Source organism: uncultured Formosa sp., assembly GCF_947500765.1.
In the GTDB taxonomy this organism is placed as follows: Bacteria; Bacteroidota; Bacteroidia; order Flavobacteriales; family Flavobacteriaceae; genus Formosa.
Window position 1 is genome coordinate 115,344 of record NZ_CANMTH010000003.1, and the last position, 115,343, is coordinate 230,686.

Genomic DNA, 115,343 nt, shown 5'->3' on the forward strand with positions numbered 1-115,343 from the left:
TTAATCGCGAAAAAGCGGCTAGAAAACAAGCTGAATCTATTTTAGAACAGAAAGCAGCCGAGTTATATGAAACCAATCAGAAACTTGAAAAATCGTACGCAGAATTAGAAACCTCTCTTACTAAAAAAGACTCTCAATTACAGGGTGTATTTGAAAATATTGTTGATGCTTATTTAATTATGGATTTAACAGGCAATATTTTAAAAATGAATGATGCTGCACTGCATTTATTAGGATTTAAAGATGAAGAAGTAGATTTTAACCTCATGAAAATGGTTAGTCCAGATGATGTTGAACGTGTGTCTAATTCTTTTCAACGCTTAATACAAGAAGGTACTTTAACAGATTTTGAAATTAAAATAAATACGTATTTAAATCTTGAAAAACTAGTACATATAAATGCTAGTATAGTTTATCACGATAAAAAGCCTTTTGCAGCTCAAGGTATTATAAGAGATATTACAAAAGAAAAGGAAGCCGAAGAAAAACTTAAAGAGTCTGAAAATAGATTGGCCACTTTAATTCTTAACTTAGATAGTGGTGTGGTTTTAGAAGACGAAAACCGAAAGATTGTACTTACTAATAAAAAATTTACCGAGTTATTTAATATCGATGCAGATCCAATAGATTTAATAGGGATGGACTGTAAAGAAGCCTCAATACAAAATAGTGTTTTATTTAAAAATCCAGAACTGTTTTTACAACGCATGGAGGATATAGATACTATAAGAGAAACGGTTATTGGTGATGAGTTAGAAATGTTAGATGGTAAAATTTTAGAACGAAATTATTTACCCATTATTCAAGGCAACCAATCTAAAGGGTATTTGTGGACATTTAAAGATGTAACACTTAATAGAACCTATAGAAAAAGTTTAGAGGTCGAAAAACAGAAATATTACAGTATTATTTCTAACATGAATTTAGGCCTTGTAGAGATCGATTTAGACGATAAAATATTGATGGTTAATCAAACTTTTTTAGATATGTCTGGATACTCTCAAAACGAACTTCTGGGTGTAAAAGGAAAAGATATTTTTCCTGTTTTAGAAGATAAACCTATTATTGAGGAAAAAGTAAAACATCGTAAGACAGGAAGAACAGATTCGTACGAGTTACGTGTTACAAATAAAAAAGGCGAATTAAGATATTGGTTAATAAGTGGTGCTCCAAATTATGATATAGATGGTAATGTTATAGGTTCTATAGGTGTAAATTTAGATATTACAAACCTTAAGAATTTAGAACTTCAAAAAGAAAATCTGTTAAACGAACTCGCTAAAAGTAATAACGAATTACAAGAGTATGCTCATATTGTTTCTCACGATTTAAAATCGCCATTACGAAGTATAGATGCTTTAGTAAGTTGGATTAAAGAAGATAATGGCGATAAATTAGATGCGTTAAGTCTTCAGAATTTTAATTTAATAGAGGTGACTCTAGAAAAGATGGAGCAACTAATTTCCGATATTCTAGATTACTCTAGTATAGGTGCCGAAGATAGTGAGAAAACGGAAGTTAATATAGACGGACTTTTAAAAGATTTAGTTGAAATGTTATATATTCCAGAACACATTTCGGTACATATTTCTGAAGATATGCCAATGGTGTTAGGGCATAAAACGAAGTTGCAGCAAGTCTTCCAAAATTTAATTAGTAATGCCGTTAAGTTTATCGATAAAGATAAAGGTTATATAAATATATCAGCAAAAGAACTTAGTGATTCTTATCAATTTACAATTCAAGATAATGGTATGGGAATTGAAAAACAATTCCATGATAAAATATTTAAAGTATTCCATTCTCTTAAAAACAGTAAAGATTCCTCAGGGATAGGCTTGTCTATTGTACAGAAAATTGTGCAATTACATAATGGTAAAATATGGCTAGAAAGCGAACCTAATATTGGTACAACTTTCTTTTTTACACTAAAAAAATAACATGAAAATAGTACAGTTAACAAAAAAAGAAGCGGGTAAGGATTGGATATATATTGGTAATAAAATAACACTAACTAAACCATTGGTTTTAGTTTTTGGGAACAGGTATCTATTAGAAAATGAAGGCTTATACACAGAAATTAAAACGTTGTTTCCAGATGGAGAAATTGTTTTTGGTTCTTCTTGTGCAGATATTACTGCTAAATCTGTAAATGAAAATGCTGTTACGATTACTGCTATAGAGTTTGAAAAAAGTGCATTTGTTATTAAAACAAGTAATGTTTTAAATAAAGATTTCGATAGTTTTAAAACGGGAAGCGATTTAATAAATCAATTTCCTAAAAGCAGACTTAAATATGTATTTGTAATTTCTGAAGGGAGTTTTATTAACGGTAGTGAGTTAACTAAGGGTATGAATAATGCCACAGAAGATAATATTCTTATTACTGGAGCCTTATGTGGCGATTCAGATCGGTTTGAAAAAACATTGGCATCATATAACGAAAATCCGAAACCAGGAGAACTTGTTGCCATAGGTTTTTATGGAGATGCTTTAGAAATTTCATTTTCTATCTACGGTGGTTGGACTCCCTTTGGACCAGAACGTATGGTAACCAAATCTGACGGAAATATTCTATACGAATTAGATAATATGCCTGCTTTAGATATTTATAAAAAATATTTAGGAGATAAGGCAAAAGATTTACCTGGCGCAGCATTATTATATCCTTTAAATGTTAAGAGTGCAAAAGAAAAACAATCTATTGTTCGTTCTATTTTAAATATAGACGAAGCAAATAATGCGGTAATATTAGCAGGAGATATTCCTGTAGACTCAAAAGTGCAACTCATGATGACTAATGTAGATAATATTGCAAATGCATCAGAACAAGCCGCAAAACAAGCTTTAAGTTTACGCGAAAAGAAGCCAGAATTAGCAATATTGGTGAGTTGTATTGGAAGAAAATTGGTTTTGGACCAGCGTGTGGAAGAAGAAATAGAAGAAGTTACACAAGTTATAGGAGAAGAAATTGCTGTAACAGGATTGTATTCTTACGGAGAGATAGCACCATTTCACGGCGAAGTGTCCTGCCAGTTGCATAACCAAACCATGACGGTAACTTTATTAAGCGAGTAATGAATTCATTATTAAAAAGACAGTTACGTAAGTATTTAAGTAAAACATCTATAACGTCAGATTTGGAACCCTTTATAGATGCTGTAGATAAGTCTTATAATAATTTTGACGAGCATTTTGCCATGTTACAACGTGCCATGAGCATTAGTTCTGAAGAGTTATTTACTGCCAACCAAAAGCTGCAAAAAGAAGCTAAAGAGCAACAAGAACTTATAGATAAATTAAAAAGTGTAATTAATACTTTAAAAGTTTATGATTCTTCGGAAACTGATAAACCAGTTAACGAGGAATTAAGCGGACTCAATTTGGTTAATTTCATAGATAGTCAGACTAAAGATATTATTGAAATTAACGAACATAGAGCGCAAGTTTTACAAAAATTAGAAGAACAAAATCAGGAATTAAGTGATTATGCCCATATGGTCTCTCATGATTTAAAATCGCCATTACGTAGTATAGATACGTTAACGGCATGGTTTAAGGAAGATTATAAAGATAAAATAGATGCAAACGGGAATAATAACCTGAATTTAATACGTGACAATGTTGAGAAAATGGATAATCTAATTAGTGGTATTTTAGATTATACTACGATTAGTAAAATTGAATCTGAGTTTTATGACGTAGACCTGGATAAGTTAATAGACACTATTTTGGATCTTATTTCTGTTCCAAATCACATTTCTATTCAAAAAATATCAAAATTACCGGTTATAAAAGGCGATAAATACAGGCTTCAACAATTGTTTCAAAACCTAATAGATAATGCCATAAAGTATAACGATAAAGCAGAAGGATTTATAGAGTTAGGCGTAGAAGATGATAATGAGTTTTGGAAGTTTTATATAAAAGACAATGGTAAAGGGATTGATAACATTTACTTTGAAAAAATATTTAAAACCTTTGAAAAGTTAGAAAACAACATCGAATCTGTAGGTATTGGCTTATCTATAGTGAAAAAAATCGTTGATGTTTATGGTGGTAAAATATGTCTAGATTCAGAATTAGGCAAAGGCACTACCTTTTATTTTACACTAAAAAAAGAGACATATGGAACAACCTAATCTATCTTATATACACAGTATGTCTGGAGGTGATACTGCTTTCGAACAGAAATTAATAGCTATTATAAAAAACGAATTTCCAGAAGAAAAAGCAACGTATTACGAAAACTTTAATGCAGGAAATTTTAAAATGACTGCAGATAATGTACATAAACTTAAGCATAAAATTAGTATTTTAGGACTTGAGAAAAGTTATGATATTGCAGTAGCATTTGAAAACAATTTATTAGATGGTAACACAGACCTTAGCGATGCTTTTGAATCTATCTTAAATAACATAACTAATTATTTAACTACGTTGTAACTAGTATTTATGAATTGTATTATTATCGATGATGAGGCTACGGCAAGAGCTATAGTTGTTCAATTATGCTCTAATATTAAAAGTCTTAATGTTTTAGCAGATTTTCCAGATGCAATTCAGTCTATGAAATTTTTAAATCAAAATGAAGTTGATTTAATTTTTTTAGATATTCATATGCCAGATTTTACAGGCTTCGATTTTATTCAAACCTTAAAAAATCCACCTAAAATTATTCTAACAACTTCCGATCCTCAATTTGCTATTGATGCTTTTGAGTACGAATGTATTATAGACTATTTAGTGAAACCTATTTTGTTGCCACGTTTTAAAAAGGCGGTAACAAAAGCAGAAAATACAGCGCTTACTACAGCTGTTAAAAAAAGCACTACAGCCAAAAAAGACGTATCTTCTACTGGAGATGTTTTATATGTAAATATAGATAGACGCCTTATAAAAATAGAAATTCCAAGTATTTATTTAATAGAAGCTAAAGGCGATTATATACTTATTAAAACTGAAGATAAAAACTATACAGTTCACTCTACATTAAAAAAAATTGAAGATAAATTATCCGATAGCGTTTTTCTAAAAGTACACCGTTCTTATGTTATTAATGTCAAGAAAATTATTGATATTGAGGATAATAGCGTTTTAATAAAAAAAGATGTTATCCCTGTAAGTCGTTCAAACAGGCCAGAATTAATGAAACGTTTAAATTTATTGTAATAGCTTAACTTGCAAATGCTTCCATTCGTCTACACTTAGTTTTCATCTACCGAAAATTAAAAATTATCAACATATAGAAACATAGTTTTGTGGTATAAATAATTATATCATGAAAAAAATACTATTATTAATTATCTTATTTTACGCTACAGTACATGCCCAAGATGTACCGTTTAATTGTGATTATAATGCGTATTTATTTCAATATAATGATGTATATGCTGTCGATTTAGCTTCAGGTAATTCATATGTTATTGCCACAGATGTTACACCTGGTAATATAAATGCTACAGCTTACAATCCTGCAGATGGATACATATGGGGATCGTTAAGTACGCCTGAAAAATCAATTGTGCGTATTGGTAAGAATTTTGAAACCACTACATTTTATATCCCAGAATTATCAAACGGAAACAATTATGTTGGAGATATTAGTACCAATGGTTTATATTATTTAAAAGGAGGAGGAAAGACTTACCATACTATAGATTTAAACCCAGACTCTAATAACTACGGGAAGTATAAAGACGCTTTACAATTATCTCAAAGCATTAGTAATCACGATTGGGCCTTTAATGCTGTAGATAATAAATTATATACAGTAGAAAAGAAGACTAATATTTTATACCGGATAGATGCAGAAACAGGTATGGTACAAAGCTTAGGAGCAGTACCTATACTTTCCGGATTAAGTTATACGTATGGTGCAGTATATTTTGATGCTTCAGGTCGTTTTTATGTGTCGGCTAATCAAACAGGAACAATATATGTAATACAGAATGTTCAAGATTTAAACGGATCTAATACTATGGAATCTAATCTGTTTGCATTCGGACCTTCAAGCGCAAGTAACGATGGAGCACGTTGTCCGACAGCTCCTGTGCTTCAAGAAATTTGTGATAACGGTATTGATGATGATGGCGATGGATTGATTGATTGTGAAGACCCTTCGTGTTCTGGTTACTCAGGTTGTCCGGTTATACAAACTATTGCATCAACAAGTGCAAATGCTGGCGGATTAGAGAGTAATAATCGTTTATCAGATCAAATAAGTAAACGAAATTTTAATAGAACAAAAAGCAACTATACATTTAATAAAAACACCGCAAAACAGCTTAAAAAATTAGAATCTTACGGCAATACAGCAACTAGCAGAACGGCATTTCAATTATCAGACTTTATTCCACTTGAAGTGATTAATGAAAATATTGTAGTCGAGTCTTCTCCAGACGATTTAGTCGGAATTACAAATGCTACTCAAGTGTATTCTGTAGATTATATTAGACAGGATGAAGCTGTAGCATCTATACTGGTTTTAGAAACCGAAGACGGTGTGTATGAGCATACCAAATACATTTGCGATAGGTTGTTAGGTGCCGAATTAATTTCTGTATCGACTATAGAAATTAGTGAGCAACAATTTATTAAAGCTTTAGTTAAAAACAGTGACGGCTCGTTAGAATTTGTATTAAGTTTTTCAGCAAAATCAACCCCAGATAATACCAATTTCGAAATCGAGAGTCATTGGAATCTAGATAAATACGAAGATCATGTAGGCTTTTATAATTTTCAAATTTGGTCAAATTCTTTAGACGATTTAATAACGTTAGGTGAAGAAGTTATACAGTTAGTTGCAGTTCAAAAACCTATTTCAAGTTATAATAATTCTACACCACCAACGGTTTTTGTTAAAAAGGGAACTTACCGTAATGGCAAGTTAGATTTAGAAATTGTAAATACTAATAGAAGTGCCTTGGTTAATTTTGATGGTGGATTGAGAACGACAGAAACCAATCTTGTAGATTATGTGTCGACCAACATTAATTTAGACGGAAATTATATTTCTAATATTCAAGTTGATGCCGGAAGCTTGTTTGATATCGGGTTTAGAATAGGTGATGGAGTTGCGACTCCCGATGATTTATTTTTATCAGACGGACCTTGGGGATACGATGATGCTGCACCAACTACAACAGTAACAAGCTATGTTGTTAAAGCGAATGAAAGCACCTTTACAAACGACGACTACCAGATTGAACGAAGTATTAGTTTAAAGGCCACAACTAGCGAATATATTGCAGCGTATAGAGCCTTGACACCAAAATTTAATCCTATAGATTTATCTGTATATAAAAGCTTTCAACTTCAAGCAAAAGGGACAGGAACACTAATTGTACGATTGGTGAAAGAAAGCGTAAGCAATTGGGAAACACAATATAAAACAAGTATAGATTTAACAGACGAACTGCAAGAATATAGTCTGTTATTTTCAGATTTTAAATCTAGTAACGGAGAACCAATAGCAGTTCACGATGTAACGTCTATGGTGTTTACCATGTTAGCAGAAAATGGCGAAGAAACTACGAAAGAAATGACTTTAGAACAATTAAGATTTTCTACTAATACAAATACTCTTTCTGTAGCAGATACGCTTTTAGAAAAAGAAACAGGTCCGTTTGCATCTCCAAACCCGATGAATACCAGTACTAAAATTCACTTTACAGCAATAAGCTCTGAAGACGTTGTGTTAGTAGTATATAACCAAATTGGAGGTTTAGTAAAACAAATAGCGTTTAAAGCAACAAATGGTAATAATGAAATAGCATTAGACCGAGATCGCCTAAGTTCTGGACTGTATTTATGTAAAATTAAAAGTAAGAATACCACTTATAAAACGATTAAGCTACTCGTGAATTAATTAATAGCTAATTCCTCCTGTAGTGTGGCAAAAGACGAAAGTCTTTTGCCTTTTTTTGTTTTATGGTTTTTTCTGAAAAATGAAGGTTGAATAGGTGTACTCTTAGAATTGTTAATCCTTTTGTTTTATCGTATTAAATAGATATCAACTTTAGTTTTATTGATGAGATTGGTTTTTAATTCATCAAGCAACGTATTACAATCATATTGAATTTCTTAAATATTAGAGCACAATTATTCAAATTAGAATTAAAGCACGTTTATCAAGATTTGGTTTAAGAGTTTAGTTCAATTTAGAAAACGGTATAAGAGTATTTATAAATTAAATAGACGGACTTAAATCACTTTTTTCTATTGTAGAACAGTCTTCCTTAATTAAAAATTGGGAGCTTAAAGTCTTTTGGAAACGCATATCAGACGATGATATTGAAATACAATAGGGCGATTTTAAAGTGATATCACATGTTTATTCCTAATATCAAAATAGCGTATATGCAGCATTTGGCATTGATTATTAGAGACTTCTTTGATCGTAATTACTCTAAAACAATCATTTTATTAGACATATTAATTGTTGAATAGGTGGCTAGATTGGATTGAACAGGGGAAATTAGAAGCCTTTAATCTTGAAAATTTAAATCAAAATGGTGTTTAAAAGAATTAATAGACCAAAAAGGTAAAGGCTATAACTTTTTAAAAAGTATAGTTGTTTTAGATAGAGTGGGGTAGTAAACTGTAACAGTTGTAGCGTACGTTTACAAGGACTAAACTGTACTATTTATTATTCAAGATATGTATAATATAGAATATTAAGTGAGCACAAGGTTTAGTTATTACACATTTTAATATAGGTTATATTACTTATTTTAAAAGTCAATATCATTATTTTCTAAAAACAGGAGAATCAAACAAGTACCATTTAAAACGTAAACCAATTTCAGAAAACGTAAAACCAGCAGCTGTGGCAGAGGCGATGTTACTTCGTGTGCCATAGAGATTTAATAAGGTGCGTTCTGTGAACTTATATCCTAACTTTCCTTGTATGCGGTAGGTTAGTTGGCTACTATCGTCTTCAATATACTGTAATCCTGTTGCTGCAGTAAGTTCGTAAAACCATGATTTTGGTTTGGTAATGACTTCATCTTTTATAATGTTTGCGAAAATTTCGACAGCATTAAATTTTTCAGGACTAAAATAAATGGTTGGTACTTGGTTTTTAAATGTAATATATTGATAGTTTAAACCTGCTTTTAAACTTGGTTTAGCCATAATGTTATAATATAACGATGTGAACAATAGGTTTCTGTTGTTATCATCGTTTTGCCATGTATAATAATATTGTGTAAACCATCCTAAATTAAAATTGGTGCTTAAATTGTAGTTTGCGTACAGGTTATTCATCACAATTTCTCGTTCTAATAATTCGGCATTAAAACTTTGTATTTCACTTTTGTAACCAATATCTAAAACTTGAAGTTTAAACGGTTTTATGTTTAAAGACAGATCGGTAACAAATTGAGTATAATTGTTGTTATTCGCTTTTGCAGCTGTAATACCTGCAGTACCTTTAAAGGTTATATTTTGCAAAATCTGATAGCTTAATCCTAAAGCAAAATCGTTAGATTTAGCATCGTTATCGGTGACTTTATTACTAGTTGATCTGTAACTATAATGCGCTAACCATTTTAGTCTTGTAGACGTTGGGAATTCAATATTGGTTTGTACGGCGTAAGCTTTGTTATCGCCATTATCTGAAGAATGTAAGGTTTTGGTTTCCCAAAAGGGTGTAAAGTTTGCGTTTAATGTTTTTATAAAATTAGTAGCATCTTTTTGGTTATTGTAAAATTTTAGTGTGTTTTCTGCTGAACGGTAGGCATCATCATAACGTCCTATTGCTTTTAAAGCATTGGCTTTTCCTAGATTTCCGTCAAACGAGGTACTGTCATTTTCTAAAATCCGATTATAATCTACAACACTCTTTTTAAAATCACTTTTATAAATATTTAAAGTTGCACGGAGTGATAATAACCAATTCTTGTTGGGGTTATCTGTAATTAATTTAGATATTAAAGTATCTGCAGTTTTATATTCTTTATTCCAAATTAAGGCTTGTATATAACGCTCTGTAGTTGGTTGAATGTGTTTCTGATTGGTATTCGTTTCTAAATTTGAATAGGATTGCTCACTAATTTGTAAGGCCTCTTTTTCCTTTCCGTTTAAATGTGCAACTAAAGCTAAGCCATTTAAAGCGATATGTTTAGTTTCTTGATTCGTTTTTAAAAAAGTATAAGTCGCTTTTGCATCTTCTAAGCGGTCTGCTATTAAGTATAAATTTGCCAGATTGATTAAAGTGTCGGTATCATCTTTAAAAAGCGTTAAGTTTTCTTTTAAAAGACGTTCTGCTTCTTTGTAATTCTGAGCTTGCTGCTTCTGGTAGGCATACCCTAAATAAATGTATTTTTTAGATGTTAATGCATTTGCATTTCCAGGTAAGACCTCTAAAGCTTTATTCACATAAATTAATGCTTCATCATAAATTTTAAGATTAGATAGTGTATTTGCATAACCTAAAAGTGCTGGAAAACTTCGGTTATTTTCTGTAATTAAACTTTCGTAAAATGTTTTTGCATCGAGGTAGTTTTTATTCCATAATAAAGCTTCTGCATAGTTTAATTTAATTTCAAAATCTGTAGGATAGGTTTTTAATAAATCGGTAAATATTGTAACAGCTTGTTCTGAATCTCCCTGTAAACCAACAGCACGACCATAACATAATTTAGCTGTTTTATTTGTTGGATAATTTTTTAAAACAGTTTTGAAAAAGGTTTCTGCTTTAGCATATTTTCCAGTTTCTAAATATGTAAAACCTTCTTGCATATCTTGTGCATTAGCTAAACTTGTAAAAACTATTAGGCATAATATAAGATAATATTTATAGGTCATTTGTTCTGTTTTTATGTTAATGCAAGTTAATCAATCCAATCCAATCATTCGTCTATAGCAAGTTGCAACTCACCGAAATATATTGGTAATCTGTTGATTGTTAAAAGATATTTGTATCAGTAATACCAAATTGTATGTGTTTACAAATTAAGGGTTACTAAATTATTTAAAGTATTAAAGACACAAATAATGATGCAAATTATTTCGAATATAAGCTCTAGAAAAATATCTCCAGAGCAACTTTTTATGTTAAGCGTTTTATTGGTTAACGGAGGCAATTATGTATATAATCTTATTTTAGGACGTTTGTTAGGTCCAGAACAATTTGCAGATGCCGCTGTGCTAATTACCTTTTTATTAGTACTCTCTTTTGTTGCTATGACTTTTCAATTGGTAACGGCAAAATTCTCAGTGTTATTTGAAGCCCATATTTTTAAAAATTTTGTGTCTAAAGTTTATAAAAATGCACTTGCTGTGGGAATCTTCTTAGGGTTTTTAATCATCTTGTTTTCCAATCAACTTCAACACATTTTCAACACATCAACGGCCAGTATGTTTATTATTTTTGGAATGGGTGTACCTTTTTATTTTTTAATGAGTGTAAACCGTGGTGTTTTTCAAGGCAAGAAGGCTTTTAAATTATTATCTATTACTTATCAGGGTGAAATGATAAGCAGACTTATAATAACCTTAGCGTTAATTTTTATATTAAAGATAGAATCATCTATCATCATTGCAATAGGAATTTTAATCTCTTTTATATTTGGTTTATTTCCTTTTAAAACAGCACATATTTCGCTTAAAAAAACAACTCTTGATGCTGAAAATTCTAAACAAATTCGAAACTTTTTTATGTTAACAGCATTTTATGAGTTGACTCAAATTATTATAAATAACAGCGATATTTTATTAGTGAAACATTATTTTGAATCTTACGAAGCAGGACTCTATGCTTCCTTGGCTTTAATAGGACGTATTGTTTATTTTATTGCTTGGATGTTTGTAATGTTGTTGTTACCAACGGTAATTCAGCTTAAAAAGGAAGGGAAAGATACTGCACCTATTTTATTTAAATATGTTGGTTATATTGCTGCAATTGCATTAGTAATTATTCTTGTTTGTGCCATTTTACCTAAATTAATGATTATGATCTTGTTTGGAGAAAGTTATTTAACAATGGCCCCTTTATTATGGAAATATGCGACTGCAACAGGCATGTTTGCTGTATCTAACATTTTTGCGTATTACTATTTGTCTTTAGATAAATATGTGCCAGTAGTGATTTCTGGAGTGTTTGGAATGCTTCAAATGGTCTTGGTGATATTCTTTCATAAGAGTTTAGAACAAGTCGTTCATATGCAGATAATTGCAATGATATTACTTCTTGTTATTCAAATTTTATTCTTCAAATTCAATTCAGTGAAAATGCGATTAACTACTTAGTCTAAAGCAAATTACCATTCGTCTACACTAAAATGCTGTCTATCTAAGTTTGTCTTCTTTAGTCATTCAAAAACATCAAATTTGTACTATAATTAAATAATTAATCATGAAATTAGCTATTGTAACCGCATTCCCTCCAAGTAAAGTAACCTTAACCGAATACGCATATCATCTAGTAAAACACTTTAGACAAAAGAAAGAAATTACTGAATTGATTTTGCTTACAGATAGAACAGATGGAGAAAAAGATCTTGAGTTTACTGAAGCAGGATGTAAGATTACAGTTAAAGAGTGTTGGTCGTTTAATAGTTATAGAAATTTATATACTGTAACAAGACAGATTAATAAAACGCAACCAGATGCCGTATTATTTAACTTACAGTTTATGAAGTTTGGTGACAAGAAAATTGCCGCTGCTTTAGGGTTAATGTTGCCTTTAGTTTGCAAGTTAAAAAAAATACCAAATATTGTTTTATTACACAATATTCTTGAAGAAGTAGATTTAGGAAGCGCCGGTTTTACGTCGAATAAATTAATGCAAAAAATTTATGGATTTATAGGCACAACATTAACTCAACTTATTCTTCAAGCAGATGCTGTTACAGTGACTATGCAGAAATATGTCGAGGTTTTAGAATTGAAATATTTGGCAGCAAATGTAAAATTAATTCCTCATGGTACGTTTGAAACTCCAGAAGAACAAGATTATAGCTTAAAAGATGGTCCGTTACAAATTATGACTTTCGGAAAATTTGGTACATACAAAAAAGTAGAAGGCATGATTGAAGCTGTAGAAATTGTAAGAGCCAGAACAGGTCTAGATTTAGAAGTTGTTATAGCAGGAACAGATAACCCTAATGTACCTGGTTATTTAGCTCAAGTACAAGAAGATTATAAGCATGTGCCACAAGTTCGTTTTACCGGGTATGTTGAAGAAGATGAAGTTGCAACTGTGTTTAATAACAGTACGGTAGTTGTATTTCCTTATACGTCTACTACAGGGAGTTCGGGGGTTTTACACCAAGCAGGAAGTTATGGTAAAGCCGTGGTAATGCCGGATTTAGGAGATTTAGCCAATTTGGTAAAAGAAGAAGGATATCAGGGCGAATTTTTTGAACCAACAAGCGTGGAGAGTTTAGCGCAAGCAATAGAGAATATAGTTACTAATAATGCATATAGAATTACATTAGGACAAGCAAATTATCAAGCAGCAACAGCTTTGCCTATGAGTAAAATAACAGCAATGTATTTAGAAACGTTTCATACTATAATCGAAAATAAATCTAGAGCACATCATCACACAAGTAGAAGTATTATTTTATAGAAATATATTTAAAAGCAGGTTTACGTTTGCCATCTTGGTTAATAAAACCAAAATGCTCTTGAGTTTGTTTTCTCCAAGGTTGCCATCCTACAACGTCTTCCGGAATATTATCAAAATCATACAAAGTCCAAGACATAAATTGTAAGTTATTCACTGCAATTATGTCTTGGATTTTTTTGTGATAGTTTGCTTGATCAGTGTCCGAAGATCCGAAAGGTTTCCATAAACCAGAATAAGACGACAATCCGAATTCTTGAAGGACTAATGGTTTGTTCGGAATTTCTGTTTTCATGTTTTTTATTGCTGCATCTAAAAGTTCTAAATCTTCGTAATAGTGAAACGATACAAAGTCTACTTTATCTTTTAAAATCGATGCGCTTTGTGTATTAGACCAGCCAATAGTTACTGGATGAGAATCATCTACAGATTTTACTAAATCTATCATATTATCTAACCAAGCAATTACATTATCTTTACCTCTTGATTCAAAATCTAAATTGGGTTCATTTTTTATATCCCAAGCTAACAGTGCATTGTGGTTTTTTAGTGTACTTACAATGGTTTCTGCATGACGCTGGTTTAACGTATAGCTCATTACCGAATAATCGCCATAAAAATCGAATAATGTTAATACCACTTTTAGTTGGTATGCTTCGGCAATATCTAAAGTTTGCTTTAATTTTTGTAATTTTTTTGCATCAACATTTGCTTTTCCAAAATCGTTATACTGTACAAAAAGGCGTATTGTATTTAAATCTGCCTCTTTTATAATTTTAAAGTCTTTTGAAATAATAGCTGTAGAAAACTGATTTCCAAACATATCCCAAGGATTGGCTTGCGGATAATAATTAATCCCTTTAATATTTAAATGATTTACAGAAATTATTTCATGACGTTTTTTAGATATATCAACATTTTCTTTTACAATATGTCGAATGCGCCAAAAGCCATCTTCAAGTAAAAATACGATGCTGTAATTTGAGGTTTCAGTAGTTTCTAAAACCATTTGTTCTGCTTTAAAAAGCCGTTTGTATTCGACAACATTTCTATCTGTAATCACTGCTAATTGGCCGTCTTCACTAAAAAAATCTAATGTTGGATTGTGTTTTAAAGTGGTTGCTTCAATAGTGATGTCTTCTGCTTTATTTAAAGTAATGAAATCGTATAAATTTTTTCTTGCACTATCTGTATAATAATCTTTAATTCCCGCTATTTTGTTCGTTTTGTAAGCAATTTGTTTTACATACCAAGCATCTAGATAATCGTTTTGTAAAGCATTTAAGTTTTCGTTATCCATTGGTCTGCCTTCATTTTGTAAAGGTTCCCATTCTAATTTTGGGGTGTACTGTTCTACTTTATTAATTTCTGTATGAAGCATGGTACTGCGGTCTGCACCCGTATTTAGATAGCTAAATAAGGCACTAACTCCTGAAATAATAAGGGCAATAACCATAATATATGAAATAATTAAAATGGTACGTAATATGTTTTTATTAAGACTTACCATAGTTTTTTTGTGTTGAATTCTTTTGTTTTTCCAGCCGTTTCTATACTGAAATCATAGTTGCTATTTTTATAAATAGCAGGTTTTAAATTGAAGCTTACATAGCCATTAAAGGACGTTTTTATAAGTGTATTTATAAGAGCACCGTTGTTGTAAATGTTTAGTTTGACTTGCAGTCCGTCTGGAATCATTTGTTTCATAAAACTTTGTAAAGGTCCAACAGTCAATGTTCTATTTTTATTAGAGAATAAAACCTCGAAATCTTCTATAACTTGTTTGTAACTAAGTAAAATTGTATTGCTTTCAGACATACCTTCTATATAGGCTTTAACGCTCCATGTGTCTTTAAAGTCGGGATGAATCATTTTAGATTGAGCAATACCATCTATAGTTGTTCCTGTAGTTTTTAAAATATCTTGCTTTTGATTTGTGATGAAGAATGTAACAAAAGTTCCGTCGCTAACTACGTTATTTTGTTTGTCTTTTATAACAGATGTCGAAAATGTTGTTATCTGATTACCATCGGCATATTCATGAGGTCGTGATGCAGAAATAGAGAAATCTGTAGGAATTGCTGCAGCTACATTTATAGTAAATTCTTTAGAGTTGATGCCTAAACTTTCTGAAGAGACTAACATGCGTCCGCTTTCTTGTTTAGAATTAATGTTTTTATAAGCAATTAAATGTTTTGTGAAAATATCGTGCGTTTCTTCGGAAGCCAAAAATTGATGCTTTGCTTTAACTAAGGTATGTTCTGCTAAAGGATTATCTAAAGAATCTGTAGGAATAACAACCAACATGGTGTAATCTGTACCTCCTGCTTGAATACTTGGCGGACCAATATACGTTTCCATAGTAGCAACTTCTTGTTTAGGATTGATCCTGATTTGTCCCGAAAGGAAATGACTCTTATTTAACAATTTCCAATTTATAAGCCCTGTTTTTTTGGTGATATTTTTTGGAATGAGGTATTCCCTAGTATTCTTTTTTAGGGTTGCAGTGACCAATGTAGATCCATAACTGTTAGCGCAATAGAGTAATGGAGCTTCTTGTGTGTTTATCGAAAATTGCAACGTAATTACCTGTCCTGCCTCATAGTTGGTTTTTGTACTTAGAAGTTTAATTGTTTTAGCTGTTTTATTTTGTTGCGCAACAGCAAATGGAGACGTTAAAATCAAGCTTAAAAGGAACAAATATGTGTATGTTAACTTCATTAATTTGGGCTACCTATATAGGTGTTAATTTCTATTTTTATATAACTAAAATCTGGATGTACAATATGTTGTAGTTCTTCGTTTGTATGATTTTCAATTCTGGTTGGTATTATTTTATTAGCAATAGCATCATTTGGTAAGCCATTAACAAATATGTTTTTCATGCTATTATTAATGATTTTTATTTTTCCATCTTTTAAAATGGAGTATTTAAAATTTTGTTTGCGTTGTTGTCTAATGCCTTCTTTTACAAATAAATGATCGACCCAAACCATAGTTTTGTTTTCATCATAATAGGTGATTAATAGTTGTGGAATGGTAATTTCTTGAATTCCGCTATTAAACAGGTTTCCGTTTATGGTTTCATTTGTAATATCAATAGCACTCAATACAACATTTTTATATAAATCGGATCCAGAAACATTTCCAGCCACTTGCAAATTGAATTTAGTTGGTTGTTCTTCAAATTCAACGGGAGTAAATTCATCAGGATTAAACGTATCGGGAATAGAATCTTGTGTTTTAGACCATGCAATACCTTCAAAGTTAATCCTGAAACTACTAGATTCTTTAGGCATTAATTTGTGTTTTACATGATACTTTGCATTATAGGTAGCTAATTGTTTATTATTATCGTTATATAAGCTGCCCTTTAAAATAACATCTGCAGGAACATTATCTATATTTTGTACTTCACCAATAATTGCATAATGCCCATTGTATTGTACTAATTTCGCAGAAATAATTTCTAGAACAGGTTGTTTTAAAACGTCTTCGTGGTGTGTTTGCTCTGTAGTAATGCGGCGACGTCCTTGATTAAAATATTTGGTTGTGTTAGCCGAAAACAATTGGTCTGGTGGTAAATCGTTATTTAAATCGTCTGGTTGTAAATACCATTTTCCTTTTATTTTAGAAAGTGATTTATAATCTACTTTTTTTATTTTTTCCAAGGGTGTAATCCATTGGCTAGTCACTTTTGCAGCGACTGTACTGTCGTTATAGTTAGTAATTTCAGTTTTAATAGCATCCATTTTGGCATAACTACTTAATAAACCATCTGTCACAGAAATTTCTAACATATATTGTGAAATCGGAATATTACTATTGGGATCAATTAAGCTGTATGCTTTTTCAAATTTTTTAAAATCTAGAGCATCGTAGTAAGCAATTACGGCATTTTCAGGACTGCGTTGTGAATCATTTTTTAGGTAAAATACATAAATACCGTAAAACAAGATGCTGGCTAGAAATAAGGACCAAATATGAGTGATACGCAAAACATTTCGATTAAATTTTTTGTAGGTAACCGAGTATTTTAAAAAGTCGGGAATAGGTTTTATTCGTGTTTTTAACATGTTTACCCAAAGCATTTGTATATTTAAAATAAATGCAACTAAAACCGTAAGAAACGGAATAACTCCCCACATAATTTTTAGCCATTTGGCAACATCTTCTTTAGGTAAAATAGAAGACACAGGTGGTATATTTAGGCGTTCCCAAACCATAATGCCATTTTCTAATTGGCGTAAACGTTGCCAACCACAGAAATAGAGAATAGGATCGTAAAATTTATCGTTTGAGAATATGTACTTGAGGTTGTATTTTTCGGGTGTGGTTAAAAATTGTTGTAACGATCCAATACCGGCAACACCTTTAAATTTAGAGTTTTCTAAACGTTCGATAGGTCTTGTGGTAAGTTCTGGTAGGCGTCTTGCAGAATGGTAATTTCCATCTACAGTCATGGCATTGGTTTGGGCACTTAGCCAAGCCATTTGGTCTCCAAAGCCTAAGGTTAAAAAACGCCATTTATCGTGATCGTCTTGATTTAAGAAATTTACTATAGGCAACATCTTTATTTTCTGAGGTTGCGATGGTCTAAAGTAATTTAAACTCATCGTAAAAATCACCATAAACACAAAAAGTCCAGCTAATATTCCGCCAATAACACGATGATATATTGCTCCAAACCTAGACTGAATGAGTTCTTTTAAATCACCTTCAACAAACCGATAGGCAAATTCGCCTAACATAGGTATGGACAAGATAGAAGCCCAAAGTGTAAATCGATCTAAAGTTAAAATATTAAAAGCTGTTTCACCGAGTATTTTTAAAGGTATAGGAGTTGTTCCTCCTGTTCCTAAAATGGTACAAATGGTTATAGATAATCCAAAAAACAAATACCGTTTGCTATAATATCTATAAAAAATATAAGGGAGTATTATGAGTAAAATTCCCCAAGGAATTAGGAAGAATACTAATCCAGAAGACGTGATTTCTAGAAAATTATCTCGTGAACCATGCGGAATTGGAACCTGAGTAATTGGATTGGCTTTAGAGTTTAACCAATACGGAAAAATACACCCCACAATTAAAACTAAAGACAGCATCCCGAAACTTATAATTCGTTTAAATAGCTTGAAAAAACTACTTAGAAAGAGTTTAAAGGTTACTTCTTTCATAGAGGAGACTTGTTCTCTAGAAACATCCATGATTACCATGCCTATTAAAGGAAATATAAAAAAGACCATCCCAAAAATTGGCGTAACATGGTGCGATGTTACTGTAACAGCAATTAAAGATAAGCTCGTTGCTAAATACCATTTTCTACCTGTTTTTAACCATAAATAAATTTCTGGTAACGCATGCATTAATACAGAAACACCTATAATACTTGGTAATTGTCCGAAAATATGAAGGGTTTCTATAAAGGAAGACGAAAACACGGCCAAAACTGTAGCATAACCAGCAATAGTTTTATTAGCTGTTATTAATAACGAAAACCGATAAGCCCCTGTTATAAATAATACAATTGCGATAAGAGCGACACAAAACATGCCGAATTTTAAGCCACCAATTAGAGATAATAATGCAATAGATTGGTGTACTAAAGGCGGGTAACTTTGTACTGTGAAGCCAGTATACCATTCGTAGTTCCAAGGTTCGAACCAATTATGAGCATAATGATCTGCAAAAAATAAATGGATTAATGCATCGTAAGTGGTTTCCAAAGTAAAAAATATGGCACTACCATGAAAAGCCAATCCTAAGAGAAGCGCAGATATTAAGTATTTATTCGAGGTTTCTTTCATTAAAAGCCTTAAGGATAACAGTATGGTAAAGATATGTAATTTAAATAGTGCTTTTATTTTTAATGACCTACAGCAACCTACCATTCGTCGACACTAAGTGATTGGTTAATCTAAATAAGTATTTTACAGCCAACTACAATCCTACTTTTGTAGTATTAAAATTAAAATATATTCTTCCAATGAAAGTTTTAGCCATAGATGACCAACAGTTAGTATTACTTCCTTTGCAAAAAAGATTAACCGAACTAGGTTACAATGTAAAAATTGAAACAGATGCCGCTGAAGGTTTAGAATTATACACGTCTTTTAGACCTGATTTGGTTATTGTAGATATTAATATGCCAGGAATATCAGGTTTAGATATTATAAGACAAATTAGGACTTCTAACCATCCGGATACTCCAATTATGGTATTGTCAGGGAATGTTCAAGACCATGTTATTACTGAAGGTTTTGATTTAGGAATTAACGATTATATGAAAAAACCATTAAGTTTAAATGAGATAAGTGCTCGTGTTAAACGTTTAATTGGTGCACCAAATGTACAAAATACAATAGCAAAGAGTAATGTTATTATTCAAGAGCGTTGCGTGGGTGTCGTTATTCCATGTTATAATGAAGAAGAACGTTTGTTAAGTAAAGAATTTACAGATTATATTGATAAGAACACAGGATATCATTTATGTTTTGTGAATGACGGAAGTAAGGATGAAACTTTAGAAATTTTAAAAGACTTACAACAAGGACGGGAAGATTTTATAACCGTTTACGATTGTGAAAAAAATGGAGGTAAAGCAGAAGCCGTACGTTTGGGAATGTTACATATGGCTAAAAAAGAAGACTTAGATTATATCGGGTTTTTAGATGCCGATTTATCTACAGATTTAGCAGATTTTGATGATTTAGTAAAGACTATAGAAACATCAGATTTTAAAATTGTAAGTGGTTCTAGAATCTCAAGAATGGGAGCAAATATTACTAAAGAATCTGCACGAAAAGTAATTAGTTCATCTATTAACTTTATTATCAGGAAGATTTTAAAAATGGATTTTAAAGACACTCAATGTGGTGCTAAGATTTTTCGTAAAGATGTTATTGAAATCGCGTTTGGAAAAAAATTTGTAACTCAATGGATTTTCGATGTCGAAATTTTTATAAGAATGTCTCAGTTTTTTGGATTAAAACAAGCAAAATCTATGCTCTGTGAACAACCTCTAAAACGATGGATTCATGCCGATGGTTCTAAATTATCTATGAAAGATTCTATTAAAATAATAGGGCAGTTGGGACAGATTGCTTGGGTATATAGAGGCAAAAAGAATAACCTAAATGTTAAAGGCACAAAACTAGATATGATACATGAATAAGTCGCATTTTTCATATTAATTAAAATCTAAAATTATGAAAATTGGAATACTTATTATTTTCTTCAACAATGAAAAAGAAATAGACAATCATTTATTTAATAGTTTGTTGAGACTTCCTAAACTCGTGCGATTAAGTCTTGTTAATAATGGGAGTACAGATAATACCTTAGAAAAATTACAAGAGCTAGAGGATAGCTACAATGCAGATTTATCTTTGATAGATATAAAAAAAAATAAAGGGACTAATGCTGCTTTAAAAGCAGGAGCAAGGTATTTGTTAGAAAAAGAAGACTTAAAACATATTGGGTATTTAAATTTAGAATCGGCTTTTAACTTTAAAAAAGTTGCTGAAATTATGATCTTAATTAAAGAGAATTACGATTTAATTGCTCCTTATAGTGTAGAAATAAATAATAATACTCCTTTCCAGCGATCACTTTTTAAGAATATGTTTTCAATGTCTGACTGGGTATTAGACTTACAACACAAGAAATTAGAGAACGTGTAATAATTGTAGTTAAGACTTCTAACGTTTTTAAGATTAAAAAATGTTTAAAACCCTTCTTCTTTTAATTCAGAGCGTTCCTTTTTATTAAAATATTCAATAATAGAATTCATTTTTTGTTTGTCTCTTTTTCTAGCATAAACCCAACCATATAATTTTCCCATATTTGTTTTATAATCAAACCATTTTCCTTTTGGATTTAGTGTTTCATCATATCTAAATTCTTTCCATTTTTGGATTTTATCAGTTACCGTATCTGGTTTTTCCCATGTTCTAACATCTCCAAATTTTTTCTTCCAAACCTTATTTAATTTTTTAATGGTTTGTTTTTTCAATATTTCTTTTTTTGGTAAAACATAGATGTTAAACCTCGTTATATATCTTTGTCTATTAGGCTTTTCATCGGTTGAAAGTTCTGTTATAAATTTTTCTAGATAATGTTCAGGCTCTTTGCTATGCATTTTAAAGTTTACGCCTAGACTTTCTATTTTTTTAATTAATTCAGGATTGTTTTTACTTTTAGCTGATGTTAGAAAAGTACCTAAATTTTTATCTTTGTATTTAAACCTATGATTTACTTGGATTTTTACACCTTCATCAATAGCGTTCTTTAAAAGATTTAGCCATTCATTTTCCTTTATTTTATTTTTAGATTCCATTTTTGAAAGATATATATAATTTTGTAATAAGATTTTCTGTTTTGTTGAAATGCTTATTACGCTAAATTAGGCATTATTCTGTAAATTGATTGTAATACGTTTTTATCACCTGTTCTACGGGTTTGTTTTGCGGTGTAAATCTAGAATCGTTTACCCCACCAGATTGGTCATGGTTTATAAACCATTTCCAAACAAAACCACCCGCAAACCATGCCTCTCCCCAGAAGGTTTCGAATAAGGCTTTGGTGCAATTTACTTGTGCCTCGAGATTAACTTGATCCATATCTCTATCACTTTTCCAAGGTGCTTTACCACTATAATCTACACTTCGGTAACCAAACTCTGTAAATATAATTGGTTTATCATGTTGCTTAGAAAAGGTCTCAACACTCTTTTTATGGGGTTTCAATCCTTCTAAAGCATCTTCAAAACTAGGTGTTTTTTTAGGGCTTAACGGAAAGTAAGCGTTAATGCCAATATAATCTAATTTGTCCCAAAACGGAGTCTTTTCAAATTCATCCCAATTGGCGGCATAGGTTAATTTTCCAGAGTATACGTTCTTGATGTTTTTAATTAATATTTGCCAATAATCTGGTCTAGCAGTTATAAATTGCTCTAATTCTGTTCCAATACAAAACATATCCACTTTAGCTTCTTCTGCTAATTTTGCATATTCTAGTATATATTTAGAATATGAATTTTCTAAAATAGTCCAGTTTTCTTCATTTTGCATATTTATATTCCCCGTGAATTCTCCGTGTCTTACCCAAATTTGAGGTTTAAGCATCACTTTTATATTTTGCTTTTGTAACTCATTTATGTAATGCTTAGAGCCCGATCTTGTTTCGCCGTACCATTGTCTGTCGCTATTAAATCTAATGTCTGGGTGATTAAGATTTTGAATCGAACCAAAAGGCATTACAGCAGCATAATTTGCATGAATTGTAACAAGGGGTTCAATGTGGTTTTTTTCTACAGTATGTCTTGAGGCAACAAAACTTACACCATTAATTTTATGAGTCTGAGTCTGGCAAGACAGTACGCTAAAGAGTAATAAAAAGAATAGGCAGTTGATTATTTTCATAGATAAGATTTTAAAAACGTCGAATTTAGTATAAATCACTAAGCGACAATTTAAAAGTTTTCCCAAAATTTTAATTAAAGGTTAAATGCGCATATGTATGTATTAAAAAACATTTTCAAATCAAAAAAATAATATAATTAGAATTTTATAACCTTACAGCAATACTCTAATTTAAATACTTTCTAAATTAGGTTTAGCCTATAAGTTCTTACCTTTAAGTTCGACCTAACATGTGATAACAATTAAATCTATGGAACATATTGCCATTATTGGAAACGGAATTTCTGGAGTAACGCTTGCGAGACACATTAGAAAAAATTCTGACAAAAAGATTACTATAATATCTGGAGAAACTGAGTTTTTTTTCTCGCGTACCGCACTCATGTATGTGTATATGGGACATATGAAGTTTGAACATACACAACCTTACGAGGATTGGTTCTGGGAGAAAAACAGGATTGCACTAAAAAAAGGCTATGTAAAACAGGTTGATACAAACTTGAAAACACTTCATTTTAAAGAAGGAGATACTTTACAATATGATAAACTTGTGATTGCTACAGGAAGTAAACCTAATAAATTTGGTTGGCCAGGACAGGATTTAGAAGGAGTTATGGGGATGTATCATAAACAGGATTTAGAGAATTTAGAAAAACACGCTCCTAATAAAGACGTTTGTAAACGTGCCGTTATTGTTGGAGGAGGTTTAATTGGTATTGAAATGGCAGAAATGTTAAGTAGCCGTAGTATTCCTGTAACTTTCTTGGTGAGAGAGAATAGTTTTTGGAATGGTGTATTGCCAAATGGTGAAAGCGAAATGATTAATCGTCATATTAAAAATCATCATATTGATTTAAGACTCTCTACAAATTTAAAGGAAATTGTTTCAGATGAACATGGAAAAGTAAAATCTGTAATTATTGAAGAAACAGGTGAAGAAATTCCGTGTAATGTTGTAGGACTTACTGCAGGAGTAGCTCCAAATATTGATTTTATTAGAGATTCTGGTATAGACATAGGTCGAGGTGTAAAAGTAAATCGTTTTTTAGAAACTAATATACCCGATATTTATGCGATTGGTGATTGTGCCGAGCAACATGAAGCTATAGGAAATAGACGACCAATAGAAGCGGTTTGGTACACAGGCCGTATGATGGGAGAAGTTTTAGCACAAACTATTTGTGGCAATAAAATGGAATACAAACCAGGACATTGGTTTAACTCTGCAAAATTTTTAGACATCGAATATCAAACCTATGGTTGGGTGTTTAGTGAAAGGAGTAAATCTGAACACGAAGTACATTTTCATTGGAAGCATGCAGATGATACCAAGTGTATAACTGTAGCTTACCATAAAGACACGAACGCATTTCTAGGGATTAATACTTTTGGAATTCGGATGCGTCATGACGTATTTGACCGTTGGCTTACCGAAGCACGGGATATGGATTATGTAATGAATCATTTAACCGAGGCTAATTTTGATCCAGAATTCTATTCAAAATTTGAAAAAGAGATTCTAGAAACTTACACTAACCAATTACAAACTGCATAACATGAGTAATAAAATAAATAATAGTATGTCATTGGCTAATCCCGATGCTTTAAATATTACGAACACACAAAAAATTGCACTTGCCATTGGTGCTATTGGTTTATTTATAATGGCTTTAGCACTTTTTAATACCAACTTTCCAAATAAAGGACTGTTTCTTACGCTTGCATTAGGCGCTATAATTGGTGGAGTAATTCTATATTCTAGAGAGGCTTATCTTAATAAATTAGAAGGTATAAAAAACGATGGTGTTTGGTTTAAATCTATTTCGTCTCGTGGTGTTTTAGGTTGGATTTTGGGTGTGGTGTTAACCTCTTTTTATATTGTATTGTATTTCTTTCCTAAGTATTTAGGTTTAGGTACTAACGGTGAAGCAAACTCAGGTTTAATAGGCCTTTTCGATCCGCTTAGTCATTTACTAAGTGGGAGAGATGCCAGTCAGTGGTTTGTGTATGGTGTATTATATACGGTTGCTATATTGGCTTTTGGATATAAGTTTATATTAAAATACAGACATAATCGTTACCAGCAATTACGTACAGGATCTGTCATGTTTTTTCAATTGGGATTTGCCTTTTTGATTCCTGAATTCATGTACGTTATGAATAACGATTTACCATATTACGATCTTAAAAGTATATGGCCACTTAATTACTATATTTTTGATGAATGGTCTGTAAAAGGATTTCTTTCTACAGGAAATATTGGTATTGCATTACTGTTATTTGGGTTGTTATCTATTTTTGTTATCACACCTATTTTAACTTACAAATATGGAAAACGTTGGTATTGTTCTTGGGTATGTGGTTGTGGTGGTTTAGCTGAAACTGCGGGAGATTCCTTCAGACAGTTATCGTCTAAAAAAATGTCTGCTTGGAAGTTAGAACGTTGGTTAATTCATACCGTATTAGTCTTTTCTGTAGTGATGACTGTTGCTATGGTATATTCATATTTAGGCTACGAAAAAAATGATTTTTGGTTAACAAGAGACGTATTTATTTCTTTAGTTATTGGTTTGTTAACAGTGGTATTTGCTGCAGTGATGTACTTTAAAAGACACGAATTAGGTAAAGACGCTAAAATGGGAGCGATTGGTTATGCTGTTGTTATAGCATTATTACTAATCATGCATTTTACAGGAACCACAGATCAGTTGTTTTTTATTAAATCAGGAACATTACGCTCTGCTTATGGATTATATATAGGTTCAATTTTTTCTGGAGTGATTGGAACTGGATTTTATCCTATTTTAGGAAACCGTTCTTGGTGTCGTTTTGGTTGTCCAATGGCAGCGATCTTAGGATTCCAACAACGTTTGTTTTCTAAATTTAGAATAACTACTAATGGAGGACAATGTATTTCTTGCGGAAACTGTTCTAACAGTTGTGAAATGGGAATAGATGTTAGAGCGTATGCACAGAAAGGTGAAAACATTGTACGTTCTAGTTGTGTAGGTTGTGGCGTGTGTTCTGCAGTGTGCCCTAGAGGTGTTTTAAAATTAGAAAACGATTCTATGAAAGGTCGTATCAATCCTACAGAAGTACTTTTAGGAAATGATGTAGATTTAATGGATTTACTTAATAATAAATAATAAAACGAGTTTCAAACTCTCGTTTAAATTATCAGTGTTTTATGCTTTAAAAGGATATAACACTGATAATTTATTCGTTTTTAGAAGTCGTAGTTATGGGTTCTTTTTCTATTTTAATGAAATAATGTAAAGGATGAAAACACATATCCTTAAAAATATTAAAGAGTATTTTAGGTAGCAATCTAAAATTTACACCTCTCGATTTTAATGCTAAATAGAAGGTAATTGAAAAACTAACGATAAAGTTTACCAATCCAATTAGTAAAGCTCCAATAATACCTAGTAGCATGATTTTAATACTAAAATCGAAATTCATGATAGCAAAACCTAGGTTTGCAGAACTAAAAGCAACGTGTCTGATATCTATTTCGAAAGGAAAAATATGGCTTAGTAAAAACGACGATCCTAGAAAGAATCCAAGACTGATATTGCCAAATAATGTACCTGCTTTCTTTTCAAAAAACGTTGCCAAACGTTTACTGTTAAATAACAATTTGTTGTTTCTAATACGGTGTGCTACTTTAGAAGCAATAACTTTATTATCTACATAACCAGAAATTAAACCCGATAATGCTAAGAAAAAACCTGCAATTGCGGCAAAGAAAAGCAATTGTGTTTTGGGAAGTATTTTGTTAATTAAGTATTCGGGTTTCACTATTTTTGTCACATATTGTATATCTATTAGTTGTAAAACATACATTAACCCACAGGCAAATAGTATAGCCATTATAAAGTTTCCCATCACAGAAATAAACTGACTTCTAAATACTTTTCTTACCACATAAATAATACTTTTTATAGAGTCGTATTTTAGGTTACCTTCCTTGTCAATGTTTTTTGCAAGCGTAGTCGCTGTCATTGCAGGTTGTTTAGTAGCAATTATACCTCCTAATTCTTTTACAATTATAAAACACAATGCGTAGTTTATACTATATAAAAGCGCATGTGTAAACTCAGTTGCTGCGAAGGAGGTTAAAATTAATTTTAGAAAAGCAAAGATTGCGATGATGCTTCCACCAAATAAAGATCTGTTAAAGAAACTCCAATACTCTTTACGGCTTTCGGCAATATATTTTTGTCCTTTATTAGAATTGTGTTCAACTATTTCCATAGCTACCAAATCCGAATGTCTGCTAATATAGCGTCTAATATTGTCTTTATATTTAGTGTATGCTATAAAATCTGTTAAGATATTTTTCCAGTACTTTTCTGAAGATATATTTAGTTTTAAGAACAGTAATTCTTTAATTCTTGTGGTATATTCTAGAATTCTTCTTGTGGTTAATGTGAGGTGAAAACTTGTTCCAATCTTATTTTTATTTTTCCTTAACTCAATAATAAGACGTTCTATGTCTTTTAATGTGTTAATTAACTCTAAAGTATCTTCTCTTTCACAGTTAGATAAATGATTTATTTTTTCGAGTAAAATTTTAAAAGGTTCAGAATTTAATTCCAAATAATCGCTTTTAGCTTTAATATTACTGTCTAGTCCAAAAGCCACAACTTTAGCACATAAGGCTTTAATACTTAAATCTAATTGTTGTGCTGTTTGGCTTCTTGAAATGGTTTTAAAGTCGATTATAGACAAGATGTATGGAACAGGATTTTCTTTTTTTAGTAATACATATTCTACGGTATTAACATCGGGAATATTGGGCAGAATTTTTCTGTAAAACCTGTTTATAATACCAGAACTAAACCCATATTCTTCCATAAGAGAATACTTGGTAAAGAATGAATAAAAATTCAAATGTTCTAATTTCATAGGTTCAATTTCATCAAGAATTATGTATACTTAGTGTTGTTAATCTAATCAACGTTATATGCTATAAACAACAAAAGTAACTTATGTGTAACATTGTCTTGAGCTCTTTTAATTTAATGTTTAACTCAAATTTTAATAGGTAGATTTTTTATGTTAACTAGAAAGACTCAAAAACAAGACGACGTAACTTGTAGGGTATTATTTAAGTAATCCTACTAACATTAGAATTTCTAGAAATATTTTGAACGATTTAGAACGTATTCCAATAAATGTTTTGGTATGATCCTGTACTAAACATAATACTTTTTTATAATGTGTTCTAACCACTTTTTCACTCACTCCAATTGCTTTGGATGTATCTTTTACAGAAAGGTTAAGTTCCCAAATAGATTTAAAAATATCTTGAGTGAGTTTCGGAAAATTTATTAACACACGATCTATCATGTCTAACATGTCTTTAACCTGAATGTCTTCAATAATGTGCAAATAGCTGTCTTCGTTAGCCATGGTTTCTAAAGCAAATTCAGAACCTAAAAATTTTGAAGCAGACGTACGCAAATAATCCAACATTCTGTAAGTAAAATAGTGAATTAAATAGGTTCTTGCAACTCCAAACTCATCTGTTTTAATCGCATGAGGTTTAGTCCAAAAAATAACCCAGAAATTTTGCACAATATCTTCGGCTAAATCTCTATTTCCTGTACGTTTGGTTGCCCAGTTTAATAATAATTTGGCATACTTATCATAAAAGACTTTAAATGCTTTTTCGTCTTTGTCATTATAAATTGCTAGAAGTAAATCCTGATCTGAACGATACATTTTTTTAGGGAGTGCTTTATAATTACAAACATAGTATGTTTTTTAGGCTGAAAATTTGATAAGTAGATTAATAAAATGTTATGATAGATTGCTATAAAAGCTTGTTTTTAGATGTTTTTAACTAATTTTTAAGTGTAAATAACTAAAAAACAGGGTGTTGTTTAACGTAACGTTTTGTTAATGGCTTTAGAGGGAAAAAAATAAGCCTTGGACACGATATATAGATGAATGCCTAAAAGCACAGATCTATTATATAAATGAAGACTACCAACAAAAGAAAATGGTTAGAATTAATTTGGGTAAATAAATTACTTGAGCGCTATTTTGATGGACGTGCTACCGAAAAAGAGCAATATACTATCGCGCATTGGAATCCTGAAATAGGTAAGGATATTGCACAAGATACTTTAGAACCTAATGAAGATACAGAACGTATCTGGAAAAACATTGTAGCAGAACTTCATTTAACGCCAAAAGCACCTGATAAGAAAATGTTTCAGTTTTATCATTATGCGGTTGCTGCTTCTGTTATATTATTTATTTCTATGAGTATTTTGTTTTTTAAACACACAGATCAGGTAGAAACTACACAACCTAAAACACACATTGTAAATTCTAAATCTATTCCTGCTGGCACAGATAAGGCGATTTTAACTTTAGAAGATGGTACTGAAGTTGTCCTTACAGATCACACAAATTATAACACAAATCAGGTACAGAGTAATGGTAAACAACTCGTTTATAATAATTTATTACCTCAGCAACACACCGGAGCTATTCAGGAAATAAAATACAATTATTTAACAGTACCAAGAGGCGGGCAGTATTATGTGAAATTGGCAGATGAAACTGAAGTTTGGTTAAATTCAGAATCTCAGTTAAAATTTCCAACATCATTTATTGCGGGTAAAACACGACAAGTAGAGTTAGTGTATGGTGAAGCTTATTTTGATGTGTCTCCGAGTAGTAAACATGGTGGTGCTAAGTTTAAAGTCAATAATCAAAATCAGAGTATTGAAGTTTTAGGTACAGAATTTAATATTAAAGCCTACAGAGACGAATCTAAAATTTATACGACACTAGTAGAAGGACAAGTTGCTGTAGATTTTAAAAACAACCATAAAGATTTAATTCCAAATCAAAAACTCACTTTAAACGTATTAAATCATAATGTAACTATAGATCATGTTGATGTGCAATCTGAAATATCGTGGCGCGATGGTCTTTTTTATTTTAAAGGCGATTCCTTAAAAGATATTATGAAAATAATTTCGAGATGGTATGATGTGGATGTTCAGTTTGAAAATAAAAATCTTGAAGAGATAACGTTTAAAGGCGTTTTAGCAAAGCATCAAAACCTTACAGAAATACTAGAAATAATTAAAAACCTGAGTATAATTAAAAGCTATAATTTATATGACAAAACCCTTATCCTGAATTAAATAAAAAGCAAAGGGAATGAAGTTAAGACCGTGCAAAGTAGAAACTATATTCCCTTTTTTAATCACTAATCAATTAAAATTATAATCAATTAATTAACAAATTTATGAAAATTAAATTAAACAGTATTCTCTTTAGTTTTATAAAGAGACTTATGCTAAACATTATGAGAACATTACTTTTTTTATATGTTTCAGTCATTTTTGGTTTTACGCCAACAGATGTGTTATCTCAGAATCCAGAAATCTATATTGAATCCGAAACAACATTAACGGTAGATCAGGTTTTTGAGCTCATTATGAAACAGACAGATTACAAGTTCATTTATCAGGAAAGTTTATTTAAAGACCTTCCAGAAATTAATGTTAAACAGGGCGTACAACCCGCAAACGACTTATTAAATAAAAGTTTATCTCAAGGCGATTTTGAAATTCAGCTAGAGGCCAATAATACTGTTGTGGTAAAGAAGAATACAAAACGAAAAAAACAACAACAAATTATTATTTCTGGAGAAGTTTTAGATGAAACCAATATGCCTTTACCAGGTGCTAGTGTTATTGAAAAAGGAACAAGCAATGGTGTAACTACAGACATAGACGGTAAGTTTACACTTAATGTTAGTAGTAATAATGGTAAAATTTTAGTCTCTTATTTAGGATATTCAACTAAAGAAATAACCTTAAATGGAGAAACCAATTTTTCAATAATTCTTAATGTAGATGCTGCAGGTTTAGACGAAATTGTAGTTGTGGGTTACGGAAGAAAAAAGAAATCTGAACTATCTTCTTCAGTATCTATTATCTCTCAAGAGGAATTAGAAAGTTCAATAAGTTCTACAAGTATTCAAGATGTATTACAAGGACGAGTACCTGGGGTGCAAATATCTGGAGGTAGTGGAGATCCTGGGCAAAGTGCTTCTATGGTTATTCAAGGTATGGGATCTTTAGAAGCAGATAGTTCACCTTTAACCGTTGTAGATGGTATTATTGGTGGGCAATACGACCCTAAAGATGTTAAATCAATTTCTATTTTAAGAGATGCTGCAGCGACGGGGCTTTATGGATCTCGGGCAGCAAATGGTGTAATTGTTATTACAACTAAAGACGGAAAAGCAGGAGAATTTAAAGTGTCTGTTAATAGTACATTCGGACCAACTTCTAATTGGGATGATAGAGTAGAAGTGTATGATGCAGAAGGATTATATGGGCAATGGTCTACAGCCATGGAAAACCTGTATAACTTAAGAGTGTCTGAAGGGAATACAGATTTTACCAGTAAAACGTTCGAAGAATATAGGAATAGTGTTGTGCCAGAAAGTGCATTAGATTATACATCTAATTGGACAGATTTATTGTTACGTACAGGATCTTTAAATCAAACCCAAGTGTCTATGTCGGGAGGCTCAGACCGAACCACGTTTTATGTGAGTGCCTCTTTAAATAGAGAAAAAGGAACAGCGTTAGATACGTATAATAATCAATATAATTTTAGAGGAAATTTGAGTCATAAAATTTCTGATAAACTGACAACTAATATTAGAATGACGGCTCAATACGGCGAAAAATCTGAATTTAATTGGCCGAGTCCTTATACCCAAGCGTATCAAAATGTGCCTTTAGATGCTGCTTTTATGCCAGATGGTGTTACACCAACCCCGGCTATGGATATCAGTCAAGTTCCTATTTGGTATCGTGGTACTGGAGTTAACTATATGTTAGAACGTGAAGAGTCTGAAAATAGTAAAAAATATTGGGGTACGACTTTAATGTTCGAATTGGATTATAAAATTACTGATTGGGCAAGATTTAATACGTCTAACAGAGTGGAACTAACAGGTTCTGATCATTCCATGGCATATTCAAATATGACATGGGTTGGTTATAATTATGACGGGTATATGGAATGGGTATATACCTATGGTTTAGGAGCTATTACCTCTAACACATTGCACCTAAATAAAAGTTTCGGAGACCATAATTTAAATGCTATTTTGGGGCAAGAGTATAATTACGATCAAACACGTTATGTAGAAGCTGTAGGAACAGGAATAGTAGGAGATCTTACTGCCTTAAGTTCTGTTGGTAGTGCAAAATCGGTGAGTGGTGATTTAGAAGAGTCGGGATTCTTATCGTATTTCGCACAGTTAGATTACGATTATAAAAATAAATACTATTTAATAGGTTCTTTTAGACGTGATGCATCTTCAGTATTTGGAGAAAACGATCGTTGGGGAACGTTTTATTCCATAGGAGGTAGCTGGATGGTTAATAAAGAAGATTTCTTAAAAGATACAGATTCTTGGCTAGATGTATTAAAAGTAAGAATGAGTTATGGTACCACAGGAAATGCAAATATAGAGTCGTATTTGTCTATGGGTACCTATTCTTTTACAACTTCTTCTAGTTATAATGGCGATTCAGGGGCTTGGCCGTCACGTTTACCTAATCCAGACTTAACTTGGGAAACGGCTCGTAAATTTAATTTAGGATTAGACATTAGTATTTTTAACCGCGCATCTTTAGAAGTTAATTTTTATAACCGTATAAACGATGACTTATTACAATCTGTACCTTTAGAAGCTACTACTGGATTTACAAGTCAGGTACGTAATATTGGTTCTATTCGTAACCGAGGAATTGATTTCTCTTTAGTCACGACCAATATTGAAGGTGAATTTTCATGGAAAACAAATTTCAATTTCAATTTTAATAGAAATGAAGTTTTAGAATTAGATGGCGGAGAAGATATTATTGATGAAGGTATGATTATTAGAGAAGGACATTCTTTAAGAAGTTTTTATCTTCCAGAATATCAAGGCGTAGATACGCAAACTGGAGCACCAATTTATACACGATGGGAAGATGCAGACGGAAACAAAATTAATGGAAACGATACAAGTACTCCTGCATTGGTTACCACTACAAATTATCAGTCTGAAGCAAGTTATATAACAACATCTTCTGCTTATCCTAAAATGACAGGTGGTTTTGCTAACTATTTTAGCTACAAAAACTTTCATTTAAATATCTTAACCAATTTTGCAATTGGGCAAACGGTGTATAACTACGTAGATTGGAATGCAAGTGATTTTAGCACCAACAGATTTAAACTTACCAAATGGCAAGATTTGAAACGCTGGGAGAGTCCAGGAGATCAAGCAGATATACCACAATTAATTTATGGAGATATATATAATTTTAGTGGAACATCATCTTTTTACTTAGAGGATGCTAGTTATTTAAAAATTCAGAAATTAACCATAGGTTATACGTTTCCCGAAGCTTTCTTAGGACGTGTGTTTAAGGAATTTACTATAAATGCATCAGTAGAAAATTTAGCAATTATTACAAATTATTCTTTTGGAGATTCAGATGTTAGTTTCGAGTATCCTTTTACAGATTCTACGCGATACAGTCCGACACGAAAGTTTTTATTAAATCTAAATTTTAGTTTCTAACCAAACCATAAAAAAAAACATCATGAAAATTATTAAAATACTTATAATCAGCATGTTTGCATTGTGTTTAGGTGCATGTGCTGAAGATTCTATAGATTTTGATCCGATTAGTCAAATTACAACAGAGCAAGTTACAGGTTCGTTAGACTTGCTTGAAAATGCAGTTATTGGTAATTATGCCTTTTTAAGTTTGGCTGAAGGTAAATATGGTTACGACAGAACCCGTTACGATGTCACCGAATATATGAGCGATGATGTTATTCTAAACCAATGGAGTGGTAACGATTTTTCATACTCTTTAACCTATCAACCAACTTCAGCATCAGAGCGTTCTCAAGATTTTTGGCAATATTCTTACCGTGCCATTTATTCTATAAATGTAGTGAATGAAGGTTTAGACGCTTTAGTCGATTTATCTTCAGACGAGATGGAACAAAGAGATCAATTAAAAGGAGAAAATATCTTTCTTCGTGCCATGTTTTATTTTGATTTGGTACGTGTCTACGGACGACCGTATTCTCACGATAGTCCAGAAACTAATTTAGGTGTGCCACTAACAAGTACTTCTACAGAGAATGAAGGGTTATCTAGAGCTTCTGTAAAGGAAACTTACGAGTTTATTGAACAAGATTTGTTAGAAGCTGTAAGCTTGTTAGTAGAGCGTAAAAGCAATATTTATGTGTCTAAAGAAGTAGCGTATGCAGCATTGGCAAGATTGTATTTATTTATGGAAGATAATGATAAGGCTATTGAATATGCAGACCTTGTATTAAACTCAGGTAGATATGAGTTACTAGACCAAACAACGTATCCGCAATATAATCGCTATGCGCCAGAATCGGTTTCTGAAACTATATTTGCTGTTAAACGATTAGAGTCTGATAATGTTGGTAGATATATGATTGGAGGGATGATGCATGGAGATGGCGGATATGGTCAGATTATGGTGTCTTCTTCTTATATGGATTTGTTATTTAAAAATCCAAATGATTTGAGAATTAACTTTATAGATCCACAATTTGAATTGGATGCAGATGGTAATAAAATTGAAGATGCAGATAATGCTTACTATGGCTATAAAATTGTAGAAAGTTCCAGTGTGCCTCAATATTGGACTCTGAAATTAACTTATCAAGACGATGTTCCTATGTTAACGTCTCCAATCTATTTTAGATTAGCAGAAATGTACTTAATAAAAGCAGAAGCGTATGCTAAAAATGGTCAAGATGATATGGCTTTAGACATGGTAAATGTAATTAGAGCACGTGCAGGATTAAGCGGCGATCAGTTATTTAGCTCAAGTAATCTCCAAGGTTATGATTCTGTCTTAGATGTGGTTTTAGACGAAGAGCGTTTAGAATTTGCACATGAAGGACACCGTACACATGATGTTTTTAGAAACAAAGGTACTATGGATAGAAGTTATATGTCTTGGCAAGGATGGTCAGGTCCGAGTTCTATTCCATATACTTCTAATCGTATACTACATCAGATACCAGAAGTTGAAATACTGAAAAATGACTACCTCATTCAAAATCCATCATTTTAATAAGAAACTTATGAGTTTGCACGGATTATACTAAATATAATGCGTGCAAATTATTTTTAATGAGAATGGATTAAAGAAGATAATTATGAGAGGTTAATTTAATGTTAGCAATGTTATCAAACCTTTACCATTAAAATTTTAGATAGGGGCAAAGTTATTTTTTGATACTTATTAATAAAGTATAGCTCGGTTTAGCCTTATGTCTATCTTAAAACATATAATTTTCATTTATCTAGAAATTATGATTAAAAAAAGTACCCTTTTCCTGATGTTACTGTTATCAGTATATTCTTTTTCACAAAGCTTAGTAACAGAAACTGCTGCCGTTTCTAAAGAGTCTCCTGCTATTATAGTAGAACGCGGACCATATTTGCAAAGTGGTTCAGCAACAAGTGTTATTGTAAAATGGAGAACAAATGTTCCTACAACATCGGTTGTTAATTATGGTATGGTATTGAATGCCTTAACAATGCATTCTTCTAGCCAGGCGTTAAACACAGATCATGAGGTGACCTTAACAGGTTTAACTCCGAACACAAAGTATTATTATAATATTGGAACCGATACAGAAGTGTTGTCTCAAAGCCTTTCTGGCGATATGTATGTGATTACTGCACCAATTTCAGGAACAGATCAATTTGTCCGCGCATGGATTCTAGGAGATCCTGGTACAGCCAATGCTTTTCAAAGAGAAGTTCGTGATGCTTATTACAATTATGTTGCTACAGATTCTGTAAACACAGGCAAAACAGATATGATGTTGTTTTTAGGCGATAATGCTTATAATACAGGAACAGATGCCGAGTATCAGGATGCTTTTTTTAATGTCTATAGCGAGATGTTAAAAAAATCTGTGGCATGGTCTTGTTTAGGAAATCATGATGGATATTCTGCCGATTCAGACTCACAGTCGGGACCATATTACGATATCTTTACGTTTCCAAAAGCAGGAGAGTCAGGAGGAACTGCTTCTGGTACAGAAGCATATTATGCTTTCGATTATGCTAATATTCATTTTATCATACTAGATTCACATCATTCAAGTCGTGATGTTGGATCACCGATGTATAATTGGACACAAACCGATATTCAAAACACCACGCAAGATTGGATTGTAACTTTATTTCATCATCCAGCATATTCTAAAGGATCCCACGATTCCGATTATGAAGACAGACTTATAGATATGAGAACAAATTTTATGCCTATGTTAGAAGCTAATGGCGTAGATCTTATTTTAAACGGACATAGTCATTCTTACGAGCGTTCTTATTTTTTAAATGGTCATCACGGATTTTCTAACACGTTTAATCCTGCAGAACTTTCTAAAGGCGGACATACTGTTGGAGCAACTGGACACGGAGATGGAAAGGCAAATGGCGATGGTGTATACCAAAAAGATAAAGATACTGCTGAAGGTGCAGTGTATATTACTACAGGATCTGCAGGACAGGTATCTGGAGGAGATTTAAATCATCAAGCTATGTTTGTATCATTAAACGAGTTAGGATCTTGTGTTATGGAAATTGAAGCCGATGGAACAGGTGGGCAAAATCTTAATATTAAGTTTGTTAGAGAAACAGGCGAAATTGATGATTATTTTAGTATTAATAAAACTGGAATTACACTTGCTAAACGTCAGGCTGTAGAAAAAGAACTAAAGTCGTTTCTTGTTCCTGTTAATGGAATGATTAACGTTGCTATTGATAAAAATGAACGTCTAAAAAAGGTAAAGTTTTATAACAACATCGGGACTTTAGTAAAAAAGAGTAAAAAAGAAGATATTAACGTTAGTAATCTTACTAAAGGGGTATATGTTATAGAAATTATAACAAACAAAACCACATATTTTAAATCCGTAAAAATAGATTAGATCAGTTATTTTAATTGTTATTTCAGATTAACCTTAATGCAATCCCTAATTATGGATTTGTATTGAGGTTTTTTTATTCTAGATTATTTTAGTTTTTAAGACTACCATAATTAACATCTCATGTTTTGTTGAATTAGCAAATAATCAATATATAAATGAATAAATGTTTTTTAAAACAACGTTTACGTTCTCAAAACATAAAAAAAGAAGCGAGCTGTTTAAGTTGATTACTTTTTAAGTAGATTTGAGTCCCTAATTTAATTATAAGCTCAGTGCCCAAGACAAAAGAGATTCATACTTTGTCCCTAAAATCGTATAAAGATGTTTTTGATACATTATATACTTCGCTATGTCTTTTTGCCGAAAATTATGTCGATAATTTAGATGTAGCAAAAGATATCGTTCAAGATGTTTTTATAAAGGTTTGGGAAGATAAAATTGAATTTAAAAACGAGATTGCTGTAAAATCTTATTTATATACTTCTGTTAAAAATAAATCATTAGATTTTTTAAAAAGTAAACGCTTTAAAACAACAGAACATATGTCTGTTGTAGATATAGATAATCTAAATAAAGACTCTTTTTATTTAAAAGAAGTTGTTATTGAAGAAGCCTCATCTAGAATAGAAGAGGCAATTAATACACTTCCTAATAAGTGTGCTCAAATCATTAGGTTAAGTATAAAAGATCTTACCAATGCAGACATTGCGCAGCACCTTAATATTTCTATACATACGGTTAAAGCACAAAAAAAAATAGCCTACAAAAGATTAAGACCACTATTAAAAAACTACTTTGTTTTACTGGCTTTTCTCTTCGAGTCTTCCAATTAAAAAAGATCATTTTATCCCATATTCATCAATCTAAAATGTTAATATTTTACATCTTGGTTTAAAAAAAAATATTTTTTTTAACCCTATCGTAACATTTTGTCGTCTTAGGTATAAATAGTAGTTGCAATTAATGGTAAAGTTTAATAAAATCATAATATTATCTAAGCAGATCACTTCTTCGTTGTTAAGAGATGAAAAGCCAAAAGCATTAGAAACTTCAGATGTGTTTTCAGAACAAGAAAAAGAAGATATTCTTAAAAGACTTACAGATAAATCTGCCGTAGAATCTCGATTAGATTTAAAAACAAAGATTGATACTAAAGCCGATTGGAACATTTTAAAATCGAAGTTGGTTGTCCCTAAAAAAACGTATTACTGGCATTATGCGGCGGCTGCAGCTGTGGTATTAGGTTTAGTTACAACCACGTACTTTTTAAAAGAACATGGTTTAAATAAAAATCTTAATTCGCCAATAATTGTCGACAATCAAATTGAACCTGGTGTAGATAAGGCCATCTTAACATTAGAAAGTGGCGAAACAGTAGCACTTGTAAAAGACGTTAAGTACGCGGCTCAAAATGTAGTAACTAATGGTGAGGAAATTGTTTATCAGGACGATAATACAACAGAATCTGCAACCCAAGACGTAGCCTATAATTATTTAACCATTCCAAGAGGAGGACAATTTCAAGTGACATTGTCTGATGGTACTCATGTCTGGTTAAATTCTGAATCCGAATTAAAATACCCAGTACATTTTATAAAAGGACAACCACGTTTGGTAGAGCTTATGTATGGAGAGGCTTATTTTGATGTGTCTCCAAGTACAAAACATAATGGTGCAACATTTCAGGTAATAACTAAGCAACAAACTATAGAAGTATTAGGTACAGAATTTAACCTTAAAGCCTATAAAGAAGAGGTTAATGTGTATACCACTTTGGTAGAAGGTAAAGTTAAGGTAAGTTCTGAACATAGAACTAAAAACTTAGTACCTAACCAACAATCTAATTTAAATATAGAGACCAATGCATTAGCGATAACAGATGTAGATGTTTATAACGAAATAGCATGGAAAGAAGGTATTTTCAATTTCGAAAATAAACCGCTTAAAGATATCATGACGGTGCTGTCTAGATGGTACGATATTGACGTTACTTTTGAGAAGAAAGATCTAGAAAATCAGAAATTTATTGGGTCTTTAAAGAAGAATTATAGTATAGAAAGTATTCTAACCATTTTACAAACTGCCGATATTATTAATGCTTTTGAAATTAATAAAAAATCGGTAATTATAAAATAACACTAAAGTCTTAACAAGATTAGGAATGTTATAATAAAAAAGGAGAGATCGTTTAAACCGCCAAGCTCAAGACCATCTCTCCACAATACAATATCAATCAATTAAAAAAAGGTTTAATTAACTAATAATTTACAAATTAATGAAATTTAAATTAATTAGTGCCTCTTCTGTATTCAGGAAAGGTATCTTAAACTGTATTATGCGAATATTTATATTCTTGTTTTGTGCTACAATGTTTGGTTCTAATCATGTGCGCTCTCAAAATGCTGAAATTAGTATTAATGAAGACAAAATGGTTACTGTAGATGAAGTCTTTAAAATTATTAAAGCACAATCCAGTGATTACATGTTTATTTATCCGGAAAAATTATTCAAATCTTTTCCTAAAGTGCAACTAAAAAAAGGAATTATTAAGATCGATAAACTTTTAGATTTAGCGTTATCTAATGGAAATGTAAACATTACAATAACCGATAATAATATCATCTTAATAAAAGAAAAGCCTGCAAACGATAAACGGACACGTAAAGTTTATAATGATAAGGTGGACATTAAAGGGCATGTATTCGATGTTAATCAGCAACCCTTAGCCGATGTCAATGTTATTATTTCAGATTTAAATATCGGAACATTTACCAATATAGATGGTGCGTTTTCTATGGAACTGCCTCATGAAAATTTTCAGATTAAATTAAGTCTTATTGGCTATAAAGCCGAAGTGGTAGATTTAGCTTCAATTTCAGATCTGTCTAACATTACAATTACCTTAAAAGAGGATTTGCTAAGCTTAGATGCCGTTGTTGTAACAGCGAAAAAGACAGAAAGTAGGGAAGGGACTTCGACTTATAAAATAGAAAGTCAGGCCATAAAGCAAGTTCAGGCCATGAATTTATCTGATGTGTTAAGCTTACTGCCAGGAAATAAAACAGAGCAAGTTAATTTAACAGATCCAAAACAAGCTAGTATACGTAGTGCAGTAACTTCAGATGCTAATTCATTCGGAACAGCAATTATTATAGATGGTGCTGCAATTAGTACAGATGCTAATATGCAAACCAAGAATTCGTCTTCTTTAGACGGAGGAAAATCTGTTGTTGCAGGTGGTGTAGATTTAAGAAGCATAACATTAGCCAATGTAGAATCTGTAGAGGTTATAGCTGGTGTAGCTTCTCCAAAATATGGAAATCTATCTTCTGGAGGTGTTTTAGTAAAGAGTAAAGTAGGGAAGTCTCCTTATATTGTTTCGGCAAATGTATCATCTACTAATTATCAAACATCTGTAGCTAAAGGATATGAATTAAACGATTATGGGGTTTTAAACTCAGATTTTTCATTCGCATATTCTTCAGGATCACCTACAGAGCGAAAATTATTTTATAAAAGTTTTAATCTAGGTTTACGTTGGAAACTTCCTGTTTTTGAAGGTTTAGATTGGAATCATTTTACAGCGTTAAGAATTGGTCATTCTGATGATGGAAATCGACACGAACCAGAAGAGGTTTATAAAAATGAAGCAGACGTAAAGAGTACGTCCTATCAATTAAGCTTCTCTGGAGATTTCCCATCATCCATTTTAGGAAAGATTAATTATAACTTGAGTGGGAGCATGGTAAATCAGCATTCTTTTTACGATACATATGTTCTTAATGGACCTTATCCTATTATTGAAGCCATAGAAAGTGGGACGTATAATACCACTTATACTCCAAATGCATTTAACCAAACAAGAGATATTAAAGGAAGACCTGTAAATTTTAATGCAAGGATAGATGCCTCTCAATATTTACATTTAGAAAACTTCGATTTTAATTTTGAAACCGGGATACAATATACGCTAGATGATAATACGGGAAGCGGACGTGTAGCCACAGGGAATATAGCACACACTCAGGATATTGCAGGAAGTAGGTCTGCTACTTTCGAGAAAATTCCAGCTTCTAAAACCTTTTCTGCTTATCACCAAACTATTATTAAAAGGTATGGAACATCTTCAAAACAACAACTTAATTTAGGAATTCGATACGATAATATGTTAGAGCGTTATAATTTATGGTCGCCACGTATGTCTTTTTCTTCTAAACATAACGATTTTACAGCTAGAGCCGCTTGGGGTGTGTCTTATAAAGCGCCGGCTATGGTACAATTATACCCAGGGAAATCTTATATAGATTATATTAATTTTCAATACTATGCCGAAAATCCAGCCGAGCGTTTAGCGGTTGTAACCACTTATGTCTATCAGCCTACTAACGAACATTTAAAGCCTAATTATTCCGATTTAAAAGAAGTAGGATTTGATTGGTCTCCAGATTTTATGAATCTAAATTTCACGTATTTTAAAAAGGATTTACGTAGAGGTATAAATACAACACAAGAACTATTATTACTACCTAAATCTGTTTATGAGGTAGTTAGTGCCGAAGAAGGCGTGCAGCCAACCGTACAGCCAACAGGCGAAGTTTATAATATTCCTAGAACTGTAAGTGTTATGAAAAATAACTATTACGAATCTACCGATGGGGTTGAAATTACATTAAGTCCGAAAAGAATAAAAGCAACCAACACCGAATTTAATTTTAGATATAGTTATTTAGAAACCGTGGTTACAGATCGAGGGTTCAGCATAGATAAATCGTCTTATGTTGTTGGTGATAATACAGTACGTTATGGGGTGTACGAAAATGAATTAACAAAAGCTGTTAGAAGTTTTGGAACCTTAACTTTAATACAACATATACCATCTTTAAGATTTGTGTTAACGCTTTCTGCAGAATTAAATTTTAAAGAAAGTAGCAAATATATAGGTGCTAGCTTATATCCGTTTGCCTATTATGATACCGATGGAAACTATATTGAAATTCCATTAGAAAACAGAACAAATCCTGAATTTGCAGATTTAAAGAAGGACGAAAATACCTATACCACTGTAGGAACACCGTTCTACAGTAATTTTAATTTACAAATACGTAAGGAAACTAAGCAAGGTCATTCTTTTAGTTTTTTCGCTAATAATGCGCCTTGGCACAACCCTACATATGAGTATTTAGGAAGTAGAAGAACGTTGAATAATAAATTATCAGTAGGATTTAATGTCACCATATTAATTAATAACAAATCAAATCAATAACATGAAAGACACAATTTTTAAAAAGGTAAGATTAACAAAATTAATAGCAATTTTGTTGTTAATAACAGTATCAGTTAGTTGTAGTGATGATGATAACGTCGCTAATTTAGGTAATTTACAAGTGCAATTAGAACTTGCTAGTGGGCTTGGCGACATCTCTCTAGAAGGCGTAGATGTTAGCATTACAAATACAGTAGATAATTCTAGTTTTAGTTTAAGTACAGATGCAAATGGTTCTGCTACGTTTTCAAATATTTCTGTTGGAACGTACACGGTTGTCGCAACACAATCAACCGATGATTATACCTTAAGTGGTACTGCAAACAATGTTGTAATTACAAGACAAGAAACTGTTGTTTCAACGGTTGTAGTTAATGCAGATAATTCAGATGGTGGTTTAGTCATCAAAGAAGTGTACTCTTCAGGATCTGGATATATCACGCTTTTTAAAGATTCTTTTATTGAAATATTCAATAATTCATCTGAAACATTATACGCAGATGGGATGTATATTGCTAACATTTTTGGAGATACAGGTATGTCTGGAGATACAGCATTATCTTCTGTTTTAACAGATAGCGATTATGTGTATACAGATGTAATGAGCCAAATTCCAGGAACAGGAGAAGATTATCCAGTAGAGCCAGGGAAGAGTATTGTAATTGCATTAAATGCTGTAAACTATAAAGAAGGGAGTACTGCGCCAGACGGTCAATTAGATAATACAGATGCTACATTAGAGCATTATTCTATAGATTGGCTAGAAGCACAAGGACGTTCAGGTAACTCGTTTTTCGAATTAGATAATCCGTCTGTTCCTAACATGACAAACATTTATATGTTTAACGAAACTAACTTTTTCAGATTAATTACAGCTTCTGCAAGTGTTGTTTTAGTAAGCAGTGACGCTACGTTCACAGACTCAGGTATTGTAGATTATACAGAAGCAGGTTCTACAACTACATATAAATTAATGCGTATTCCAGCAGATCAAGTGGTAGATGCTGTAGATATTTTAGATAATTCAGGAGCTTCAGAATTTAAACGTATACCAAGTGCTTTAGATGCTGGTTTTACATTTGTAAATGCAGATGGAGCAATTTCTTATACAGGATTAAGTTCAAGAAGAAAGGTTGATGAAGTAGCTTCTGAGCGTTTTGGTAGAACTATTTTAATAGATACAAATAATTCAACTGTAGATTTTGAAGCTATAGCTTTCCCAGATAAATATGGTTACAATAACTAAAAGAATAAACCATTTAAAAATAAAGAGAATGTTTTTTGCATTCTCTTTATTTTTAGTTGTGTTACATGCATCGTCTCAAACAATAACTAATGTGAATAGTTTATCTGTTATCGAGAGAGACTTTCATTTTCAAATTTTTGAAAACAGGTATTTCGATATTCCCTCTTTAATTAATCAAGCTAATCTTCAAAAATTTTCTTACGGTCAAGCGAACTATTTGTATTCTGAAGGCAATTTAAGACCTCCTCAAGACTATAAAAAACAAAATGGTTTGTATGTAGAAACCGCATCATTATCTGCTGTAGAAAACACAAATTGGACGTTATACGGTAGTTTAGAATATTTAAATACAAGATTAGAAGATGTAGAAAATAATTTAACGTATGGCATCACAGAGTATAATTCGCCATATTACTTCTTTCAAGAAACTAACGGAATATGGAATCATCAGGATTATAATTTTGAAGTGAGTGCAGCTAATAAAATTAATTCGAAACTAACGTTAGGAGGTTATTTAAATTATGATACCAATTTCTACTTCAGAAAAACAGATACGAGAAATGAGCTCACTGCTTTAAAAATTCTTACCAAGCTATCTTTAAGTTATCAGCTCAATCCAGAGCATATTTTAAGTGTAGCCATAAGTAACGAATTTTTTAAAACAGATTCTGAACTCGGGAATAAGTTTCCTGAAAATAATACAGCAACTACGGCCAATTATTATTTAAACACAGGATTAGGATCATACATAAAAAATATTGATAACGGTTTTCAAACGAAAAGAAATATACCCGAATTACAATTTAGTTGGATCACTAGAAAAAGTGATTGGGACTTATCTGTAAGCAGTGATACTAAATACGGTTTAGAACGTTGGATAGATAAAAACATAGTTAATCTTGGAGAAAACGATGAACTTACTAAGTATAGTTTTCTTAAAGAAAGCGTTAAGGTATTTTACAATAAATATAAAGACAATACCCTTTTATCACTGTATTTAAAAGCCGAATATTTAAAAGGAAATGGGAAAGTTTGGGAAGATAGTGGTGCCTATTATTATAAAAATTTCACCACCACGAGCTATCTTGTAAATGCCGAGGCTAATATGTTATTTTATAATAAACTGTTGAATAAAATAAGTTTAGGTTTAAACTATTATAACAACAGTCAGTTAGACTTAAATTACGCTTATGTGTTCGATTATCAGTATTTAGATCCGAAAATTGAAATCGGTTTAAATAAAAGTATTTCCAATAAAACAGCCGTTTTTGCAAATATAACGACTGCATACCATATGGTACTAAATGTGGAGCACGATCCTTTTGCAGCAAATAATATTTATGTGGATTGGATCGGTAATAAGGTTGCAAATTATACAAATATAAATGCCTTTAATTTTAATGCTAAACTGGGGTTTGATTTAAAATTGAAAAATGAAAACAAACTGGAATGTTCACTGACTACAGACTATACAAAAGCTACAAAATTATCGGATAATAGTGTAAATTATTATTCAAAAAACGATGACTATCTAAGTTTAGTTGCAGGTTTAAAACTCTATTTCTAAGCATATAAATTACATGTAATAACTGTGCTGAATCAATTTAAAAATTAAAAAATGAAACAGGTATTAAGTAGTATCATGTTTTGTATTCCATTTTTAATGTGGAGTCAGAATATGGATAACATTCATATCGAAGAATATGATTTGTCCAATGGTTTACATGTTATACTTCATAAAGATGTAAACGAACCTAATGTAATTGTAGGAACCAAATATCATGTGGGTTCTAAAAATGAAGAAGTGGGCCATACTGGATATGCTCATTTTTTCGAACATCTTTTATTTCACGGCACTAAAAATATACCTCAAGGCGAATTAGAAAATATTATTTTAAATGCTGGAGGCTATTGTAATGCGTATACCAATTACGATGTCACGTATTATTATCAGTTATTACCTGCACACGAATTTAAGTTGGGACTTTGGGTCGAATCCGAGCGCATGTTACACCCTGTAATTACTCAAGAAGGTATAGATCGTGAACGTGAAATTGTAAAGGAAGAAAGACGCATGCGTTACGATAGTAAACCTTTAGGAAACTCGTATTTTGACATGATGTCTAAACTGTATGCTTTTAATACTTACGGACATAATATGATTGGTTCTATGGAAGATCTTAATAGCGCCTCTAAAGATGATTTCGAAGCCTTTTTTAAAACCTATTATGTACCAAATAATGCGTGTTTAGTGGTCTCGGGAAATATAGATGTTGAAGATACAAAAACGTGGATTAGTTTGTATTTTAAAGATATTCCGAAGGGGGAAAAGATTAGCAGACCTAAAACTTTTGAAAAACCATCCGGAATAGAAAAACATACAGATAAAAGCATAAAAGGCTTAAAAGACGAGTCGCTATTAATAGGCTATCCGCTCATGGATCAGAGTCATCCAGATGCTCCTGTCATGCAAATACTAACCTCAATTTTATCAGGAAATAGTAAGTATTCGTATTTCGAAAATAATTTAAACATCGAAAACGATACTATAATTAAACATATAAAAGCTTCTTCAGATTTTTGGGAAAAAGCAGGAACTTTAAGCATTAATGTAACGGTTGCCCATAAGAATAGTGAGACTTACGTCCTAGAAAAAGTAGATAAACAATTAGAGTTGCTAAAAAATACTCCTGTAAATCCTATTGTATTGCAACAAGTAAAAAAGCAATTTGAAATGGCTTATGTCGATTACTTTTATCATGCAGAAACCTTTGCGGATAAGGTAACTAATTATTATCACACTTATAAAAAAACGTCTGATATTAGAACGCTTTTAGACGATTTTAATAAAGTAACAGCTGATGATATTCAACGCGTTGCCAAAAAATATTTCGATAAAAATAACCGAATTCTAATTGCGTATCACCCAGAATAACTCTTCGTTATGAAAACTATCTATATTTTTATTTTATGCATGTGTTTCAGTATAACTGCTATGGCTCAAATAGACCGTTCTATGCCACCAGAAGCAAATATACCGACTAAATTAAACGTCGGAAAATTAATTCCGATAACCTTAGACAACGGACTTCGGGTGTACTTAGCACCCGTTCAAGATTATCCAAAATTCACCATATCTGTCAATATAGAATTACCAGGATACGACGAAGAAACCAGATTAGCAGAGAAAAATATACTAAATACAGCCTACGCAAATAAACGTTCAGAAAAATATCCAAATCAGGAAATAGATTCTCTAGTAAACTATTTTGGTGCCATGCTAAATGCCAATATGTATGGCGGCACGATTAAAGGGCTGACCCAAGATATAGATCAATTACTAGATATCTATGTAGATGCGTTATTACATCCTGTAATTACTAAAGCGTATATAGACGAGAAGTATAAATCTGAACTAGAAAAACAAAAACATACAAAAAACAAAAACGTAGAGATAGGTAAACCTATAAAAGAATTTTCTATAGATGCAGTAAAAGATTCCTTGCTTTTCGGGCCTAAAAAAGATAGGGTTAAAACAACTAAAACAGCAAAAGCGGAATATAAAGGGGTAACCGTAAAAGACGTTGAAGAGTATAAAAATGATAGAATTGTATCTAACAATGCCTTAATTGTTGTGGTTGGAAATTTTTCAGAAACAGAATGTAAAACGTTAATGAATCGGTATTTCGGAGCCTGGAAAACAGGAGAACCTTATGTTAAAGAAAGTCCGATTACCAAGAAAACATCAATCATACAAAGCAGAAAAATTATTGTACATGATGCGCCCAATGCGGTACAATCTAAAATAGCCTTTAGCTGGCATTTAGGCGATGCCTATACTTACTTTAATAACGATATTAAACTACAAGTTTTAAACAATATTTTTGGAGAAAGTCAACTGTCGTATTTGTATAAAAACTTACGAGAAGATAAAGGCCTTTGTTATTTTATTAGATCCTCTGTTGGTAGTTCTGCAGATGGAGGCGTAGGAGCCGTATATACAAGTGTTAGGACAGCACAAACGGCGTATGCTATAGAAAATATTATCTTAGAAATGTTACGATTACGTAATACTAAAGTGAGTGCATCAGATTTAAAAATTGCTAAAAATAATTTAATAGGAGATTACACGAGGTCATTAAATCCTATTGCACCTATACCATACATTACGTTTGCAATGCAGAAAGATATTTATAATTTACCAGACGATTATTTACAAAGTAAAGTCGAACAATATTACGATGTTACCATAGATGATATTATGGAAATGTCTCAAAAATATATAAACCCTTTTACATGTGTGATTACTGTTGAAGGTAAAATTTCTGAATTAAAAGGGACACTAGAACCGTTTGGAGATGTTATGTATTATGATGAACAAGGAAATAAACTGAAACTTTAGTTTATTTTTTCCAGTCAAGTATCAAACTCGAAATGAAATATTAAACACAAATTAAGGCCATTTAAATTACACAATTTTAATAAGCACATAAATCTAAATCCATGAAACAGTTAATTTTATTTATAATCCTACTTATAACCTCATTATTAAATGCGGCAAGAGCACAATCTAAGCCCGTGTACCAGCTATTTAAAAGCGATGGTGAGCTTGCAAATTACGAACAGATGATTACAGATTTATCCCATAGTGATATGGTGTTTTTTGGAGAATATCATACAAATCCTATTTCTCATTGGATGCAGTTAGAAGTAAGTAAAAGTTTATTTGCTACAAAAGGCGATGCTTTGTTTTTTGGTGCAGAAATGTTTGAAAGTGGTAATCAATTGGTTTTAAATGAATATTTAAACGGCGTATATGCTGAAGATAAAATGATTCCGGAAATGACACAAATGTGGGGGAATTATAAAACCGATTATAGACCATTGGTAGAGTTTGCTAAAGACAAAAAACTTCGATTTATCGCTACTAATATTCCTAGACGTTATGCTTCTATGATTAACAAAAAGGGAATAGACGGATTAAAAGAGTTAAGTCCCGAGGCTCTAGAATTAATTGGTCCAGATTTAGAAACGTTTTTCGATCCAACGGTTAAAGCGTATGCAGAAATGGCCGACAATATGGGCGGACATGTGCCACCAAACATGCTAAATATTCAAATGGCTCAAGCCGCAAAGGATGCAACTATGGCGCATTTCTCTCTTAAAAATTTTGAACAAGGAAACCTTTTACTTCATTTTGAAGGCTCGTATCATTCAAATTACGAACAAGGCATAATTTGGTGGATTAACAAAATTCAACCCGGTTTAACACTAAAATCTATTACCACAGTTTTAGAGTCTGAATGGAATGCAATGACCGCTGAACAAAAAGCAACGATTGCCAATTATATTATAGTTGTTGTAGATAATATGACGCAGACCAATTGGTAATTGTAGTACACTTAGCTGCTTTACAATGTTTGATCTTTTAATTAGAGTGAAATAACAATATCACTGAAAACGGTTAGAAAAAACTAAAGGTATTGGTTCAACTTTGTATGAAACTAAAATATGCAATTATGGATTTTAAAACAATGTTACAATTACCTGTATTAGGCACTAATGAGGTTATAAATATACTTCAAGAAATAGCAGATATAGAACGAAAAGAAGACCGACCTCGTATGCCTAAAGTGACTATTTGTACACATGGAGATAGTGCTTCTGGTTTTTTTGTAAACTATGATTCTGAAAAAAAAGTGGTTTTATTATGTGATATTTACGATCGCGATGCGCAGTTTCAATATATCGAAGTGCATGCTATCTCTTCCATATCTTTTAGCAATGTAAATAAATATGGCTATCTATTATCTGATGGGAAAATTCTTTTTACACCAGATCCTAGTGAAATACCTACCGTACTTCAACTTAAAAAAGATATTAATGCTTTAGAGTTAGAAGTTAAAGCGGCTTTGGATAAAGAAATAGCTATAGGGTATAAATTCGACGGAACTCCAGAAGATCTTGATAAATTTTATGCTTCAAAAATAATAGTATTATTAAAAGAAACGCTTTCTAATATAGCAGCAGATAATTTAGCAAAAGCAGCATTTTCAGAATCTATTTCAACAGTTGAATTCTCTTTAGGTACTGAAAATAAATCAAGTTTAGAAAAAGGTGTGGTTTCCCTTACTATCGATACCTCAAAAGGTTTAAAAAGCTTCCCAAAGGCAAAAGGATTACAAGCACAAATAGAAAAGCAATTGTAAAAATAAGAATGATATGAAAGAATTAAATGTAATTCAGCGTATAGAATTAAGAATTAAAAAAGACGAACAAACAGAAGAGCTATTTAAGCTTTCGCAATGTGATTATAGCTTTTCTTCAACATACTATCCAAACGAAGAACAAGAAAGGGGGGTAGATGTAAATTTATCTGGAGCTATGAGGAACGAGATGAGTACGCTGTTTTTAGAATGGTTATCTCATAAACCAGGTGACTGGTCTGGAAGTTTAAAAATTTATTACCAAAACCAAGAACAACCTGTTGTTAGTTTTGTGTTTGATAATGCTATCATTCATAATTACAGCCAATCATTTTCAGAGAATAATGTGCAGTCTCAAGATTATTACTTTAATGCGATATTAACAGGAGTCGTTTTAAATGATGTAAAACTAAATTAAGCTCACAACCATATTACAATAGAAAAAGCCTTTAAGATGCATCTCTTAAAGGCTTTTTTATGTCAGTTTTAGAATGGTTTTAAAACTATTCAGGCATACAAAAAGGGAAAGCGTATTCGGCTTTCCCTTTTTGTATTAATTATAAGTACTTATAAATGTGTAATACTATAAATTATTTTCTAAATATTCACGGATGGTTAAATCTATAAAATAACCACTGTGGTGACCACCCCAACATGCTGTTAAAGAAAATACGCCATCTTCTAATTTTAATGCTTTGTTAGCTTCGGCACCTTCATTTGGAATGCAGTATACTTCAATAGAATTTACACTTTCTGCCATAGCTTCTTTTCCCATATCGTCTTTACAAACCAATTTAATTCCATCTGTAAGACGTTGTAAACATACACTTGGTACAAATTTTATAAAGTCCATTTCAAAAGTATCCCAGTTAATATTAATTGGTAATTCTTTACCTACAATCTCATTAATTTCTTTTTGATACTCTCCTAAATATTGATCTTCTATAGACTTTGCTGCTCTTTTTTCTTGTAATCCCATGATTTGAGGTTTTTTTGTTTAATTAATACTTCAAAGATATTAGAACCCATGGGCAGAAAAACACCGTCTTTACGGGAATGTTTAAACTCACGGAATTCAGTGAGTACTTAACATGTATATTGCTATACATTTATATGATAGACAAGAGTATTATGAAAATTACCATTTTATCAGTTATTTGCATATTAATTGTACTGCTTATTGTAGTTGGTTGTGCAAATTATATTGGGATACCTAAAAAAAAAGCGGCACAAAATTTAGGAGACTATCTGCAAAAAAAATATGATGGCAAACTTGGATTTAGCGATTTAACGCTGTTTTTTAACGCGGCAACCATGGATCCTAATATGTATGGTATGCTTATTTATGATAAGGCCATTCCTGAAATAGCATTTTATACGCACCTTAATCTGAAGCATATATTAGAAAACGACACCCTACCCATGTATCCTACTTCTGATAACATGACTGTAGACGATTTATATAAAAGTGCAGTAGAACAATACGAAACGAGACAGGCTGTTATAGCCGATTTTAAAACTGAAATTCCTGAAATTACATTTGCGACAGAAACTATTGAACTGAATTTTAATAGCGATTTAAAACCTGAAGTCTTAGATGATATTGTAACTCGTTTTATAGATCGATTAAATCAATCTTTTGAAGCATTAAATACAGGGTATCAATTTCGTTTACTTATTAAAACAGCGAGTCATCCCGATGGTTTTATTATAATCCCGTTAGATATTGAAGATAGTAAACGGATTCAGAACCCTATGGTTTTATCTGAAAAGGCAGCGGGATTTGAAAACTTAAAAACCATGATTTTAAAACATATACATGCTAAATTAGAAACACCATATCCGTATTTTAAAACGACTGAAAATAGCAAAATTTATATGGATAAATCGACCTTGTCTAGAGGCGCTTGGATACAATATTTAGAAGATAAACGGATTGTAAATAACGGAAATGGTAAATGGAGAAATCCGCAAACGGGACTTTATGTGGTGTATTTTGATTTAGATACCAAATTTATCTATCGTGGAGAGTTATTAACCGATGAGAATGATACCACGTCGTACCGTGAAGAACTAAGGCAAATTATAAGCACTATAGAAGCCGAGGGCATAAGAACGAAATAATGAGTTGTATTTAAATAAAAAAGGGTTTTGAATTTTAAAATTCAAAACCCTTTTTTGTTAGTCGAACAAACCAGATTCTATGGCATATTTTACGGCTCCGGTTGTGGTTTTAGAGCCTGTTTTTAAAAGAATATTTTTTCGGTGTGTCTCTACGGTGTTTACCGAAATAAATAATTTTTCTGAAATTTCTTTAGAAGTGAGTTCATCTCCTAAAAGCGCTAAAACTTCTTTTTCACGAGGCGATAATTCTATATTTTTATATTTCTTACGCTCAAAAACACTTTCCATATAGCGTTGTTTAATCACTTCAGAGAAATATTGTTCATTACCTAAAACCGTACGTACTGCTTTTTGTAATTCCTCTTTACTTGTAAATTTAGGAACAAATCCATCCGCACCTTTTTGAATTACTTTGTGCACCGTTCTATGATTATCTAGCATACTCAACATGATGATTTTAACATCACTATGTTTTTTCTTAATCTCTGTAAGTAATTCTATACCATCCATTTTAGGCATGCTAATGTCACTTATAATTAAACCAATTTCAAACTGATTAAGTAAGCGAACTACTTGCTTTCCCTCGGTGGCTAAATGCACTTCACCAATTTCCTCCATGTCACTTAAAATGGTATTTATACCTTCAAGAAACATTAAATGGTCGTCTGCTATTATGATGTTTATTTTCTTCATAATTCTTTATTTATTGGAATATCTATCGTAATCGAGGTACCGTGCCCCGGACTACTATCTATCTCTAAAGAACCTTGCACCTTATGAAGTCGTTCTTTAATATTACGAAGTCCTATTCCTTGTTTTTTGCTTTTTTGAAACCCTTTACCATTGTCGTTAATCACAATATTTAAATGATCTTCATGTCTTGTAAGTTGTACATCTGCATAGGTAGCTTCTGCGTGTTTTAGAATATTATTAATTAACTCTTGTACAATTCGGTAAGCATCTGCTAAAAGTACATCTGGTAATTGATCTATCTCTTCTTCTGGAAAGAAAAAAGTTTGAATATCTATTTGTGTTTTTTGAGTAATCTGATCTATAAAATCGGTTAGAAAACTTGTAAATCCTATTTTAGAAAAGGAGAGTGGGTGAAGCTGATGAGAAAGGCTACGTACATCTACACAAGCATTACCTATGGCTTTAGCAATTCTTTTAGATTGCGATTCGTCTTGATGATTTTCTATATAATGCTCGAAGGCTATCTTAATACCAGCTAAATCACTACCAATACCATCATGAATTTCTCGTGCAAGTCTGGCGCGTTCTTCATCTTGCCCTTCTTGATAACGTTCGATAACAGATAATTTATGATCGTTTATCATCTGACTAATCTTCTGTTTCGCATTTTCTTCCTGTTGTAAACTTAATTCTTTTTGCACACGTAATCGCTTAATATAAGAAAGTCTTAATATAATTAAGGTAATTAAAACCAGTACAAAACCGGAAATTAAAGCATTTCTTACTAAAAGTTGACGTTTTACTGTCAGTTCTGCTTTTTGTAATTCTGCTTCGCTTAATTTTTGTTCCTTTTCTAACAGTTGAATTCGGGCTTCTTTTAATTGTGTTTCGTAACGTTCTTGAATTTTAGCAACATATTTTTCTTTGTCAAGCGAGTTTTGTTCAGCAACACTTATGACTCCTTTTTGATAGAATTCCAGTGCTTTTTTATAATTGTTTTCTTTTTGGTAAAGTTGAGAAAGGTTTTTGTAAATATCAGATTTATAGCGTAGTAGTGATTGTTCTTCGCCAATAGATAGAGCACGTTGAAAATAATTTATTGCTTCTCGTGTATGTCCTAGTTTTGTTTCACATAAACCTAAATCATTTAAAACAATGGTAATATCAGAGCTAAATTTAAGTTCTTCTAAGAGCGTTAACGTTTTCTTTAAAGCAACAACGGCTTCTTCGCATTTACCTTCTTCCACAAGCATCTGAGAAAGATTAATATTTACATAAGCGACAACGGCTTTATTTCCTTCTTTTTTTCTATATCCTAAAACCGTTTGGTAATGTTTACGAGCCTGATCAAATTTACCTTCTTCTTTTAAAATATTCGCAAAATTAAATAGGGTAGTAAGTACGCCATCGTCATCACCAATTTCTCTATATAAATTAGCAGCACGATCTAAATTTTCAGCAGATTTTTTATACTCTTTTTGAAGCAGATACAGTGTCGCTATATTTTGATACGCATTGGCTTCTTGTACTTTATTATTTGTTTTTTCTGAAAAACTTAAGCATTGCATAAAATTATCAATGGCTTTTGGGTATTCTCCCAAATTTTTATAAGCAGAAGCTAATATATTATAGCAAGCTGCTAAACCTTTATCCATCTCAAGTTTCTTAAGTAAAGTAATGGTCTGATTTGTATATTTTATTGTGCTTTTATAATCTCCAGTAATATTGCCTAAATTTCCTAAAGCATAAAGTGCTCTGGCCTCTTGAAGCTCTATATTTAACTTCTTACTTTCTTGAAGCCACTCTAAAGCCGCTTTTTTTGCAAGTTGTGGATTTGTATATAAATTATTTGAATATGCAACAGAAAGCGAGTCTATAATTGATGTGTTGTTTGAAGTTTGCCCTACAGCCACATTAATTACTCCTAAGAAGAGTAATACAGTTAAAATCGAATATCTTGTAAATTGCTTCATTTATAAAAGTTGTAAACTTAACACCTTTAGGCGAAATATATCGACCTTATTTTAGATTTGATTTGTTTTAACGTTTCAAGCTCATCATTTTCAAATGCAATATCTAATTTAGAGATGTTTTCTAATAAATTATGCTGCAGAAAGATATCATCTTTAGAGTTTGTTTTTGCAATTTCTAGGTGTTCTAACAATGCTAGTTCTGAAGGTTTATCTCTACTTAAAAACATCGCGTTGTATTTGGTGTAATCTTCTAAATATCCAAAACCTTTAGAAGCTTCTTTTAATACTTTTAATAGTACATTAAATTCGTCTTTTTCAAATTGAAAAAAGCAATAATCAGGGTAGTTTTGCAAGAGCTTTTGAAAGGCATCATAACTTTCGGCGTATCGCTGCTCTTGATGTAGTAAATTTGCATAATCAAAACCTAATTTCCAATCTCTAGATTGAGGTACTTCTTTTTGAATGGTTTCACAAAGTGTAATAGCAGGTTCATTTTCACCAAAACCTTCGTTAGCACATGATAATGCTAATTTTAAATAATAGGCTTTATTTGTGGCTAAAGGCGCTGTTTTTTGTAAGGCTGTAGCAGCAGCAGTATTATCGCCTAACATCCAGTGTACAAACCCGTTGTTTCTGTGTTCTAAAAATGTTGTTGGATTGTCTATTAAATCGTCTGTTGTTACGTCAGGTAAATCGTCTGGTTTTGCTAAATAATCGAAAAAACAAATCCACTTAAATACAGTATATAACTCGGGTGCTAATTGTTCTTGCTCGTAATTATAAATGGCGTATTTGTGCGCTTCTTTGTAATCGCCCATTTCTATAAGGGCTTCAATACACATATTCATGGTGCTACAATAATCCGAATCTCCAATCTTATAAAACTCAATTTCAGCATACATATCTTCAAAAAATGCCGTAAAATTCTGATTGCGTTTATGAATAACCATACGTAAATTATACAACCATGGTGCATAAGAATGTGGTGGTAACGGAAAATCGTTAAGGGCTTCATTAATCACTTCATGGGCTTCATCAAATCGGCCTAATTTCACTAAAGCACGAGCCTGGAAAAATAAGGTTTTAAGCGTTGGTGTTTTTCGTCTATGAAATTGTACGACTATATCTAATATGCCTTGCCAGCTTTCTATACGGCTATTCACTTCTAATAAGTAAAACAAATATTCACTCATTCGAAGTCCGTTTCTATAGGCTTCATGGTACGCTTGTCCAGTTTCTTGATAATTTAAGTTAAAGAAAAAAGACTTCGCTTTTAAGACAAGTAATACTGGGTTTTTAGGATTTAATGCTAAGCCACGCTCGACACAAATTTCTAAGGTTTTTTTGTTTTTTGAATAATAGTAAGACGAGTTTCCAATGAGTACATATTGATGTTGTGCCAATTGCCAACCTGAGTTTGCTAAGGCTTGCATATAGGCTCGATATTCTTTAAAATTACTATAGTCTTCTTCAGGAAAATTAGGTTGCTCTGGTGCTCCTAGAATTTGAGATACCATATCATATTTCATAAAAGATTTGGCATAATCTGCTAATAAAATACGGGTGGTATTATTTAATTCTAGAAGTCGCCATTCCGAAACCCATTGCTTTTGATTTTCAGAAGCTTTACGCTCCCATAAATCCACTTGAATACGTGCTAAATTCTGACTAGCTAGGTCTAAACGTTCATCTAACTGTAACCCTTTTAAAACAGCTGTATTGTGTGTTGCTGATGCTAAATCTAATAATTCGTAACAATCTGCTTCTTCAGAAGAGTCACATAATTGTTCTAATTGAGTCGATTGAATATCCCATAATAAAAAACGCGCTTCTGTTAATGCTGGATAACATTCTAAAATATATTTAAGTGTAATAATGGCTTCATTAAAGCGTTTTTCTTCTTGTAATTTTAACGCATAATGTAAGTGCAGTGTTTCGTTATATGGATGTGCTATTAATGCCATTTCATACACCGATTCGTTACATTGTTTATAGTAACTACACACATACTCGTAATCTGAAGGTAATACTTCTTTAATATTTATTAATGCGTTTAAATAAGATTCCATAGCATCTATGTTAAGCTCCTCATAAACGCCAATGTATAACATGCAAATACGATAATATCTTGCAATATCAGCAAGATTACGATCTCCTAATATTTCAAAATTTTCATTAATATGAGTTATTATGGGCTCTAAATGCGTAAAAAGATTCGCTTTGTAGAGGTCTTCTGCACGCTTAATTTGTTGGATAAGGTCTTGTCTTGTTACACTCATTTTTTCCATGTTTTAAACCAGTCGGCATGTTCTATATGTAAACGTTGGTAGCATTCCCAAAGGGTTTCTGTGCCCGGAAACTTACTCACATCTTGTTCTGTTACTCCTAAAACGTATTCATCTCCTAAACATACGTTACGGTGAAAATCGCTCCAACTAGAAAAAGTAGATTTTATAGTGTCATTAGCTTCTTCTAGACGTAAAATCATTTCATCTGTATTCATAAAACCTAATACATGACCTAAGCGCATTTGAAAAATATAATATGCCATTTCGTAGCCAATAAGTTTTTCTTTTTTTAGGCTGAAACGGTATTTCCACACCATTTTATAGATGCCTTTTGTACTCGGGTTTTCTTCGGCATTGTATTTGGCATCAAAGTCGGTTGTGGTACTCATACGAAATTCTAAAGCTAGTTTTTCGAACTTGTGTGAGACCATTTGTCCGCTTTCATAACGTTGTAAACTATTACGTAAATGCAAACCAGATTTTATACCGTACAAGTTTAAAAGCCGTTTGGCTTGTTTTACGTGCATGTCGTTTTCTAAGTCAAAACCAGACCAACTTGTTAAGTTGGCGTTTTTATAATTTTTCTTTAAAATCAAGGCCGATAAATTTAATTGGTCTTGTATTTCAGGTGTTATATCTTGTGTCATTATCTAAGCATTTAATTGATCAACAACTTGTAATAAAGCGGTTGTTAATTCTTCTGAATAGGCTCCGGATTTTGCCATAGCCTGTAATCCCATTCCATATGAAAGTGCCATTTTAGTGCCTTTTACTAAGTGTACAAACAAACTTCGGCAAATATTTCCGTAGGTTTCTTGTGCTGTTCCTGGTGCTAAATTTGTATCGAGTAATGCCATGTAAAGAGCTTGATTAAATCGTGCTTCAATTCCTGTTTCATCATCAAGTAACCAAACTTTAAATTCTTCTATTTTTTCATCTAAAGGTTGTAAAAGTTGGACATTACTGTTTTGGTTTTTGCTATAATTCTCTAGATTATGAAGTACAGCATCTACATATTTTTGGTTAATTTCAGTAACTTCCATTTCTAATGTAATCGATAGGGGATTATTAACAGTTGTAGCTGTTTTTGTCGTTGTTTCTTCATTAAAGAGGTTCTGAAAAAAGACTTCGATAGCTGTTGTTAATTCTGTTTTATTACTGAAATCGGCTATCGTACTTAGACTATAATCATAAAGATATTTAGTAGTGTTTGCGTTTAGCTTATCTTTTTTTAATTCCCCTAGAAAATCGGTTAAATACACTTCCATTTCTGCTGAAATTTTTTCGAAAGCAATATTTTCAGAGCTTTTAATTTTACATTTTCTGTGAAAAGAGATGATACGGTTTATGGCTCTATCTAAAAAGTAACTCACATCTTCTTCTATAGCGTTAAAATAGGTTGCAGTACGTACGCCTTGTGTAGTTAACATATCTGAAACCCAAACAGCTTCTTGTCGGTAACTGTAATAAAAATCGCCTAAATAATTAAACCACGCTTGAATAATATTTAAATCCAAAGAGCGGTTTTCATTAATGTAATGTCCGCGAGCGAAGTCACTACAAAGGTCTTCAACGCAAGTATCAATATTTTTTAGTGCCGAAATCTCGTTAACTCGTGTAAAATTCCCTGGTTCTGTACATAATGCAGTAAGTGTTTTTACAATGAATGGTAAATGTTGTGTTCTAATAACATCATTCGTGTCTCTTGCCGAATAGGCTAATGCTAATAAATATACTTGTAAAATGTCTTGCTGTTCTGCATTATATAATTCCGCTAACACCTCTCGTGCATCGTAAAACATACGGACTAAAAACTGATTTAACGGATTTTTAAGACCTGCTTTTGTAAAGTTGTGAAGCCATGCTTTGAAGTTGTTTTGCGTTTGAAATACGTTCTGAATTAAAAACGTACCAGTTACTTGAAAATCTTGGTTCTGATAACGCATTAAAGGAAGCGTTCCTTTACAATCTTTAATTAATACCTTTGAAAATACAGTGTTGTAAGTTTCTGTTTGATTAGCAATACCTACTCTTGGATGACAGGTATCAAACCAAAACGGAATGCATTGCAATGGAAGCGCTTCTGCAGTACTATCACTTAGAATATGTATACCGTACTCCTTAAAAGCTTCTGTGTAAAAATTACTTCTGCCATCTGCCGTTAACCAATTTATAAATCGTAGATAACAAATATCTAATTGTTTTTGCGGAATATTTTTATCGCGATTATTGAATAATAATACTTCTCCAGCATCCCAAACTTTAGCACCTAAACCTGCTATTAACGGATAGATATTTTCAGTGGTTTTTATATTTAATAATTCTAAACTTTTTACTTCACCAAAAATTAATCGTTCTTTTATAGCATGGTTTGCCATTATAGCCACATTTGAATAGTCTTTATAGAAAGACGCTAATTCTTCACTTAACCAAGGTTTTACTATATCGTAAGCAGAAGTTACATACACGCGACCAACAGGTAATGCTTTGTGTAGTTTAGCAGTGAATTTAAACCAATCTCCAGCAAAGAAATGTTGTATGAAATCGGTGTTTATTTTAAACGGATGTGTTGAATATGTTTGATCTGAATGAGCTACAGAATAATTTCCGACCAATATATTGTGTTTCAGGCATTGCTGAATTAAAAAATCGGAACTCAATACATCTCGAATGTCAAAAATAGTGTTCACTAAAAAACGAGTAATAGGAAGAGAAGCTTCAGATTCACTTTGTACCAGCTTTTTTAAGACTTGAAAGAACTGTGAGATTAAAGATTCTGCAAGATGTTCCGAATGTATAAATCCTAAACTAAACTGTAAGAATTCGACTAGTTTATGTATGCTTTTTTCATCCGGGTAAAATCCTTGTTCTAATAATGGTGCCCATGAAGCTACAAACTCTAAACCTTGTTTTTCATTGGCGTATAATTTTGGATAAAAATAGATGTGTTGTGCTACATTTTTAGTGAATTTTGTGTTTACACTTTTTATATTACTACTATTGGTCAATGTTTTATAAGTGTCATGGTCTGTAGTATCTAATACTTCCAAAACTTGTAGTATAGCTTTTACTTCAGAAGCTTCAAGAGATTCTGTGTTTAATTGAGGTAATATGTGTTCTTTAAAAATCGCAGACATGTACGGGGTATTATTCAAATTATGTTTTAATCTGTTTTATGCTTTCTGGAAGATCTTATTCAACATAAACCCATTCGTTATCTTCAATGTCACCTTCATCACCCATTAAACTTTTTAGCAAAGCATTTAGATCTTCGGCTTCAATATATCCAATTTCTTGATCGGCGCCAAAACGAATAATCTGGCCAGCAGTTCCTTTGGTATTAGGAGCGAAATCGAAAGCTAAAAAATTACCGTTTTGTAAATCGAAGAACGGAATCCAGTACGGTGTAGTGTACATTAATAATGCTTTTCCTTTGTTGGTAGAGTAGGTGTCTAATAATTCCTCTTGTGTCCAATCATCATAACAATCTTTCCATTGTTTCCACTCTTTATAAATATCTTCAGCCCCCATTATGGCGCATCTGTCAATCCCGTTATGTAGTGTTAAAAAATCTTTAATGATCTGTGGAAAAGGAAAACCTGCTTCGTTTTCAAATTTCGTATAAATGGCATCATTGTTAGTTGGCGGATTAAATTTCAATCTTTTTTCTGTAATTAGAGCAATAAAAGATTGTGCAACTTCTTCTAAATTAATCTGAGCTTCTAATTGAATATAAGAGCTTAGAAAATCGGCTTTTTCTTTGGCTAATTTTTCTGCTATAAATTGATTTGGAATGAATTTATCAATAAAAGCTCCTGTATTTTCATGTAACGAGGTGTTTTTTAAATTTGTTACAGGTTGTGAACTATAGCCATTTTTGCTAAAATCGTAAATAGTTGAGACTAATGTGTGTGTATCTTCATCGTCATCATCACGAAGAATTGTGGCATACCATTCTTCAAATAATGGTGTTTTTTCAATTTCAAACGTATAAACTACTTTCCCCTCTAAATATCCAATACCATAAAAATGGTGAATAGTTTCATTGTCTGGCGTAATAAGCAAAAGCTTAAAAATTGGCTTTCCGGTACGTTTTGTTACAGCTTCTAAAAGTGTATCTCTAAATGTGAAGCAATTACTATAATGATTAGGATCTTCAAGTACAGGAAAGGTATTTATTTGAATGGTCTCAAAATTAAAATCGTCCCATTGTAAATCTTTTAATTCGTCGGAATATGCTATAAAGTTGGTCATTTTACGTTTCTAGATTTAGAATGCTAAAGTACTTTGGAACATCGTAATCTTTATCCCTGAAACTAATGATTTTATATAAAAGGCGATACGTGTTTAATTGTTAATTATATCTTTTAACGTACTTTCTAATAATGGAAATTGCTTTGATTCAATCTGACTAACAAGGCATCTGATTTTCTTTTCTTTTCCGTCTGAATTCTCATACGTAATCACGATGACTTTTTTTTCAACCGCAAAAGATTTAAGCGCACTATAAGGCACCGTTGTTTTACCTATAACTCCTGGTTGAAACACGAAATGGGTCTCAAAAAAAATGAAAATATTAAGCTTCTTATTAAAGGCATAGAGACCAAAAAATAAGATAGCACAGCCTAAAGGCATCACTGCAGCTATATATGTATCTTGTAGGGAAATTAGGCAAAGCCCTATCATAAATAGAGCAAAAACTAAAGGTTTATTTTTTGCTTTAGAACTTAATTCAATACCCAATTCAGTGTCTGTTTTAGTCATGTTGTACTTTGTGAATTTATATTTAAAGTCGAGTTATAATCTCTTATAACATTATTCTGAAAGCTTTTTAACACATGCTCGTTTTGGTCCGTAACTTCCATATACGGTATTGAATGTTGTGTCTAATTTTTGAAGCAAATTAGCATAAGAAAAATGAGGTAATTGGTCTAAGCACGTTATTACAAGGTTTTTGTTGCTGATTAAATCTTGATGATGAATGCCATCGCAACTTAAAGCGTAATTTAGTAATTCGGGATCTAAAGCTTGGGTTCTAAATACGCCTTGAAACTCGTTCGTTACGTTCGCTTCATTTTCATGATTCTGAAGGATTACAGCTTCGGTTTCCGCCATTGGGCCATTGCCGTGACGCGTTTGATAACAGCGTGATACATAATAGATGTCTATTTCTGAAATCGTTTTTAAATGCGATTTGATAAGCTGAATCGCATTTTTAGAAGAGGTGTAACTCCAGGTGGTATGCGGATGAAAACCATGTTGGGTATCGAGTAAAATCCCTTGACTGCCTTCAAAAATAAAATACTTAAAAGTATCTGCTAAATCAGATAATGAGGCAATACTATAAAACTTCTGAATGGCTAAACAACTATCTATAAAATAGTCGTCTTTGTAATCATTTAGTTCGTTTTCATAATACGCTTGAACAGATTTCGATTGACTTTTTAGTTTATTATTGTAATAGGTTTTGATACTCTGTAAACGCTGTTTTAAAACCCATTTAAATTGTAAATCGTTTGCATAGAGATATACTTCTTCCTTATTTCTCGCGATAGTTGTGCCAAAACCCAAACCGCAAGAGCCGTGATTTTGTTGTTTTTCAATTGCTCTATTATAAGCAATATCGTAAAACGTTGTAATCATCGCTAATGGATGCACATATAATTTTGGTTGATAGGTTTTTAAAAAATCACCTTCATCTAAAATGGCAGGAGGAAATAGGGTAGTGTACTCTGAATAATAAGTAGGTACACCTAATAACGTACCGGAACCAAAGTTACTAAAGGTGTGCGTTAGTTTTTCTGTACTTACGGTATGTCCAATTTGATGTCCACCAGAAAACCGTACCACTATACTTTTTTCAGGATGTTGCGATGCCAGAAAATCGGTAGTTACCCCTTTTCCGGCATCACCGAACCCTAAATCTATAACTATACTGCACTTTGGCATTTATAACATATTTTCTACTTCAACATCTGTACTTCCTGATGTTGTATTGGTACTTGTTGGTATTGTCGTACTTGGTTTATGGTTTTGAATCACCACCTCTGCAATGCGTTTTGCTACCGTTTTATAATCTGGAATTTCTATATAATTATCACCTAAAAGCGCTTTCCAGTTGCCTTTACGTTTCTCCTGTTTTGCCCATTCGTTATGTTCTAAATGCATGTGAAATACATTATAGGTCTCTTGTGCTTCTTTAATAATGGCTTCGGTAGTAATTGTTTCGGCCTCATTAGTACAGGTGTATCTTTTAATGATTTCAGCAGGAATGGTAGGGAACACAGGTTCGTCACCAATAGTGAATAAAAAGCCTTTTTGTTGTCTTTTTTCCCAAGAATCAATCGCTGTATGACGTGCCGCAAATAAATGAGCCAAATTATAGCCTTCCTGATTATTTCCACCACCTCCGCCTTCTAAGTAGACGCGGGTTAACCAACGGTCTAATAATTCTGCCGAAGATTCAAACTGCCCAACTTGTAACGGTGCACTGTCGTATATAAAATCGCCAATACCTAAAAATAGCACTTGCGGATCTTCAATTCCAGCTTCCATTAAAGAACCAATAAGGTCTGGTAATGCTTCTTTTACAATATGTTCGGGTACAAATCCCATACTTCCAGTAACATCTAAAGCCACAATAATAGATACCGTTTCAGGATGTTCTTCAGAATCTCGAGACTCTCTAACAAGTGCTTTTGTAGGATCCATTTCTGGATCTATGTGTCTGGATGTAAATATTTCTTCTCTAGACTTATTAGTATAGTCTTTCATTTTTCGTAAACGTGCATATGCATCGTTACTAAATCTTCCTCCACCCATGATTACAGTTCATTTATTATTCCACCAAATAAGTGCGTATAACGCTTTTTGGCTAATTCTAATTTAATTTCTAAGTTTCTAATCTTTACAGACATTTCTAAATCTTTGGCGACATAATCTCTAGCATCAAAATCTGAAGCTAATACCAAACTATTTGCGTCTGTCGGACTCATGTCTAACATGTTTTCTTGTTCGCGTTTTAGGCGTTTTAAAGACAAGGATAAATCTTCCGTTTCACGTTTGTACATCAATTGTGCATCTTCTGCGATGGCACTTGCACGATCATCTCTTATTTTTTCATTGTTGCGCTTTAATGATTCTAAAAAAGCAGCACTTTTTACATTATCTTCCATAAAAAAGGTTTACCACAAAGTTAGTTATTTGAAGTCGTTTATTTTATCACTGAAAAGGGGGATTTTTAGTTTTATTACAGAATTTCGAATTCTATTGTCATTTTGCAATTACTAATATCACTGAAATCCGTTAATATATTTACAGTCGAGTTGTTATCTTTGGTGCTCTTAAAACGCACTTATGATTATATTATATTTATCTTCAAAAGGATTTCAAATTAATACTGTTACCATCGAATTTCCAGTATCTATAGATACTTTAAAACAATGCTTAAATGATGATGTTAAAATGTTTAAAAGAAAATATAATACCATTTTTACTTGGTCTGATTTAGGAATTATGGCGTATTCTAAAGATGGGAATGTTGCAGAGTCTATTACTATATCATTAAATCTTGATACTCATAATTTTAGTCCGAAGCAGACTTTTGGTGGTATATTTTATTATAATAGTCAGAATATAGTGAGTTATTATAAGTCGCATAAACAGCAGCATGTTAAATTATTTAAAGGTGATGATAGTGGTGCATTGGTGGTCAATAACATTAGTGCTTGGTTTTCTGTAAGAAGAGAACAAATTGAGGCTATTGAAATTAGTGAATATACGCCTTACGTACGTGGTGCGGGCATTCCTAAAGATAAATACAGCATTAAACCTTTAGATGAAGAAGTACTTACGTTTGTAGATTTTGGATTTAAATTATCTGTGATTGAAGAGCTGATGTATATGAAAGAGCTGATACAACCTGTGTTTGATTTGTATGAATTTGCAGATTGGTATAAAGCTCGAGATATTGATATTGATGAAGAAGGCTACGAACCAATAGCTGAAGTCACCCAATATTTTAAAGACCTACCTATACCAAAACGATTGGCTTCTGAAATTACCGATTTTTACCAAGATGGCGGAAACGATATTTATATGAACTTATGTCGATTTTCAGGAGGAGCTGTCGAATATTGGGATATTGAAACCGCTATAGATGCCAAACAATTTCCTAACTTAAAAAAAGTAACTTTGTGTTATGCTACCGATGAAGCTTATAAAGAGTTTGAACAGATGGGGATTGAAGCGGAGTGGCTGTAATTTAATATCTAAGGTATGATTCAGGAACATTATCAAAAAGCCATAAAATTCGCAGGAGAAAAACACAGTAAGCAAAAGGTGCCAGGAAGTTCGGCGAATTATCTTTTGCATCTTTCTAATGTTGCTATGGAAGTGTTAGTAGCTTATCAAAATAAGCCTGATTTCGATTTGGTTTTTGCTGTTCAATTAGCATTGTTACACGATACTTTAGAAGATACCGATACGTCTTTTGAAGCCCTTACAAATGAATTTGGTTTAGCTATCGCTAAAGGTGTTCAGGCGCTGACTAAAGATGTTACGTTTTCTACAAAAAGAGAGCGCATGTTGGATAGTTTAGAGCGGATAAATACGTTAGAAAAAGAAGTCGGCTTAGTGAAATTAGCAGATCGCATAACCAACCTTCAACAACCACCAAGTACTTGGGAATCGAGCAAAATAAAAGCATATGCTGAAGAGGCGATGTTGATTGCCGAAACACTTCGAGATAAAAATGAATATCTTAATGAGAGACTTCTAAATAAAATACAAGCTTATAAAAAACACGTCAATTAATGCGTGTTTTTTTTGTGCTAAATATCTGGAATGCATACAAATCGAAATATCATTATTTATAATTATCATTAAATTCAGTGATATAAAAAAGATGCTTTAGATCTAATTTTGTCCTGTAAAATAAAACAAATAAAATTATGGGATTAACAATTTCTAGTGGGATATTAGTAGATTTAAAAGAAAATGAACCTGATAGTTATGAAGGTTATAAAGTGATTTTTGAAAACATAAATACTATATTAATAAAAAATGGTGTAGAACCTTATCAAGAACCCGTAGTTATGGAAAGAACGCCTTTACAATTTGGTGGTTTTCCGTATAGTTTTTTACATCATTTAAGACGTTTCTTAGCTCACGCTTGGGAAAATGAAGATAACGAAAACTGGGAGCCAAAACCTTTTTCTTCAGAAGAAGATCCTACAGGTGATGCTGTTTTAGAAGATCATTATTCTTATATGTCGAGTCACCTTTTAACACACTCTGATGCAGAAGGTTTTTATCTTCCTGTAGAATTACCAGAAGTTCTTTTTGATACTGAAAAAAATCCTGTTCCTGGAGCAATGATTGGGTCTTCTTATAGTCTTTTAAAAGAATTAAAAAGTCTTACTAAGCATTTAGGTATTGGTTTAGATGAAAACAATATGGTTACTAATATTGATGAATTAAATAAAATTATCTCTAATGAAGGTGATTTTTGGATAGAAATATTAGTATGTGTTACGCTTATGGATGCTGCAAAATTTAGTATTGAGAATAATACAGCGATTCTTTTTAATTAAATCCGATATTTAAGACATTACAAATGAAATTTACTGAGCAGAATATTGAAGCCATAAAAAGAGAGTGGAATGCATTAGGATGTAAATATGCTTCTGATATAAATGAAATGGTGAAATTTGGTGAAACTCATGGTTGGGAAAATTGGAAAGGAGGAGAACCTACAGATAATAGGGGGCATTTAGCCACTGCTGTCTTTCAACTTTTAAAAGACGCCAATACAAACCATACAGTTGATCAATTTAGAACAGATTTTCCGCCTGCGCATACGCCTTTGGTTGAGTTGATGAAAGAAAAAGGGCAAAGTATTATGCAGTTACAATTTATAGACGAGCAGAAAATTGTATTTGTAATAGGAACAGCATATGAGCAAAGACAAGCTTACATTCTTAATAATAATGACATTTTAGAACTAGATGATTCTATTAATGCTGTTGGAAAATCTAAACAACATAATATTTTTGCAATTGCAGCAAATAATATTATTACTACTACACAAGGTTGGGAAGGAGATATAATTGCAACATTCCGTTTAGATAAAGCAAAGGATATTGGAATTACAGAATTGATTCCTTTTAACGACGGACTTAAGGTTCTATTGGTATCATCTGATGGCATTTATATTATCTCTAATACAGATGAAAATATGATTCATCCATTACCAGATCCTGAGGAGGATGAATGGGAACCTTATTTGGATATGGAAAATGCAACGCTTTCTAACAACAATAAATACATTGTGGTTGGAGATCAATGTTATGACCATAGAGTTTTAGATAGTCATGGTAAAGAAATTACAGAAATAGGTACACAATCTGCTTATCCAGATTTTTGTTTGTTCTCTAAAGACGATAAACAGTTAATTACTAATTCGTGTCATTTTTATAATGGTATTACTATTGGTGTAGATACGTCTGATTTTGAAAGTATTGATATTCCTGCTTACGAAGGCGGTGAAGATTGTATCACTATTGAAGATGGTATGCGAGTTTACTGTGGCGTTTCAACTTCAGAATTCTATATTTTAGGAGACGCTTTTGGTTATATAAAAGCAGTTGATACCAAAGGAAATTGTATTTGGAAACACTTTTTAGGATCTACAATTACCGGAATTGCTATTTCTGAAGATGAAAAAACCTTATGGATTGGTTCTGCTTCCGGTATGCTTCATAAATTACAATTAAACCAAGGATTAAGAGATAACCATACCATTGGGACTGCTAATCATTATGAAGAATTTCGTTTATTATTATGGAAAGATGAGCCTATAATAAAATGGTAAACATCATTTAATTATTGTGTTACATGTTTCATAGTAAAAAAAACAATAAAAAGTATATTAAATTTATTGTAGTCAGCGACTTGTAGTTGTTTTTTTGTAGGTAAATATTTTGCTCAACAGTAATGTTTAGTAAGAAAAGCACGCTTTTAAAAGCGTGCTTTTTTTGTGCTTTTTTATATCGTAAAACTAGAATTAACTGAATACAGTATATATGCATTTCACTGTATTTGGGGATATAGAAAAAAGATAGTAGTTCTAAGTTTGTAGTGTACAATAAACACATTCACAATGAAAAATAATATACTTTATTTCGCACTTTTATTAGTTATACTTTCTTCTTGTAGCAGAAAAAGTTATACGGCATTATATCATGAAGATGCTGTTTTAGAACAAAATGAAACCACGTATAATCTTTCTAAAAATCTTTTAAAATTAGAGATTATATATACCTTGAATGAACCTAGAGTACTAAAAAATGGAGTAGACGAGGAGTTAACAACAAGTAATACAAAAATCACAGTAGAAGATCCTATAAAAATTACTAAACTCTTAGTTGCAGATCCATCACAAACCTTTGTGTTAAAGGGAAAACAATTATCTGATGAGTATTTTGTAAACCCAGATAGTTACGATAATACGATATCTTCTGAAACCATTTCAGATGTTATTGTCGCTCAAGACAATGAAGATAGTGTGTTGTCTTCTTCTCTAACAGACTCGAATAAAGAGGCTAAAGCCTATGGTGCTGTGATAGAAATATCTGACAATATTTCTAAAATTCAGACTAAAATAGATGCAAAGTTTACGTTAGATCTTGTGTCTTTTTATAAGAGTCAGTTTACTACTGTAAATGATGATTTTAAACCTTACGTTAAAAAATCTAAAGTAAAATATACTGTAGTTATCGATCCTTCAGCCATAGATTCAACAGTTGGAAATTGGGCTAATGTTAGTGCTAATAAAATTTTACATACCATTTATCCAAAGCATATTTTTAAAGATAATATGGAGTTAATGGATACCATTACTCTAGAAACTTCAAATATAAATGCTTTTAAACATCCGCTTTTAGCAAATCAGGAATCTATAGAAGGTATTGTATATCGTATGCCTTCTTCAGAGCATTTAAATGTTAAAATAAATAATCAAGTGCTTAAAGGCGAATCATTACTTTTAGCTCAGTTTGGTAATTTAGAAACTATTTCTGTAACCGATTTAAAAAAGAATGTTAATCCAAACGTGATATTATTTAAATCTAAAACAGTACAAAATGCAATAGCTAAAAATGCTAAAACAGCAAGTATTAATGATAGTGTAGAGCAGTTAGATTTCGATTCAAATGAAACGGTTGAAGCTTCACAAGAGACAATTAGAAATGAATATGAAAAGAAATTAAAACATATCGATTTGTTAATAAATAAACTTCAAGAACGTCAAGCAGAATTATAAACACGCTTCAAAAATTTTAATATCACTGAAAACCGTTACTTAAAAACCTAAGTAAAACAGCATATTTGTAATGTACCACGAATAAAAATAACCTTATGGACAAAGCTAAATTTGAAGAGATAGTTAAAATTGAAAAATACGATTTATATAAAAAAGAAGCCTATCTAAGATCTATAAGTTTACCCTCTATCAAAATAGTAGGAGAAAACCGAAGTAAAGAAAATGTAGGTTTAAGTAAACAAGGAGGCTATCCAGAAGTATCTGAAGATTTTGAATGGCCTAAACACGAGTTTGGCGATTATCGTTTTGCATTACAAATTAATTTAAGTGAAATTAAATTTGAAACGCCACTACCAAAAACAGGAATGTTAAGCTTTTTTATCGCTAATGATGATGATAAAAATGTGTTTTTTGGAGCAAAAGATTATGCAAAAGTCTATTATTTTGAAGAAGGCACACCGTTAAAAACCTATGTAAACCCTAATTTAGATTACTACTATGTAGATCATTGTATACGCATTGATTTTCAAGAAAATGTAGATATTCCTTACAGAGAAGAATTATATAAAGACAAAGGGTTAAATAAAAGGCAACTAGATTACGTATGCAGTAAAGTGCCAGATATGGTGAGCAAAAAAACATATAGCTATTTATTCGGATATCCGTATTACAACACCTTAGGCTACGATCCTCGTAAAACGGATGAATGGACGTCTTTACTTACGTTACGATGGAATAATGTTTTTTCTTGGGACTGGGATATGGATGAGTTTCTAATGTTTTTTATTGAAAAAGACAAACTCGCCAAAGGTGACTTCTCTAACATTAGAACCGATTTAGGATAATATTACAAGTATGAAAATAACAAAAGATACGCTAACAAAAGATCCGAGAACCAGCGATTGTTATAGTACAACTATTTTATCTGGACAGCAGAAAATCAATATCAGTCTAAATTTAGATGAAATTGCTTTAGATGAAATGATTGCTTTAGGAAATTCATTTTTAGAGGACTTTGAGAATAAAGAGAAAAAAGCAACCGATGAAATCGTCAGTGCGTTTTACGAAAATTACAATGAAAACTGGGCCGATGAAGAGAATGGATATCCTGTATTAAGCGCGGAAGAATTCAGACAGAAGCTAACAATAACTACTGTTGATTTTTACGCAAAAAACTTGATAGATGTCATTTATAATGAAGATGGTATGTTTGGTAATCATTATTTAATCGCGCAATCTTACGATGGTGAAAATTTTGACGATAGCACTATGTTTGGTTAAAAAAAAACACGAAAAATGACTGTAGAAGATCTAAAAAATAAAATTTCTAAACCGGTTACTAAATTTACTACTGGTGGCTTTAGACCCAAAAATACTATTGAAGAAAGTTGGATTGGTAGAGTCTTTGCGTATCATGAAGATGAAGACATTCCGTTAGATAAAAACGGAGATCAAATGTTTCCGTTGGCGCAATTTTACCTTCCTAATTTGCCTTACGTTCATCCAAGTCTTAAGAACACAAAACTCATCACTGTTTTTGTTTCCGCAGAATGGCCGGAGTGTTTTGAAGAAATGGGAGACCATTGGCTTATTAGAGAATATGACAGTCTAGACCGTATCAAAATTAAAAATTTAGAAACGCCTAATTCAGTTGTAAAACCTTTTCCGTTACAAGCTGAATTAGACGACAATGATTTTCCCTTATGGGATGGTGGCGGTTTATCTCTAGAAGATACAGACGAAATTTTAAAATTAGAAGACGAAGGCATTATTGACGATTATTTTGATATCACGGATCACATCTACGACCATAAAATAGGCGGTTATCCTTCCTTTTGTCAATCTGGAATTGGTGATGCAGAGGGTTTTGGTAAAGGTTTTCAGTTTGTGTTTCAAATTGTGTCAGATTATAAGGCAAATTTCAACGTAGTAGATGGTGGCAGTTTAATGTTTGCCAAAAATAGCGACATCAAACAGTGGAGTTTATATTATGATTTTTATTAAAAAAAGATTACTTATCTCGGAGGTAAATCCAATCCTAAAAATATAACTAATTTAAAATATTAAAAAAACAATGAGTCAAGATAACAATATCGTTTTTGCCGAACAAAATCAAAAAATGAAAGCGGCTTATCGTAAAGCACAAGATACGTTTAACTATTTCTGGAGAGAACTATATTGGGAAGCAAAAAGAGTTGTTTCTGCGCACGATTTAGCATTAGTAAAAATTCCTTTTCAGCAAATGGCTGGAGGTGATGACCAACCTACTGTAGAACATATGTGGATTAGCGAAATCGCTTTTGATGGGGAATATATTACAGGTGTTTTAATGAATTCACCTAACCTATTAACCAATGTTGCAGAAGGCGATATCGTAACCAGAAAAGTCTCGGAAATATCAGATTGGATGCTAGCCATAGACCGTAAAACGTATGGCGGTTACACCATTCAGGTCTTACGTTCAGATATGACGGAGGACGCCAGAAAACAACACGATGACGCTTGGGGATTAGATTTTGGAAACCCTAATAATATTTTGGTGGCTTATCAGCAAGAAGAAAACGAAGAAAACCTGATTGAACACCCAATGAGTAAAGTAATGGAACAACCGGCTAGAGATTATTTTGAAGCGAATCTAGATGTGGTTAAAGCTGTAGATGAAAATGGGGTGACGCGATTACACACAGAAACTATTGCGGGAAACAAAATCGCTGTGGAGATTTTATTAGAATTAGGTGCCGATAAAAATGCTAAAACCAACACAGGAAAAACAGCCTTAGATTATGCGACGGCCTTAAATTGGGAGCATATTATTCCGGTTTTACAATAATATTATAAACATTCTTTTAAGAATCGAACGTACATTTATTTCATAAATTTTGATATTCTAGAATTTATAATTGAAAAAACAATAGAATGAATAGCATCGCAGATAGATACATTTCAAAACTTAAAAAGGCCTATTATAAGGCTAAAGGCAAAGCTGTTTGGGACCATTTTGAGAGCGTAAAACACGGTGCATCTCAAGATATAGACCAAATTAAAGCTATATTTCCAGACGTTTCTGAAGCACTATTGCATTTATTACAGTTTGTAGATGGCACCTACTGGAGAACGTATGGTGACGACGATATTACGTTGTTCTTTTTTTGTTCAGATATGGTTGAATATCCGTATTATATATTGTCTTCAGCACAGATTATTGAAAACAAAAATGTAGCCGCAAGCTATTATTCAGATTATATCGAGAGAGCTTATGAAGGTGTTCCTATTGATGAAAAAATCACCAATAAATCGGAACATCTAAAGTGGCTTCATTTTTCAGATTGTATGAATAATGGCGGAACCTCTCAGTTGTTTATCGATTTTAGTCCTTCAGAAAAAGGAACAAAAGGACAAGTTGTGCGGTTTCTTCACGATCCAGATGAATTTAAAGTAATAGCAGATAGCTTTGAAGACTATTTACAAATGTTGATGGATAAGAAAATGGATTTTATTAATGAAGATGATTTAGAATAAGTCTAGTTTTTAAATCCATTTTAAAACGGAACTTATAGCCACACAATGAATTCTGATACCTTAGAATTTATAATTGAAAAAACAATAGAATGAATAGCATCGCAGATAGATACATTTCAAAACTTAAAAAGGCCTATTATAAGGCTAAAGGCAAAGCTATTTGGGACCATTTTGAGAGCGTAAAACACGGTGCATCTCAAGATGACATAAATGAACTTAAAGCCGATTGTCCTGCGATTCCTGAAGCTTTAATTCAGCTATTACACTATGTAGATGGTACGTATTGGAGAACGTATGGCGATGAAGATATTGCGTTTACATTATTGGGTTCTGATTTATCTAAACGTGACTATTATTTATTGTCATCTCAACAAATCTTAGAAAATCAAGGTGATGCACCCTATAATTTTCAAGATTATTTAGATGGAGAATACGATGGTGTAGACAGAGATGAAAAAATCTTAAAACACGCAAAAGACCTTGATTGGCTTCATTTTGCAGATTGTACAAATAATGGTGGAACCTCTCAATTATACATCGATTTTAGTCCTTCTGAAAAAGGAAAAATGGGTCAGATTGTGAGGTTTCTTCACGATCCTAATGGGTTTGAAGTCATTGCAGATAGTTTTGAAGCCTATTTACAAATGCTGATGGATAACGAGTTCTCTTTTATTAGAGAAGGCTATTTAGAATAAAATAATCTTTAAGCAAGTCATAAAATGAATTTAGAAACCGCTATCACACTAATTAAAAACTTCAACGTCAATGACGATATGGAGGATTATGAAGTTAGTGAATTTTTTGATGCTATTGGCGATGAATTAGAAGATGTAAATCGTTTTACAGATTCACAAAAGCAACAACTTATTCAAACACTTTTTAATTTTTTAAAACGTCAAGATCCTGAATTAGAAGAAGATTTTTCATTTATCCATTTTATAGAAGCCATAGATCAACCAGATTACAATATTTATAATGCTGAATTATTCAAATTCAATACAGAAAACGGTACGATTACTTCGACACTTTTATTAAATAGATGTATTAATGGTTTAAAAAAAGAGGAACGAGAAAAACATATAGATTTATTAAAATCGATTGCAGATAATGCTAATTACACCGATTTTGTTAGAACTGAAGCATTAAGTTATTACAAACATCAAATAGCAAAATTATAAATATGGAAAACGCACTTTCTAAATCTAAAAATATTTTAATTGATTTAAGTACTTCCGAAGCTGTTTCAGAAGGATTACAATACGTATTAACCCATTTTAATGGTGTGGTAGTAAAGCGTTATTCTGAAATTACCACGATGGAAAAATCAATCCGAATTTTTGCTGTTGGAGATATAAGTTTGTTAGATGCAAAAGCAGAAGACATTTTCATTATCAAAGAATTTTCTTCTAATTACGAAAATCTTACAACGCCAAACTTAAAAGTGATTACTGAAGGGCAAGTTCCTGTAAATATAAAAAATGCAGGTGTGTTTTATCGTCAGTTTTTTGAAGACGAGAATTACTTTTCTAAAATAGAGACAGAGCATCAATTTCAACATTTAACTGAATCGACCAAACAATCTGTAGCTTTAAGAAAAGGCATTTATTTAAGTGAAATCACCAAGGAAAAATCAGAAAAAAATGAAGAGCAACTTCATTTTAAATTATTAAGATGTTCTACCAACTTAACAGGGCCAACAGATAATTTTAGAGCCACAGATACGTATATAGTCAACAAAATTAATGAAGCGGTAAAATTTGATTTTGAAAAAGAGACCGAATTAAACCACGTATTAGCTCAGATTTACGAGAATAAAAAGAAAGATAAAGACCATCCTAAAGATGTAAAAGCCAAAATAAAAGCACATTCAGATAAAACCAAGGATATGCCAAAAGAAGGTTTAATTGCCTTCTGTACGTTTTATGATACAACTAATTTTGATAAATTGAGTCCTTCTAAAACGAATAAGTTTGATAGAGTTTATGGCAAATCTAGCGGATTAAGTCGCTTACTTTTCAAACTTAAATTGTCTGTAAATGATGCTACTTTAGTTAAAGAATTTTCGGTGACTTTATATCCGAATTCGGTGTTTTTAATTCCGTTATCGACCAATCGTTTGTACACGCACGAAATTAGACCTTCGGTTTTAGATATCGATTTAATTCCGATTAGAATGGGGTATGTCATACGCTGTTCTAATCTAGAGGCTGTTTATACAAACGGCCAAACTTATATTAAAAATGAAGACGAACGGATTAAGTTAGAACCAATGGTTACCGAAAATCTAGAAGATTTAAGAACGTCTTATTACGAAGAAAACAAGACCGTAAAACGTGTAGATTATGGTAAAGTTCACTTTAGTATGAATACTGGAGATTATAAAAAACCAATCTATTAATCTGAAAGCATTATTGTATGAATACGCATCCGTTTTATAAAACGACACTTCCTTTAAAAACCAATTGTTTCGAATCTTTATCTGAAGAAATCAGTTTTGAAGCCTTAGGCAAAGGACGCGTTGGGAATACTATAATAAAGTGCTTAGATAAAGGTATTCCTGTAGTAAGAACAACAACGAAGTTTAGTATTCCTGCTCATTATTTTACTGTAAATCATCTTGATATTTTAAATCATATAAATAACACATTAGAAGCCGAAAATCGACCAAAAACAGCTTTTAACTGTGGACTTATTGAAATATATGACGAGAGTTATACCAAAATGGGCTATCATTCCGATCAAAATTTAGATCTAGAACCGAACTCTTATATTGGTTTGTTTTCATGTTATAAAAATCCTGAAACGCTTACGGATGCAACAACTCGTATTCTCAGAATTAAAGATAAATCTACCGAAGAAGAATTTGATATCGCATTAACACACAATTCTTTTGTTTTATTTTCTGTGGAAATGAATGCTAAATATTCGCATAAAATCATTTTAGAAAACCCAAGCCGTGAAGCGTTAAAATTAGCCGATAATAAATGGCTTGGTATCACTTTTAGAACCTCTAAAACCTTGGTTGAATTCAGAAATAATAAGCCCTGTTTTGAAGATGGTTCTGTGATGGAATTGGCAAATGAAACGCAAGAAAAAGTATTTTATAAACAACGTGGACAAGAAAATAGAAGTTTGAATTTTACTTATCCGCCTTTAAAATATACACTTAGTAAAGCTGATTTAATGTTGCCTTTAAAGGCAGAACAGTAATTACAAAATAAAACAACAAGAATTATGATACTCGCTTTTGATACTTATTATTACGACGGAAAGGCCAAAACCATTGCGGTAAGCTTTAACGATTGGGAAGATGAAGCTCCAACGCAAATTTACACCGATATTATTGAAGGTGTAGCACCATACGAACCAGGTTCCTTTTATAAACGCGAATTACCGTGTATTTTAAGTCTTCTTAAACAAGTAAATCTAGAAGAAGTAGACTTAATCATTGTAGATGGTTATGTGATTCTAGAAGAAAAACATTTGGGTTTAGGTGGCTATTTGTACCAAGCTTTAGAAGCCAAAATTCCGGTTGTAGGTATTGCAAAATCTGAGTTTGTGTCTAAAACTTCTGTATTTAAAGAAGTGTTTCGTGGCGAAAGTAAGAAACCATTGTATGTCACCTCTATTGGTACAGATAGGAATGAGGTTTGTAACGCCATAGAACGTATGCACGGTAAATACCGAATGCCAACATTACTACAAATTGTAGATACTAAAACAAAAGAAAATACTAAGAACTAATACTTTTAAAAATTACAACTATGAATGAAAATTTAATTATAACCTCGGTAGATGAACTAAAACCAATGTTTAGAAAAAATTACAGGGAGTTTATTGCAGAAAAACCAAGGACTGTAATTTTTGAGGAAGAAGAATTTACCTTGTATAATTTTGAAAAGATGATGAAACGTACCAACATCGATGGAATGGAAGTTAGCCATATTTACGCATTACATCCGTACGTTAAAACGTTAAGTGAATTTATGAATCCGTCATTTAAAGATTTAGATGGGTACAAGTGGAGTTTAGAAAAATTAGCTTTAGGTAAAGCTATTGGTGCTAATTCTGAAGGTGATTTATTGTTTTTTGGTTGCTATGATAATACTAAAGTACATGTATTTCGTCACGATGATGGCAGTATAAAGAGAACTAAATTAACTTTGTTTGAAATTATAAAACAATTTTCTGAGTAAATTTTAGATACTCATCGTAAGTAATAAAAAAGCCCAATTATAAATTTTATAATTGGACTTTTTAGTTTTTTTATAACTGAAATTATTCGGTGTATCTTAAAAACAAATGCTTTTTATTTTTAATGATGTCTGCTAATTTTTCAAATTCTGATTCGGTGGTGTTATACAATTTTGCCAAGTCGGCTATCAATGCTTTTAATTCATTGGCTTTTAAAGGCTCATTTTTAATAAATCCTAAAAAGGAAGCTCCTATACCAAAAAGTTCAAGATTATAGGTTTCAAATAAGTGTTTTGATAGCGCGTAATTTTCAAAAGGACTGAAGTCGGCATCAAAATATCCATTCGGAAATCCAGTAAGTCCTTCGTATGGTTTTTCAACAGGAAGAATTTTCAAGATAACTTGTTGGTCTAAAAAGGCTAAAGGAGATTCGTTAATATTTTCTAAATCTAAAACATCGTCTTCAGCATTGTCTATGCCTTTTTCACAAACCGTTTTAAAATCAATCCCTTTTGTTTGTTTTAAAAAGTTTTCTCGGATAATGAAATATTCCGATGGAGTAGAAAGATGCCCCAAATGCTCGTTATCTTCATCATAGCACGCTTCATCGAGTCCGGATAAATCATAACCGTCTGTATCTAGCAGAGAATTGTAATCACAAGCGTGACCACTGGTATATTCAGCTTGACCTAAATCATCAAGCGTTAAGATTACAGTCTTGTCAGGATGATTTTGTTTATAGGTTTGGTAAACGTCCATAAGTTCCTCATACGACTTTATATTTTCGATTAAAAAACTCTCAAATAACCTTTCGTAATAAGGCGAACGATTATTAGTTAATTTTTCTATGTTCATAAGTTTTGTTTTAAATGGCGGGTAATATCAGAAGTTATGCAATAGCTTCTTTACTAAACTCTTTTTTTAATTTAGTATAACCTGGAGTTATTAAGTATTTGTATTTTTCAGCATTCATATTATAACCACCAAAACCAGAAATATAATATTTTAGTTCTTTCAATTTTAGCTTTCTAAAGTATTCCGGTACTGGATTTTCAAATTTACAACCATCAATATCTAAACGCTCTAGTTTTGGTAAATCTGCAATCCATGTTGGTAAATCTACAAAATCATTTCCGCCGAGCGACAATGTTTCTAATGTTGTAATTGTTTTAAGATACTCTGGTAAAATATCAAAATTATGGTTGATTAAAAATTCAGTAAGGCCTAATTCAGTAATGCTTTTTGGTATGGTTTTTACATCTCGACTAATACCTAATAAATCTAGTTTTTTTAAATTTATAAATTGGTTTAATTTAGAATAACCAATCATTCCAAATTCGTAACTCAATGCGATTCTTAATGTATTTAGTTGTGGCGCATATAATGTTTCTAGTGTTTCAAACGTAGTATAGCTTAAATTTAAATCTTCTAAATGAAGTAATGATACTTTTGGAAATCTTTCAGAAACATCATAATGTGCTAAATCTAATGTTTTTAAATTTGGCAGGTTACCTATTAAATTTTGTAAGTTTTCAGCCTTATAAAAGTGTAATTTTAAGTGTTTTAAGTTAGGAGCAGGATAGCTAAGTATAGCAGAAGAGCTTTCGTCTTTATTTTCTAAATGTAAACTTTTTAATTGTGTGCAATGTTTAAGGATGTCTTTAAAGTTGCTGGTATTAGTATATGCTTTTAATTCTATTAAGTTTTCTGGTTTTGGTAAGTATTGTGTAAGATCTTCTTGCGCTTGTTTTCCTTGATCTAAAAATACTACATGCAATTTTTTAGTAATTAAAGTACTGAATAAATCTTTAGGATTTTCTAATTGGAGATTTCCAAAACTAGCTTCTTGAATTTCTAAAATGTGTTTGCCAGGAATAAATCCTTTAATTTCAAACAGATCTAATTCTTTTATTAGTGTAGGCAAATTATCCCCGTTAAGCGTAAGATTTCTACAGGATCTAAAACTTAAAAGCTCCATATGTTTTAAGTTTTTCAATCCATCAGGAAACGCTTCTATATTTACATCGTATAATTTTAGGTGTTTTAGTTTAGTACATTTATCAATATTTTTCCATAACATATCTGTGTTATTACCTTGATGTATATCGATAGATTCAATATTTTTTAATTGACCTAATCCCCCAGTTAACTTAGAAAAATCTTTTATATAATGAATTTTCAACTTTTTTAGACTACAGAAATTTTTAGGATTTTTTAATATGTAGTCTAATAATTTAATATCTCTAATTAATAATTCTGAATTTAAAAGAGGGGTTCCGTTACTTACTATGCGTATATCATTATCTAAAGTTATGTAACTGCAATTAGTTGTAAATATTTGATTGTCTTTTATTTCTTTAATTAGTGGGATTTCTCTAAAATTCATTACTAATAACTGATCTAAATTGCTAAGACCTTTAGGTAATTCACTTAATCTGGGACACTTATAAACCTGTATTTTTTCAAGCTTTTTAAGTTTAGCAATGCTTTCTGGTAATTTGCTAATATTATCTAAACGGATAAAGTTTAATTCGGTTAAACTTGTAGGGAGTTTTAGTAGAGAGGTGTCTTTTAATTTGATATTAAAAAAATAGAGTTCTGTTAGATTTGTAAGTTTATCTATATGCAGTGATGCTTCACAATTTGTAGCAATATTATGTAATCTTAACTTTTTTAATGATTTTAAATTCCATAAACTATTTGGAAATGTCTCTAAGTTCGTTAGATTTATTGTTAATGTTTCTAACTGTTTTAAAAGCCCTATAGAAGCAGGTAAATTTTTGTACTGTCCTTTTATTTCTAAAGATTTAAGTGAAGAAATATTACAAATCTCATCTGGAATTTCTTCTTTAAAAACATCTGTAATTCGAAGTTCTGTTATGCTTTCTAAACGTGAAATTAGTTCAGGTTGTTTATCTAATTTTTTTGCAATAGATTCATCATCAATACAAAGTAATGAAAATTCCATCATTGTATACAATTTTCCAATAGGAAATAATGGGTCTTTAGTTCCAAATTGAAGAAATGATTTTAATATTTTAGTCGCATCTTTTCCGTTTTCTGGTAATTTATAACGCGTTTTAAAAGCATTATTAATTTGAACAGTACCATGTTTTTCAAGAGTTTCAGAAATTTCAGTAATAATATCTTTATTTCTAGATAGTTTTCCTATAATAAAAAGTTCGTATAGAAAATCTTCTGGATAATTATGAACTGTTTTTATATCTTTATAATATGTAGAAATGTATTGTTTATTAAATTTCATATTGTGTTTTGAAAACGTTGAAGTTAGTAGACTACTTTTATTAATTAGAAAAAAGAAGTGAGGTGTTTTTATATGTAATTTTAAACGGCTATACGAGAAATTAGTTCCATTTTTTTAAGAACAATAGGTACAAATAATGCAAACTTTGCATTAAACTCTTCTTGAGTTTTTGCAGTATTTAAAGTATCTCCCATAGTTATCCAAGTAGAATACAGCGCATCTTCTAGGGAGTCTTCGTCAGTGTCGATATTTAAGTTTTTAATTAATTTAAAATTTTCATCCAGATTATAAAATCCTGTATCCTTTACTATCTCAAAAACAAGCTCAAAGATACTTTGGGTGTCCATAAGTTCACTAATTTTAAGTTCTGTTTCTTTGGAAGCACTTATAGATTCAAAGACATCAACCATTAAATTTTGTACTCTACCATTTATGTTAAAATCTAGATATTTCAAATCCTTTAATTTTAAAATGTTAATATTTTATAGGTGTTTTTTGATTATGATAAGGCTGCATGTCCGGTTATTTCACCGTCTTTAACAACAAAAAAGATGTTTGCAATAGGAGCGTTACCATAACTATCATCTTCCCAAGCATTTTTGTGTAAGTATAAAAATGTGTTTAATAATTCATTATCTGCATCTTTAGAGATTACCATCATACAAGAACGTCTTGGAATTGAAACTAATAATTCATCAGCCTCTAGCATCTTATGAGCTTTTAGCATATGCGATTTAGATAGAATTCTTTCACTTGAAAAAGCATGTCCGCTAGCGGTAAGGACTTTGTTTTGTAAAGCTTTAGAATATTCAAATTCTGTATTGTAATTGTCTATGTTTTCGAAAGCTTCATTCATTATGAATTGTCCATCCATAGTTTTTAAATGGTCGTGAGTTAAGAACACAAAATTATCGGGTGTATCCATACCATAGGCAATAACAACTTCTAAATCGCCATCTTCTTCTGTACCAATTAAATTAGAACTTATTGCACCAGCTCTAAGCCCAACCCAATTTCCTGGTTTTAAAATTGGATATATTTTTTGATCACTATTTTTAGTTTGCTCAACTATTTTGTCAATTTCAGCTCTAGATTTTTCGGCTCCGTAAATTGTATCGCTCATGATTCTACGTGTTTAAAATGTATTACAAATTTATAGAAGGATATAAAATCCTCTCTCACTGAATTCCGCTATTTATGTATTTAGTATTTAATTGTATATGATATTTTATTAATTCTTAAAAAAAAGCTATTTATAAGAATTGGAATATTTTATAAGAGAGAAGTAAGGGGAGGGGAATAGAAGATTTTTTTTTACTGAATAAAAAAAATCTTTATCGTTAACTATGTTCTGTTAACGATAAAGAAATATGTATAAGTGTAAATGATGTTTATATTCTATAAAGGAATATGGCCTACAATGTCACAGTTTTTCACAGAATATACCAGGTCTGCTATACGCTCGTTAGGGTTCTCGTCATCATTCCAATTGTATTTATGTAGGTAAGCGAACTTATCTTTAGTGTCTTTATCTGCGTGTTGTGAAATAATCATTAACTCGCCATATTTTGATGTCGACACAAATAAATCTTCAGCTTCTAGCATAGCGTGTGCTTTTTGCATTTCTACTTTGCTAAAAACACGTTCACTCGCAAAATAAGATCCTACAGAAATAAGGGCTTTATTGTTTAAGGCTTCAGCATATTCTAAGGTCGATTCTAAATCGTCTAAGTTTTGATACGCATCATTAAGCAGTGTTGTTCCATCATAAATATCTAAATCCGACATCGTTAAATACACAAAACCATCAGGTGTGTCTACACCGTAAACAGCAACTATTTTAGAAGGATCCCCTTCATTATCGCCTTTTATAGCGGTGGTTTGTAGAATTTCACCATCTAAGCCTTCCCAAGTTCCTGCTTTTACAATAGGAAAAACTTTGTATTCGCCTTGGCTAGCTTTTGTTACGATAGCTTTAATGTCTTCTAAATTATCTGTTCTATTAAGTGGATTTATTTTCATCTTATGTGTTTTATTGTTTTCCACAAAACTAGAGAAGCATCTCAGTTTTTTTATCACGGTATTCAGCCATTTGAAGATGTAGTGGTTTGCTTTTTAAGCTGAATTTCTGTTCGTTTTAGGCCTAAAAAAAGGTGTTCACGTTCTTGTAAACACCTTTTTTATTAGTGGTAAGTCGTTATGTTTTATTGATAGTCAGACAAGTTATCTAAGGCGATATGTCCCGTAATTCGGCCTGCTTTCATGGTGAACAGAATATTTGCTATTGGCGCATTGCCATAACTGTCGTCTTTCCAAGCATCTTTGTGTAAGTTTAAAAAAGCCTCAAGTAGTTCTTCGTCAGCATTTCTCGAAATGACCATCATGCAAGAGCGTCTAGGAACAGAAACAAATAATTCGTCGGCTTCTAACATGGCGTGCGCTTTTAGCATATGTGCTTCATTGAGAATACGTTCACTAGAAAAATCATTTCCGCTAGAGGTTAGAACCTTATTTTGTAATGCTTCAGAATAGGTGAATTCTGTTTCATAATTTCCTAAGTTTCTAAACGCTTCATTTGTAATGTCTTTACTATCTATGGTTTCCAAATGTTGCTGTGTTAAAAACACAAAATTATCTGGAGTATTTACACCATAAGCAATAACGACTTTTGGCCCAGCTTCTGTTTGTATTAAATTAGAATTTAATGCTCCAGCTCTTAAACCCACCCAATTTCCTGGTTTTAAAATAGGATAGATTTTTTGATCACTATTTTTAGTTTGTTCAACAATTTTCTCTATTTCTTCTGGTGTTTTTTCGGGTCCGTGAAGTGTACTGCTCATTACATTAGGTTTTTATTATTTACTATAAACTTGTAAGTATAAAAAAGCATTCTTAATGTTAAGAATGCTTTTTTTATGAGTATTTATTTGGATAAATTATAATGGAATATGTCCTACAATATTACCATCTTTTACAATAAAAAATGAATTTGTAATAGGTGCGTTCCCAAAACTATCATCTTCCCAAGTATGGTTGTGTAAATACGCAAATTTATTAATGGTGTCTTCATCTGCTTGTCTTGAAATAATAGTCATGCACGTTCTTCTAGGGATAGATACTAATAATTCTTCGGCGTCTAACATAGCATGTGCTTTTAACATATGTGTTCTAGAAAGAATGGTTTCACTAGAAAAATCGTTTCCGTTAGTACCAACTGCTTTATTATCTAGAGCTCCAACAAATTCTAATCCTGTATCACAGTTTGCTAAATTGGTAAAGGCTTCTTGCGTAATTTGTTTGGCATCCATAGTTTCTAAGTGCTTTTTAGTTAGAAACACAAAGTTATCAGGTGTATCTATACCGTAACCTATTACGACTTCAGCACCATCTTCAGACGGAATTAAAGTAGAACTCAAAGCGCCTGCTTTTAATCCAACCCAGTTGCCAGGTTTTAAAATAGGATAGATCTTTTGATCACTATTTTTGGTTTGCTCTATTATTTTTTCAATTTCTTCTTGAGATTTTTCTTTACCGTGAAGTGTACCGCTCATAATGTTGTTTTTTTATTATTTATCACAAAATTAAAGAAGCATCTCAGTTTTTTTATCACGGTTTTCAGCCATTATGAGATTTAATGGTTTACCTAAATAGGGTGTTTTTGTTTAGTTTATTGAAAAATAAAAGCTGTTCTTACGGATAAGAACAGCTTGATTATATCTGACAATTAGCTTGTTTTGATACTGACAATAGTTACGGACAATCTAATGACGACATTAAAAACTGGCCATCTTGATTTTTGATAATTGCCATACTACGTGTGATGCCTATGCCTTTAAAAATGTATTGGTTGTCTTTCTTTTCTATAAACTCAGGCATCAGAATAAAATTCCCTTTTGAAGTGATATCGATTTTCGGGTTATGTACCGGCAACTGGTGATAGACTTCATTTAGTCCCATATGCTTATATAGATATGTGTTTTCAAAACCATCATTAAAATCCGTGTAAGTGTGAACGACATGCTCATAGGTGCTTATGATTTCTTCAACTTCATATGGCTTGTTGTTATAGTGTTCAATTCTTGTTTCTGTTGTTTTATGCTTTAGTGCTCCTTTAAGATCAGGAATAAGAACGCCGTCGTATACCTGTTCTAATTGAGGTTTAAAAGTTGTCAAGTCTGAACTGTGAATAAACCCAGAACAGACTTGATGTCTTACTTTAATAAAATGTCCATGAAGTTGTAAACCTTCACCAATGTGTATGGATTGTTTTGTTTCAACAATTTTCTCTGCAACAATTCTTTCTCCAACTGTAATGCGCGTTATCAATTTTGAACCTAACGAAGGTTTTTCATAAAGTTCAGCACCAAAAATATTGATGACAAAGAACGAATTCTTGTCACTTATTTCTTTTGAGGAATTACTCGTTGTCGTTTTAAGACCTTCGCTGTTCATTGTTTCAATGTTTTGAATTGAAGCCCTTGATATCATTATCTATTATGAATAAAAGACGTTACTAAATTTACAACATAGCGTTTAGATTTATAGATATACGATTCCTTCTCTATTACCACTTTTTATGTATAAAAGTATATTAGCGATATGCGCATTGTGGTTAGTTGTATCGTTCCAATTATGTCTATGCACGTATAAAAACATATCTAAGAGCTCTTTGTCAGAATCTTTAGGAATAATAAGTATATTACCACGTCTAGGTATAGATACAAATAATTCTTCTGACTCTAAAAAATCATGAGCCATACGCATCTGTGTATAACTAAGGGCTCTTTCATTCGAAAATCGAGTTCCATTAGAACTCAACACTTTATTATCAAATTCTTTTTCAAAATTAAATGCTTGTTCAAGCTCGTCTAAGTTGTCGCTAGCTTCTTGATATAAGTTTCTATTTCCAAAGAATTCTTTATGTTTCTTTGATAGATATACCAAACCATTTGGCGTTTCTACGGCATAAGATTTAACAACTAAAGGGATATGATCATCATTATCTTCATAAACTTCTACATTATAGAGCGCACCATTTTTAACACCAGGCCAACTTGCTGGTTGTAGCACAGGATAAAGTTTATATTCTCCATCTACAGCTTTTTGTACGTCTTGGTCTATTTCTGCTAAATATTGTTTTTTTTCTTGATCTGTCATGAGTATAGAGGTGTAATTAATTTAAAACAAATATATAAGCGTATGTGATGAGCTTTATCCCTGTATTCTGTGATTTTAGGAAGTAGTGAATCTAAAAAAGGCATTCTATTAATAAGAATGCCTTTTTGGAGGAGAGCTTACGTATAAAAACAATGGTTTTTAAACTGAACAGTTCTGTTTTTTTTTGAACTTAGCGTTTAACATTTAAAACGTATAAACATCTACTATATCTTTGTTAAGTTGGTCTTTAGTTATGTTTTTGGTTACTTTTTTAGTAAAATTAGGTGTTTGAATATAATAGGTAATTTCACCTTCTTTATTATTAGCGTATTTCACTTCCAAAGTATTACTGCCTTCAACTAGATTTAAATCTGTAAGTCCTACTGAATTTCCATAAACCATTACATTTTCTTTATTTAAAATTACTTGAAGAAAACTAGCTTCTTGAGAAAAAATAAATGAAGCATCTGTATTCCCTAAACTCACTAAGTTGTTTTCAGAGTTCTGATTTTCATTACCAACATAGAATTTTGAAGTGACACTTCCGGATTCTTTTTCACTCGAAAAGTAGTAAAGAGGTGTATCGAAACCTGCACGCACTAAAGCAAAGCTAAATTTTTTGTTTGTTAAAGCATATTTGGAATCGTGTTGAAATTTTAATTCAATTGTATTTTCTCCTTCTTTTAATATAAAAGCCATTTGTTCTTGTACAAAAGAGGGCAATTCTTCTATTTCAGCTTTTAACGGATTATCGGTGTCAAAAATTTTCATATCACCAACATACCCTTCTCCAATAATTACTCCGTTAATTTTAAGTTGTACGTTATACCTAAGGTTTTTGCCATAAACAAAGCATTTTACAGGATCTAAATTTTTATGATTCATACTTAATAATAATGTTGAAGTTAATATAATGAGAACTATGTTAATTTTTTTAGTCATTAGATGTTATAGATTAATATTATCTAAGAAAAATAGTTTTAAATAGCAGTTACTATTTTTTATATACGTTGTTTATATTAATTGTTTTCTGTCCAAATGGTTTTATATCTCTCACAAACAACCAATATGTCTTCTGTTGGATTTTCAATTGTACTTGCAAAAAATCCCAATGTGCTTTTTTCCATTTTTGGAGAGGTTCAATATCTGTTCCCATATCTAATTGAGTGTATTCTATAGAAATCAAATTAAAGGGAATTGTATCTACTTTCATCGTTTCAATTATCGCTTTTGCTTTGCCGTCAAAATCTGTTACAATTAGTTTTGTTCCTACTTTAGGTAACCCAAGATCAAGTTCTTCATTTTCTATTTAATAGATACTGTCATTTTTAGTCTTAGATTTACAACTCATAAAAATTAAAAACAACGCAATAATTAGATATTTTATAAATGTATTTTAAGTCGATTGATATATGTGCATTAGTATTTTAGATGCATAATATGATTGGGATTACTATGTGTTTCTGATATTTTAAAATCAAATGCGCCTACAATTTTAAATCCCATTTTCTGATAAAAGTTTACGGCCTTTTTATTTTCTATCCAGACCGCAAGCCAAATACCATTTTGATGCTGTTTTTTTGATAATTCAATATTAAATTGAAACAATTTAGACCCTAATTGTTTGCCGTGAAACGCTTCTAAAAGATAGATGCGGTCTAATTTCGTAATGTTTAAATCAGCTATATTTTTGTTGCTCGTATCTAATTCAATTTTTGAAAATCCTGCAATATCACCGTCACAATAAATAAGATGATAACGAACTTTCTCATTGTTAAATTCTTTTAGGATAGCTTCCTTATTATACGTTTTAGAAATATAACTTTCTATGTCGGCTTTAGAAGCACTATGTCCGTGAGACTCCCTAAACGCTTGTGTTCCGACTTCTACAATGAGATTCGAATGTGTAGCGTTCGCTTGTATAATTTCAACCATTTTAATTTACTTTACTTCTTTATTCTGAAGGTTCTTTTTTGTTATTCAGTCTAATATATAAAGAAAGGTATTCTAGTGGATAAGAATACCTTTTTTAATATATAAATCGAGTAGGGGATTAGTCTACTTTATAAACCAATTTCATGGTAATAGAAGCTGTTTTTTCTCTAGAACTGGTGTTTAATGTACCACCCCAAGAATAATCTTCGCCTGAATTTTGCCCTGTAATTTGAAAGATTCCCATTTTAGCCGATTCTAAATCGCTTAATTCGCCTCCTGAAAACTCTGCAATTTTTTCTGCACGTAATCTCGCATCTTCTGTCGCTTTAGAAATCATTTCAATTTTAAGATCTGCTAGTTTGGTATAATAATAGCGTGGCGCTTGCGAATAGAACTGAACACCTTGATTTAATAACTCTGTGATTTCTCTAGAGACTTTCTCAATTTTATCGACGTCCTCAGACTTAATTTCTAAAGACTGTGTGAGTTCATAACCAACGAATTCTTCGCCTGCATAATCACCATTAATAGTGTATAATTGCTTGGTTTTTTGTCGGGTTTGTACAGCAGAATAGACAATCTCTTCAGATGGAATTCCTTTCTTTTCTAAATAGGTGTTTATAATACTTTTGTTTTCTTCTAAAGAGATGTATGCTTGTTTTAAATCGATACTTGTAGATCCGAAACTCCCTTCCCAAACAATTAAATCGGAAGAGAAATCTGCTTTTCCTAAGCCTGTGACTTGAATTTCACCGTCTTTTTTATTTCGGTCGGTGTAGGCTTTTCCTAAAAATATGGAAGCGGCAACGATGGCTATTCCGAAAATGATGGCGTTTGAATAATTTTTCATGATGTTTTTATGTTAAAATTTGTTTATTTATTGATTGTGATTTTAATCGGTATTTAAAGTTAAAGTTTTAAGTTGAATGGTTTTAGAGTCCTGATATTGAAATGTGCCGTGTCCCGAAACTTGTTTTGTATATAGGGAATAATCATTGCCAAAAGATAATCTGGCTTCGACGTCAAATTGAAAATTAGCTTGTTGAAATGTGAAGGTTTTGTCTTCATGGTTTATGGTAACATGTTCTGGTTTTAGAGTGACGTTCCATAAGCTTGAAGCATAATTCCCCAAATTGATATTGGCCAATAATGCGGACCACACCGAATGGTAATTCATGATTTGTTCTGCTAAGTCGTGTTTAAGCATTTCCATAGCTACAATTTACCAATAGGTACCGACTAAAAATGTAAGCCTGATAAAGGCAACCACACTATTGGACGTAAGTTGTAGCGGTGTGTTTAAATCGGTGATTTCATTATCGTCTACAAAAACCACGAATAATCCGTCTTTAAAGGCTAGCAAGACATTGTCTATAGCTTGCTGATGATTAGCTAGTGTTGTATTGGTAATCTCTCCAAAATCGACTTTACCACTTTGGGCTTGTTCTTGTATTTCGGCAGGACTTAAAAATCCGATGACGTTTACTTCGGTTCGTTTTTTATTATACGCCTCTACTTGATGTTTAACACAGCCAATTAATAAGTCTTCTAGGTTTTTAGGATGCGATTCTAAAGTAAAAGGCACTTCTTTTACTTTTTTCTTTCCCAATCTTTTAAGTTGTAATGTCAGTTCCATTGGTATACGGATTTTTTTGCGTTAGGGATTGACGTGGAAAGCCCACAGTGCGATAGCACGAGGACTTGCAACAGAAAGCCCGACCTCGCCTAAGCGAGGTAACGCCCTAATGCTTGTATTAACTATTAATTTGTGCCAAAATGGTTGGATCTTGGATTTTATTATCTTCTGACAGTAATTTCATTTTCGAAATAATTTCTGCCGATTTTGGATCTTCGTCTACGAAAGGCAAGAACATACGTCCGCGATGCTGGCTGTGCACTGGAATGATGGATAATGCCAATCCGTTTTTGCTAACCTGCCCACTGCCTAAATGAATGCTGTATTCGCCAAGTTTCCCTTTAATAAACAGGTGACGTTCTTTAACGGTAATGTTTTTAAGTTTGAATAATCTTGCAGATTCTTCGGCCAAGGCTGCACGCATTTGCATAGTACTATGGCTGGCTTCTGGATCTACACCACCAACGTGAGCAACACTTACCACAAGATCGACATCGCGCATAATTTCGCTAAACACTACAGGCGAAATCTCTGTAAGTGGGATTTTTTTGTAAGTATCGATGGAGTGAAAACAGATATCTTCTAGTGTTGGCGCTTCTGCATCTGATGGTGAATACCAATCTGCCATGGCGTACATGGTTGCTATAAAGCCGCGTTTATGATAGACTTTTTGTAAGCCTTCTTCCATACTTACCGTCCAACCGCGAGTTCTTAAAAGTGCTACGGTTTTTTTAGGCTGAATTTGGTGTCCTTGATAACGTTCGGAACGTGTGCTGTGTTCGCGTTCATCATCGGTGATTAAATACAACTCTCTAAAGACTTGCTTAAAGGGTTGTACTAAGCGTTCTGCAAATAAATGTTTTTGATAGATATCCCATTCTACATTTTTGTATAAATGTGAAGCGTGCGCGATAAGCAATACATCATCTTCTGCTAATTGGTGTGTTTTTCCTGTAGCGTCTGTTAAAATACCTTCCTTATAAAACCCTGTAATTTCTTTTTCTGGAACGTACATTACCAACTTGCTCAACATCACTTTAACGATAGGATGTTGCATCATGTTATGAATTTCTTGTGCTGTAAATTCATCTTCGTTTACCATGGCATTTTCTAATGATAAACGTGTTCTGCTATATTGTCTAGACAAGTATGTTTTGTTCTCTTTTAAAGCAATAACTTGTTTGTCTTTTCGCAATTTAGCAGGGATGTTTTTTAATGATTTTCCGGCTTTAGTGACTTTAAAATCTGTTTTACCAAGGTCATTAATTATTAATTCTATCTCTGTTTCTTCTATGGTAATTACAGCATTTTCCATGATTTTTTGGGTAGCTTTCGCTTCCATAGCCCAACTAAAACGCACACGATCTTGATAACCTGCATTACGAGATAAATTATCTAAACCAATTTCTACAGCAGTAGCTTCACTTTCTTGACGTTGTGGTCCAAATTGCTTGCTTTCTTTTAAGAAATCTTGCAACAGGTTGTATCGCTTTAATAAATCTTTTTCTGGTACGGTTTTACTTAACGGAATTAAACCTAAAGCACGCACGTAATCTTTATCGCGTTTGTCTTTGATCTTCTTAAGCGTTTCGGTGATTTTTACTTCACCAAGCATCACACTAGAATATAATTTTACTTGTCTATGTCCGTTTCCATCGGTAATATATTTGGCTGCATCGTGTAGTAATTTCCAATTGGTTTTACCAATAGTTTTGTACACTCTGTTAAACCAATCTACATCTATAGCACCAAGTGCAAAATCACTTTTTGGAATGTTAGAATAACGCGAAATAATAGTTTCTTTTTCACTATTCATATAATCTGAAGCGTGTGCTTGAAACCACCAAACAGCATCTTCTAATTTCTCTAAGCCTAAGTATTCACCAATAATACCTGTCCATTGCGTGGCATAACATGCTAATTCTATTAATCGTTTTTTAGTCACTTTAGAAGCATCTGCACGTGCTGCAAAATCGGCATAACTTTCAGTATCTTTAAAAATCGATTTTTTTAGAAGACCACTAAATATTGTTTTTTTACTATCGCCGTAATAACTATAACCACGTTCAAAATTATCTTTTCCTAAACGTTCTAAAATTCTAAAAACATAATCTACACCTTCTACACTGTGAATACCACTCATGTATCCGGTTGCTGTTGTTTCTAGATCCCCTCGTTCTAATTCTGTTTCTAATAAATTGGTTTTTAAAGGCGCTAGTACGTGTTTAGGTACGCAATCTCTTTCTATCCATTTATAATTCATTCTATAATTAAAACCTCCATCCATAATGACCATTAACTCACGAGAATGTAAGGCTTGAAAGCGTATATCATCTTCATTAATTAATCCTTTTTTGAAAAGTCTTAATGTTACAGGAATACTAGGGAATGGTACTATGCCTGGTCTGCTAAATTGTTTGGTAATCACCTTGACATCGCTAGTTGTGTTAGGGTAGACAATATCTTGAGCTATTAAATACATGTAAAGTCCCCAATACTTTTGAAGTTGGGCTTCTGTAACTAGCTCTAAATTATTCATGCTTAAACTTGGTGCGAGTGGTAAAATGATGTTTGCCCAATTATACGTTTTAACTTCATAACGATATCTGGAAGATTGAAATTGAAGTAGCTTGAGTTTTTCAGGAAAATTAGCAATCATATCTTCCATAACATCTAGCTTAAAATTAGCTATGGTGCTTTCTTCTGCATAAACTTTAAATAGACGTATTAAAATTTTACTATACCCATCGGATTTTGAATGGTAACGATCTTCTTTATCTAGTTTTAACCCGCTTAAATCCGGATAATACTGTCTACCAAAAGGTTCTAGTTCTTTGTACTCACCAAATGGTGTGTTGCGGTTATTAATGTATCGAATGGTGGCATACATTTCAAAATCATTTAAACCACTTTTTTCATACCAAGCAATCCAAACGTTAGCTAGAGGTATATTATGTAAAAGTTCTTCTGCAGTAGCATCGTCTCCTAATTTTTTGATATCACGAATGCCTTTTTCTATGTATGTAGTTGCAATTTCACCATCATAAACTTCCGTTTGATATTCGTGCTGTTTATTTTGAGTAACAATATCAATTAGCTTATTAACTTCTTTTGTAATTTTATTGGCGTTAATAAACGCTTTAAATTTGAATCCTGAAGATTCTGAAGTGGTGATACCTAATTTATCAAAGATATTTGTCTTTTTCTCAAAACGAGATTGTGGGATGTATAAGGGTGTTAAGTTATCATAATCAATAGCTCCAAAGCCATTACTAAAATCGAATTCTTCGGCGTTATCTTTAAATTTATCTAAATAAACTTGTTCGTTTTTAGTGATTTTAGGACGTTCGTTATATAAACGAATCTGGTCTTCAACAAAATTAGATTCTCTATTTTCGTCGTGTAAAAGCGTTAACATTTCTAAACCGCCTAAACGCTGATCTATACTTTTTGCCGTTACTAAATTGGTAGCACTGTTTTTTAAACGGTCGGCTGGTAATTCGACTAGCAATTTAATAAGTGAAGTACGTAAACTTTTATGCTTTCGTCTTAATAAATCTTCAGCAATCTCTAAATCTTTATCATAAAGGTGCATTCTATTAAACAGGCTAAGTCCGGTAGACATTAACAACTCATTTCTGTTGTAAATGGCTTTTCTGGCTAAACCTCTTTTCCAAGAATTTTCATCGTAATCTAACCGTTTCTTTTTCTTTGCACTCTGTTCGTAATTGTAAAAAGAATAGCTGTAATCGTTCGGGAATACTTTACGGATGTAGCTTTCTCTAAATTCTGTAGGGAGTATTTCTAAGTCATTCGCAATTAATTCTAATTGTTCTTCATTCGCACCATTGATTAAAAACTGGTAGAAATAATAAGATGAAGGCGTAAAACTCCACCAAGAGAATATTTTACTTTCGAAAGTTTTTCCTTTATCTTCTGTCGTTTTTGCAACTTCAAATAGTTTTTTAAACGTTTCATTATCTAACACCATTGTTGATGGTAAGTTTACCGCCATCCAATGGTCTAACGCATAATCTTTACCTACGTTATTTTTGAAGTATTCGACTAAAGAATCGTTTGTTCTGTCTGTATTACTGATGAAGTATAAGGCTAGAATTTTTTTGTTTCTATCTTCTGAAGTATAAACCACGTCTAGAGCTTTAGCATTGGCTTTGTCTACGTCTAAAATAGCGATAGCCCATAATGCTACTAAAACTTCTAAATTGTCTTTACTTTTTAGAAGCGTATCAACTTCTTTTAAATTTAGAATTAAAGATTGCGCTAATTCTAACACACGATTAATTACTGATTTTTTAGGGGTTTCCCAATTTAAACCAAACCAAGTGCTTACCGCTCGAGTTACACTAGTAAAACGCGTTAAATCGTTTTCTAAAACCACATTAATCATATATTTTAATGCTCCCAGACCAGATTCATCTAAAGATTCTAAAATGGTTTGTCTTAACCCTTCTTGGCGTTGTGCTGCAAGTAATAACTTGGCAACCATTTCCCAATGTTTTTCCTCTTCAGAAAGTAACAAAGCTTTAATAATATCTGCACTTATGCCTCCAATTTCATCTTCATTTTGAATAATATCGTCTAATAATTCATCGAAAATACCATTGCCGTTATGAAGTAAAGTTGCTAAAAAGTAGCTGTTTCCATGAGGGAAATAGGTGCTGTATTGAAAATGTTCATGTAGTGTTAATCCACCAAACCCTTTTCTGCTTAAACTTAAAAAATGTGTAAAAACTTGTAATTTATTACGTAATGTATCTTCCGTTTTTACAGATCTAAATGCTTTTCTATTATAACCTCTTTGATAGGGAATTGTATCTATAAAATCCCACATATCTGCTAAATATGGTGTTTGGATAATACCATATAATTGCATGCCTAAACGCATACCTTCTGGGGTGCGCCAAGGATTTACATTGATAGCGTCTTCAAAAATAGCCATGTAATCGTTTAGGTTATAATAGGTTCTGCGTTCTCCTTTATCTATTCGACCTAAAATTTTAGCTAAAACACGATAAGGTTCAGAAAATGCACGAAACTCAAACCGATCTATTTCTGGTTTTTTATTTTTCTCAATATACTTAGTTGCTTCTTCTATTGGAATCATATGTTGTAATACTTAATATCTTGTTATAAATATAAAATATCCGCTTTTAAAAAGCGGCGATTATGGTTTGCAAGGTAAAAGTAAGATATCGTTTTTTACTCACGGTATTTAGTGATTTTATTTTACAAGTGTTTAATGTCAAAATTGAATGGCAATAAGAAGAGAATAAAAATGATAAAATATAAATAAGCTAGAGAAGAAGGGGTAGGTAGGCATTAATTTTATGTAGGATGCTTTGTTATTATCTAAACAGGTTACCTATACGTCTAAATATATTTTGTTTTTTTACAACCACGACTTCTCCTAATATGGTTTCATCTAAAATCATTGTAATATGATTTAGATCTGTATTGTTTTTATCTATTTGTATGTCTTGAGATTCAAAGCCAAGATATGAAAATGATAGTGTGGTTTTTTTTTGAAATTCAGTATCACTAATCATAATGGAGAATTTTCCATCAAAGTCTGTTAAAACTCCATATTTAGTACCTTTTAAAAGAATATTAACTCCAGGAAGCGGAGTTGTTCCATCTGTTACTATACCAGAAACGATTGTGGAATCTTTACTTTTATAATTTGTGTTTTGTTCTGTGTAATTGGAGGGAGCAGAATCTAAATGAATGGGGTCTGGTTGTTGTTGGCTAAAAACAGGAGATGAAAATAAAAGCAGAGACGATATTCCAAAAAATAAAGGTGACTTTGAAATCCGTTCGCTTCTAGATGAAGAAATATCTGTATTTAATTGCTGTGATCTAAACTTACCACAAATAGCACCTTTTTCATCTAATATTTTAGCTAATTGATATTTTGAGGCATGTGTATAATCTGTTACTTCTTTTTTGCATTTAGAACAAAAAGCACCACGTTCCGTTGGAGTCATGACATTCCAATTTTCAGAGCAAGGTTTAGGTATGTGTAGTTGGTACTTCACTGTATTAAATATAGTTATAAATGTAAGTAAAATACATGAGAAAGGCGTGTTAAAACATAAGGTTTAAGCGCTATTGCTAAAGTTTGTTTTTAAATATCACAGAATACAGTGACAAATAACACTGTGTTTTAAAATAGGTTTGTAACATCAAAAATAAACTGCCTTATGATATTTGCAAAACACGAACTTGGTTTCAACTTTTATGAAGACGAAACATCTTTTGAAAAAATTAAAGGATGTGAAAATTATCCTGAAAATTTTTATTACGAGATTTTTGTGCTTGCTAAATCTACCAAAAACAAGCAGATTAGAACCGAATGTGCTAACATCATAAAAAAACAGGCGCCAGAAGCTTTACAACTCGCTTTTAAAAGTCGAAAAAAAATTACGCTGATAGAAGATTCTTCTTCTTTTAACAAGAAGCTGATTGCTATATTAGAGTATGGCATACTCTCAGAAGACTTAGACCTTTGTAAACTATACACACTTGTTTGTAAGCGTTTATCACTTTCCATTACATATTCAAAAAAAGAAGTGGTTCAACTTTTTATAGACACACCACGTCTTTTAAGTCAGTTTAATGGTATTAAAGAATTAACAATTAGCACCTCTAGACAGAAAGAAGGTTTTAGTAGCGTTGTAAACAACATAACGCAACTTACCTCATTAGAAAAACTTGAGCTTGAAATTGATTATAAATACATACCAGAAGAACTAGAGCGATTAGTTAACTTAAAAAAGTTTATTCTAACAGCACCTAACTTGGTATGGATTCCCTTAGGAATAACCAAGTTAAAAGCACTTAAAACGTTGGAGTTTAGGGGGAGTTTTCCTTATGGTGAAGACGAGCCTAACCCTAACATAGTTAACTTTACTTGGCTTAAAGAATTGACAAGTTTAAAGCATTTAAAAATAGGTTCTTTTACGGTACAAGATCTCTCTGATGTTGAGCTACCGGCAAGTTTAAAAGAATTAGAGTTTTTTAGACTAGAAAATATAACCGCTTTACCAGAAACACTTGGTCACTTGCCAAAATTGAAAAAATTGAGGCTAAGTGGTATGAGGGAGCTAGAACACTTTCCTGCATCTGTTAGTGAATTTAAAACCTTAGAGGTTTTAGAAGTTATTCATTTATCAAAATTAAAGAAAGTTCCTGATTCTTTTATTTTTGGACCAAATATTAAACGTTTACTAGGTTTGTATACAGAGTTTATACCTTATGGTGAAACACCTGTAACTAAGCTAAAAAGAATCGTTTTTACCCATCCAGAGCTTCTTAGTTTTGTGTTAGATAATGCCTTGTCATTTACTAATTTAAAAGAGATAGAAATTATTTGTGATGCACCAAAAAGAAGAAGTGCACATACGCTTTCTGCATTTAAAAAACTTAAAAACCTTAAGTATAAATTAGCACATCATTTAGAATGGGTTTTAGAGGATATTCACGAATGTAAAAAGCTAGAAGACGTTTTTATTTCTGGTATATATAATGGAGCTGATGCTGAAATAACGAACGCTGACGTTACTAATTTTCCTCAAGCATTTTCTAGAGTAAAGCATTTACAAACCTTACGCGTACAAAGTGCAAAAGCACTAGTTTTAAATACAGATTATTTACCTATAAAGACAGACAGTCTTACCATTACAGATATAAAAGTCATTGAGCCAGGTGTAGAAGATTTTGAGGTAAATCATATAAAAGTAGTAGGTACACCTATTACCGCATTGCAAAAATTTTATTCGGTAATACGTGCTAAAAAAATTACGTTAGACGATGTAAACAGTGTTAAAAATGAGACTTTAGATTTTGATAATTTTAAAGACCCTGAAAGCTTTAAAGATTTTATATTTAATAGTAATGTAAAAGACTTAGACAAGGCATTAAAAACACTTTGTAATTTACAATCACTAACCATCGATTTTAATAAAGATAATGCCGAACAAAACAATGGTTTAACCGCTTATACGCACCATAATTTAAAAAACTTAACCATTAAAAATTTTAATGGTAACGCTAATGTTATTAAGTTATTATTAGAGCATACGCCTCATCTCGAATTTTTAGAAATTTACGAATGTGTAGGACTTGCAGACTTACCTAAAGTTACTTTAAACAAACTAAAAACACTGAAATTATTTTATAGCGATGATATACAGTCTATAGAAAACTTAACAGTGCCCAACATAGAACTTTTTAAAGTTTTATCGTGTGACAATTTTGGTTACGATGCTATGGTTACCGCATCGCATTGGAAAACGCTTAAATTTCTTTGGTTAGAAAGCATTAGTAGAGATCTTGAAACCTACCCAGAGACCATTGCAGACTTAAATTTAGATACCTTTTTTATTGATGGATTTTTAACTAAAAGACAAATCCCAAAATGGATAGGCAGAATGAAATCCTTACGAGTTTTAGGTATAGAACAGTTTTATTATTGTCCATTACCAGAAGAATTAGCCGAATTAACCCAATTAAAAATAATGAGCATTAGAGGGTGTGATTTTACAGAGCAAGTCTCTGATAAATTTAAGAATCTGAATTTAGAGGATTTAATTTACAGGTATTCAAAATTTAATGGAAACAATATGAAGTGGTCTAAATTTTATGCATTAGCTGGAAATAAAATATTAAAAGAAGATTTTGATAACAGAGATGAAAAATATAATCTGTACTGTTAAAGAAATTTAAGCACAACGTACCGCAACCCAAAACTCTGTTTTCAAAAGAAATTTATACTTTAAAAATTAACGATTACTATGACAAAACCAACAGAAATCCCTGAATTCACCTATTATAAAATGGATGAATATTATGAAGAGATTAAAAAGTCTAAAAACTTTCCAGAAGATTTTTATTACGAAATTTTTACGATTGCAAAAGCAACATCTAATAAAAAAAATAGAACAGAGTGTGCTAACATCATAAAAAAACAAGCCACAGAAGCTTTACAAATAGCTTTTAAAAGTCGAAAAAAAATAACACAAAAAGGAAAGCAAGCAGCTAGAATGGTTTCTCTTTTAGAATATGGATTGCTATCTAAAGACTTAGATCTTCTTAAATTATATGATCTGATGACGAGAAAGAATAGAGAATTGGGATTTTTTCATTTTTCGACAGATTTTTTAGATCGCTTGTTAGAACATCCACATATATTAAGACGATTTAACGGCGTAAAAAGTTTAGAAATCCATCTAAAAGGACAAGGCAATAAATATGATAGTATTCTTAAGGAAATATCAAAATTAACGTCTTTAGAAGAAATAGATCTAGAAGGTGATTTTGATAAATTACCAGAGGATTTTGGTAATTTATCAAATTTAAAACAACTAAAGCTTGTTGCGCCTTCTTTAAAAAGGTTTCCAAGTACAATGTCTCAGTTAACAGCCTTAAAAAAAATACGCATTGAAGGTGATTATTGGATTGGAAGAATTATTCCTAATATGAATCTGACTGATTTTAATTGGCTTACAAAACTTACGAAACTAAAAGTATTCAAACTACGTTATGTAGGCGTGCAAGACCTGTCTCAAGTCGTGTTTCCTGCATCTTTAAAACGTATAGAATTGTTTTACTTAAATGAATTAACAGCATTACCTAAAGATGCTAGTCATTTAAAGCAACTAAAAGAGTTTGAGATTTTATCTAAAAGCATAGATAACTTACCAAGTGGTTTTGAAGATTTACCAAAATTGGAACTTTTTAAACTTCATGCGCCTAAGATAGATTCCATATCGTCTACCTTGTTTTTTGGAGATGCGTCTAGATGTTTTGGAGATACACCTAGACCTAAATTAGTGACCAAAATAGGCAATAGTTATATACATATTTCACCAATGACAGAAGTAAGTCTGCGAGAATCTATAGAAATAGATTCGCCCAAACTACTTCATTTTGTGTTAGATAACGCTGCGTTTTTTCCTAATTTAAAGACGATAACAGTCGATTGTGAAGCGCCTGAAAACCCATATAAAACATCGTTATCTGTATTTAAAAATTTAACAACGCTTCATTATAAACTAGAACATAAATTAGATTGGCTTTTTGAAGGGATTGAGCAATGTACAGAACTTAAAAATCTTGAGTTATACAGATTTAAAGAGTGGCATACTAAAGATATAAAATTAGCGGTTAGAGTTTTCCCAACAGTGTTTTCAAAAATAGCGCAGTTAGAAAACCTGACCATTAAAAATGCGAGTGCCTTGGTTGTAAATACCGATTGCTTGCCAAAGCATATTACCAATTTAACTATTTCTGAAATTAAAGGCATAGAACCAGGAACAAAACCGTTTGATGTGTTTAATATGGAAGTTAAAGCCACACCAATTCTTAATTTAGAGGAATTTTATGCAGTAATTAGTGCGGCTAAATTTAATCTTGGACATAGAAATAATGACATCAATAATGTTTTAAATTTTGAAACCTTTAGACATCCAGAGAACATTGAATCGTTTGATTTTACCAGTGATGTGAGTCAGTTAGATAGCTTACTTAAAAACTTCGTCAATTTAAAAGAGCTTACCATCACATTTAAAAAAGCCAATCCAGAACATAACAATGCATTAACCGCTTTTAAACACCCAAATCTAAAAGTACTAAGGATTGATGAGTATAACGGAACTACCGAAGCTTTAGAATGTTTATTAAGCCAGACACCAAATCTTGAATTTTTAGGGATATTTGAAGCTAAAGGTTTTGATGCTTTTCCTGCGGTAACCTTGCCTCAGCTTAAAAAATTAAGAATGCAGAGTGTAGCTGTTAAAACCATAGACAATTTAAACGTCGACACTATTGAAGCCGTAAAACTGATACATTGTGATCATATTAACGATGAAAGTATTGAAGCCATATCGCGTTGGAGTTCTCTAAAACACCTTTGGTTAGAAGGCGTAGATGAAAATGGAAGCACATATCCCGAATCGATTTCTGAGTTGAATTTAGAAACGCTTTTTATCAGCGCACATAACAGAGAGGAAAAAATACCAACTTGGATTGCTCAGATGAAAAACCTACGTGTTTTAGGAATAAATAACTTTAAACAGGTCATTTTACCTGTAGAATTAGCCACATTAACACAGCTGGAAGTATTGAGTATTAGTGGTTGTGAATTTTCTGAAAAAGTAGCCGAAGAATTTAGAAACCTTAACCTACAAAAATTGGTGTATTGGACCTCTAAATTTAATGGTAGCAATATGAAATCTGAACTCTACGAGCCATTAGAACATAAATTGGTGTCTCAACGTAATTTTGATGAGGAGGATAGTGAAGTGCCTTTTAGAATGTAATGGCATACACTTTATCGCAAAAAAAAGAGCTTCATAGAAATATGAAGCTCTTTGAGCGAGAGACCGGGTTCGAACCGGCGACATTCAGCTTGGAAGGCTGACGCTCTACCAACTGAGCTACTCTCGCAGTTTTTGGTAAGCGGTTGCAAATATATAACTATTTTCTAAAATCTTCCTAATTTTAATAAGGAGTATTCTAAAAAAAGTATAAGTTTTAATAGTTAAGAATTAACAACCTTATTTGTACATAATTATAATGGATGTACGGTTTAATAATTAATAAAAAAGTAGGTTTAAAGTAACCTGAGAAAAGAAGAATATTTTTGAGCCAATATTTAATGGCTGTAATTGTACTAGAGTATTTAATCGTAGATTGAGTAATATTATAATCCTCCCCTTTAAAAATAAAGGGGAGGTGTAATTTTTTATTTTTTTGATTCAGCAACAGAAACCTTACGGAATTCTTTTAAAAGTTTCTCTAAAGCTAAAGATGATTTTCTAGCTCTAGTTCCAGCTGCTTTATTTCCGCTTTCTAATTGTAAATCTGCATCAACTTGAAATGCTTCAGTTGTGCTTTTGATGTTTTCAATAAGTTCTTTCATAACTTGTTTATTAAAATTTGAATTTAAAATGCGAAAATATAATTATTCCTTTTAAAAACACCCATGGCAAGGTAAAAATATAATTAGAACTAACGTTTATAGGCCTAAAACAACAGTATAACCTCATTATAAACTAATGTAATGTGTGTCTTGTAGCGAAATTGTATTAAATGGTAAATAAATATTATTACTTAAACCTTTTAAATTTAATTAGATTTATACCATTCTAAGCAAGTATTTAGGGAAATATATTGAGCTATATAAATGAAAGAATCTAAATTAAAATTTTTATTCGAACTAAATATGGACTAATTCGTACTAAAATTCTGGTACTTCATTTATTTTTACATAAGGATGACTCTCTATTTTTTTTAAAGCATAATAACTATTTAATCCTGAAATGCCCATGCTTTGTGTTGTTTCTAAATCTATATCTCCATTTACAAGTGCATTGTCAGGAAGACTAATGTATTCTATTTCTCCAATAATTAAAGTTGTACCATTTAATTTTATATCTAAAGCCTCTTTAAACTGGAGTCCTATTTTAAAATTACTTTCTTGTACAAAAGGAGCTTCAAAACCATCTATATAATCCTCTGTTAGTTTACAGCGTTCAAACTCCGAAATTTCAGATTCAAACTTAGCAGATGTATAATGTGCATTTTTTATGAATTCAGGATGTATATGATTAATAGTATAACGTTTAGTGTCTTGGATGTTACGAATGGTATGTCCTACATTTTCGGTTTGTGGTCTTGCAATAAAGCCTAATAGGGCAGGGTCGCTTCCTAAATGTACTACAGAGCTAAATATGGCCAGATTAGTCAGTCCTTGATTATTTATTGTACCTATTAGGTTTGCGGGTTTTATACCTGTAACTGAATTTATAATTTTTAATCGCGTAATACGATCTAATTGTTTAATATATTCTTTATTGTAAATCATTATTCATTATCGTTTGCTTATACTGTTTCCTGAAATGGCTTTTTGTCGAGAACATTTAAATCGTGTAATCTCTGGATTACGTTTTTTTAAATGTTTTTGACTTACACCACTATTTACCCGCTTACGCCAACGTTTAAAGCTAGACGCTTTTAAATTGCGACGCATTAATGTTATCACATCTTTTTCGGTTAAATGAAATTGGAATAGAATGGCTTCAAAAGGAGTGCGATCTTCCCAAGCCATTTCTATGATACGATTTAGTTCTCTTTCTGTAAAGTTTTGTATTTCTGTTGACATAATAAAATTAGATTTTTTCCCAAATTTGATCTGCATTTAAATAAAAACTACCAAGCGAGTCAAATTGGCATTGTTCTGGGGCAATAATAGAGAGAAACGTTTCTCCATTCTCCCTTTTATAAAGATGATAGGTTTCTCCAAGTATTGGTTCAAAAGTAAATTTTGCATCAAATATGAGTTTGTTATATTCAAATTGCTGCATCATATTTTCATATTCAGCTTTTAACTCTAAATATTTCGATTTTACTTTATGGTTAACCTTATTAATACTTCTGTTTTTCCAAGGAATATTATCTGTAGTTGTAATAACAGGAGCTCCAACAGTGCTTGCATACGGTTTTATTGAAGCATCATATTTTTGTGTTTCAGTATTAAAAACGACATTATCAGGTTTTTTGTCTTCCTCCATATTTATAAACTATATTAAGTCAGTTTTTCTATTTGTTTCATAATTTGGTCAGCTTCAAATACTTTCTGATCACTCAATTTTCTATTTGTGGTAGATAGACTATGGGCTTCCTTTAAGAGCTTTTCATATTGTGTTTGCAATTTTTCCTTTTCTGATTTCTTTTTAAATAATCCGAACATCTTTTTTTATTTAAGATTATAAAAATTAGACTTATTAATTTATATAAAGATACATAATGTTTAACGGCTTTAAAATTTCTAAAAACAAGAAGGGATTGATTGCGATATCTATTGTATGATTTGAGTTATTAATAATAAAGTAAAGCGTAATTTTTAGATTAAATATTAAATGTTGTCTATTTTATTATCTTGTAAAATCTATTTACAATAATATAGGAATTAGAGATGCTTTTTAAGCAGGTACACTTATTGAAATTAAAGCGTATAGAGAAAACAAAATATTAGTAACTTAAGTATTTAATAAAGATTCGAGTCTTGATTTTAGTAGAGTGATTTATTTTGATGAATATGGTGTTTTAGGGAAATCTCCATTGTATACATAGACCAAATCTTATAATATAGACAATGTATTAATAGAAAACAGAAATGAAATCATGGTATACTACCAAAGTAACCACAATTGTAGTCAAAATACCTTCTTTAAAATTAAAAACTAAACATTATTACGGTTATGAAATTATTTTTTACAATTATATTAGCCTTTACATTATTTTCAAATTCAGCTTTTGCACAGCAGAACTATAAAGATGTTGCTGGATTTTATAATCTTTCTGGTTTTGAAATGTCTTCTGGACTTTATCTTCTAGAAAATAAAACCTTTTTTTATTATGCCACTTTTGGAAATGCAGACTTAAAATTTTATGGCACATATACTATTGCTAACAAAACACTCCATTTGCAACCAGCAGAATCATTAAACACATTGTTTTCTCTTTATGGCTTAAAGACGGAGTCTAGGAATACAACTGTAAAGGTAAATTACTATAGACCTTATTCTCCAGAAGCAGAACATATACAGATAGAAACACATAATAAAACGTATAAATTTCCAGAATTTTCAGATGAAACTGATGATGTTTCTATGACTTTAAAATTACCGGAAAAACGAACTATTAAATTATCTATTATAGAACGAGAAAAAGACGTTTATAATGGTGAAATGGTTAAAGCACATGAATTACCAGAAGTACAGATAGCAGCAAATGTTAGTGAAATTGTACTATTCCATAACTATTATTATGATATGATAGCTCAGGTTTCTGCTCAGGATTATACAATTGATAAGGGTATACTAATTATAGATAATTATTCTAACAGCCAGACTAAAGAAAGAAAAGAAATCCCTGAACATGTAGTAAAAGAAGTTATTGCCTTTATAGAAACACTTAAAACAGAGAATACGAGTATCGTTATAGATAAAAAAACGTATTACAAACTATAGTATTAAATTTTTATTGTGGTAAAGAATAAGGCGTTAAAATTTAAAAGGACTGTATTTATTTAGTTTTTGTTGTGTTTATATGTTGTAATGTTAATTAAATGTTAGGTAGGTTAATAAACGATTAAGATCAAAAAAAAGGATAGGGGCAGCGTGCTTTTTTGGTACTTATTATTAAACGGTAGTTCTAGCTAAAACTAAGAAACATTTTTAATTTAGATTCTACTTTCAATAAAATTTTTAAAACACACACACTTAATGAATGGTTATAAAAACAAGTATTTACAATGCGTTGTTAAGTCTGCTTTGCTTACAACCATATGTTTACTGTTTTCTGCGTCTGCATTTTCTCATGGAGATTTATCTATACGTATAGAGAAAAAAACAGCAGAAATTTTAAAACATCCTACAAATCCCGAACTTTATTTTGAACGCGGATTGCTTTATCAGCAACATATAGAATATACTAAGGCTTACAACGATTATCTTAAATCTGAATCTCTTGGAAACACCAATAAAGCATTAAAATATAGAATGGCTGAGCTTCAGTATTTAACTGAAGATTATAACAAAGCTTTAAAAGCCATTATTTCTTGTTTGGAAATTGATAAAACCGATGTAAAAACAAAGAAACTAGAGGCTCAAATATATTATCAATTAAAATCATATAAAAAAGCTTTAGAGGCTTACCGTTATGTGATGACACATATGACAGATATTCGTCCAGAAGATGTCTTAGAATACAGTGATATAATACTTGCAGAAGATAATAAAAACTATAGAGAAGCATTGACGGCGATTACAGCTGGTTTAACTAAACTCGGACCAAACACCTTATCCCTTCAACTTAAAAAATTAGATTATTTAATAGCGTCTAATCAAACAGAAGATGTTATCAAACAGTATGATTATTTTATTCTTAAATACAAGAGGAAAGAGTTTTGGTATTACAAAAAAGCATTGTATTTAATACAAAATAATAACCCAGAGGCGGCTAATATTTCCTTGAAACTCGCAATAATTTCAATTGAACAATTAGATACCAAGTTTAAGAATATGGATTCTATAATTGAATTAAAAAACCAAATAAAAACTTTAGAAAATTTATTACACAATTAAAAGTCATCATTAAAGTACTTATTTTATGTTAGTGAGCGTGTATCTTGCTAATATTCTGTGAATGTCTGTTCTAAATCTGTTACTTTATTATGAAATAAATTCTAGTTAAGAATGAAAAAAATAAGTCTTTTAATACTAACTGTAGCTGTTTGTTTTTTTATGTTGTCAGGAAGAAAGACAACTGTAACATATCGGGCTAATACTATTCCAACAGAAGTGAAATCTTGGTATACCGACCAGTTTTACATGTTTCAAAACGAAGTACACTTACTGGCAGATTTAGCAAATAAATCTACGTCTGTAAACAATTTTGAAGCCTTGAGGACACAGGTTAAGAAAACGAGATTAATCTATAAAAGCATAGAATTTATTTTTGATTATTATCAAACGCCTTATAACGGTACATTTATAAATGGAGCACCTTTGCCCAAAATAAGTGAGTATTTTGAGGAAGATAAAGTGATAGCTCCTTGTGGATTACAAGCTTTAGATGAAGCTGTTTTTGAAACAGCTTCTTTAAAAAATATAGCTCATATAAAGAACTTAGCAAACGGACTAAAAACCCGTGTAGATTTTATTACAAAAACACATCTGCCTATTCAATTAAAATCGAGTCAGATTATTGAATGTATGCGGTCTGGACTGGTTCGTGTCTTTACTTTAGGTGTTACAGGTTACGATACGCCAGGCTCTGTTAATGGTTTACAAGAAAGTTACCAGAGTCTAAAAAGTATGGAGCAAACATTCTTGCTTTTTCAACATGGTTTATATCCAGAAGCTAAACCTAAGTTTAAAAGTATTAACAGACTTTTTAAGAAAGGAAAAAATATGCTAAACGGAAATACCAATTTTAATGATTTTGATAGAATGGTGTTTTTAAAAGAAGTGATAAATCCTTTATATGCTGAATTGTTAAAGTTTCAGAATTTAAATAATATCAAGCTAGAGCCTTATAAAAAGCATGCCCAAGATTATAGAGCAACAAATATATTCGATATCAATTTCCTGAACACTAATTTCTTTTCAGAATTGGTGTACTTGCCTTTAGATAATCCTAAAACCATTGCATTAGGCAAAGTGTTGTTTAACGATCCGCAGCTTTCAAATAAGAGTATAATGTCTTGTTTAACGTGTCATAATCCAAACAAAGCCTTTACAGATGGGCTACCAAAAAGTATGTCAAATAAAGCTGGGGTTTATGGGCAAAGAAACGCTCCCACCATTTTAAACGCAGGTTATTCTACACGTTATTTTCTAGACATGCGTGCTTTTAATCTTGAAAAACAAGTGATGCATGTTGTGGTTAATGATTTAGAATTTAATACTGATTTTGAAACTATTATTAGAAAGTTAAATACAGACTCTAATTACGTAAACTTGTTTAAATTGGCTTATGGAGGTATAAGTAAAACTGCTATTAACGAAAGATCTATAAGTAATGCACTCGCAGCTTATGTAAACTCTTTAAAATCGTTTAATAGTACGTTTGATGCATATGTAAGATATGAAAGCCAAGAGTATCCAGAAGATGCTAAACGTGGTTTTAATTTATTTATGGGAAAAGCAGCTTGTGGGAGTTGTCATTTTGCTCCGGTGTTTAACGGTACTATTCCGCCATTTTATTTGGATTCTGAATCTGAGGTTCTTGGAATTACACAAGGATTTGATACTATTAACCCTAAGTTAGATACCGATTTAGGGCGAATGATTAATGGTCTTAGCGGAGATAATCAAACCTATTACAGAAATTCATTTAAAACGGTTACGGTTAGAAATATAGCGTTAACAGCACCATATATGCATAACGGATTGTTTGAAACTTTAGAAGATGTTTTAGAGTTTTATAATTTGGGGGGTGGTGCAGGTATGGGCTTAGATGTTAAAAATCAAACTTTGTCAGATGTGCCTCTTAATTTATCAAAACAAGAGATTAAAGATATCATTGCTTTTATGGAAACGCTTACAGATATATCTGAGTATGTTGTTCAATAAAAATTTACATCTATTAAATAGAGGTGATGTGTATTATCTAAATTCTTTTTTCTTTATTCCAAATCTGTATTGCAATCCTGTTAATATAAAACGTTGCTGATCTGATAAGCTATATTCACCTCTAAGCATCCAGTTTTTATTAATTTGTAAATTAAATCCCATTTGGAAAGTGACTGTTTGTGCTAACTCTTTTTCTATCTGATAGTCTACTTTAGTAGAAAATAAACCGCTATCATTCACTTTTTCTTCAATAGTTGTTAAGGCTTGATTTTGAGCTTGTAATTTAATCTTTTCAGCAGCACTAGTTCCAGGAGCATCTATAATTTCTTGATTACTAGCTATTTTTTCATCTACTGCATTATTAAAAGTAGCATCTAACTCAGGAAACACTTCATCTAGTCCTATAGATCCCGAATTTCCTTTTGCACCAACAAAGTTTCTATACATGGCTCCTGCGTATGGCGCGATATATAAATCTGGTGTTTTATTAGATAAACGAAAACGGTATCCCGTTCTAGCAGATAAGGTGGCATATCCCACTTGATTTTCTAATAACTCAGTATTTGTACGCGAATAGTTAAAATCTGTACTTAGGAAGTAATTATCCCAACCAAAAACTAAGGTGGTACCAATTCCATATGTTGTAGCATTAAATTCGACTTTAGAAGAAAATTCAGGTAATTGTAAAAGGATTTCTCCTGTAGCATCTTTCCATGTGGGTTGAAGCGCAACTTGTGTCCCTCCCGTTACAGATGAAAATAATGCATATACATTTATGAAAGGTAAAACCCAAGCATCAGCTCTAAAATTAACACCGTTTGTAGTAGCGCTTACTTTAGTGAAGTTTAGAGTTTCTACATTTAATACGTCTGAAAAATCTTTTCCACCGACTTCTAAACCAAATTCTGTAATGTCTAAATCCATAAACACATTCACATAATTTAGGTTTAACCCAAAAGGTAGTTGTAGCTGATTTGCCATACCGCGATCTGCTACTTTTTGTCCCCAAATAGGTAATACATATTTGTATGTAATAGAATCTTTTTCTTGTGAATAACTATGAGAAGCCAAACAGAATATTGTAAGTAAGAATAGTATAAGTTGTTTCATGTTAAATGTAAAGTTGGTTTGTGTTTGACTTTAAATTAAATATAATTTTTGTTACTTAGTTACTATCAGTATTAAAAATTAGAAGGCCATTTCATGTGTTAAATTTTATTTAAACTGATTAGGCTAATTTATATAACCTTTTTTTACAAACCAAGAAGCGTATTGTAAATATGTATAAATAGATGTGTTATTGTGGTAATTTGATAACAAATAAATGTAAATAATTAATAATTATCTGTTTTTTGAGGTTTAGTTTGTTTTGTAATAGACTTAAGCTGTAGAAGCAGCGTGATTATGTGTTACAACATATTAGCGTTTAGCTTAATTATTAGTCTAGATGTTTAAAATTTATATAATGAAATGCTAGGTGTTTTTTTTATTCAATATTTCATTTTCTTCATCAGTAAATAATCTAGAATGTATTAAAAATCGAAGTCCTAAAGGAATTTCTAAAGAAAAACTTGCGCCTCGACCTTTGGTAATATCGACCGTTAAATGGGTATGTTTCCAATATTCGAACTGATCTTGATTCATATAAAAATTGACGCCATGTAATTTTCCTAAAAGGATGTCACTTTCATCTAAATACATCTCATCTTTTTCTAATAGCATAGGGGCAGATCCATCGCAACATCCACCGCTTTGATGAAAAATTAATTCACCATATTTTGTTTTTAATTCTTCTAAAACAGTCGTTGCTGCTTCAGTTATTGTTACTCTTTCCATAATTTCAAAAATTAAAAAGGCTACCATATTTTTAATTGATATGATAGCCTCGTTCACTATTAACCAACAATTATTACTATTAAAAGAACCCTAATTTATTTTTATCGTAAGAGATCAACATGTTTTTGGTTTGACGATAATAATTCAGCATCATCACGTGGTTTTCTCTTCCAAATCCAGATTTTTTATAGCCTCCAAACGGAGCATGTGCAGGGTACGCATGGTAGCAATTTACCCAAACACGCCCCGCTTTTATAGCTCTTGGAATTTGGTATAATTGGTGTGCATCGCGTGTCCAAACACCTGCACCAAGTCCGTACATTGTATCGTTTGCAATTTCTAAAGCTTCAGCTTCATCTTTAAATTTGGTTACACATACAACAGGACCGAAAATTTCTTCTTGAAACACACGCATTTTATTATGACCTTCGAATATGGTGGGTTTTATATAGAATCCGTTAGCTAAATTTCCTTCTAATTTATTGGCTTCTCCACCAACGAGTACTTTTGCACCTTCATCTTTTCCAATTTTAAAGTAAGATTGTATTTTTTCATATTGATCGTTAGAGGCTTGTGCTCCAACCATAGTATTAATATTGTAAGGATCTCCTTGAATAATGGCTTCTGTTCTGGCAACTACGCGTTCCATAAAGGCGTCGTAAATATCTTCTTGCACTAAAATCCTAGAAGGGCAGGTACAAACTTCTCCTTTATTAAAAGCGAATAACACAGCGCCTTCAATGGCTTTGTCTAAATAGGCATCGTCTGCATCCATAACCGAATTAAAGAAAATATTAGGCGATTTCCCTCCTAATTCCATGGTCACCGGATTTAAATTTTTAGAAGCATATTGCATAATTAATTGTCCGGTAGTGGTTTCTCCAGTAAAAGCTACTTTATCTACTTTAGGACTAGACGCTAATGGTTTTCCTGCTTCCGGACCAAATCCATGAACTATGTTTACTACTCCTGGAGGAAATACATCTGCAATTTTTTCCATTAAAAAAGATGCCGATGCTGGTGTTTGTTCTGCTGGTTTTAATACCACACAGTTTCCTGTAACTAGGGCAGGAGGTAATTTCCAAGAGAGCATTAATAGAGGAAAATTCCAAGGGATAATTTGTCCGACCACGCCTAAAGGCTCCTTAATATTCATGGATAATGTATGTTGGTCTAATTCTGTAGCGCCACCTTCTTCCGAACGTATGCAAGCTGCAAAATACCGCCAATGGTCTACTGCTAAAGGAATATCTGCATTTAAGGTTTCCCGTATAGGTTTTCCATTGTCGCAAGTTTCAATCAGCGCAAATGTTTCAAGATTTTCTTCAATAATATCTGCTACTTTATTAAGTAAAGAAGCGCGTTCTGCAGCCGATGTGTTTTCCCAACCTTGTTTTGCCGCGTTAGCAGCATCTAAGGCTAATTCAATATCTTCTTTTTGTGAACGTGGATATTTTGAAATAAAACTATTATCTATAGGTGAGGTGTTATCGAAATATTGTCCACCTATGGGGGCTATAAATTTTCCATTAATGTAATTGTCATATTTCTCTTTAAATTCTGGCTTAGAATAATTCATGTAAAATAGTGTTAAATTATTAATTCTGTAATTTTTCGATTTAATAAATGTGTTATATTTATTTATTGTAAAGTTATTTTATCAAATATGAATTAACTTGAACGTATTTATCATAATTTAGAACATATCTATTGTTTCCTTATTTTGAATAACCATTTATAGCATGAAACACATGAAATCCATTTTAGATCAGCATACACACATTAGAAAACTCACGACTTTAGTAGAGAATAGGACAACGTATAGTGCCGATTATGCTGAGTTAAATATTTATGAAACTCATACTTATGCAGAAAAAGTGTCTCTAACATTTAACTTTCCAATTATAGCAAGTATGCTTACAGGAAAGAAAATTATGCATATTGATGGCTTTGAAGCTTTTGATTTCATCCCAGGAGAATCTGTAGTTATGCCAAAAAATAAAGAAATGTTAATTGATTTTCCACTTGCCACAAAACAAGAGCCAACACAATGTTTAGCCTTAGGAATAGATACGTTTAAAATAGATGAAGTTGTCGAAAAATTTAATCAGCAAGTTGCTATTGAAAATGAAAATGGCAATTGGAAATTAGACGATACCTCATCGCATTTAATAAATAATACAGATGTAAATCATTTAATTGAACGCCTAACATATACGTTTACTAATAATAACAAATCTAAAGATGTATTATTAGATTTAATGATACAAGAGTTAATTATTCGGTTATTACAAACTAAAGCAAAGTCGTTAATAATTAACGATCCGAATCAAATTTTTAATGATACTAGAATGGGAACTGTTATTAAATACATTAAAAATAATTTAACAAATAAAGATATTACTGTCGATGTACTCGCAAAAATAGCATACATGAGTACCTCTCATTTTCATAAACAATTTAAAAATACCTTAGGTATTTCTCCTATAGATTACATTAATTCTGAGAAGATTAAATTTTCTAAAAAACTTATTAAAGCCTCTAAAGATTTTAGAATGTCTGAAATTGCTTTTAAGTCTGGTTTTAATAATACTAGTTATTTTAACAGACAGTTTAAAAAGATGGAATTAATGACGCCTCAGCAATTTAAAAAATCTATAAGTACTTAAATTGTAATAGAAAAACTACAAAGCATTTATGTTTTATTTGTTATTTTTAAAATAGTAAAATGTAATGTGTTAGTTTGTGCTTATGAAAGAAAAAATAAAAGTCCTTACAATAATTCATTTGGCCTTAAGTGTAGGGTTAATTATAGTATATATGGTTTTAGGAGATGTAAAAGCATTAACCAGTTTTAGTTTTAAGGCTGTAAATGCTGCAACTGTAATTTTCTTAATTATCCCTATAATGTCTGTTTTTTTGAGTGAATATATATTCAATTCTCAGATAAAACGTATAGACATAAAATTGAAATTAGAAGAGAAAATGGGAGCTTATCAAACAGCATCAATTACTCGATGGGCCATACTTGAAGGTTCTGCTTTCTTATTAGTGTTTATGAAAAAAGATTTTATGATTTTTGGAATATTGATTATTCTCTATTTTATTTTAATAAGACCTACAGAAGATCGTATTAAAATGGATTTGTCTTAATTGATTTTCTGGCTAATATTCTAAAAATGTCTAAGTACAGAAACTTCTGAACGCGATAAAACGATGCTAACAAAATTAGTCAATCTAATAGATTCCGATATAAAAGTTAATAGGTTTTACGGATAAGGTTTATAATATGTTTTATGTTCGTGTTGAATTCAAAAAAGACTTCAATTGAATACAAGTAACTTAAAAATGATATGGGCAATTATTGATATTGCTATAACATTAGTTATTGGATGCTGTACCTATTATGAAGAATCTTTAATAGGGTTTCCTGATGGTTACTTGTTACCTACCAAATTCGATACTTTTATATATTATAGTGTTTGTGATCTACTTATTGGTTAATTCTTATTTTTATGAAAACTTAGAACATGGCCAAGGCGGATAATTGATGTTGTTCCTTGTTTTTAAAATTCAAAATACTGAAATATATACTTTATAATGAATAATTGTATTAAACACATTCAAAATCAGGTTTATAACGACCTTGGCTTGTCTATTTCAGACTATAATACGGATGTTGAAAGTAAAGCTTATAGTGCTTGCCAATTTAGACTTAACGGCCGCAACATTATTAGCAGACATGCCAAAATTACACCTAAAAAAGTCGGACAGTTTGTGACCTTTTGGAAACGTAATAAAAACGGGATTACAGTACCTTTTAATGAAAGTGATACCATAGACTTTTTTACCGTTAGCGTGAGTTATGGAGCATATTTTGGACAATTTGTGTTTCCGAAATCAGTTTTGATAGCACAAGGTATTTTATCTACAAAAGATAGAGATGGTAAGCGGGCTTTTAGAGTTTATCCAGAATGGGATGTCCCACAAAGTAAACAGGCTATAAAAACACAACAGTGGCAATTAGATTTTTTTTACCAAATTCATGATGAGACAGATTATAAAAGCGCATCAGATTTATACACTATATAAAGCGGGATTGTAATGTTTACTTCCAAATTAAAAACATAAAAGCTACCACTTTACAATTGATGTAAAATTGATAGCTTTTATAATGTACTATGATAGGTTATTTAAATTGGATTATTTTTCCATTAATTCGTAACCTTGGTTTATTCCTTTTTCAATAGCAGGTACACCACGTTCCATCCACATAGGTTTAGCTGCACCTTTTAAGTAATAATCGAAAAATTGGGACAATCTGATATTAAAATCTTTTCGATTTTGAAATTGTAATGGCCAGTGTGGTTCGCCGTTATAATTTAACAACCATGATGGTTTTCCTAATCTGCGTAATCCTGTAAAGAATTCTATACCTTGGTACCATGGCACGTGTCCGTCTGCATCATTATGCATAATTAACACAGGAGTGTTCACCTTATCTAAGTAAAAAATAGGAGAGTTTTCAATATAACGCATTGGATATTCCCAAGGTGTTCCTCCAATTCTACTTTGTGTGTGTTCATATTGAAACTGTCTGCTTAATCCTGTTCCCCAACGAATTCCGCCGTAGGCGCTAATCATATTTGGTACAGGAGCTCCAGATTCTACAGCCTTAAATAAATCTGTTTTCGTTACTAAATATGCTATTTGATAACCACCCCAACTATGACCTTGTAACCCGATATTATCTTTGTCTATAAATCCTTTGGCAACCATGGCAGAGACACCAGGCATTAAACAATTGTAAGCACTTTCTCCAGGATATCCATCTTTGTATTCTATATCTGGATTAAAAATCACATATCCTCTACTGGCATAAAAACTATAATTTATAGTAGAACGCCCATAGGCAGGAGCTTTGTGACGATATAATCCATCTGAACTTTTTTCATAAAAATTCACAATCATTGGATATTTTTTATTTGGATCAAAATCTTCTGGTTTAATCAGCATTCCTGTTAAAGGAATACCGTCTAGAGAGGTCCAAGTCACTAATTCAGCCGTTCCCCAATTGTAATTTTTTTGTTGTGGATTCGCGTCACTAATTTTGATTTGCTTTTTAAACGTTAAATTAGAATATCTAATATCAGGAAATTCTGTAAAGGACTCTCTTGAGAAAATAACATCTGTATTCTCTAACGCTTTTATAGGTCTAGAATATCTGTAAGGGCCTTCTAATAATTGTTCTCCTTTCTTACGTTTAGCATTGTAAGTATAATATCCAGAATATTTATTGTCTTCGTTAAAAGTTGAAAACAACCAAGGTGTATTTACATCTAAAAAGCGCTCTTCATCATCTAACTCAACATATCTGTATTGTGTTTTAGTAGCTCTTCCCGATGTCAATTTAGTCATATCTCCTGTATCTGGATTAATAGACCACACGTCGTATCTGTCGTAAACTAATAATGCACTGTCATCTGCTGTCCAACCTGCAGCACCGTAAGATCTTGGGTAATTAGGGGTGTCGTTAAGTTCGTTATAAAATATTTTACCTTTAGTTAAATCCAGTTGTTTTCCTGTGCTAATATTGTAGCTCACCCATGTGCTGTCTACTAAATTATAACCATAGGCATATTTTCCCTTCGGACTTAAACGGATACCGCCTGCAAAGTTTGTTATAATTGGTTTTGTTTCTCCAGTGTTTACATCAACAAGCGCATAATCTGATGCTCTTAAAGCTGTCCATTGGCGAGATAAATCGTAAGGTTCTGACGTACTCACTAAAACCTGATTGGCATTTCCTTCATCTCCAATAGTTGCATTTGGATAATCTGTTGTTGCTAATTGAATGATTTTTTTGGTATCTAGATGCAATACGGTTTCATAAGATTTCTTTTGATCGCGCTTTACATTCATTTCTTGCACGGTGTATAATTCAGGTTCGTTGTAAGTCCATACTTCAACATTTACAATTTCTTCGTCAATTAATGTGGTGTCTTTTATAATTGAAGGTGTAGCTAATCCGAAATAGAGTTTCGATTCATTTTTAGAAAAATGGATTCTCCCGTCTGAAGATACACGGTATCCTTTAGGCGCCGTTGTATTATTTAAGATTTGAGAGGCTTTAGCTTCACCAGATTTCCAAACATATAATTGGTTAGGGCGCTCTTGTACTTTAGTTGAGTCTAAATCGGCAATAAAGCCTAATTTTTCACCAGAATCACTAAAATGTAATTGATAATATTTTACTTGATCATGCCCTTCAAACACTTGTGTTTGTTGATTGTTTTCTAGATTTAATACATAAGCTCCGGCAGTTATTTCATCCGTATCACCAGTAGTTGTATATGCAAATCGTTGGCCTTCTTTAGCAAATGTATAGTTGGTAACATATTTTAAAGTGTCTTCTTTTTGTGTAGTTAAATTTCTAAGCACTAAATGATAACCATTTTCTTTACTTACTTTTTTA

Annotated in this window: 97 protein-coding genes and 1 tRNA gene (2 of these 98 cut by a window edge); 52 read left to right on the forward strand and 46 right to left on the reverse strand. The window is 31.8% G+C overall.

The window, feature by feature from the left end:
- From Q1B05_RS06745 to Q1B05_RS06770, 6 genes are all read left to right on the forward strand, one after another.
- On the forward strand, window positions 1–1,940 hold the 3' portion of the coding sequence (locus Q1B05_RS06745; RefSeq protein ID WP_299778946.1) for a PAS domain S-box protein. The gene continues 37 nt to the left of window position 1, outside the view; only the last 1,940 of its 1,977 coding nucleotides appear in the window; its start codon lies off the left edge, out of view; it ends in the stop codon at window positions 1,938–1,940.
- A gap of 1 nt (window position 1,941) precedes the next feature.
- A complete protein-coding gene (locus tag Q1B05_RS06750) occupies window positions 1,942–3,078 on the forward strand; it encodes an FIST N-terminal domain-containing protein (protein ID WP_299778948.1) in 1,137 nt (378 codons plus the stop codon).
- Window positions 3,078–4,142, forward strand: a complete 1,065-nt coding sequence (locus Q1B05_RS06755) for an ATP-binding protein (protein ID WP_299778950.1) — start codon at window positions 3,078–3,080, stop codon at window positions 4,140–4,142. Before Q1B05_RS06750 ends, Q1B05_RS06755 begins: the two co-directional genes overlap by 1 nt.
- Window positions 4,129–4,446 carry an Hpt domain-containing protein gene (locus tag Q1B05_RS06760; protein ID WP_299778952.1) on the forward strand — a complete coding sequence of 106 codons (318 nt, stop codon included), beginning with the start codon at window positions 4,129–4,131 and terminating at the stop codon, window positions 4,444–4,446. The genes Q1B05_RS06755 and Q1B05_RS06760 overlap by 14 nt, the downstream gene beginning before the upstream one ends.
- Window positions 4,447–4,455: 9 nt before the next feature.
- Entirely contained in the window at window positions 4,456–5,172 is a 717-nt protein-coding gene (locus Q1B05_RS06765) for a LytTR family DNA-binding domain-containing protein (RefSeq protein ID WP_299778954.1), read from the forward strand.
- A 109-nt stretch (window positions 5,173–5,281) separates the two neighbouring features.
- Entirely contained in the window at window positions 5,282–7,870 is a 2,589-nt protein-coding gene (locus Q1B05_RS06770) for a T9SS type A sorting domain-containing protein (protein ID WP_299778956.1), read from the forward strand.
- Window positions 7,871–8,751: 881 nt separating this feature from the next.
- Here the strand turns inward: Q1B05_RS06770 and Q1B05_RS06775 are convergent.
- Entirely contained in the window at window positions 8,752–10,812 is a 2,061-nt protein-coding gene (locus Q1B05_RS06775) for a tetratricopeptide repeat protein (RefSeq protein WP_299778958.1), read from the reverse strand.
- Window positions 10,813–11,004: 192 nt separating this feature from the next.
- Here Q1B05_RS06775 and Q1B05_RS06780 point away from each other — a divergent pair, with 192 nt between their 5' ends.
- Both Q1B05_RS06780 and Q1B05_RS06785 read left to right on the forward strand, forming a co-directional pair.
- A complete protein-coding gene (locus Q1B05_RS06780; protein ID WP_299779744.1) occupies window positions 11,005–12,255 on the forward strand; it encodes an oligosaccharide flippase family protein in 1,251 nt (416 codons plus the stop codon).
- 106 nt (window positions 12,256–12,361) lie between these two features.
- Complete coding sequence (locus Q1B05_RS06785) at window positions 12,362–13,579, forward strand: glycosyltransferase (protein WP_299778960.1); 1,218 nt, start codon at window positions 12,362–12,364, stop codon at window positions 13,577–13,579.
- Here Q1B05_RS06785 and Q1B05_RS06790 read toward each other — a convergent pair.
- Genes Q1B05_RS06790 through Q1B05_RS06800 form a run of 3 tightly spaced genes read right to left on the reverse strand, consistent with a single transcriptional unit; the run spans window position 13,569 to window position 19,386 of the window.
- Window positions 13,569–15,086 (reverse strand): glycoside hydrolase family 2 TIM barrel-domain containing protein, encoded by a 1,518-nt coding sequence (locus Q1B05_RS06790; protein ID WP_299778962.1) that lies wholly within the window; start codon window positions 15,084–15,086, stop codon window positions 13,569–13,571. The two genes, Q1B05_RS06785 and Q1B05_RS06790, sit on opposite strands and share 11 nt — an antisense overlap.
- Window positions 15,080–16,297, reverse strand: coding sequence for a hypothetical protein (locus Q1B05_RS06795; RefSeq protein ID WP_299778964.1), 1,218 nt, complete (start codon window positions 16,295–16,297; stop codon window positions 15,080–15,082). The genes Q1B05_RS06790 and Q1B05_RS06795 overlap by 7 nt, the downstream gene beginning before the upstream one ends.
- Window positions 16,297–19,386 (reverse strand): hypothetical protein, encoded by a 3,090-nt coding sequence (locus Q1B05_RS06800; RefSeq protein ID WP_299778966.1) that lies wholly within the window; start codon window positions 19,384–19,386, stop codon window positions 16,297–16,299. Before Q1B05_RS06800 ends, Q1B05_RS06795 begins: the two co-directional genes overlap by 1 nt.
- A 179-nt stretch (window positions 19,387–19,565) precedes the next feature.
- On the opposite strand from Q1B05_RS06800, the gene Q1B05_RS06805 reads away from it, so the two are divergent.
- Entirely contained in the window at window positions 19,566–20,753 is a 1,188-nt protein-coding gene (locus tag Q1B05_RS06805; protein WP_299778968.1) for a response regulator, read from the forward strand.
- Between the two features lie 34 nt (window positions 20,754–20,787).
- On the forward strand, window positions 20,788–21,261 hold the full coding sequence (locus tag Q1B05_RS06810; protein WP_299778970.1) for a glycosyltransferase: 474 nt from the start codon (window positions 20,788–20,790) through the stop codon (window positions 21,259–21,261).
- 44 nt (window positions 21,262–21,305) lie between these two features.
- Here the strand turns inward: Q1B05_RS06810 and Q1B05_RS06815 are convergent, their stop codons facing one another.
- Together Q1B05_RS06815 and Q1B05_RS06820 are read right to left on the reverse strand one after the other, a co-directional pair.
- Window positions 21,306–21,917 (reverse strand): hypothetical protein, encoded by a 612-nt coding sequence (locus Q1B05_RS06815; RefSeq protein ID WP_299778972.1) that lies wholly within the window; start codon window positions 21,915–21,917, stop codon window positions 21,306–21,308.
- Between the two features lie 73 nt (window positions 21,918–21,990).
- Window positions 21,991–23,001 carry a glycoside hydrolase gene (locus Q1B05_RS06820; protein ID WP_299778974.1) on the reverse strand — a complete coding sequence of 337 codons (1,011 nt, stop codon included), beginning with the start codon at window positions 22,999–23,001 and terminating at the stop codon, window positions 21,991–21,993.
- Window positions 23,002–23,251: 250 nt separating this feature from the next.
- On the opposite strand from Q1B05_RS06820, the gene Q1B05_RS06825 reads away from it, so the two are divergent.
- Window positions 23,252–24,556, forward strand: a complete 1,305-nt coding sequence (locus Q1B05_RS06825; protein ID WP_299778976.1) for an FAD-dependent oxidoreductase — start codon at window positions 23,252–23,254, stop codon at window positions 24,554–24,556.
- Window position 24,557: 1 nt separating this feature from the next.
- On the forward strand, window positions 24,558–26,147 hold the full coding sequence (locus Q1B05_RS06830) for a 4Fe-4S dicluster domain-containing protein (RefSeq protein ID WP_299778978.1): 1,590 nt from the start codon (window positions 24,558–24,560) through the stop codon (window positions 26,145–26,147).
- 70 nt (window positions 26,148–26,217) lie between these two features.
- Here Q1B05_RS06830 and Q1B05_RS06835 read toward each other — a convergent pair whose 3' ends face one another.
- Together Q1B05_RS06835 and Q1B05_RS06840 are read right to left on the reverse strand one after the other, a co-directional pair.
- The gene (locus Q1B05_RS06835; RefSeq protein ID WP_299778980.1) at window positions 26,218–27,912 is read right to left on the reverse strand and encodes a hypothetical protein; all 1,695 of its coding nucleotides are present in this window, start codon (window positions 27,910–27,912) and stop codon (window positions 26,218–26,220) included.
- Between the two features lie 198 nt (window positions 27,913–28,110).
- Window positions 28,111–28,731 carry a sigma-70 family RNA polymerase sigma factor gene (locus tag Q1B05_RS06840; RefSeq protein WP_299778982.1) on the reverse strand — a complete coding sequence of 207 codons (621 nt, stop codon included), beginning with the start codon at window positions 28,729–28,731 and terminating at the stop codon, window positions 28,111–28,113.
- 257 nt (window positions 28,732–28,988) lie between these two features.
- Here Q1B05_RS06840 and Q1B05_RS06845 point away from each other — a divergent pair, with 257 nt between their 5' ends.
- The 14 genes from Q1B05_RS06845 to Q1B05_RS06910 all read left to right on the forward strand — a co-directional run bounded on the left by Q1B05_RS06845 (window position 28,989) and on the right by Q1B05_RS06910 (window position 50,183).
- The gene (locus Q1B05_RS06845) at window positions 28,989–30,173 is read left to right on the forward strand and encodes a FecR family protein (RefSeq protein ID WP_299778984.1); all 1,185 of its coding nucleotides are present in this window, start codon (window positions 28,989–28,991) and stop codon (window positions 30,171–30,173) included.
- A 164-nt stretch (window positions 30,174–30,337) separates the two neighbouring features.
- On the forward strand, window positions 30,338–33,628 hold the full coding sequence (locus Q1B05_RS06850) for a SusC/RagA family TonB-linked outer membrane protein (RefSeq protein WP_299778985.1): 3,291 nt from the start codon (window positions 30,338–30,340) through the stop codon (window positions 33,626–33,628).
- Between the two features lie 22 nt (window positions 33,629–33,650).
- Window positions 33,651–35,177: a RagB/SusD family nutrient uptake outer membrane protein gene (locus Q1B05_RS06855; protein ID WP_299778986.1), complete on the forward strand. Its 1,527-nt coding sequence runs from the start codon at window positions 33,651–33,653 to the stop codon at window positions 35,175–35,177.
- Between the two features lie 241 nt (window positions 35,178–35,418).
- Entirely contained in the window at window positions 35,419–37,050 is a 1,632-nt protein-coding gene (locus Q1B05_RS06860) for a metallophosphoesterase (RefSeq protein WP_299778987.1), read from the forward strand.
- Window positions 37,051–37,322: 272 nt separating this feature from the next.
- Window positions 37,323–37,883 (forward strand): RNA polymerase sigma-70 factor, encoded by a 561-nt coding sequence (locus tag Q1B05_RS06865; protein ID WP_299778988.1) that lies wholly within the window; start codon window positions 37,323–37,325, stop codon window positions 37,881–37,883.
- A 130-nt stretch (window positions 37,884–38,013) separates the two neighbouring features.
- Window positions 38,014–39,186, forward strand: a complete 1,173-nt coding sequence (locus Q1B05_RS06870; protein WP_299778989.1) for a FecR family protein — start codon at window positions 38,014–38,016, stop codon at window positions 39,184–39,186.
- 199 nt (window positions 39,187–39,385) lie between these two features.
- Entirely contained in the window at window positions 39,386–42,313 is a 2,928-nt protein-coding gene (locus Q1B05_RS06875; RefSeq protein ID WP_299778990.1) for a TonB-dependent siderophore receptor, read from the forward strand.
- Window position 42,314: 1 nt separating this feature from the next.
- A complete protein-coding gene (locus Q1B05_RS06880) occupies window positions 42,315–43,559 on the forward strand; it encodes a DUF4876 domain-containing protein (protein ID WP_299778991.1) in 1,245 nt (414 codons plus the stop codon).
- A 28-nt stretch (window positions 43,560–43,587) separates the two neighbouring features.
- Entirely contained in the window at window positions 43,588–45,126 is a 1,539-nt protein-coding gene (locus tag Q1B05_RS06885) for a DUF6850 family outer membrane beta-barrel protein (protein ID WP_299778992.1), read from the forward strand.
- A gap of 51 nt (window positions 45,127–45,177) precedes the next feature.
- A complete protein-coding gene (locus Q1B05_RS06890) occupies window positions 45,178–46,494 on the forward strand; it encodes a pitrilysin family protein (protein ID WP_299778993.1) in 1,317 nt (438 codons plus the stop codon).
- Between the two features lie 9 nt (window positions 46,495–46,503).
- Window positions 46,504–47,961 (forward strand): insulinase family protein, encoded by a 1,458-nt coding sequence (locus tag Q1B05_RS06895; protein WP_299778994.1) that lies wholly within the window; start codon window positions 46,504–46,506, stop codon window positions 47,959–47,961.
- A 101-nt stretch (window positions 47,962–48,062) separates the two neighbouring features.
- Window positions 48,063–48,950, forward strand: a complete 888-nt coding sequence (locus Q1B05_RS06900) for a ChaN family lipoprotein (RefSeq protein WP_299778995.1) — start codon at window positions 48,063–48,065, stop codon at window positions 48,948–48,950.
- 128 nt (window positions 48,951–49,078) lie between these two features.
- A complete protein-coding gene (locus Q1B05_RS06905) occupies window positions 49,079–49,768 on the forward strand; it encodes a hypothetical protein (RefSeq protein WP_299778996.1) in 690 nt (229 codons plus the stop codon).
- A gap of 13 nt (window positions 49,769–49,781) precedes the next feature.
- Window positions 49,782–50,183: a hypothetical protein gene (locus Q1B05_RS06910; protein ID WP_299778997.1), complete on the forward strand. Its 402-nt coding sequence runs from the start codon at window positions 49,782–49,784 to the stop codon at window positions 50,181–50,183.
- A gap of 165 nt (window positions 50,184–50,348) precedes the next feature.
- On the opposite strand, the gene Q1B05_RS06915 is transcribed toward Q1B05_RS06910, so the two are convergent.
- Window positions 50,349–50,744 (reverse strand): hypothetical protein, encoded by a 396-nt coding sequence (locus tag Q1B05_RS06915; RefSeq protein ID WP_299778998.1) that lies wholly within the window; start codon window positions 50,742–50,744, stop codon window positions 50,349–50,351.
- A gap of 152 nt (window positions 50,745–50,896) precedes the next feature.
- On the opposite strand from Q1B05_RS06915, the gene Q1B05_RS06920 reads away from it, so the two are divergent.
- Window positions 50,897–51,889 carry a hypothetical protein gene (locus Q1B05_RS06920; protein WP_299778999.1) on the forward strand — a complete coding sequence of 331 codons (993 nt, stop codon included), beginning with the start codon at window positions 50,897–50,899 and terminating at the stop codon, window positions 51,887–51,889.
- 57 nt (window positions 51,890–51,946) lie between these two features.
- Here Q1B05_RS06920 and Q1B05_RS06925 read toward each other — a convergent pair whose 3' ends face one another.
- From Q1B05_RS06925 to Q1B05_RS06970, 10 genes are all read right to left on the reverse strand, one after another.
- Entirely contained in the window at window positions 51,947–52,582 is a 636-nt protein-coding gene (locus Q1B05_RS06925; protein WP_299779000.1) for a response regulator transcription factor, read from the reverse strand.
- Window positions 52,579–54,555 (reverse strand): sensor histidine kinase, encoded by a 1,977-nt coding sequence (locus Q1B05_RS06930; protein ID WP_299779001.1) that lies wholly within the window; start codon window positions 54,553–54,555, stop codon window positions 52,579–52,581. The genes Q1B05_RS06925 and Q1B05_RS06930 overlap by 4 nt, the downstream gene beginning before the upstream one ends.
- A 26-nt stretch (window positions 54,556–54,581) precedes the next feature.
- Entirely contained in the window at window positions 54,582–56,834 is a 2,253-nt protein-coding gene (locus tag Q1B05_RS06935; RefSeq protein ID WP_299779002.1) for a tetratricopeptide repeat protein, read from the reverse strand.
- Entirely contained in the window at window positions 56,831–57,490 is a 660-nt protein-coding gene (locus Q1B05_RS06940; protein ID WP_299779003.1) for a DUF1266 domain-containing protein, read from the reverse strand. Before Q1B05_RS06940 ends, Q1B05_RS06935 begins: the two co-directional genes overlap by 4 nt.
- 3 nt (window positions 57,491–57,493) lie before the next feature.
- Window positions 57,494–59,980, reverse strand: a complete 2,487-nt coding sequence (locus Q1B05_RS06945) for a hypothetical protein (protein WP_299779004.1) — start codon at window positions 59,978–59,980, stop codon at window positions 57,494–57,496.
- A gap of 55 nt (window positions 59,981–60,035) precedes the next feature.
- Entirely contained in the window at window positions 60,036–61,097 is a 1,062-nt protein-coding gene (locus tag Q1B05_RS06950; protein WP_299779005.1) for an SMI1/KNR4 family protein, read from the reverse strand.
- A 93-nt stretch (window positions 61,098–61,190) separates the two neighbouring features.
- A complete protein-coding gene (locus tag Q1B05_RS06955) occupies window positions 61,191–61,607 on the reverse strand; it encodes a hypothetical protein (protein ID WP_299779006.1) in 417 nt (138 codons plus the stop codon).
- Between the two features lie 51 nt (window positions 61,608–61,658).
- Window positions 61,659–62,792 (reverse strand): adenylosuccinate synthetase, encoded by a 1,134-nt coding sequence (locus Q1B05_RS06960; protein WP_299779007.1) that lies wholly within the window; start codon window positions 62,790–62,792, stop codon window positions 61,659–61,661.
- Complete coding sequence (locus Q1B05_RS06965) at window positions 62,793–63,665, reverse strand: hypothetical protein (protein WP_299779008.1); 873 nt, start codon at window positions 63,663–63,665, stop codon at window positions 62,793–62,795. It lies immediately after the preceding gene.
- Window positions 63,666–63,667: 2 nt separating this feature from the next.
- Window positions 63,668–64,018 carry a hypothetical protein gene (locus Q1B05_RS06970; RefSeq protein WP_299779010.1) on the reverse strand — a complete coding sequence of 117 codons (351 nt, stop codon included), beginning with the start codon at window positions 64,016–64,018 and terminating at the stop codon, window positions 63,668–63,670.
- Window positions 64,019–64,199: 181 nt separating this feature from the next.
- Here Q1B05_RS06970 and Q1B05_RS06975 point away from each other — a divergent pair, with 181 nt between their 5' ends.
- The 16 genes from Q1B05_RS06975 to Q1B05_RS07050 all read left to right on the forward strand — a co-directional run bounded on the left by Q1B05_RS06975 (window position 64,200) and on the right by Q1B05_RS07050 (window position 76,880).
- Window positions 64,200–65,105, forward strand: coding sequence for a hypothetical protein (locus tag Q1B05_RS06975; protein ID WP_299779012.1), 906 nt, complete (start codon window positions 64,200–64,202; stop codon window positions 65,103–65,105).
- A gap of 15 nt (window positions 65,106–65,120) precedes the next feature.
- A complete protein-coding gene (locus Q1B05_RS06980) occupies window positions 65,121–65,657 on the forward strand; it encodes an HD domain-containing protein (RefSeq protein WP_299779014.1) in 537 nt (178 codons plus the stop codon).
- Window positions 65,658–65,794: 137 nt separating this feature from the next.
- On the forward strand, window positions 65,795–66,436 hold the full coding sequence (locus Q1B05_RS06985) for a hypothetical protein (RefSeq protein WP_299779016.1): 642 nt from the start codon (window positions 65,795–65,797) through the stop codon (window positions 66,434–66,436).
- Window positions 66,437–66,459: 23 nt separating this feature from the next.
- On the forward strand, window positions 66,460–67,716 hold the full coding sequence (locus tag Q1B05_RS06990) for a hypothetical protein (protein ID WP_299779018.1): 1,257 nt from the start codon (window positions 66,460–66,462) through the stop codon (window positions 67,714–67,716).
- Window positions 67,717–68,004: 288 nt separating this feature from the next.
- Window positions 68,005–69,165, forward strand: a complete 1,161-nt coding sequence (locus Q1B05_RS06995; protein ID WP_299779020.1) for a hypothetical protein — start codon at window positions 68,005–68,007, stop codon at window positions 69,163–69,165.
- A gap of 95 nt (window positions 69,166–69,260) precedes the next feature.
- Window positions 69,261–70,010, forward strand: a complete 750-nt coding sequence (locus Q1B05_RS07000; RefSeq protein ID WP_299779022.1) for a YwqG family protein — start codon at window positions 69,261–69,263, stop codon at window positions 70,008–70,010.
- Window positions 70,011–70,020: 10 nt separating this feature from the next.
- Window positions 70,021–70,446 (forward strand): DUF2262 domain-containing protein, encoded by a 426-nt coding sequence (locus Q1B05_RS07005; RefSeq protein WP_299779024.1) that lies wholly within the window; start codon window positions 70,021–70,023, stop codon window positions 70,444–70,446.
- A gap of 15 nt (window positions 70,447–70,461) precedes the next feature.
- On the forward strand, window positions 70,462–71,169 hold the full coding sequence (locus Q1B05_RS07010) for a DUF1963 domain-containing protein (protein ID WP_299779026.1): 708 nt from the start codon (window positions 70,462–70,464) through the stop codon (window positions 71,167–71,169).
- A gap of 70 nt (window positions 71,170–71,239) precedes the next feature.
- Window positions 71,240–71,995, forward strand: a complete 756-nt coding sequence (locus Q1B05_RS07015; RefSeq protein ID WP_299779028.1) for a DUF2314 domain-containing protein — start codon at window positions 71,240–71,242, stop codon at window positions 71,993–71,995.
- 86 nt (window positions 71,996–72,081) lie between these two features.
- Entirely contained in the window at window positions 72,082–72,684 is a 603-nt protein-coding gene (locus tag Q1B05_RS07020; protein WP_299779030.1) for an SMI1/KNR4 family protein, read from the forward strand.
- An 89-nt stretch (window positions 72,685–72,773) separates the two neighbouring features.
- Window positions 72,774–73,379, forward strand: a complete 606-nt coding sequence (locus Q1B05_RS07025) for an SMI1/KNR4 family protein (RefSeq protein WP_299779032.1) — start codon at window positions 72,774–72,776, stop codon at window positions 73,377–73,379.
- 24 nt (window positions 73,380–73,403) lie between these two features.
- The gene (locus Q1B05_RS07030; RefSeq protein ID WP_299779035.1) at window positions 73,404–73,862 is read left to right on the forward strand and encodes a hypothetical protein; all 459 of its coding nucleotides are present in this window, start codon (window positions 73,404–73,406) and stop codon (window positions 73,860–73,862) included.
- 2 nt (window positions 73,863–73,864) lie between these two features.
- A complete protein-coding gene (locus Q1B05_RS07035; protein ID WP_299779037.1) occupies window positions 73,865–75,082 on the forward strand; it encodes a hypothetical protein in 1,218 nt (405 codons plus the stop codon).
- Window positions 75,083–75,099: 17 nt separating this feature from the next.
- Window positions 75,100–75,894 (forward strand): alpha-ketoglutarate-dependent dioxygenase AlkB, encoded by a 795-nt coding sequence (locus Q1B05_RS07040; RefSeq protein ID WP_299779039.1) that lies wholly within the window; start codon window positions 75,100–75,102, stop codon window positions 75,892–75,894.
- A 24-nt stretch (window positions 75,895–75,918) separates the two neighbouring features.
- Window positions 75,919–76,428, forward strand: coding sequence for an endonuclease V (locus tag Q1B05_RS07045; RefSeq protein WP_299779041.1), 510 nt, complete (start codon window positions 75,919–75,921; stop codon window positions 76,426–76,428).
- Window positions 76,429–76,448: 20 nt separating this feature from the next.
- Window positions 76,449–76,880, forward strand: a complete 432-nt coding sequence (locus Q1B05_RS07050) for a hypothetical protein (RefSeq protein ID WP_299779043.1) — start codon at window positions 76,449–76,451, stop codon at window positions 76,878–76,880.
- Window positions 76,881–76,962: 82 nt separating this feature from the next.
- On the opposite strand, the gene Q1B05_RS07055 is transcribed toward Q1B05_RS07050, so the two are convergent.
- From Q1B05_RS07055 to Q1B05_RS07135, 17 genes are all read right to left on the reverse strand, one after another.
- On the reverse strand, window positions 76,963–77,733 hold the full coding sequence (locus Q1B05_RS07055; protein WP_299779045.1) for a hypothetical protein: 771 nt from the start codon (window positions 77,731–77,733) through the stop codon (window positions 76,963–76,965).
- Between the two features lie 34 nt (window positions 77,734–77,767).
- Window positions 77,768–80,143 carry a hypothetical protein gene (locus Q1B05_RS07060; RefSeq protein ID WP_299779047.1) on the reverse strand — a complete coding sequence of 792 codons (2,376 nt, stop codon included), beginning with the start codon at window positions 80,141–80,143 and terminating at the stop codon, window positions 77,768–77,770.
- Window positions 80,144–80,223: 80 nt separating this feature from the next.
- Complete coding sequence (locus Q1B05_RS07065) at window positions 80,224–80,598, reverse strand: hypothetical protein (RefSeq protein WP_299779049.1); 375 nt, start codon at window positions 80,596–80,598, stop codon at window positions 80,224–80,226.
- Window positions 80,599–80,642: 44 nt separating this feature from the next.
- Entirely contained in the window at window positions 80,643–81,266 is a 624-nt protein-coding gene (locus Q1B05_RS07070) for a hypothetical protein (RefSeq protein ID WP_299779051.1), read from the reverse strand.
- A gap of 275 nt (window positions 81,267–81,541) precedes the next feature.
- Window positions 81,542–82,165 (reverse strand): hypothetical protein, encoded by a 624-nt coding sequence (locus tag Q1B05_RS07075; RefSeq protein ID WP_299779053.1) that lies wholly within the window; start codon window positions 82,163–82,165, stop codon window positions 81,542–81,544.
- A gap of 182 nt (window positions 82,166–82,347) precedes the next feature.
- On the reverse strand, window positions 82,348–82,983 hold the full coding sequence (locus tag Q1B05_RS07080; protein ID WP_299779055.1) for a DUF1444 family protein: 636 nt from the start codon (window positions 82,981–82,983) through the stop codon (window positions 82,348–82,350).
- Window positions 82,984–83,079: 96 nt separating this feature from the next.
- A complete protein-coding gene (locus Q1B05_RS07085; protein ID WP_299779057.1) occupies window positions 83,080–83,694 on the reverse strand; it encodes a DUF1444 family protein in 615 nt (204 codons plus the stop codon).
- Between the two features lie 199 nt (window positions 83,695–83,893).
- Window positions 83,894–84,469 carry a hypothetical protein gene (locus Q1B05_RS07090; protein ID WP_299779059.1) on the reverse strand — a complete coding sequence of 192 codons (576 nt, stop codon included), beginning with the start codon at window positions 84,467–84,469 and terminating at the stop codon, window positions 83,894–83,896.
- Between the two features lie 213 nt (window positions 84,470–84,682).
- On the reverse strand, window positions 84,683–85,300 hold the full coding sequence (locus Q1B05_RS07095) for a hypothetical protein (RefSeq protein ID WP_299779061.1): 618 nt from the start codon (window positions 85,298–85,300) through the stop codon (window positions 84,683–84,685).
- A 204-nt stretch (window positions 85,301–85,504) separates the two neighbouring features.
- Window positions 85,505–86,185: a hypothetical protein gene (locus tag Q1B05_RS07100; RefSeq protein ID WP_299779063.1), complete on the reverse strand. Its 681-nt coding sequence runs from the start codon at window positions 86,183–86,185 to the stop codon at window positions 85,505–85,507.
- Window positions 86,186–86,294: 109 nt separating this feature from the next.
- A complete protein-coding gene (locus Q1B05_RS07105; RefSeq protein ID WP_366944349.1) occupies window positions 86,295–86,609 on the reverse strand; it encodes an ASCH domain-containing protein in 315 nt (104 codons plus the stop codon).
- Between the two features lie 110 nt (window positions 86,610–86,719).
- A complete protein-coding gene (locus Q1B05_RS07110; RefSeq protein ID WP_299779065.1) occupies window positions 86,720–87,235 on the reverse strand; it encodes a GNAT family N-acetyltransferase in 516 nt (171 codons plus the stop codon).
- A gap of 118 nt (window positions 87,236–87,353) precedes the next feature.
- Entirely contained in the window at window positions 87,354–88,085 is a 732-nt protein-coding gene (locus tag Q1B05_RS07115) for an SIMPL domain-containing protein (protein WP_299779067.1), read from the reverse strand.
- A 42-nt stretch (window positions 88,086–88,127) separates the two neighbouring features.
- Window positions 88,128–88,448, reverse strand: coding sequence for a hypothetical protein (locus Q1B05_RS07120; protein ID WP_299779069.1), 321 nt, complete (start codon window positions 88,446–88,448; stop codon window positions 88,128–88,130).
- Window positions 88,449–88,457: 9 nt separating this feature from the next.
- The gene (locus tag Q1B05_RS07125) at window positions 88,458–88,871 is read right to left on the reverse strand and encodes a hypothetical protein (protein WP_299779071.1); all 414 of its coding nucleotides are present in this window, start codon (window positions 88,869–88,871) and stop codon (window positions 88,458–88,460) included.
- Between the two features lie 118 nt (window positions 88,872–88,989).
- Window positions 88,990–93,996: a DUF4132 domain-containing protein gene (locus tag Q1B05_RS07130; RefSeq protein WP_299779073.1), complete on the reverse strand. Its 5,007-nt coding sequence runs from the start codon at window positions 93,994–93,996 to the stop codon at window positions 88,990–88,992.
- 241 nt (window positions 93,997–94,237) lie between these two features.
- A complete protein-coding gene (locus Q1B05_RS07135; RefSeq protein ID WP_299779075.1) occupies window positions 94,238–94,927 on the reverse strand; it encodes a carboxypeptidase-like regulatory domain-containing protein in 690 nt (229 codons plus the stop codon).
- Window positions 94,928–95,092: 165 nt separating this feature from the next.
- Between Q1B05_RS07135 and Q1B05_RS07140 the strand changes: the two genes are divergently transcribed.
- Both Q1B05_RS07140 and Q1B05_RS07145 read left to right on the forward strand, forming a co-directional pair.
- A complete protein-coding gene (locus Q1B05_RS07140) occupies window positions 95,093–97,606 on the forward strand; it encodes a hypothetical protein (protein WP_299779077.1) in 2,514 nt (837 codons plus the stop codon).
- A 78-nt stretch (window positions 97,607–97,684) separates the two neighbouring features.
- A complete protein-coding gene (locus Q1B05_RS07145; protein ID WP_299779079.1) occupies window positions 97,685–100,210 on the forward strand; it encodes a hypothetical protein in 2,526 nt (841 codons plus the stop codon).
- Between the two features lie 54 nt (window positions 100,211–100,264).
- Here the strand turns inward: Q1B05_RS07145 and Q1B05_RS07150 are convergent.
- The 6 genes from Q1B05_RS07150 to Q1B05_RS07175 form a co-directional block, all read right to left on the reverse strand.
- Window positions 100,265–100,337: transfer RNA gene (locus Q1B05_RS07150), tRNA-Gly, on the reverse strand.
- Between the two features lie 298 nt (window positions 100,338–100,635).
- Entirely contained in the window at window positions 100,636–100,812 is a 177-nt protein-coding gene (locus tag Q1B05_RS07155) for a histone H1 (protein WP_159023640.1), read from the reverse strand.
- A 318-nt stretch (window positions 100,813–101,130) separates the two neighbouring features.
- Window positions 101,131–101,757 carry a flavin reductase gene (locus tag Q1B05_RS07160; RefSeq protein ID WP_299779087.1) on the reverse strand — a complete coding sequence of 209 codons (627 nt, stop codon included), beginning with the start codon at window positions 101,755–101,757 and terminating at the stop codon, window positions 101,131–101,133.
- Window positions 101,758–101,763: 6 nt separating this feature from the next.
- On the reverse strand, window positions 101,764–102,054 hold the full coding sequence (locus Q1B05_RS07165) for a TIGR03643 family protein (RefSeq protein WP_299779089.1): 291 nt from the start codon (window positions 102,052–102,054) through the stop codon (window positions 101,764–101,766).
- 7 nt (window positions 102,055–102,061) lie between these two features.
- Window positions 102,062–102,463, reverse strand: a complete 402-nt coding sequence (locus tag Q1B05_RS07170) for a DUF2452 domain-containing protein (RefSeq protein WP_299779091.1) — start codon at window positions 102,461–102,463, stop codon at window positions 102,062–102,064.
- Window positions 102,464–102,477: 14 nt separating this feature from the next.
- Window positions 102,478–102,642 carry a Lacal_2735 family protein gene (locus Q1B05_RS07175; protein ID WP_299779093.1) on the reverse strand — a complete coding sequence of 55 codons (165 nt, stop codon included), beginning with the start codon at window positions 102,640–102,642 and terminating at the stop codon, window positions 102,478–102,480.
- Between the two features lie 511 nt (window positions 102,643–103,153).
- Here Q1B05_RS07175 and Q1B05_RS07180 point away from each other — a divergent pair.
- The 3 genes from Q1B05_RS07180 to Q1B05_RS07190 all read left to right on the forward strand — a co-directional run bounded on the left by Q1B05_RS07180 (window position 103,154) and on the right by Q1B05_RS07190 (window position 107,032).
- Window positions 103,154–103,924, forward strand: a complete 771-nt coding sequence (locus Q1B05_RS07180) for a hypothetical protein (protein WP_299779095.1) — start codon at window positions 103,154–103,156, stop codon at window positions 103,922–103,924.
- Between the two features lie 255 nt (window positions 103,925–104,179).
- Entirely contained in the window at window positions 104,180–105,040 is an 861-nt protein-coding gene (locus Q1B05_RS07185) for a hypothetical protein (RefSeq protein ID WP_299779096.1), read from the forward strand.
- A gap of 111 nt (window positions 105,041–105,151) precedes the next feature.
- Window positions 105,152–107,032 (forward strand): cytochrome c peroxidase, encoded by a 1,881-nt coding sequence (locus tag Q1B05_RS07190; RefSeq protein ID WP_299779097.1) that lies wholly within the window; start codon window positions 105,152–105,154, stop codon window positions 107,030–107,032.
- A 33-nt stretch (window positions 107,033–107,065) separates the two neighbouring features.
- Here Q1B05_RS07190 and Q1B05_RS07195 read toward each other — a convergent pair whose 3' ends face one another.
- The 3 genes from Q1B05_RS07195 to Q1B05_RS07205 all read right to left on the reverse strand — a co-directional run bounded on the left by Q1B05_RS07195 (window position 107,066) and on the right by Q1B05_RS07205 (window position 110,447).
- Window positions 107,066–108,142 (reverse strand): hypothetical protein, encoded by a 1,077-nt coding sequence (locus tag Q1B05_RS07195; protein WP_299779098.1) that lies wholly within the window; start codon window positions 108,140–108,142, stop codon window positions 107,066–107,068.
- Window positions 108,143–108,505: 363 nt separating this feature from the next.
- Window positions 108,506–108,868 carry a DUF779 domain-containing protein gene (locus Q1B05_RS07200; protein ID WP_299779100.1) on the reverse strand — a complete coding sequence of 121 codons (363 nt, stop codon included), beginning with the start codon at window positions 108,866–108,868 and terminating at the stop codon, window positions 108,506–108,508.
- A 79-nt stretch (window positions 108,869–108,947) separates the two neighbouring features.
- Complete coding sequence (locus Q1B05_RS07205; protein ID WP_299779102.1) at window positions 108,948–110,447, reverse strand: aldehyde dehydrogenase family protein; 1,500 nt, start codon at window positions 110,445–110,447, stop codon at window positions 108,948–108,950.
- 172 nt (window positions 110,448–110,619) lie between these two features.
- Here Q1B05_RS07205 and Q1B05_RS07210 point away from each other — a divergent pair, with 172 nt between their 5' ends.
- The 4 genes from Q1B05_RS07210 to Q1B05_RS07225 all read left to right on the forward strand — a co-directional run bounded on the left by Q1B05_RS07210 (window position 110,620) and on the right by Q1B05_RS07225 (window position 112,960).
- Entirely contained in the window at window positions 110,620–111,537 is a 918-nt protein-coding gene (locus tag Q1B05_RS07210) for an AraC family transcriptional regulator (protein ID WP_299779748.1), read from the forward strand.
- Between the two features lie 82 nt (window positions 111,538–111,619).
- Complete coding sequence (locus Q1B05_RS07215) at window positions 111,620–112,021, forward strand: MFS transporter (protein ID WP_299779104.1); 402 nt, start codon at window positions 111,620–111,622, stop codon at window positions 112,019–112,021.
- Between the two features lie 174 nt (window positions 112,022–112,195).
- Window positions 112,196–112,372: a hypothetical protein gene (locus Q1B05_RS07220; RefSeq protein ID WP_299779106.1), complete on the forward strand. Its 177-nt coding sequence runs from the start codon at window positions 112,196–112,198 to the stop codon at window positions 112,370–112,372.
- Window positions 112,373–112,468: 96 nt separating this feature from the next.
- A complete protein-coding gene (locus Q1B05_RS07225; protein WP_299779108.1) occupies window positions 112,469–112,960 on the forward strand; it encodes a MepB family protein in 492 nt (163 codons plus the stop codon).
- Window positions 112,961–113,071: 111 nt separating this feature from the next.
- Here the strand turns inward: Q1B05_RS07225 and Q1B05_RS07230 are convergent, their stop codons facing one another.
- Window positions 113,072–115,343 carry the 3' portion of a prolyl oligopeptidase family serine peptidase gene (locus Q1B05_RS07230; protein WP_299779110.1) on the reverse strand. The gene runs 542 nt beyond the window's last position, so the window shows 2,272 of its 2,814 coding nt (coding positions 543–2,814); its start codon lies beyond the right edge, outside the window; it ends in the stop codon at window positions 113,072–113,074.

Excerpts from the sequence above, each read along its gene's own strand:
- Q1B05_RS06930 (WP_299779001.1), bottom strand. The coding sequence starts at position 54,555 with ATGAAGCAATTTACAAGATATTCGATTTTAACTGTATTACTCTTCTTA.
- Q1B05_RS07165 (WP_299779089.1), bottom strand. The coding sequence starts at position 102,054 with ATGTCAACAGAAATACAAAACTTTACAGAAAGAGAACTAAATCGTATC.
- Q1B05_RS06810 (WP_299778970.1), top strand. The coding sequence starts at position 20,788 with ATGAAAATTGGAATACTTATTATTTTCTTCAACAATGAAAAAGAAATA.
- Q1B05_RS06770 (WP_299778956.1), top strand. The coding sequence starts at position 5,282 with ATGAAAAAAATACTATTATTAATTATCTTATTTTACGCTACAGTACAT.
- Q1B05_RS06950 (WP_299779005.1), bottom strand. The coding sequence starts at position 61,097 with ATGACCAACTTTATAGCATATTCCGACGAATTAAAAGATTTACAATGG.
- Q1B05_RS07190 (WP_299779097.1), top strand. The coding sequence starts at position 105,152 with ATGAAAAAAATAAGTCTTTTAATACTAACTGTAGCTGTTTGTTTTTTT.
- Q1B05_RS07130 (WP_299779073.1), bottom strand. The coding sequence starts at position 93,996 with ATGATTCCAATAGAAGAAGCAACTAAGTATATTGAGAAAAATAAAAAA.
- Q1B05_RS06820 (WP_299778974.1), bottom strand. The coding sequence starts at position 23,001 with ATGAAAATAATCAACTGCCTATTCTTTTTATTACTCTTTAGCGTACTG.
- Q1B05_RS06790 (WP_299778962.1), bottom strand. The coding sequence starts at position 15,086 with ATGGTAAGTCTTAATAAAAACATATTACGTACCATTTTAATTATTTCA.
- Q1B05_RS06910 (WP_299778997.1), top strand. The coding sequence starts at position 49,782 with ATGAAAGAATTAAATGTAATTCAGCGTATAGAATTAAGAATTAAAAAA.
- Q1B05_RS07020 (WP_299779030.1), top strand. The coding sequence starts at position 72,082 with ATGAATAGCATCGCAGATAGATACATTTCAAAACTTAAAAAGGCCTAT.
- Q1B05_RS07215 (WP_299779104.1), top strand. The coding sequence starts at position 111,620 with ATGAAAGAAAAAATAAAAGTCCTTACAATAATTCATTTGGCCTTAAGT.
- Q1B05_RS06945 (WP_299779004.1), bottom strand. The coding sequence starts at position 59,980 with ATGTCTGCGATTTTTAAAGAACACATATTACCTCAATTAAACACAGAA.
- Q1B05_RS07100 (WP_299779063.1), bottom strand. The coding sequence starts at position 86,185 with ATGAATCATAAAAATTTAGATCCTGTAAAATGCTTTGTTTATGGCAAA.
- Q1B05_RS07080 (WP_299779055.1), bottom strand. The coding sequence starts at position 82,983 with ATGAGCAGTACACTTCACGGACCCGAAAAAACACCAGAAGAAATAGAG.
- Q1B05_RS06905 (WP_299778996.1), top strand. The coding sequence starts at position 49,079 with ATGGATTTTAAAACAATGTTACAATTACCTGTATTAGGCACTAATGAG.
- Q1B05_RS06915 (WP_299778998.1), bottom strand. The coding sequence starts at position 50,744 with ATGGGATTACAAGAAAAAAGAGCAGCAAAGTCTATAGAAGATCAATAT.
- Q1B05_RS07125 (WP_299779071.1), bottom strand. The coding sequence starts at position 88,871 with ATGGAACTGACATTACAACTTAAAAGATTGGGAAAGAAAAAAGTAAAA.
- Q1B05_RS06805 (WP_299778968.1), top strand. The coding sequence starts at position 19,566 with ATGAAAGTTTTAGCCATAGATGACCAACAGTTAGTATTACTTCCTTTG.
- Q1B05_RS07115 (WP_299779067.1), bottom strand. The coding sequence starts at position 88,085 with ATGAAAAATTATTCAAACGCCATCATTTTCGGAATAGCCATCGTTGCC.
- Q1B05_RS06965 (WP_299779008.1), bottom strand. The coding sequence starts at position 63,665 with ATGGGTGGAGGAAGATTTAGTAACGATGCATATGCACGTTTACGAAAA.
- Q1B05_RS07060 (WP_299779047.1), bottom strand. The coding sequence starts at position 80,143 with ATGAAATTTAATAAACAATACATTTCTACATATTATAAAGATATAAAA.
- Q1B05_RS07145 (WP_299779079.1), top strand. The coding sequence starts at position 97,685 with ATGACAAAACCAACAGAAATCCCTGAATTCACCTATTATAAAATGGAT.
- Q1B05_RS06780 (WP_299779744.1), top strand. The coding sequence starts at position 11,005 with ATGCAAATTATTTCGAATATAAGCTCTAGAAAAATATCTCCAGAGCAA.
- Q1B05_RS06830 (WP_299778978.1), top strand. The coding sequence starts at position 24,558 with ATGAGTAATAAAATAAATAATAGTATGTCATTGGCTAATCCCGATGCT.
- Q1B05_RS07030 (WP_299779035.1), top strand. The coding sequence starts at position 73,404 with ATGAATTTAGAAACCGCTATCACACTAATTAAAAACTTCAACGTCAAT.
- Q1B05_RS06775 (WP_299778958.1), bottom strand. The coding sequence starts at position 10,812 with ATGACCTATAAATATTATCTTATATTATGCCTAATAGTTTTTACAAGT.
- Q1B05_RS07050 (WP_299779043.1), top strand. The coding sequence starts at position 76,449 with ATGAATGAAAATTTAATTATAACCTCGGTAGATGAACTAAAACCAATG.
- Q1B05_RS06995 (WP_299779020.1), top strand. The coding sequence starts at position 68,005 with ATGAAAAATAATATACTTTATTTCGCACTTTTATTAGTTATACTTTCT.
- Q1B05_RS06885 (WP_299778992.1), top strand. The coding sequence starts at position 43,588 with ATGTTTTTTGCATTCTCTTTATTTTTAGTTGTGTTACATGCATCGTCT.
- Q1B05_RS06990 (WP_299779018.1), top strand. The coding sequence starts at position 66,460 with ATGAAATTTACTGAGCAGAATATTGAAGCCATAAAAAGAGAGTGGAAT.
- Q1B05_RS06880 (WP_299778991.1), top strand. The coding sequence starts at position 42,315 with ATGAAAGACACAATTTTTAAAAAGGTAAGATTAACAAAATTAATAGCA.
- Q1B05_RS06980 (WP_299779014.1), top strand. The coding sequence starts at position 65,121 with ATGATTCAGGAACATTATCAAAAAGCCATAAAATTCGCAGGAGAAAAA.
- Q1B05_RS06870 (WP_299778989.1), top strand. The coding sequence starts at position 38,014 with ATGGTAAAGTTTAATAAAATCATAATATTATCTAAGCAGATCACTTCT.
- Q1B05_RS07015 (WP_299779028.1), top strand. The coding sequence starts at position 71,240 with ATGAGTCAAGATAACAATATCGTTTTTGCCGAACAAAATCAAAAAATG.
- Q1B05_RS06875 (WP_299778990.1), top strand. The coding sequence starts at position 39,386 with ATGCGAATATTTATATTCTTGTTTTGTGCTACAATGTTTGGTTCTAAT.
- Q1B05_RS06750 (WP_299778948.1), top strand. The coding sequence starts at position 1,942 with ATGAAAATAGTACAGTTAACAAAAAAAGAAGCGGGTAAGGATTGGATA.
- Q1B05_RS07155 (WP_159023640.1), bottom strand. The coding sequence starts at position 100,812 with ATGAAAGAACTTATTGAAAACATCAAAAGCACAACTGAAGCATTTCAA.
- Q1B05_RS06900 (WP_299778995.1), top strand. The coding sequence starts at position 48,063 with ATGAAACAGTTAATTTTATTTATAATCCTACTTATAACCTCATTATTA.
- Q1B05_RS06935 (WP_299779002.1), bottom strand. The coding sequence starts at position 56,834 with ATGAGTGTAACAAGACAAGACCTTATCCAACAAATTAAGCGTGCAGAA.
- Q1B05_RS07110 (WP_299779065.1), bottom strand. The coding sequence starts at position 87,235 with ATGGTTGAAATTATACAAGCGAACGCTACACATTCGAATCTCATTGTA.
- Q1B05_RS07160 (WP_299779087.1), bottom strand. The coding sequence starts at position 101,757 with ATGATTTACAATAAAGAATATATTAAACAATTAGATCGTATTACGCGA.
- Q1B05_RS06840 (WP_299778982.1), bottom strand. The coding sequence starts at position 28,731 with ATGTATCGTTCAGATCAGGATTTACTTCTAGCAATTTATAATGACAAA.
- Q1B05_RS06825 (WP_299778976.1), top strand. The coding sequence starts at position 23,252 with ATGGAACATATTGCCATTATTGGAAACGGAATTTCTGGAGTAACGCTT.
- Q1B05_RS07180 (WP_299779095.1), top strand. The coding sequence starts at position 103,154 with ATGAAATTATTTTTTACAATTATATTAGCCTTTACATTATTTTCAAAT.
- Q1B05_RS06765 (WP_299778954.1), top strand. The coding sequence starts at position 4,456 with ATGAATTGTATTATTATCGATGATGAGGCTACGGCAAGAGCTATAGTT.
- Q1B05_RS07205 (WP_299779102.1), bottom strand. The coding sequence starts at position 110,447 with ATGAATTATTCTAAGCCAGAATTTAAAGAGAAATATGACAATTACATT.
- Q1B05_RS06955 (WP_299779006.1), bottom strand. The coding sequence starts at position 61,607 with ATGACTAAAACAGACACTGAATTGGGTATTGAATTAAGTTCTAAAGCA.
- Q1B05_RS06925 (WP_299779000.1), bottom strand. The coding sequence starts at position 52,582 with ATGAAGAAAATAAACATCATAATAGCAGACGACCATTTAATGTTTCTT.
- Q1B05_RS06895 (WP_299778994.1), top strand. The coding sequence starts at position 46,504 with ATGAAAACTATCTATATTTTTATTTTATGCATGTGTTTCAGTATAACT.
- Q1B05_RS07210 (WP_299779748.1), top strand. The coding sequence starts at position 110,620 with ATGAAATCCATTTTAGATCAGCATACACACATTAGAAAACTCACGACT.
- Q1B05_RS06845 (WP_299778984.1), top strand. The coding sequence starts at position 28,989 with ATGAAGACTACCAACAAAAGAAAATGGTTAGAATTAATTTGGGTAAAT.
- Q1B05_RS07195 (WP_299779098.1), bottom strand. The coding sequence starts at position 108,142 with ATGAAACAACTTATACTATTCTTACTTACAATATTCTGTTTGGCTTCT.
- Q1B05_RS07075 (WP_299779053.1), bottom strand. The coding sequence starts at position 82,165 with ATGAAAATAAATCCACTTAATAGAACAGATAATTTAGAAGACATTAAA.
- Q1B05_RS06855 (WP_299778986.1), top strand. The coding sequence starts at position 33,651 with ATGAAAATTATTAAAATACTTATAATCAGCATGTTTGCATTGTGTTTA.
- Q1B05_RS06785 (WP_299778960.1), top strand. The coding sequence starts at position 12,362 with ATGAAATTAGCTATTGTAACCGCATTCCCTCCAAGTAAAGTAACCTTA.
- Q1B05_RS07095 (WP_299779061.1), bottom strand. The coding sequence starts at position 85,300 with ATGACAGATCAAGAAAAAAAACAATATTTAGCAGAAATAGACCAAGAC.
- Q1B05_RS07010 (WP_299779026.1), top strand. The coding sequence starts at position 70,462 with ATGACTGTAGAAGATCTAAAAAATAAAATTTCTAAACCGGTTACTAAA.
- Q1B05_RS07140 (WP_299779077.1), top strand. The coding sequence starts at position 95,093 with ATGATATTTGCAAAACACGAACTTGGTTTCAACTTTTATGAAGACGAA.
- Q1B05_RS07000 (WP_299779022.1), top strand. The coding sequence starts at position 69,261 with ATGGACAAAGCTAAATTTGAAGAGATAGTTAAAATTGAAAAATACGAT.
- Q1B05_RS07175 (WP_299779093.1), bottom strand. The coding sequence starts at position 102,642 with ATGTTCGGATTATTTAAAAAGAAATCAGAAAAGGAAAAATTGCAAACA.
- Q1B05_RS06970 (WP_299779010.1), bottom strand. The coding sequence starts at position 64,018 with ATGGAAGATAATGTAAAAAGTGCTGCTTTTTTAGAATCATTAAAGCGC.
- Q1B05_RS06800 (WP_299778966.1), bottom strand. The coding sequence starts at position 19,386 with ATGAAAGAAACCTCGAATAAATACTTAATATCTGCGCTTCTCTTAGGA.
- Q1B05_RS07120 (WP_299779069.1), bottom strand. The coding sequence starts at position 88,448 with ATGGAAATGCTTAAACACGACTTAGCAGAACAAATCATGAATTACCAT.
- Q1B05_RS06920 (WP_299778999.1), top strand. The coding sequence starts at position 50,897 with ATGAAAATTACCATTTTATCAGTTATTTGCATATTAATTGTACTGCTT.
- Q1B05_RS07070 (WP_299779051.1), bottom strand. The coding sequence starts at position 81,266 with ATGAGCGATACAATTTACGGAGCCGAAAAATCTAGAGCTGAAATTGAC.
- Q1B05_RS07025 (WP_299779032.1), top strand. The coding sequence starts at position 72,774 with ATGAATAGCATCGCAGATAGATACATTTCAAAACTTAAAAAGGCCTAT.
- Q1B05_RS06755 (WP_299778950.1), top strand. The coding sequence starts at position 3,078 with ATGAATTCATTATTAAAAAGACAGTTACGTAAGTATTTAAGTAAAACA.
- Q1B05_RS07040 (WP_299779039.1), top strand. The coding sequence starts at position 75,100 with ATGAATACGCATCCGTTTTATAAAACGACACTTCCTTTAAAAACCAAT.
- Q1B05_RS07035 (WP_299779037.1), top strand. The coding sequence starts at position 73,865 with ATGGAAAACGCACTTTCTAAATCTAAAAATATTTTAATTGATTTAAGT.
- Q1B05_RS06940 (WP_299779003.1), bottom strand. The coding sequence starts at position 57,490 with ATGACACAAGATATAACACCTGAAATACAAGACCAATTAAATTTATCG.
- Q1B05_RS06975 (WP_299779012.1), top strand. The coding sequence starts at position 64,200 with ATGATTATATTATATTTATCTTCAAAAGGATTTCAAATTAATACTGTT.
- Q1B05_RS06815 (WP_299778972.1), bottom strand. The coding sequence starts at position 21,917 with ATGGAATCTAAAAATAAAATAAAGGAAAATGAATGGCTAAATCTTTTA.
- Q1B05_RS07225 (WP_299779108.1), top strand. The coding sequence starts at position 112,469 with ATGAATAATTGTATTAAACACATTCAAAATCAGGTTTATAACGACCTT.
- Q1B05_RS07045 (WP_299779041.1), top strand. The coding sequence starts at position 75,919 with ATGATACTCGCTTTTGATACTTATTATTACGACGGAAAGGCCAAAACC.
- Q1B05_RS07200 (WP_299779100.1), bottom strand. The coding sequence starts at position 108,868 with ATGGAAAGAGTAACAATAACTGAAGCAGCAACGACTGTTTTAGAAGAA.
- Q1B05_RS07170 (WP_299779091.1), bottom strand. The coding sequence starts at position 102,463 with ATGGAGGAAGACAAAAAACCTGATAATGTCGTTTTTAATACTGAAACA.
- Q1B05_RS06890 (WP_299778993.1), top strand. The coding sequence starts at position 45,178 with ATGAAACAGGTATTAAGTAGTATCATGTTTTGTATTCCATTTTTAATG.
- Q1B05_RS07055 (WP_299779045.1), bottom strand. The coding sequence starts at position 77,733 with ATGAACATAGAAAAATTAACTAATAATCGTTCGCCTTATTACGAAAGG.
- Q1B05_RS06850 (WP_299778985.1), top strand. The coding sequence starts at position 30,338 with ATGAGAACATTACTTTTTTTATATGTTTCAGTCATTTTTGGTTTTACG.
- Q1B05_RS07185 (WP_299779096.1), top strand. The coding sequence starts at position 104,180 with ATGAATGGTTATAAAAACAAGTATTTACAATGCGTTGTTAAGTCTGCT.
- Q1B05_RS06960 (WP_299779007.1), bottom strand. The coding sequence starts at position 62,792 with ATGCCAAAGTGCAGTATAGTTATAGATTTAGGGTTCGGTGATGCCGGA.
- Q1B05_RS07005 (WP_299779024.1), top strand. The coding sequence starts at position 70,021 with ATGAAAATAACAAAAGATACGCTAACAAAAGATCCGAGAACCAGCGAT.
- Q1B05_RS06795 (WP_299778964.1), bottom strand. The coding sequence starts at position 16,297 with ATGAAGTTAACATACACATATTTGTTCCTTTTAAGCTTGATTTTAACG.
- Q1B05_RS06760 (WP_299778952.1), top strand. The coding sequence starts at position 4,129 with ATGGAACAACCTAATCTATCTTATATACACAGTATGTCTGGAGGTGAT.
- Q1B05_RS06860 (WP_299778987.1), top strand. The coding sequence starts at position 35,419 with ATGATTAAAAAAAGTACCCTTTTCCTGATGTTACTGTTATCAGTATAT.
- Q1B05_RS06985 (WP_299779016.1), top strand. The coding sequence starts at position 65,795 with ATGGGATTAACAATTTCTAGTGGGATATTAGTAGATTTAAAAGAAAAT.
- Q1B05_RS06835 (WP_299778980.1), bottom strand. The coding sequence starts at position 27,912 with ATGAAATTAGAACATTTGAATTTTTATTCATTCTTTACCAAGTATTCT.
- Q1B05_RS07085 (WP_299779057.1), bottom strand. The coding sequence starts at position 83,694 with ATGAGCGGTACACTTCACGGTAAAGAAAAATCTCAAGAAGAAATTGAA.